This is a genomic window from Paenibacillus sp. J22P59 (genome assembly GCF_059383895.1).
Map to the genome: position 1 here is coordinate 230686 of NZ_JBXENX010000008.1, position 115343 is coordinate 346028.

The following is a 115343-nucleotide window of genomic DNA, read 5'->3' on the forward strand; positions in this document are numbered from 1 at the left end:
GAATGGTGGCAAGGATATCCCAGCATAATCTCTAAGCTGACACAGCTCATGCAGCACATGGTAGGCAAGACGCCCTGCGCCTGCTCCCAGCTCAACAATCCAGATAGGCTCCGAAAGATTGCCCTTCCCTGCCCGATCTTGAAGAAAACCGAATATCATCTCGGCATAAGATGCAGCGATCATCGGATTGCTCGTTATATATAGAGGAACTTGGTCGTTATTCCACGCCTTCATTCCTTCTTCTTCATAGTAAGACCGCTGCAGCTCCCATATAGGGGCCTCGCTAAAACGGTAACACTGTTTATGATCTGTCATTACTTCTTAGCCTGCTTTCTGCTCGTTATTCATCATCTATAAATGAACTACATCTGCTTTACTTCCATAGTAACCTTTTTCTCGTATAATCACTAACATCAGTGCTGACCAAATTTCTAATCACAAATGTTTTATAGCCAGTGTTCTTGTGTTCTACAGGTGAATAAATACCAATAGTCGAATATGAAATAATCCCATTATAAGGAGGTATAACAATAATGATTCGACGAGCAGTTGGAGCAATCATTCAACATAATGAAAAGTTTTTGCTAGTACATAAAGTTAAAGGTGCGCAAGGCGCCATTACTGGGCAATGGGATTTTCCAAAAGGGGGTATTGAAGCCCATGATATCAATATTGAGCAGGCTTTGCTAAGAGAACTAAAAGAAGAAACCGGCTCGAATCTATATGTAATACTACATAAGTATAAGGATACGATTTGCTTTGATTTTGATCAATTGACCAAGGAGAAGCTTGGATTTGAGAGACAAGAAACAACCATGTTCCTTCTGCACTATAGAGGAGATAGGACAGACTTAAAACCCGAGGATGATGAAATTGATGGCGTTCAGTTCTTCATGAAAGACGAAGTTCCGGCACTTTTATTTCCAGAGCCAAGCAAATTCTTTATTAAACATATCGTATCCTCCCCTGAAACCATTCTGGAACGCGATATTAACACCTTCATTTAATGGTAATCATATTCATATCTTCATAATGTATCTGAAGTGGGCTTAGTATCCAAGTGAATTAGGGACTACACGTTGATTGTGGTAACAAAACAAAAAAAGCGTCCGAAAATCCGGACGCTACTCATTTATGACCTGTATCAAAGCTAGGACGAAGCCTGCTTAACGCGCTGTTGTTGCTTATTCAGAACAAGCGTTTCTGCTGTTGATGTGTGAATTTCGCGGATAAGCTCTGGATTCTTCAATAGAGATACGCCGTAAGAAGGAATCATTTCTTTGATCTTCGGCTCCCATGCTTTTATATGCTGCGGGAAGCATTTCTCCATCAACTCAAGCATAACCGATACAGCGGTTGAAGCACCCGGAGAAGCACCGAGCAATGCAGCAATCGAGCCATCCGCAGCGCTAACTACTTCCGTACCAAATTGAAGCGTACCTTTTCCGGCAGCGGTATCCTTAATAACTTGTACACGTTGACCCGCTACTACTAGATCCCAATCCTCGCTCTTAGCGTTCGGAATGAATTCCCGCAGCTCCGCCATGCGCTGTTCCTTGGACAACATAACTTGCTGGATCAGATATTTGGTTAATGAGAGGTTCTTGGCACCAGCCGCCAGCATCGTCACCAGATTATCCGGTTTTACCGAGCCGATCAAATCGAACATAGAGCCGTTTTTTAGGAACTTTGGTGAGAATCCGGCAAATGGCCCGAATAGCAATGCTTTTTTATTGTCGATGAATCTGGTATCCAGATGCGGTACAGACATCGGAGGCGCGCCAACCTTAGCCTTACCATATACTTTGGCATGATGCTGAGCCACTATCTCTGGATTATTGCACACCATAAATAGGCCACTTATCGGGAATCCTCCAATATGCTTTCCTTCAGGAATACCAGATTTCTGAAGTAAAGGAAGACTTCCTCCACCGCCGCCGATAAAGACAAACTTTGCAGTGTGATGTTCAACCTCACCGCTGTCATTGCGTACTTTCAATTCCCATGAGCCATCGCTAGTGCGTTTAATATTATCAACACTATGCTTGTAGTTGATTGTAACCTTCTTTTGCTGTAAGTGCTCGAGCATCATGCGGGTTAAAGCGCCAAAGTTAACGTCCGTACCAGAGTCAATCTTGGTTGCCGCTACTGGCTCCTGTGCCGAACGGTCTTTCATAATAAGAGGAATCCATTCCATCAGTTTTTTCGGGTCATCGGAAAATTCCATCCCTTGAAACAGTGGATTGCTCGTCATCGCTTCAAACCGTTTTTTCAAAAACGAAATGTTGGACTCGCCTTGCACCAAGCTCACATGAGACAACGGCATAATGAAATCCTGCGGATTGCGAATCAGCTTACTCTCTACGAGATAAGACCAGAATTGCATGGACACTTGGAATTGTTCATTCACCTTGATTGCTTTGCTAATATCTACAGAACCATCTGGCTTCTCGTCTGTGTAGTTAAGCTCGCACAGTGCAGCGTGCCCCGTTCCTGCATTATTCCACTCGTTAGAGCTTTCTTCTCCTGCTGTTGCGGACTTTTCGAATACCGTGATTTCCCAGTCGGGTACTAATTCTTTCAGCAGTGACCCCAAAGTCGCACTCATGATTCCGGCACCAATTAAGATAACGTCTGTTTTGGTTTGTCTTTTGCTCATTTCTACCGTCCTTACACGCTAATATTTGCTAATATTTGAAGAAAAAATGTAGGTGCTCCTGCCTGCTTGGGCTCCTATGAGACCTAGTCACACACCTTTTCTGGATCATGATAACCTGTTCAAAGTGTATCACTATTAAGGATAAATTAAGATATTACTATTATATGATAGTTGTATACTATTTAAAAGCTGGTAAATTTCCCTGATGCCATATCATTACAGTAAGTACCATTCACATAACTTTATTCATGCATAAAAACCAAAGCCTTCACCCAGCATACTTGCAAGGGCTGTCGCTTTAGCTGCCGTTCCCAGTGAATAGTGATCCTTCAAGCTTATTAGTTACGCTATACTGGTATATTTTGGACATAAAAAATGCCCTACTTTCCGATAGCAGGCTCATTGACGATATATCCCTGAACAGGGTCCTGCACAATCAAACAGCAATGTTGTATCGCCGGTTTTGGATTATAGATCATCCCCAGTTAGCTTGATAAAAGTGATGGTTTATCCTCAATGTGCCGAAAAAACAGGGATGCAGCCTATCCATGAGGATTAATCCTATCATAACATAAAAATATCCAACCGTTAGTAGTCATTTTTAACAACAAGAGCCTTCGAAACTACTGCTAAAGTAGAAACGAAGGCTCATTCTTCACCCATTGCTAGGAGTGCATGTATTTAATTCAAGTCGTGCTTAGCCTGCCTTAATCGATAATGGTGATATCCTCGTCGATTCTGTACTCCAGAATATCTCCTGGCTGGCATTCCAAAGCCTTGCAAATAGCCTCCAAAGTGGATAATCGAATCGCCTTTGCCTTAGCATTCTTCAATATAGAAAGGTTAGCCATCGTTATACCAACCTTCTCCGAAAGCTCTGTTACGCTCATTTTTCTCTTCGCCAGCATCACATCAATATTTATTATTATCGCCATATTATTCACCTCAGACCGTCAAATCATTTTCAGATTTTATAGCAATTGCCTCTTTCAAGAGGTTCTGAAGAACAGCAGCAAAGACGGCAATCACCATCGAAGCAAATATTAAGACCAACCCGATTACTATGATCCCTGGGGCATCGTCCTTCTCCGCTATGAGATAGAAGAGTGGCAAGCCCACAAAAAACAAGCTGCTGATTGTAATTGCACAGTACTTGATCTTTTTCAACACCTGTACGGATAATTCTGAGAAAGCCTTGTTCTTGTCAATATAGTTCAACAGTTTGAAAGCTTGATACAAAGCAAAGTAAAAAGGAATTGCCGAGCCATAGAAATCAATGAATACAAGATATTTAATAGAAGTAAATTCGGGATACAGCTCCACAGCAAAATTCGCAATCTCCGGCACCAAAAATATGCACAGCGCAAGAACTGGAATTCCAATAAGAATAACAGCTACCTTTAAAAAGAATGTTGATCCTCGTTTCATAAAAAGCCCCTCACTTATCCTTTAATTTAGTTTGACTTTACCACAATATTTATCGTTTTACAATAAAAAAGATCTGTTTTTAGATATATTGTTGTTGTTATATAGATATGCCTTGTTTTTCGGAAAATGAGGGCTGACCTTGAAGCTGCTTGACGGTGGTGAGTACTTTTATTGAATAATAAACGAGGGCATATCTTGGCCTTCTGTAGAGAACGAGGAAAACCCGTAAGATGGAATACGTCTCTCTTACGGGTTACAGACCAATACATAATCTTAAGGCATTTGCTCTTAGCTCGGAACAAAATAAAACAGAGTCACAGCTCCACGATTTTGGTCGCGATATTTTTGCAAAATTCACTATCATGCTCCACGAACAGGATGGTCGGCGAATGCTCCAGCAGCAGCTCTTCGATCTGCATACGGGAAATGACGTCGATAAAATTCAACGGCTCATCCCAAATATGCAAATGTGCCTTCTCGCACAAGCTCTTCGCGATCAGCACCTTCTTCTTCTGTCCTCCACTGAAAGAGGATATATCCTTCTCAAATTGCAGGCGGGAAAAATCCAGCTTTCTTAAAATCGCTTTGAACAAGCTTTCGTCGATCTCATTCTGGCTGGCATAGTCGGACAGACTGCCTTGTAATTGCGAGGTATCCTGCGAGACGTAAGAGATTTGCAGCTGGCTCCCTTTGCGGAACGTGCCCGTATAATCCATCTCCTCACCGCAGATCAGCTTGAGAATGCTTGATTTGCCAGAGCCGTTCGGACCAGCAAGCACGATGCGATCCCCTCGCTGAATAGTAAAGCTTACGTCGCTGCAAACTGTCCGATCACTGTAATGAATCGATACATGCTCAAGCTCAACCATCTCATTCTTATGGTAAGCAAGCTGCGAAATTTTCAAGCTTTCTGAATTCTCGATATTTTGCAGCAGCTGCGATTTCTCCTCGATAGCGGAATGCTGCCTCTGTTCGAGTGATTTGGAACGTTTCATCATTTTGGCTGCCTTGTGGCCGATGTAGCCTTTATCCACCTTGGACCCGGAATTGCGTGTTCCATTTTTAGTTTTCTCCACCTCATGCGACCAGTTGCTCGTTCTCTTGGTGGCATCCGACAACCGCTTAATGTCCTTTCGCAGCTTATCATTCTCGACCAGCTCGAAGTGGTCCTGGCGCTGCTTATTCTCCCACCAATCCGAAAAATCCCCTTTCTGGACTTCGATGTTGGTCTTGTTAATGGAAAGAATATGGTCTACGCAGTTGTCTAGAAACGCACGGTCATGTGATACCAGAATAAATCCGCTCTTCCTGCTCAGATAATCACTAACCAGCTTCCGTGCGTGGATATCCAGATGGTTAGTTGGTTCGTCGATCAGCAAAAAGCTATTTTCCTTCAGAAACAAAGCTGCCAGCATGATCTTCGTCTGCTCGCCGCTGGACAAGGAGTCGAAAGGGCGATACAATACATCCTCGGATACCTTCAGTAACGACAGCTCACGCATGAGCTGCCAATGCTGATAGTCTGGATAGATGTCTTCTACGACATCCAACGTATTATAGTCCTTATTCACAATATGGAACGGAAAATATTCAAAGCTGACACTGGACGAAATGGTGCCGCTGTACTCGTACTTGCCAAGCAGCAGGTTAAGAAGCGTCGTTTTGCCTCGGCCGTTTCTTCCCGTGAAGCCCAGCTTCCAATCCGTATCGAGCTGAAAGCTCACGTTCTCAAAAATATTATCGTAGCTGCCGTCATAGGCAAAAGTCAGGTTGGTCACTTTGAGTAATGACATAATAAAAAACCTCCCTTGCAAAATAAAAAAAGCTACAAGAAAGTTACTTTTCTTGTAGCTCAAATAAATACAATAACAAATCCAACCCTATATGCAGGGGCGGATAAGGTTATATTCGTTGAGTGAAAAGAATAACGTAACTTTCTTGCTTATAAAGAATAGAACAGAATAAAACAAAAGCTGTTTTATCTTGTACACTCTCAGCAAGAAATTTTACATTATTCTCCTCAGCTCCCTGTCGTTAAGTTAAAGATATTTTACCATGCCCACTACTTCATTTCAACCTATACGGCTATCCCGCTAACATCGCCTAATGGCCTTCATCATTTATAGCCATGTCTTCATTCCGAATATTTTTGCGACGGGCGGCGCTCACTCTTGCGGTATTCTTTGGGCGCCATTCCACTCCATTTTTTGAATACCCTATTGAAATAACTATGATCGTTGAAGTTAAGCCATGCTGCGATATCGGAGATTGGATAATCAGTCAGCGTGAGCAGCCTCTTGGCTTCTTCAATCCGTTCACGCTGGACATACTCCGTAATGGTCAGCCCAACCTCCTTTTTGAACAAGCTCGACAAATAGTTTGGACTGAGATTGATGCATTCCGCCAGCCTTTCAAGAGTAATGTCGCTATAGAGATGATTGGCAATCTCATGCAAGCTGTCTTGAATTGCAGGTGAATAGTGGCCGCGGCGAACCTCGGACACTCGATCCACGAAGTCGAACAGCACTTCAGTCATAATAGCGGAGATTGCTTGCAGCGAATCCTTCTCCTCCAGCTTCTGAATGTAGAAGTCACTTAGCGTGAACGCATCCTCCTCGTGCAGACCCCCTTCGATTGCAGCCCGGCAGATCAGAGCGATTCCCGTAATCATCAGGTTCTTCTCACTGCGAAGCCTGCTCCGCTTGGCAAGTACGCCAAACTCCTCCTCAGCAATAATCGATTCCGTAACGAACGTTCTTATCCGTTCCCTCTCTCCATTGCGCACATAATGCAGCATAACGCGCTCATGCGAGAGGTTGGCATGCAGCATGCCGCTGCGGCGTCTCCGCGACAGCTCGGCATCCCGCTCCTTCTTCTCGACAATTGGCTCCGGCATCGTTATATCATCCACCGGAAGACTAGTCGACGAATCAACGAGCTGCTTATGAATCGCATAATAAATCATCTGACTTATCGCGGAGGTGCGTTCCCAGGGGAGGATCGGAATCTCTTCGTACAATTGGAGAAACTGCCTTCGGTTACCCATTGGAAGAGCGCCCATTGTTTCGTTCCATTCCTCCCCTTGCAGCTTTTCATGCAAATACGGGCCTACGACGAGCGTACCTGCAAGCTGGTTGTCATCAAGCGCATTCACAAAAAAATAGTGCAGTCTGGAACGGGAGAAATATACCGGCTGCTCTGAAGCATACAGCGCATAAGAGTAACTCGCTATCTGTTCGCGGATGGAGGCAAAATACGGGTTAGAGCAAAGAGAGAGATCAGCGTATTCTTCTTCAATGGCTCGACCTGGATGGATGATAAATATAGGCAACCCAATAGCATCATAGAGCAGACGGCCAAAAACGACCAATTCGGCGAGCTTATTCATACGTACCTCCATAGCCTAGGATACGAAATATAGCTAAAAATAAAGATGATAAAAAAATACTATAAATCATGGATAAATACAATTTTGAATAATGAAAGCGCATTACAATAGACATGCAGAGTTCCTCTGCTATCCTACTCGCGAAAGGGTTGAACCTATATGTTGGAGAATAAAATAGCTGTCATTACTGGAGCAGCAAGCGGTATCGGCCGTGCTACAAGCTTAAAAATGGCTGGCCATGGCGCAAAGATCGTCGTTGTCGATTTCAATCAGGAATCCGGTCAAGAGACCGTTAATATTATTCAGGAACAAGGCGGCGAAGCGATCTTTGTACAAGCCGATGTGTCAAAAAGCGAGGATGTTCAGCGCTATGTACAAGCAGCCACGGACGCTTACGGACGTATCGATATTTTCTTCAATAATGCCGGTGTTGTACAGAAATTCGCGAAGCTCGCTGATATTGATGAGAATGAGTTCGACCGAATTATGAATGTCAATGTCCGAGGCGTCTTCCTCGGTATGAAATATGTTCTTAAGGTAATGGAGGAGCAAGGAAGCGGAACGATCATTAATACAGCTTCCACGGCAGGGGTAAAAAGCGAGCACAGTGCCTCAGCTTATTCCGCCAGCAAGCATGCGGTTGTCGGCCTAACGAAGGGCGCGGCTATCGAGTATGTGAAAAAAGGCATCCGTATTAACGGGATTTGTCCGGGCGGCGTAGAAACAGCTCTGACGAAGAGCGTAGAACAATCCTTCATGTCGGGGGGATACATGCCAGAGGAAGTCGGCAATATGCGTATGGGCCGCTATGCGAAGCCGGATGAGCTTGCGGAAGTCGTCACCTTCCTCGCTTCTGATCGCTCCAGTTACATGACAGGATCCATCGTACTGGTCGACGGCGGGCTTACGCTCTAAAGATTGGGCAGCAGCTATGAGATGACTTCTGAATTCATCAGAAGTCATCTTTTTAATGTCCACATTAACAGGCTCCATTCCTCACTCACACCTCGATAGGTTGGTTAGGAAGAACACAGAAACCCGTAAGATAATCACTTTTTCTAAAAGTGTCTATCTTACGGGTTACGTTTAGTGTCTGCGTAGCTTTTCAATGACGAAACCACGTTGCCTTACAAGGTTTACTTATCAACCAGACTAACCATGTAAGCAATCTTACGACTAATGCTTCAGCTTATTGACTAATTTGACCGCCATCCACCGTATAGATCGATTGTGACACATATGCAGCATCATCCGATAGCAAGAAAACCGCTACATTGGCTACTTCTTCCGCTTCCCCGTATCTTCCCATAGGCACTGCAGCCCCAAATGCTGTTTTTGCTCCCTCCGCATCGTCAGGAACTGTATTTTTTTCAATTTGGCGCATCATTCGGGTATTGATTACCCCAGGGGCCACGGCGTTTACTCTAACGCCAAACGGGGCCGCTTCTAATGCAACTACTTTAGTCATACCCATTACTGCATGCTTGGAGCTGTTGTATCCAACAAATCCTGGCGAGCCGATTAATCCCGCACCTGAAGATGTATTCACAATACTGCCGTACCCTTGCTGCTTCATCACAGGAACAATGTATTTCAGCCCAAGGAATGCGCCCTTAACGTTAACATTAAAGACTAATTCAAAGACTTCGGTTGGATAATCTTCAACATTTGCAGTAATTCCTTCTACTCCTGCATTGTTAAAGAAACCATCAATTTTGCCGAATTTTTCGAGCGTTGCTTCCACATATGCTTTGACTTCCTCTTCTTTTGCAACATTTGCTTGAAGGGAAATTGCTCTCGATTCATCAAGTCCCAGTTCTGCAATCACTTCTTTAACTGCCTCTAGGTTCAAATCGACTAGAGCAAGGTTTGCTCCCTGCTCTGCCAGCTTTTTAGCAGTCGCTTTCCCGATTCCGCCTGCCGCGCCTGTAATTACGATTACTTTCCCATCAAATTTACTCATATAAACCCCTCCCAGAAAGATAATTATTGAGCTGTATATCCACCATCAACGGTTAAGCTATTCCCAGTCATAAACGAAGAATCGTCACAAGCCATGAAAAGCACGGCATTTGCCATTTCTTCTGCTTTGCCAAGGCGTTTCATCGGAGTAATTGCCGCTAAGGCTTGTTTGCTTTCTTCCGGAATAATTGGTGTATCAATGAAACCTGGGCATAATGAATTAATACGAATATTTTGTTCGGCATATTCAAGCGCCAATGAACGCGTCAGATTAATCACTCCGCCTTTTGCAGCATTATAAGCTGCCGAACCAGGAGAACCAACCCAGCCGTACATAGATGCAGTATTTACAATTGTGCCTCCGCCCGTTTTTAGCATTCCGCGGATCGCTTCACGTGCAACCAAGAAGACGCCATCCAAATCAACATTCACGGTGTTGCGCCACTCGGAGTATTCCAAATCATGCGAAGGATGAACACGTCCGATCCCTGCATTGTTGAATACAACATCCACTTTTCCAAAAGCTTCAACCGCTTTTGCAAAAATATTAGCTACTTCTTCTTCACTAGTAATATTTGCTTTTATAAATAGAGCTTCTGCATTAAGCGCCTTCAGCTCCTGCTCAAATTGCTTTCCTTTTTCTTCATTTAAATCAACAAGAACCACTTTGGCTCCTTCAGAAACGAATAAACGTGCGGTTGCCGCACCGATACCGGATGCTCCACCAGTAATCACAGCTACTTTGTTTTGCAGTTTGCCCATAATGGAATCCCCCAGTACAATATTTTAATAGTACTATTTGCACAGTAACTCATTTTAATGCTTCAAATTGTACTATTTCCTTACAACTTAATTGTACTATTCTGTTCACATTTCACAATCATTAAGGTATGGACAAACGTCTAATTAGTAGACACTTACATCAAAACTGTCTTTTTCCCGGGAGGTCTTTTTTTATGAATGATGAACAAAGCGTGACATCTCAACGACGAAATCGGACAAAAGCACATTTGAAATCAGCCTTCATACAACTAGTCAAGGAGAAGGGCTACCATTCCGTTTCTGTAAAGGACATCGTCGATTGTGCCGCTTATAACCGCAGTACTTTTTACATACATTACCAAGATAAAATTGAATTAGTTGAAGATTTGCTTGCATCTATGTTTCAGGGGCTAGAAGATTCCGTGGGCAAGCCCTATGTTCCGGGACACAAAGTGTACACGGCAAAAATAAATGCTCCGTCCTTCAATATCGTGTCTTATATTTATCAACATCGGGACTTCTTCGAGCTTTTAAAATGCAACGATACTTTACCAGGGCTGTACACAGGCTTTTCTCAAACCATCTTAAAAATCTATAAGGAGCAATTTGTATTCGAAACAATCAATAACATTCCCGTTAACATGGATTACTTCAAACGCTATACAGCCTATGGCTTCTATGGGCTTGTACTGGACTGGATTAAGACTGATTTCCACGAATCCCAAGAGCAATTTATTCAGGAAGTTATTGATTTGACGAGAACGCATATGTATTCCGTTGTTTATGTGGGTAAATAAGTGCTAATTACATATCAATTCGACCAAGGAGCCTATAATTTAGCAGGGGAATCGCTGCGAAAAAAAAGCCAGCGCAATGTATTCCCACGCCAGCTTGTTCTTCTTATATGGTTTATTTGTTGGTTTTCGGAATTATATATAGCGTTCCGTCTTCTTTATATTCAGCATAGGCAATATCCTCAATCCGATAATCCCCCTGCTCCCTTACCAACTCCTGAATCTGCTCCTTGTTCATCGGCCTGCCTCGCATGGACTCTTCCAGCAGCCTGCCCTTATCAATTACTGTAATGGAAAAAGCAGAAGGCTGCCCTGACTGCTCATATTCGGACTTGCGCATGACTGACAGAGAACCGTTCGTCTCCAGAAGAGCATACTGTACCTCGCTGAGAGAGAAAATATTTTGCTGCCGCAGCATGAACAGCAGCTGTGTATATTCAATATCGTATTTTCCCATCAGGCCTTGATTCACCTTGCCTTGGTCTATAAGCAGCACAGTCCGCCCTTCCGCCATACTCCCGAATTTCACAAAGTGGATCGTCGCCTTTTCAAATAGAAAGGACAAAGCAACCCAGATGAATAGGGCAAACAGCAGATGCCAGATCTTTACCTCACTATCGTATATCGTATTGCCGACAATTTCGCTTAATATCAATGAAGTTAGAAAGTCGAGCGGTGTCAATTGGCTAAGCGTCTTCCTGCCTGTAATAAAGGTAATAATCCATAAGCCAAAAAAACTGATAATAAGCTTAGCGCCTATTTCCACAAATATATCCATATTTATACCTCCAGTTGGGAACTGAACGAAATTGGCAGGCTATTCACGAGGGCCTTTTCTTGATTAGTTATTACACGTGCCTGCTTATGTATAAACCTCCTCCCCTACGCACTTCGCTCCCTTATTAAAATATAAGAGGATATCCCTCCGTCATTTTATGACTTTTGGGACACCCTCTGTTCAACTATTCCGTGCCTTATAAACTGGATCAAAGAAGCCTAAAAAAATCGCGTCCTCCAAGGGAGAACGCGATATAAAACAGCTTAACTCCTTATTTCAAGATCGTCATTTAAGCTTTCGGGCGACCACCGCTAACCGGCCGTTTTCGGTTGAGTACTCGCATGTGGACAGTACAATAAGCTTGTCGCCATACTGGGCTGTTACGCCCGTGTCATAAAGAGCGAGTTTTTTGATGTTCTGAACATACGAATCGAACTCGGCGGGCGTATTTACATTCTGAATCTGGTAGTATTTAAAAACGTCATCCGATTTGCGATAAACTTTTGACAGAATAACGGCAACAATCTCATACTCTTCCTTTTCGTAAAGCTTGCTGAACTGAAACATAGCATGCTCTTTATAAAAGCTTTCGTTCTTGTACTTCATTAAATCTTTAAACATCCAGCCGCTTTTCATGTGATGTCCATGAATCAGCAAAATGTCCGAACCGCTGAGCCGGCTATGCTCATCCAAAAAGGGAAGGCCGCCTTTGTTTTCTTTTTTATCGAAATCATGATTGAGATAGTACTCCGCATCCTGTGGATTCTGCATGACCGGGTACTCAATGCGGGTGCCATCAATCTTCAGCCAGCCAACGATGTCCGAGTTCCTCTCGTAAAGCTCTCGAAATTCGGGAAGCATGACCGGTTCATTCGCCTTATTAAACAAAAAGGAGGGGAGTGCATCCCCTCCGTCTTTGTCCAACCCTTCCTCCCACGCTTTTGCCAGTCCTTCAATTTTCTGCTGCTCCGTATAATCCCGCAGGAGAATTCTCGCAAGACTCACGAGTGAAAATACCAACACTAGGAGGGAAACGGCGATAAGAAATTTTTTAGTTTTATTCATTTTCTTACCGCCTTTCCGGTCACTGGATTTGCTTCTTCCTCTTGTTACCGATTAGACAGAACCCGATCGTCATCAAGGACATCAGCGCCAAAGCCATATAGAAGATTGGCGATACGCTGTTGTCTCCGGTTTTCGGAGCATCGTCCAGTTCAGTGTCGACGTTACCAGTTCCGTTGTTTCCGTTATCGGTTCCGCTATTTCCGTTGCCGATTTCGCCGTTACCGTTGCCAGTTCCACCGTTACCGTTGTCGGTTCCACCGTTACCGTTGCCAGTTCCACCGTTACCGTTGCCAGTTCCACCGTTACCGTTGCCGGTTCCGCCGTTACCGTTGCCGGTTCCACCGTTACCGTTGTCGGTTCCACCGTTACCGTTGCCAGTTCCACCGTTACCGTTGCCAGTTCCACCGTTACCGTTGTCGGTTCCACCGTTACCGTTGCCAGTTCCGCCGTTACCGTTGCCGGTTCCACCGTTACCGTTGCCAGTTCCACCGTTTCCGTTGCCGGTTCCACCGTTACCGTTACCGCCGGAGCCGCCACCGGAACTGATCGGTTTCATCGGCACGTCGTATCTCACAATGTCAAAATCGACAGAAATCGTATCACTCCTATGCGTCTCGTACCCGTCCTTCGTTACGATCAGATAGTAATCCGCTTCAGGAAACACCATGTACGCATAGAAGCCGTTTGCGTCGCTATCCTGCTCTGGGCTCTCGTTGTCGTGCGGTGGGAAATTTGGAACGGAAGGAAGCGTTACTTTCGTATCCGGAATGCGGCCGTTATCTCTATTCCGTTGCGTATCCGCATAGTACAGTGTAACTTTGGCTCCTTCAATTTTCTTGCCAGTAACAGCATCTCCTGTCGTTTCATCATAAACCGTACCGTAAGGATCCACCAATTCCTCGGAAATATTCAGCTCTCCGTTAGCTTTCACGTCCAGTTGCGTCACTATAAGGAGCAGTTCCTCGCCAGTCTCAGCTTTATAGCGAACTTCCATTGTGTATTTCTGCTCGCTTAGCCCTTCCACGGAGAAAGTTCCGTTCGAAGCCATCGGAAACGCCTTGGGATGACCATTCTCTTTAATATAATTGCCATCCTTGTCCTTCAAATAGATATGCATCTGGCTGGTGAACGAATCGTTGAATAGCTCTGTTGTTCCATTCAATTGCTTCAACAGAACAATCCCTACCGCCGTAATGTCCGCCGCAACGGTCTCGCCCGTCACGCTGGCGTCCACATTTGCTTTTTGCGTGAACTCGACAGGGACATCCTTCCCGCCTACCTTATACCACTGCGTATATGTGATCGTATAGTCGGTATCCGCTACTGCTGGGACCGCATATTCACCCTTCTCATTCGTCTCAATCTGAAGCTCCTTGCCTGTCTTCAGATCGGTCACCGTGATGGGCGCATTCGGAATGACTTTTCCTGTTTTGTTGTCACGCAGCACGCCTTCCAGATACGGGCGGATATTGACAAAGTGCGCTTCGGCCACTTTTTTCTCCGGAATGGTTCCTGTGCGAACAAGACTTTCGGGATCGGTCACATAACCGTCCTTCGTATAATCATCCTGAGTCACCTTATACTGGAGATACGTCGGAAGCCCTTGCACGACAAGCGTCTGGCCATCTGTAAGCTCGAAGGTATCCCCGCTCTTGATCATGCCCTTGCTGCCATCCGACTTCTCATAAGAGTAGGATTCGTTCTCTCCCTCACCTGTGAAGGTGACCGTGTACTTGAACGGCTTCATTTTATCGTCGTCTTTGCCTTTAACCATATTGCTGACTAACAGGCTACCCTTCAAGACTCGCACGTTCGTGAACGGGGCATCTTCGTCTGCACCCTTCATGACTCCGGTATAATACCCTCCATCAGGAAGGGTCACGTAATCGTCAGCTGTATATTCCTTCTGCTTAACTGTGTACTTCAGACCTTTAGGCAGACCCAAAATATCCAGTGTCTCTACATCCTTGAGCTTGAAGGTATCGCGGGTCTTAATGGTACCTGTGCCGCCGCCCGACTTCAAGTAAGAGTAGCCTTCATCCTTGCCCGCATCCTCAAAGAGAATGCTGTACTCGAACTCCTTCTCCTTGTCGCCTCCGTTGCCCATAACTTTATTGCTGACGGTCAGCTTGTTGACGGTCCGTTCATTGATGAAGTCCGCCTTGTGGTTGCCTTTATTCACAATTGTGCCGGACAGCTCTCTCGTCTCCGGCGTGGTGATATAACCGTCAACGCTCGTATAATCGGCCTCAGTTACGGTATAGACCATATCCGCAGGCAATGCCGGAAGCGTCGCAAATTCCCCATGCTTGAGGATAATCTTGTCACCGCTCTTGATCATGCCAAACGTATTATCCGGCTTCTTATAGGTGTACTCTCCGTCCTTGCCTTCGCCAGTGAAGGTCACGGTGTATTCAAAATCCTTGGAAGAATCGCTGCCGTTTCCTCCCACCGTGTTGCTGATGGTCAGCTTTCCTTGCGCCGGTGTAGGCACGACCAACGGATTATCAGAGGTTACTTTCACGCCGTCTACCCAGATGGGCTTCCCTGGCGTATTCCCTACATACACCTGATAAATTTTTGTAGTCGGCAACCATGTCTTTGTATCAATATAAGTTTCCTTCAGCTCGTAATACCCTGGATCTGGAAATAGCAGATTAAGTTTCCCTCCGCTATCGGTTGTTCCTTTGGCAATTTGAGTTCCGCCGTCTTTCTTATAGAGCGTAAACTCTACGTCTTTTAGCGGATTGTTGTTGGGATCTACCTTTTTCAGGGGCAGCAGGGCATTGGAGCTTGAACTGCCGGCTACGTCTGAATTGTCCAGTGTGCTTTCACTTTTGGCACTGACAGATTTCAGCATATCGTCGCCCATCAGCTTTACCTCGTTGCCCATTTTGTCGCCAGCTTTGGCTTTAGAAGGATCAACCTCTGTCTGGTACACAAACTGGTATAGCTTATTAGGGTCTTTCATTTTAAATAGTAGAACCGTGGTGCCTCCCACGCCTGGTGCAGCTTCTACCTGAACTTCACCATTCGGGTCGCTAAGGTCCAGCGCTGCACCCTCTCTTTCCAGAGCACCGCTGGCAGTAAGTTTAGCAGAATAGACTGCCATACTTGGCGCTGTTAGTACAAGCTTTCCGTTATCTTCATAGCGCAGGTTCATGCCTACGCCCATGGTATCCTGCAAATAAACGCCCTGTTTCATGTTGAACGGAGGCGTATAGTTGACCGTCCATTCCAGCACCCCTGGGACTGGCTTTGTTACCGACTTGCCCAGAGTCTGAATCGGTACAATAACTTTGCGTTGTTCGGTGAGGACCTTCTCCACTCCGCCCCAAGTCATATGTAGGTCGGCTTTGTTATACACCACCTGCTTGTCTGTACCATTGGTTGTGTATTCCTCCAAATATTTCTCCAGAGCCGCATTGGAGGGTCTTGCCTTCACCAGAATGACATAAGGGCTTTCCAGCTTGGAGAAGGTGAAGGTCCCTTCGTTGCCGCTATGAGAGAAGCTCACCACATGAGCAGGGTCGTTCGACTCAATGATTGAAACAGCGTTGTTTCTAACCCCATAGCCGGTGCCGCTGCCATTGTCTGAATAACCTTTCCAAAGCTCAAAATCCTTCTCCTCGGAAAACGGAACGAACTCCCAACCTTCCGGCAAGGTGTCGACCAGCTTCACATCGGTGATAACCCGAGTTCCGCCGTCTTCCGCCATTTTGACCGTGTTGTAGCCCGGCATATTGACGCCTAGGCGGAAGGTGACCGTCTTGGTTGTTCGGTCATAACCAGCCAAGGTGTATTCGTCTCCGCTTGATGAGCTATCATAACCGATATAGCGGTTAGCGTTGTTCGGCGTATACCATGTGTCAGCCGTCCCGTCCTGCTTAACAGGATAGGATGCCGCAAGCATATCCTTATTCAGCATACGCAGGTGTAGATTGGTGTTGTTTTGCGCTTGTTTTACGGTTTCGCCGTCAATGAGCAAAGCCCGATTCCAGATTATTTTCCCTGCGTTAATATCTTGCCTGAAGAGGATGTCCGGGTTGGTCTCAAGTGCACGGAAGCTGAAGGCTGCAGCTTTGTCGGTGTATCCTGTCACCATGATCAAATTCGCTACCACGTTACCGTCCACGGTTAAAGGAATATCCTTTATGGTCAGGCCAGTTGCATTAGTCTTCAGGGTTCCCGCCTGATACTTTTTCCACAGCTGCGCGGAGTTTACATTTGTTTTGATTTTCGCAATCGTTTCTGCGCTAACCTCGCCAGTTTCATCTACAGCGTTGTCCAAGACGTTTAAATCTCCGCCATGCACCAGCACATCGTATACCGCCGCATTTGGCAGGGCATACTGTGGCGCTAAATTAACGGTCCATGTAATGCCGCCCAGGTTATAATCCTCCATTGAAATAGCGGCTGTTTTTGTAAAAGTGTGCGCGCCGATGTTAACAATTGCCTCATCAGTCACTGCGCCAGGCCTTGTACCAGTCGTAACATCGTTGTTCTGTATGCCATTTGGAGTATCCAGATTCCAATTGGCACGAGGGTCTATTCTGAAGCTTGAACCGTTTGCTACCTTGCTCTTAATCACTAATTCGACTTTACCATTAATATCCCCAAATGAATAAATGCCGTTCGAATCTGGTGTAATTTGTGTTTTTTCAGATGCAACGCTATCCACCCATGTCTGCCATTCAGCTGATGCAAAGTCCAGCCCAGCAGGCAATACATTTGTGATAGTAAAGTCCTTTAACCCTTTTTTGTTATATTGGTTAACAGTGACTTTCCATGTAATGGTTTCATTGGGATGGTCATAAGTGCCGGATGCTTGAATCCAGTCAGGTGCAACCCATGTTTCCCGTACTGCAGTGGCTTTTACATCAGCACTCGCACCCCTCAGTTCAACTTTCGGGTCAAAACGCTGTCCGCCGCCACGACCGGGATCCATTGCCACGCCCCGATACTCTTTATAATACATATCCTTATCAAACCATGCTTGATACTCAACCTTTGGGTCGAACCCCGTTCCTGCCGGGAATATGTAGCTCAGACTGCCATCTGCATCAATGGTTGGGTCTACGTTAATGCCGTTTACCTTGAAGGATCCCGGTATATAGACCGTACGATAATCGGAAGGCTTCGTATAGAACGTCTTCCCATCCAGCGGCAGCTTGATTGTTGCATCCAGCACATCAAAAGAAGATGAAGTGGACTGGAAGGTCAAATAACCATCTTGATAGGCAGGCACGGTCACATACCACCAAGTCCAGCTCCCATTCTTCGGCCAGTTGTTTCCTGTCAAGTTGATGCTGTATGCCGGTGTAACATCCGGGTTCTTTAGCTCATAGGCTCCCCCAAAAATCGAGATGAGCTTTGTATCGCCGTATTCCATGCCCGTTACATCCGAATTGGCAGTGGTTTCAAAGCCGAAAATAACCGCTTTTCCAATACCATTGAAAAACCACTCGTCGCCATTAAATACAATCTTGATGCTATCCGGGGTGAAATAGGCCGTTCCTAACTGTTTCACTCCAAAATCAGTTGTTGCCATCAAAGGTTTGGTGGCTGTTGGCAATACTACTTCCTTGAAGTAGGTATCCCTTTTCAACTCGATCGAGTCGCCCTTCTGAATATACTTGGTGGTGTCATTCTCATCGGGCGTATTTGCATAATCACCCTTAACCGGCACCTTAAGGCCCTCTGATTTGAGGGTAAATGCCTGTCTGCCCTGGATCGTACCGCCTGGAGCAATCTCAGTTCCCTGTGTCACCTTCAACGGAAAGGTTGCATTAGCATCCATGAACAACGCCGTTTTGTCCGTCGGGACTGCCGTCATCACCATGAGATCGTTCGGCACATCGTACACCGCCTCAGGCACTGATGGCGAATCGGCTTCGCTAACGGCCGCCGCCCCGGAAACGCTTGGCGCGCTATCCGCATATGCAGGGACAGAGAACGCCACCGTCTGCAGGATAAGCATAATTGCCAGACAGAAAGAAAGTATTGCTTTACCTACGCTGTTTTGTTTCAAGACACATCTCTCCTCCATTCCCGTAATTGTAAAATTTTTAGCTGCATTAAAGTTATTGTCTCGATAAAGCTCAATTGAATAGACCTCTTCTATTTGCTTAATCCCAGCAGCTCTTTACATCATCGAATTCTTGCGGAGTCCCCTCCTTTTCACCTCCTCCATAGATACTGATTGATTTGTTGTACAGACTACTTAGGTTCTGTATTTAATATTAAAAAATGAGAATATTTACCTAATTAGTGTATGTGATAAGACTTTTTTCGACAAGACCCAAAAAAACATTATTCCATAACAAAATGCCGAAAAAAGAATGTCTACACTTCCACCCAAATTTCCACTCCTTCTATTTTAAAAAACTAGTCTCTACAAAACCTCTACAATGTGAACAATAACCTTCTCCTTGCAATTCTCAATAAAACAACTACTGACAAATCTTAAAATGAAAAAAGCACCTCTCTCGAGGTGCAGACAATCAGAATAGCGGAGCAGTCATTGTTCGTTATTTATATTTTTAAAATCGGTATCCAAACTTCGCTTCATTCCACAATATCTCCCGCTCTGCTCACTGTAATTAACCCTTATTTCTGAATTTATGTATAATCCGCTTTGTCTCTCATATGCTCCATGGGGGGGAAAACAATTCAAAGGAGTGAAATAATGAAAAAGAGGCTAGGTTATTCGATTATCCTAATGTTTTCCATCTTAGTAATGGGAATTAGCTTCAGCAGTTCAGCAGCTCCATCTACGTATGTCCACGGTGTTTTTTCGCAAGCACCTCTGCAAGTATTGGATGGAACGACTGGCACTTGGCTGACTGCGACAAGCGGTAATGCAATAGCAAGTTGGACAGAAGTCCCGCTAGCCTCAGGAAATCAAGCATTTTTCAATGCAATCTCATATGTCGGCAATGACCGATATGAATTCCGTCTAATCAGTCTTGGATCGACTACCGCCGATCAGATTAATGGAAAATTTGATATTTACAAAAACTATGTAAAGGTCGCTGCGGCGATTCCCGGAACCGTATACGGTTTAAGCCAGCCGGTCGGCAATATTTATAAATTCTATAACAGCACGAGCACATGGCATGTATCCGGGTATATCACAGACCGACTAGACTACTAATACACATATGAAGAAGTCCCACCCTCCCGGGACTTCTTTTTGCTTATTGGCAGGTTATAATAACCCCTTGAATGAACTAAAGACAATTACAAAAAAGATTGCAGTGAACTTAGGGCCGCTGCAATCTTTTTTACGCTACATCAATCAATTGGCCAAGAGATCCTTATGGATTTTGACGACGATCTTCTTGTTAGTCGTTACTTGACGCACGGAGCAGTTGGGCCGGTGAATATCCGTGGGGAAGCAAACTGCAAACATGCCGGGATTCAAAATAATATCGGTCTCCAGTTGTTCAGGTGATAGCTCATAGAACGCAATGTCGTGGGAATCAAACTTATTATCAATGATTCTGGCATCCGGACGCAGCCTGTAGAAACAGAGTCTTTCTTCACCACTAACCAAGAACTGTATATCGGTGTAGACGGCATGGGATTCAGGCAACTGCTCTTCCTTCGGACAGGTAACAGATTCCTGTACATTCGCATACATGAGTACTCCATTCTCCCCTTCAAGTGGATACCTCCCCAATGGGGCCTCACTCAAATTGTGGGTCATAATGTATTTAATGCCTCTTTTCACAGCTTGCGGCCACAAATGGCTCTCCCGCTCGTAATGCTGAACATCACTAATGATCATCCAAGAATCTCCCTTCCTTTATTACTACTGCTAATATTACCGCAAGGTCTACTATCCGGTCTAACTTCAAATGGATCACTTAAACTCAACATACACAAGAAATGAGTAGCATTTTACGTAGTTCGTCTCTTCTTAAGGTTCCCCGTATTATAACTAAAGGTAAACTAAAAAACACCCTGACGGGTGCCTTTTACTCTGTTTAAAAAAATCTCCTTGCCATCGCATTATTTATTGCAAGGGTCGTTAATTCACGAAGATAATATTTTCTCAATACAACCATCACAAATTTGATATGATTTGGGTTTCTTACCTACTAATTCAACATACCCCTCTTGCACAAGGTATTCCATTGCGTTATTAATCTTGTGTCTAGACTTTTTGGTATACTTCATTAAATCTTGTACAGATAAAATGTTATTCTCAGTTATGAACACATTAATGGTCAGTATAGAAAATAATATCTCTCTTGCATCCCCATAACCATCCCATTTATCTTTTTTCATATATTCTCTGATTCTTTCAAGCTTGATCAGACTAATTTCAAGGTCTTCAATAATGCTTCTTTGCCCAGTAGAAAGCAATTCCAGCATATGAATTAAATAAAAGGTCATTTCCCCATAGTTCAAGGGGAATGCTATGTCCTCTAATGCCCTATAATACTTGGCTTTATCCATATTGATCGCATAGGAAAATGTGATCGCTGAATATTTCTCTAGATAGCGTGACAAATAGCTACCCACAAACAGACGTCCCGTGCGCCCATTACCATCATAAAAGGGATGAATATATTCATAATAATAGTGGGCAACCATGTACCGATATAATGGAGGATGAGATTCGTCTTTCAAATAATTGATAAGCGCTCCTAGCGACGCAATAATGTTTTTTTCAGAACTTACACCAATGTGAGTTGTAACCTGACCATCGTTTACTTCTACATGGCCTTGTCTGAATAACTCACCATCTGGTTTATCATCTAATATAATTTCATCCGCTACTAAATCATCATACAGGCTTCTGAAATCTTGTACCTTCTCAAACGGCTTAATTTGATCCATATAGAGATACGTCTTTATCAGACCTGTAAATCTTTTATTTTTAGATTCCGACTTTCTAACTTCACGGAGCGCTTCCTGCAGTTCCTTCTTCGTACTGCGCACTCCTTCAATTTCATTATTGCTCTGCGCCTCATTAACAATAAGCTTATGGAAATAAGGCTCCACTATAAAATCAGGAAGCTTACTAATGAGTGAAGATATCTCTGAGCTGTTCAATAATACTTCATTGTTTAGAGTCATTAAGTCGTGTGTATTGACATAGAACAGTTCAAAGGATTCTGCTGTATTTTGTCCTTTTCTGAAACCTTTAATAATTAAGGATGTCGGATAGCTGCCATAACTATTTCTTCTTTTATGCAATTCTTCGGCCAATGATTCACGATCCAATTTATAAAAAAGCTTAACTAATCTTTCATATCCCATTAGATTCACTTCCCTATTTTTAAAAACAGGACTCTTTTTTAATTATAGATCTAACATAGCCTCATTTCAAATAAAATATTCACACTTTTTGTAAAATTCGAATTCTTCTAGCACAAAAGATCACATGAACGTCCAATCTAGCAACTCAAAACTGGAGGGATAAACGCCGACGAAGAGAGCTGCTATTTCCCACGCTTTTAATCGAGATGGATAAAATTTTCGACCTATTTATGACCCCGTTCCATTAACGAGGCCAATGGCCAATTATGTTGTATATCTCACACTGCAGCAGGGGTCCTACTGCTAAGTAGAAGCCCGATCTCTTCTGAAGGGGAAGGACGATGAAAATAATATCCTTGCCCGAACTCACAGCCGAATTGCTGGAGTATTGCGAGCTCCTCCTGTTTCTCAATGCCCTCGCAAATGACTTGCAGATTCATGCTGTGGCCGATATCGATGATAAGCTTGACGATCGAAGTGGCAGGGTTGGAGGCTGTCAATTCCTGCGTGAACGATCGGTCGATCTTAAGAAAATCAACAGGCAGGTTCCCCAAGACACTGAGGGAAGAGTACCCCGTCCCGAAATCGTCGATTGAAATCTTTACGCCTTGGCGCCTAAGTTCACCGAGAATCATGATCGATTCGTTCAGGTTCTGCACCATGCTCTCCGTAACTTCCAACTCCAAAAGAGCAGGTTCGAAGTCTGTCTCTTTCAGAATACTTAACACCTTCGTTGCAAATTTGGGCGACCTAAACTGACGGATCGAGATGTTGACTGCTAACGTCAGATCGGGATTACCAGCATGCTGCCAGCTTCGCACCTGTCTGCATGCCTCGTTGAGAACCCACTCACCCAGCTCGACGATGACTCCTGTCTGCTCGGCCAACGGGATGAAGACGGAGGGCGAGATCGGTCCCATCTCTGGATGCGTCCATCGCAGCAGCGCCTCCAGACCCCGAATTCTCCCCGTACTCATCTCCACCAACGGCTGATAGAAGATTACAAACTCCTTCTTACTCACTGCGCTCCGGAGGTCGTTCTCTAGCTTGACATGACGCAGCAACTCCTCGCTCTTGATGTCTGAGAAGAAACGAAATCCATTTTTATCGCCACTCTTGACGCTATACATCGCCTTGTCGGCATACTGGATCAGTGTATCGGCATCTCGCGCATCTTCAGGATACAGACTGATGCCAATGCTAAGCGTCGTATAGATCTGCTTGTTATCAATTTGAAACGGAGCCTGGAATGCATGAATGAGCTTTTCCGCCAGTGCTTCGATCTCCTGCTGCTGCTGCTGGTAGCGCATTAACAACACAAATTCGTCCCCCGCATAGCGGGAGATGAAATGGGAATGACCGACCACTTCGCTTAGAAGACTGGCGACGCCCTGCAACATCTGATCTCCCGCGTTGTGACCCAGCATATCATTAACATTCTTGAAGTGGTCGAGATCGAGGAACAGAACAGCCATCGGCACTTCTTCCGACAACTCTTCGGCCATCCTTCCCCTGAGCAATTCGCGGTTTGGCAATTGGGTAAGCGGATCGTAGTAAGCAATATGCTCCAGCTTATCAAATGCTAAGTGAAGTTTTGTATTTAACTCCACATTGACCCTGTTTTCTTTCTTCAAGTTCCGAAGATAGAAGGCCAGCAGTGAATAGAGGATCGTATTAATACCGACGCCAATCATGATCGTGCTTATCATTTCCATCGGCACTTCAGGGGAATAAGATGGAGTGAAATAGAGGATATATGCCGCCGCCAAGAATATAGGAAGGGGGGACGGCAGCAAGAACGCAAGAAGAAGCAGCGATAAATAGATGACACTGACTAATTTATCAAACGATAGCTCCGGAAATGCATTAAAGAACGCGAAATAAGCAACAGCAGCGAACACATATTTAAGCCAGATCGGTCTGACAAGAATGGAAGCAAAAATAAAACCTGCAAAAGTGAGGGCACAGGCGAGACCTTGCGAACTGCTTACAGAACTAATCATATTCATAGAGAGAGAGATTGCCGATAACACAACAAGTATATTCGGCGTGATATCCATAAGACGCTTCGTCCAAGCCTTAGGTAATTTCATTACTCCACTCCTTTTCGGTTAAAACACCCTTCACTCATACTCTGAAAGTCCTATATTCATAGTACTATGTATGTATAATTTTACATAACCTTAATATGTAATTTCGTTATTCCTATTCCATTCGATTTTTCAGAATAACTCGCCTAACTCAATCATCGTATTAACAGACTCATTAAGCCCCCTCCCAGCAAGATCCCTCAAGCGGGATAACTATCAAATTCCACCATCAACTCATCCAAAAGTCCAGTTATTCTGATGAAGCTAATTTTGAATACTTTAACTTATAAAACGAGGGACTGTGTAAGCCTTGGAAATCATTCAGGCGAAAAAAAAGCGTCAAGAACATTGAATTGTTCTTGACGCTTTTTTTATTGTGCTTATTTATGATTGGCTTCAGCTTAACGGATCTATCGGCGAAAAAGTGTGCAGTGCTTATCCGCCAGCCTTTCAATAAGCGTTCTACATGCTGTAATCAATCTAGTCCAACTGTCTTCATAGGTTTATTCTCAGGCAGCTGTCACGTTCTGCGTGCAAATGTCCGGAACATAAGAAACAAGAAGTAAGGCGCTCCAAGCAGCGTGATCAATATTCCAGACGGGATTTCCATAGGAGCCATAACAGTCCGTCCAACTGTGTCCGCCAGCACGAGGAGCAGCGCCCCCAGCAGGCTGGAAAGCACGATTGAATGCCTCGTGTTATGCCCGATTAAGACACGGACAGCATGTGGCGCCATTAATCCTAGGAAGCCGATCGTACCGACGCATGCGACGGCACCCGCTGCCAGAAGTACGCCAACTGCGAGGGCGGCCAGTCTCGTACGTCGAACCGGTAAGCCAAAGCCGATGGCGCTGTCGTCTCCAAATCCAAGTACGTCGAACCGGCGCCCCAGAATCCAGGCAATCGGCAGCAGCACTATCAAAAATAACGCAATTGTAATCACCTGATCCCAGCTGCGCCCGTAAGTCGTACCGGTCAGCCAGATGAAGCCGGTGCTTCCCCAAAGCGAGCCACGCACGATCAGCACCTGAATGCCCGCAGCACCGATTGCCGATACCGCGATGCCAAGGAGAATCAGAACCGATGGATTAAGCGCCTTGCGCCAAGCGAAGGCGAAGATGATCGCAGCGGATGCCACTGCGCCGATGATTGCAGCGATGGGCAACAAGGAGATCGGAAGCTGCGGCCAGGCGATGAGCACCGCGAGCGCTCCGAAGCCAGCACCCGAAGTAATTCCTATTATCGAGGCGTCGGCGAGTGGATTGCGAGCCGCACTTTGGATGAGCACACCGCTGACCGCCAAGGCAATACCGGCCCCGGCAGATACCAAGGTCCGCGGTATCCGCAGGTTAATAATTACCGAATAGCTGCCAGCGCTGTCAGAGCCGATAAGGCTCGCCCATAGCTGCCTGATTGGCACTTGCGTCGCTCCCATCGTCATACTTACCAATATAAGCGCAATAACGAGTACGAATAAAATGACGACCAGCCGTGTATAACGGATCTTTAGCGGTCGGCCCCCGACGCTCATAGAGACGCTGCCCGCCGAGCCAGACGATATCCCCTTCATTTTCCGCAGCACCAACCAGATTAACCACGGCGCTCCGATGACAGCCATGACCGCTCCAACAGGCAACTCGCCCATTCCGCTCCGCACCATGCGGGCAAGAACATCTGCACCAGTAATGAGGACAGCACCCCATAACGCTGTGGCAGGAATAAGCCAGCGATGCGTGCGCAGCCCGCTTAAGCGGACAAGGTGCGGAGCGACCAGACCCACGAATCCAATCGGACCAGCAACGCTGACGACGACAGCCGCCATAAGCACAGAAAGCGCCAAGCCGAGAAAGCGGGTAAAATCCACCTTCTGCCCAAGCGACCTAGCCGTCGCTTCGTCCAGATCCAGTACGTCAAACTGTTTGCCGAACAAGAAAGCCAGAGCAGCGGCTCCAATAACCAAAGGCCAGGCATACTGCACCCCGCTCCAATCCAGCTGGTTAAGCGAGCCTGCACCCCATAAGAATAGCGATTGAGATTCATACGCGTAAAAAATATGCAGCGCGTTCGTGAAGGAGCCGAGTACGAGCGATACAATCATTCCCGACAGCGCCAGCCGAATAGGACTTGATGCTTTGCCTCCAGCCAGAATATAAGCTGCCATAGCGGCAACCGTTCCACCCAGAACAGCGATGAGAAAAGGTGATTGATGTAGCGTAGCAGGAAAGAAAATCGTCCCCAGCACAACCATGAAATACGCGCCGCCATTAATGCCGAGCGTATCCGTTGCAGCCAGCGGGTTCTTGGTGATCGTCTGGAGCAGAGCTCCGGCAATAGCCAGTCCGGCACCAGTGAGAAGACCCAGAATCATCCGGGGCATCCGGATATCCCATATTAGATTGTGATCCATCAGGTCCTGACGGTTCTGCAGGGAGGCGATGACGGTAGTTACAGAAACCTTGGCCTCCCCGAAGCATAAACTCGCGAACATAAGAATAACAAGGGCGGCAATGCCGCCCCCGAATAACGCAATTATTCTTTTAGTGCTGGTCGTTCTTGAAATTGGCTTATGCGTATTTGTGGCCCTAATCATTTGGTCAAAGCTTCAACGACACGATCCACGAGAACCTTCGAAGAGGTCGGGCCGCCGAACGTCCATGTGCTTCCGTCCAAAGTATAGGTTCGATTTTCTTTGACGAAGTTAAGGCCTTTCCATATCGAATTATCCTTCAGCGCATTAGCAAAGACATCATCTTCCTTTTGCACGATATAGATGAAGTTAGTGTCCGTAACTGCGGGAAGAGCCTCAATGGACGAGTCAGTGTAGCCGTATTTCATGAACTTGTCTGACTTCCATTCATTCACAAGACCGATACGCTCTAGCGTCTGGGAGACAACCGATGAATCCGTGAACAATCTCAATAACGCATTGTTCTGCGAGGTAAATGCTTGGGTTAGGACGTACTTGAAATTTTCTTTGCCTGCTGCAGCCAGCTTAGCCTTGGCATCTGCAAAGTGCTGGTCCAGATCGGCCAAGTATTGGTCAGCTTCGGCTTCCTTACCTACTGCGGTCGCAATCGTCTTAAAGATGTCGATCGTTCTCGTGTATTGATCAATATCTTCCGGATAGGGATCGAATTCGATGGTCGGTGCAATGGCATTCAGTTGGTCATAGATAGCTGCGTTGTTGTCGGTGTTGGAGATGATCAGGTCCGGTTTCAATGAAGCAATCGTCTCCATGCTCGGCTCCCAACGCAATCCAACGTCAGTTACGTCGCTAGCCAGCGGAACTTCGGAAGTCACCCACATAGCAAACTCCTTATTATCTGCATTCCCAATCGGCTGCATGCCCAGAGCGAGCAGATCCTCTGTAAAGATCCATTCGAGCACGACAACGCGCTGAGCCGGCTTGTCTAATTTCGTTTCGCCTTTGGCATGCTTGATGACTATTGGGCTGGAAGCTCCCGGTGACGGCGATTCAGATGATGTTCCCGGGCTATTGGATACTCCCGCTTCATTATTCTTGCTCGCACCGCATCCTGTGGCGATAATGGCCATAACGATAGATAACGCCATAATGCTTAGAAATTTTCTCATGATATGTAGTTGCCTCCAAATAAGTGTTTTTTGGTCTGCGGCAGGGGCTTCAGCCCGAGCATAAACTTAGGTTGAAACTAAGCAATCGGCTACTTGTGTAATCATTCTGAAACTCACAAATTCAACTCCTATACAATTTGCCGGCTGCCATGTACAAAAGATGGCTAATTTGTGCTTAACCAGAATATTGGTATACAATCCCCCCACTGAAAACCCTTCTCATTTAATTTTCATGATAATGATAATTGTTATCAGTTGTGTTGTCAATATAATAAATATACCCATGAAAACAGCAGTTAATTTTTTACACTGTTTATGAAATGATTCACGGCATCATCTACAAAGCAAAATTAAACGGCACCCAAGATGTGTGCCGTTCCTAAGGAGATTGATGTTGAAATAAGTCACGTTCTTAAAATAGTAGCCATGTAACTTCGTATGGTATTATATTCCTGAATATATTCTTTGAACGAAAATATTGTGAGGAGTGAACCTTTTTGCGGATATATAGTATTAAATTACTCACAAAACAATTAGAACAACTAAATAAGTTCTACACTTATGTTCTCGGGCTTCCTTTGGTGGAGAGTTCAAGCGATACGTTTACTGTAAAAGTGGGGCAATCAGACTTAATTTTCGAGCATTCGGATAGTACCAAGGCAGACCCATTTTATCATTTCGCCTTTGACATTCCAGAAAACAAAATGGATGAATCAATAGCGTGGCTAAAATCGGTCGGGGTTACACTAACTTTATTGGCAGACAACTCATATACAACATATTCTCAAAGCTGGGATTCAACATCGATTTATTTTTATGACCCTGCGGGCAATATCATTGAATTTATCGCTAGGCATACTCTTGATAACGCAATATCTACTCCATTTTCAGGTAAAGATCTAATAAATATCAGTGAAATCGGTCTTGTCGTTAATAATGTGAATAGCATGAAAGACTTATTGAGCACAAATCATTCCATCCATGAATATAAGAATAGCAATGAAACATTCGCTGCAGTAGGTGATGCAGATGGATTATTCATTTTGTCTGCATATAAAAGGGTTTGGCTTGGCTCAGATAAAAATGCGGATATTTTTAAAACAGAAATTACTGTTGAAGGATATCATGAAGGAATATTTGCAATTGGGCAATATCCCTATAGTCTTTCAATAGTTAATTCGTCGCTAAACTCCCACGAGAATTAAATAATTGATTCAATTCCCCGCTTCACCAAGGTTCTTCCGAACTGTCTATAACGACCAAATTTAAGAGGCTGGCCCAAAAGTTGTGGGCGAGCGAAAGCCACCTGACCTTAAGACTCACTTTCGCAAGCCTCATTGTATTGTGATCTTCTTTCATTCCCATGAAAGGTCGCTTCAGGATCGGCCTTTCTGTAGCTGTTCTAATCGCCGCCTTTGAAAAAAGAAAGGACTGATCACCAAAAAGCAGGCTCCCAAGTTGGAGAAGGTATGTCATGTACAATTTAATGAATACATATGCTCTAAATCACTGCCCAGACAGAAAAAAAGGAGCATCAGTGAGGCTATGTTCCTTAGTGGAGAAGGTCGGTTTCCGACTACTGAATATAGCTGACGTTATCTCTGATTTTCCGCCAAACTATGCCTATTATTACGAAAAACGCTTCATAAAATAGGGTAAGCTATCCTATGCGCCATCAGTAGTGTAAGAGATAAGGCTTCTAGAGGTTTTGGAGGTTTAAGCCCTTCTACCTTTAAAAATACATAAGAAGGAAAGGGACTGTCCCAAAAATCATCTTCATGACTTTTGGAACAGTCCCTTCAATTTGCCTTCGAACTCCTGTTTAAAACCAACGGCCCGCATTTTAGGGTTATCAACTGCTTACATAACACTGATGGCAAGGCCATCCCCTACAAAACATAACTTTTCCTGATGCATCATACTTCTTTAAGTTGCAAATAATGGTCATAGCGCCAACTAATAAAGCGATTGCAAAGTTAAAAGAATTGGTTATAATACTTGTATACAAGTATACTGGATTGAGAAGGTGAATGTATGACCGAATCACAGGAATCTCTATATCCTCTCAAATGGCTTTCAAAGGCCTCTGCTGGTGATCGTGTAGCGTGCGAGCTTAGAATGCGTATTATTTCTGGCGAGATTGAGAGCGGTACCACATTATCGGAAAACAAATTAGCTGCAGATTTCGCTGTAAGTCGCTCACCTATTCGTGAAGCGTTAAAAATACTGGCATCCGAAAATATCATCCGTCTAGAAAGAATGGGTGCAATTGTTATTGGCTTATCGGAAAAAGAGATCGAAGAAATTTATGATGTCCGCTTACTTATAGAATCATTTGTATTTGAAAGGCTTGTACGCATAGACACGAATGAATTAGTAATGGAGCTTAGTAAAATACTAGAGATGATGAAGATCTCCATTAAATATAAGGATGCCGATGAGTTTTCCTATCAAGATGTTTTGTTCCATGAAACGATTATTCGTTCCGTTAATCATTCCTACATCCTAATGATTTGGAATAATTTAAAACCCGTTATGGAAAGCTTTATTCTATTGTCGATGAGAATGCGCTTAAAAGAAAAGGCTCAAGACTTTGAGCGGATTATAGAAAATCATGAAATCTACATTGAAGCAATTAGAGCAAAAGATAGAGAGCTCATGATTAAATCATTGCATGTTAATTTTGATGATGTTCAGGGCAGCGTTGAAGAGCCATGGACTTCACAACAAATGCTTTCGAAAGGAGTTGTGCAACAAAATGACTAATTTTATGTTAGCAATAGATATAGGCACCACAAGTACGAAAGCCGTATTATTCAGTGAACAAGGCGAAGTCATTCAACAAGAGAATATTGGATACCCGCTCTATACACCGGACATGTCGACAGCTGAACAAGACCCGGAAGAGATTTTCCAAGCCGTACTCCAAGCAATTTCGAATATTATGAAGCATCATTCACAGAAAAAACTGTTGTTTGTTTCATTTAGCAGTGCCATGCATAGCGTCATTGCAATGGATGACGATGATCGGCCGCTAACGCCTTGCATCACTTGGGCAGACAACCGTAGTGAAGCATGGGCACATAAAATAAAAGATGAGCTGAATGGCCATGAAATCTATAAACGTACGGGAACACCGATTCACCCGATGTCCCCATTAAGTAAAATAACTTGGATTGTGAATGACCTGCCTGAAACCGCTATCAAGGTTAAAAAATATATCGGGATTAAAGAATACATTTTCAAAAAAATGTTTGATCAATATGTTATTGATCACTCCCTGGCTTCAGCCACGGGCATGATGAATCTCCAAACCTTGGATTGGGATGCAGAGGCTCTACAAATTGCTGGTATCACACCTGCTCAATTATCTGAGCTTGTACCCACCACCAAGATATTCACCAACCTTGATGCAAAATTGGCCAAACAGATTGGTATCAATCCACAAACACCGTTTGTTATTGGTGCCAGCGATGGCGTGCTGTCTAATCTGGGTGTAAATGCGATCCGTAAAGGAGAAATTGCGGTCACGATTGGGACAAGCGGTGCCATTCGAACCATTATTGACAAGCCCCAAACGGATGAGAAGGGTAGAATATTTTGTTATGCGTTAACAGAGAATCATTGGGTCATTGGCGGTCCCGTGAACAATGGCGGTATGGTTCTGCGGTGGATCCGTGACGAGCTGGCCTCATCAGAAGTAGAAACAGCGAAAAGACTAGGAATTGATCCCTATGATGTATTAACTAAGATTGCTGAACTCGTAAGGCCGGGATCTGATGGATTGATCTTTCATCCATACCTCGCTGGCGAACGTGCGCCGTTATGGAACCCAGACGTACGTGGCTCATTCTTTGGCTTAACGATGTCACATAAGAAAGAACATATGATTCGTGCAGCCCTCGAAGGGGTCATTTACAACTTATACACCGTATTTTTAGCGTTAATCGAATGTATGGACACCCCTGTAACTCGTATTCAAGCTACCGGAGGGTTCGCAAGATCCGATGTTTGGCGGCAAATGATGTCCGATATATTCGAATCGGAAGTAGTCGTTCCCGAAAGCTACGAAAGCTCTTGTCTAGGTGCTTGTATTCTAGGCTTATATGCCACAGGACGAATCCAATCCTTTGACATCGTATCGGAAATGATCGGCACTACGATCAAACACACACCAAATGAAGAAGCGACAATGGAATATCGAGAATTGCTTCCAATCTTCATTAGTCTATCTAGAGCATTAGAAGATGATTATGCGCGGATTGCCAATTATCAAAGAAGCTTAATAAAACACTAATAAGGTACCTAGCAGGAGGAAATCACACCATGCCATTAGTCATCGTAGCAATAGGTATTTTAGCATTATTAGTTTTAATAATGGGGTTCAAATTAAATACCTTTATCTCCTTAATTATTGTATCGTTCGGTGTCGCTTTAGCACTTGGAATGCCATTAGAGGAAATTGTCAAAACGATTGAAGCCGGATTAGGCGGCACACTTGGTCACTTAGCGTTAATCTTTGGTCTTGGAGCGATGTTAGGCAAGCTGATCGCTGACTCTGGCGGCGCGCAAAGAATTGCCATGACCCTCGTTCATAAATTTGGTGAAAAAAATATTCAATGGGCGGTCGTAGCCGCTTCATTCATTATCGGTGTGGCATTATTTTTCGAAGTGGGCTTAGTATTATTGATTCCCATTGTATTCGCCATTTCTAGACAACTAAAGGTGTCTATCTTATATCTCGGTATACCAATGGCTGCAGCTCTATCCGTCACACACGGCTTCTTGCCTCCTCACCCAGGACCTACCGTTATTGCAGGTGAGTATGGCGCGAACATTGGTGAAGTTTTACTGTACGGTTTCATTATTGCGATCCCGACAGTCCTTCTGGCTGGACCGATATTTACGAAGATTGCTAAAAGGCTTGTACCCGCATCCTTTACGAAGACAGGCAATATTGCCTCTCTAGGTGTACAAAAAGAATTTAAATTAGAAGATACACCTGGATTCGGTATCAGTGTATTTACGGCAATGCTTCCTGTTATTCTAATGTCGATTGCCACAATTATTACGTTGCTTCAAAAAACATTGGGCTTCGAAGACAACAGCCTGCTGGCAGCCATCCGTTTTATTGGTGATGCATCAACCTCCATGTTGATCTCCTTACTCGTTGCTGTCTACACCATGGGATTGGCAAGAAAAATTCCAATTAAAACGGTAATGGAATCTTGTACTAATGCGATTACTCATATTGGGATGATGCTCTTAATCATTGGGGGCGGCGGCGCCTTCAAGCAAGTATTGATTAATGGCGGCGTAGGCGACTATGTAGCCGATTTATTCCACGGGACTTCATTATCGCCAATCCTGCTTGCCTGGATTATCGCTGCAATTCTGCGTATCTCCTTAGGCTCTGCTACGGTCGCGGCTTTAACAACGGCAGGTCTAGTTATTCCGCTATTAGGGCAATCTGACGTCAATCTTGCTTTGGTTGTGCTTGCAACGGGAGCAGGAAGCTTGATAGCTTCTCATGTTAACGATGCTGGCTTCTGGATGTTCAAAGAATATTTTGGCCTAAGCATGAAAGAAACATTTGCAACATGGACATTGCTTGAGACCATCGTTTCTGTATCTGGATTAGTGTTCGTTCTGCTACTAAGTTTGGTCGTATAAATCAATATGTCGAAGGCATTGGCCCTCCTTGTAGACTTAGTACCTTCTAAGTATACAAGTGGGGCTTTGCTGTCTAATCATCATAATCAAAGGAGCTGGAATAAATGTTCAATACAATTGGTGTCATTGGGTTAGGGGTAATGGGCAGTAATATCGCTTTAAACATGGCTAGTAAAGGTGAACAAGTGGCTGTCTATAATTATACAAGGGATTTAACCGATAAATTGGTTGATAGAATTGAAGGCCAATCCATCCATCCCTACTACGAAATTGAAGAATTCGTTCGCTCCCTGGAAGTTCCAAGAAAAGTATTCCTTATGGTTACAGCGGGCAAGCCGATCGATTCGGTCATAGATGCATTAGTACCCTTTCTTGAAGCTGGCGATGTCATCATGGACGGTGGGAACTCCCATTACGAAGATACTGAACGCAGATACAATCAGTTGAGCGCGCAAGGAATCGGTTATTTAGGAATCGGTATTTCTGGAGGCGAAGTTGGAGCTCTTGAAGGCCCTTCGATCATGCCCGGCGGGGATAAAGACGTATATGAAAAAGCAGCTCCTATTCTAACAAAAATAGCAGCCCAAGTGGACGATGATCCATGTTGTGTTTATATGGGTCCAAAAGGTTCAGGCCACTTTGTAAAGATGGTCCATAACGGAATTGAATATGCAGATATGCAATTAATCGCAGAAGCTTATACCTTTTTAAGAAAACGGTTGGGCTTGCCTGTTGATGAAATTGCCGATATCTTTGAAACCTGGAATCAGGGTGAACTAAAAAGTTATTTAATCCAGATCACAGCCGAAATTTTACGAAAAAAAGATGAAATAACAGGCTTGCCGCTGATCGATGTCATCCTTGATAAAACAGGGCAGAAAGGCACAGGTAAATGGACGAGCATTCAAGCCATTGATAATGGGATACCATCGTCCATTATTACAGAGTCTTTGTTCGCCCGTTATATCTCCTCTTTAAAAGAGGAACGGCTCTATGCACAAAACATTCTATCTGGCCCAGAGATGGATCAGTTGAATTTGGATAAAGACTTGTGGATTGAGCATAGTAGACAAGCCTTATATATGGGCAAAATTTGTGCCTACGCGCAAGGTTTTACACAATATAAAATGACTTCTGAGCTTTACGGATTGGATTTGCCTTTGAAGGATATTGCCCTTATTTTCCGCGGTGGCTGTATCATTCGCGCAGAGTTCTTAAATGTCATAAGCGAAGCCTATCAATCGCAGCCGAATCTGGCTAATTTACTGCTAGCCCCGTACTTTACTGAGCAGATTAAAAAGTATCAAACAGGATTGCGAAAAATTGTCTGTGAGGGTATTAATAGCGGCATCTCGCTCCCTTGTCTAAGCTCTTCCCTAACTTATTACGATAGTTATCGGACAGGCCTGTCAAATGCTAACCTGTTGCAAGCACAACGAGATTATTTCGGTGCCCATACCTATGAACGAACTGATTTAGCAGGAGCGTTCCACACAAACTGGCAGTGATTGATACTCTATAAACCCTATGCAGTCATTTATACTAAGCTATTATTAAAGTAAAAAAGTTGTCCCAAAAGGGACAACTTTAATTTTATTTATACATCTATACTTTTTCGAAGTCTTAACATCGCAATCGTTGCTTCTGCTCTAGTTGTTTTAGCAAAAGGTGCAAAAGCATGATTTAATCGTCCTGTTAATATCCCTTGCTCAAATGCTATTTGAGCATATCCCTTAGCCCAATGAGGAATAGTTTCTTCATCCGAAAAACCAGATGATTTGTCACTGCTTTCTTGCCATTTCATAAACCTAACGATGATTGCTGCCATTTCTGTTCGATCTATTGGCTCAAGTGGACGTAAAGATCCGTCAGAATATCCTTGTATCATTCCTTTATTTATTGCAGTATATAGGGCTGGGCGAGCCCACTTGGGAATACTATCATGATCAGTGAATACGCTATCCGTTGATTCCTCAAGCTGTTTCATTTGTAACGTACGAAGCAGCATCACGATAAACTCCGCACGTGTGACCGCAATATTTGGTGCAAAATAGTTAGCATTTATTCCTTCTACAATTCCCAAGCTGGCTGCTTCACAAATATCTGCTTTTGCCCAATGGTTTTCAATATCTTTAAAATAGCATGTGTACTCAACATCTGCTTCTTTTTCACGTATGACTGTGAACATATAACGTTTAACCGTACCATTAGGTGCGGTTATACTAATTTCAATTTCATTAGTTCCCACTTTAAGTGGTAAATCCTCACTCTCTCGTCCGCTTGTAACAGCATAGGCAACCCCATTCACTCGTAAATCTATACTTGCATAATTATCCTGTAAAGTTGGAATAACTTTAATAGACTGCGTGCCACTCTCTGTATTTAACCTATAACTGAAAATATTCGGGCTAAATACTGGATCTAGTTGCAGCCCTTCTGAAAAAACGACTTTCTCAAGATTAGCGTTAGAGCCCAGTGAGGAACCCACTGATGAACCCACTGACTGACTGCGTGTAACAATGACTGTGTACGTCTTAGAGATGGCTCCATCTAATGCCGTAACTACCACATTAATCGTATTCGGCCCTACGATTAGATTCAATGGATTGCTTGGTTCACCACTATTTATTGCCTGTGGACTGTTACCATTTATCGAGATGGTTAATTTAGAATTATATGCAGCTGTATTCGATGTCACTTGGATACTACTAACACTATTTGCAACGTTTGCTGTGTAGCTAGTTGTGCATTTGTCAAAAATCGGGCTTAGAGTCACATCCAAAGATAAACTCAATCCACTGAGATCTCCGTATAGTTTAAAGTAAGGATAGCCATTATTTTGTGTATCCAAATTCCATAATGTGTCGAAATCCCAGTCCATATAGGAGTCTATTCTTTTCATATCACTTGAAGGTAACCCTGCTCCCTGATTATCCACCTGTCCTGATGTATCTGTATCATAATAGCTGCTTACAATTGTTCCACCAACATTAGAGCCAACTAAACCACCAAGATCAGTATCTCCCGTTACAAGCCCTATTGAATAGCTATATTCAACTATTCCTTGTAGATTATCCCCTACTAAACCACCTATCATGGTATCTCCAGTTATGTTGCCTTTTGCATAACTATTATTGACAATACCCTTATAATTGTAGCCTACAACTCCACCTACCTCACTATCTCCAGTTACATTTCCTGTAGCAAAGCTATATTGAACTCGCGATTCTGTACTTACAGGAGACTCATTCTCACCCACTAAACCACCAACATATGATTCTGCAACAACATCGCCCGTAGCATAGCTATAAGAGATAGTACCTCCCTCGTTATCGCCTACCAAGCCGCCGACATCATCACCACCTGTTACATGACCGGTAGCATAGGAGTGTTCGATTAATGTCTCTTCACTATATCCAACTAGTCCACCTAAATCATCTTCTCCTGTTACACTGCCAGTAGCATAGGAATGTTCAATATGGGAGTTCATACTGTTTCCAATTAACCCTCCCATATCATCATCGGTGTTCGATACATTGGCATGAGAATAGCTTTTACTGACTGTAGAGCTATCAAGACCACCTACTAGACCGCCTATATATTGATGCCCCGACACATTTCCCTTTGAACCGCTATTGAGAATAGTACCATTATTAAATCTGCCAAATTGACCGCCTATATAATAATGCGTACCTGTTACGGTTCCGTCAAAATAAACGTTATTAACGGAATCCTCACAGCTATATCCACCTATTCCACCAACATCATCAAACCCTGTTACACTCCCTGCAATACGAATATCAGTAAGTTTGGATGTTTCACTATATCCAGTGACTCCTCCTACTTCACTATATCCTTCCACATACCCTTCAGCTTTAATATCATTGAGGATGCTATTAACGCTATTTCCAATGACTCCTCCTATTTTAGAATACTGCCCATAGACCGAGCCTGTGACCGTAATATTCTCAAATAACCCATTACTAACATAACCCGCTAGAGCACCGACTTCATGCTCACCCTCTACATGTGCATCTTTAAGGTTAAGATTTTTTATGATTCCAGAGCTATCCATATGACCGAATAGACCCAACTTAGACGTAGAAAAGTGTGTGTTAACAAACAAATTGGAAATGGTATAATTGTTGCCGTTTAAACTTCCTGTGAATGGATTGGCTTCGGTGCCAATTGGTTCCCATGGATTACTAGCATCATAATTACTCAAATCAATATCATTTATTAATTCAAAATGGCTATCCAGATGGTTCCTCATTTCATATAACTGACCAGCAGTAGAAATGAGATAGGGATTATTGCTTGTTCCCACACCATCATCAAAGGTCCCTGCAGCATGTACATACACTCTCTCTGGATTTATCCAACTTGGAATACTACTAAAAACCATTAATAAAACCAATAAGTATGTAATTACTTGCCTACTCCAATAAAGCAATTTCATTATTATCCTCCTTCGTTAATTAAGAAAATATGTTGCTATGATGATAGCACACAGCAATGAAAGAATAATGAAAGAGCTTCTGTGTGAAATGGGCTTCATTTTAAAACGATTATAAGCATAAAAAAAGACCGACCCGTTAAGTCAATTAAGTATGACTTAACGGGTCGGTCTAGCTCAGATATCTCTAGTTTCGTACTCGTTATTTAACTTTACTATTATGAAGTAAATGCCATAATCGCAAGGATACGACAGCCGCTTCTGCTCTTATCGTAAGGCCGTCAGGTACGAATAAGTTGCCTCCCCGACCTTGTATCAACCCTCGCTCGTTCACTAAGGCTACAGAGGGTAATGCCCAAGCAGGAATACTTGTAAGATCCGCGAAGACTAGCTCGTGTGTGCTGTTGATATCATCTTTCATCGCTTTTGCCAGCATCACAGCCATTTCAGTCCGAGTAATATTCTGCTCAGGACGGAACGTTCCATCTGGGTAACCAGTGACGAAACCTTGTGTTAGCGCCGCTTTAATCATCGGTCTTGCCCATGTCGGAATACTTTCCTGATCATCGAATGAGATCAATTCTTCATCTTCAATGGCAGGTAGCTGTAATACACGCGCCAGCATAATGGCGAATTCTGTCCGGGTTACTTCCAAGCTTGGTGCATATCTAATAACCTCTATACCTTCAACAATCCCCAATCTTGCAGCCTCGCAAATATCCGTTTTGCCCCAATGTTTCTCAAGATCTTTGAAAGTACAAGACGCTTCTTGAGGAATAGGCTCCTGTTCATCTACGGGTGGACTCGTTGGTGTAGTGGGCACAGATGTATTCGGTGAGGCCTGCTTGACAATAAAGCTGGCATGAGCTGCATCAAGAACATTATTTGCTGCATCTCTTACCATATTCCCAGCTACCAATACCTCATATTCCCCATCCTGCAGGGTACCGTTAAAGCTTAAAGTATAGACGTTTGCAAGCTCATCAAAGCTTGCCGTATACGCTGTAAATGGCGCACCATTCATCTCCATGCTGATAAGTGGCAATGCATTATCTTCAACTAACTGGGCTCCTCCAGCAATCCAATAGACCGCTTCGCTAAGAGACACGGTAACCGATGCAGGTTGTACTTTAAATAGCAGGCCATGCGTAAAGTTACCGAAGGTGGCACCCGGCTTGATTATATCAGGCTCAATATTTTTCCAATTTACATATAAAAGGATACTACTGCTTAATGCTAACGTATCACCTGGGTTATACTTCACCCCACTGCCATCCGCTTTTGTATTCCAATTATTAAAGGTGAATCCTGATTTCAACCAATTATGTTGGTTGCCCTGAATTATCACTAATGAGTTTGGAATATAAGATGGACTACTGAATAGCCCGTTTCCACTATCCTCACCATTTCCTACATAAGTGACAAAGGCTTGAATAGCTTTCAAATAAGGATATCCATTATGATGTAGATCAATAGCCCAGTGCGTGTCAAAATCCGCGAATAAATATGAGTTTTTATCTTTCATTTCCTCAGAAGTTAGGCCTTGGCCTTGGTTGTCTGATTGTCCTGAGGTATCCCTATTATAATAACTATTGGTAATGACTCCACTGCCATTAATACCGACTAATCCACCAACGGATAGATCTCCATTCACTGGTCCTAACGAATAACTATCTATAATTTCTCCTGATTTATTATCTCCTACTAGCCCCCCAATTGAGTCACTCCCGTTTACTGCTCCTGCTACAGCTCCGTTCACACTTCCTGTTGCATAGCTATTACAGATAACTCCATCATCATTATCTGCTACTAAACCACCAACATCTTCCCTGCCCGTTACATTGCCAGTTGCATAACTGAGTGTAATCGTTCCGTTATCATTACCGCCGAGCAGTCCACCTACATCCACTAATCCAGTGACATTTCCTGTGGCATAACTGTAAGATATATTGCCATTATTATTACTCCCAAGTAATCCGCCTACATTAGTTTGACCATTTACATTGCCAGTAGCATAACTGAAGGAGATCTCCCCTCCATCATTACGACCGACCAATCCACCTACATCTTCCTCTCCATATACGCTCCCTGTAACACTGACATGATTAATAACCCCTTTATTAAATCCAACCAAGGTGCCTACATATTCGATACCTTTAATTTCAACAGCCTCTAAGATTAGATTATGTATACGGCTTGAAGTTCCAGCATCACCGAATAGTCCTGAAGACTCAACCGAACTATTATTAATAAATAAATCCGTAATCTTATAATCTTGGCCATTCAAGCTTCCTTGGAATGGAAATGCCTGACTGCCTATCGGTACCCATGGATAATTAGAATCGTATGCACTCAGAGCGATATCATTCATTAAAATAAAGTGACTACTTAAATGATTTCTTATTTCATTCAGTTGGTCTGCTGATACAATCTGATACGGGTCACCGCTCGTACCCGATCCTCCTGCAAAGCCCACTGCAGCATGAACAATCCCCTCAGTTGCCCTCCATCCCGGGTAATTCCCAACCACCATCACAAACACAATAAACACCAACACTATTCGTTTTCCCAAGAGTTTCATTTTGTTCCTCCATAGCCTAATTTATGATCCAATGACTCGAATTCACGATGATCATCGTTCATCATAGCATTGGCCTATGAAAGAATTATGAAAGAGAGTAGCCAACTCTTTAAGTAGATTCATTTGTTCTTATAATGGTGAGATCTTAAGTCCTTAGCTTGTTGTAGGCAAAATAAAGCTGATTGAGATATTACCCATCTTTGACTATTGCGATTTTCAAACGCCCGATGTCCATATTGAGGCTTTGAATTCCTTTATTGAAACTTTTTGATAATACAGGAGCATGAAGCCCCTTCATTCTTTCTGCGATATGCCGCAACGTATACGATCCTACATCGCCAAATTTCTCTGCATCCGGAGCTTAACCAATCCCTACAGAATCCATAACGATGGTAAAAATCCGCTTAAACTGGTGTGTGTATGATGTATATACTCCACCTTATAGAAAAAGGAGTTATCCCGCAAACTTCTAAGCGTTAGGGACAACTCCATTTCCAGTTCAAGATATTCTACTAAAATACAGAAAGCAATTCATGAACAACCTGCTCTGAATTGACATCCAGACATACTGTAATATCGTCTCCATCGTTTGCCTTTGTCCGCAAATCAGCGATTACAGCTCCCGCCGTAATCGTACCTTCACATTCAATTTGCACCTTCATTTGCTGTGTCTTTACGATTCCAGGCTTGCGAGCAACAAGAATGGTCAGCGGGTCATGAAGCGGACAAGTATTCATTAAATTAGATTCTAGACGATAGTAGTCAAAATAGCATTGAAGCGCATCCTGCATATATTGTACGATTGCAGAATTTTCCGAACGACACACCTGTGCAAGCTGTTCCAGATGCTCCTTGTTCAGCTTCGCTTTCATCGTTACATCTAGCCCAACAAGTGTCATAGACATACCGGAACGAATAACACGGTCAATCGCTTCTGGATCTCCGCGTAAATTCGCTTCGACGACAGGGGTTACATTGCCTGGAGCAAATACGGTGCCACCCATTGTCACAACACGCTTTAGCTTCCGAGGGAGCTCAGGATCAAGCTCTAACGCTAGTGCTACATTTGTTAAGCGTCCTAGAGTCACCAATGTGATTTCACCTGGCATTTCATTTGCCTTCCGAACGATAAATTGTGCGGCAGATTCTGCAATCGGTTGCTGCCCTGATGGCGGCAACACGACATTACCAATTCCGTTATCACCATGGACATGGACCACAGGCCCCGCCCATTCGCGCACTAATGGTTTCGCAGCGCCTTTAGCTACCGGCACCTCATAGGCTGGCTGGGCGAGTTGAATCAAGCGAAGTGTATTATCTGTAGCCTGATCTACGCTTGAATTACCGAATACCGTCGTAATTCCCTCCAGCCTTACATCCTTAGCCTTCAAAGCATGCAAGATTGCAATGGAGTCGTCGATGCCTGTGTCCGCGTCGATAATCATTTTGTTTACTACGTACATTTGCATAACCTCCAAAGAACTATGATGTTAATGCTGGCTTTCTGTTCTTTCTAATTGCGTAAATAACTAACGCAACGATTGTAACTACATAAGGAACCATTTTAATAAATTGGCTTGGTATAACGTTGCCTGGTGTTGTCTCAATGATCATCGTCAAAGCATTCGCAAGCGCAAATACACTTGAGCCCACCAATATGCCAAACGGATGACGATTACCAAAAATAACAACTGCCAAAGCAAGGAAGCCTGTGCCTGCTGTCATATCTCTCACGAACATGCTTGTCATACCCATGGATAAATATGCGCCAGCAAGACCAGAAAAGAAGCCGCTCCAAATGAGCGCGGAATATTGAATGCGGTCAACATTGATCCCAAGCGAACGTGCTGCGCTTGGCTCTTCGCCTGTTGCTCGCAAATGTGCACCGTAAGGGGTCCGATAAAGCAAAAAGAAACAAAATACAACAGCTAGCAAAGCAATCCACACCATGAGATTATGTCCGCTTAGCAGTTTACCAATGATCGGGATGTTATCCAAAAATGGAATTACAACGTCTGGTATCTTCATTGAAACGGGAGGAACAAAACTGCCATGCGAATGATATAAGATACTCATGAGCACGACGGTGATCCCGGCACCAAAAATGTTGACAACAAATCCGGCAATAATAATGTCTACCTTCATCTTTATCGAGAAAAAGGCCATTCCATAACTGACCAGCATAGATGCTATTGTGCCGCCTGCCACTCCAAGAAACCAATTGCCTGTGGCTGAACCTATTGCAATCGACCCGAATGCCGATACGAGCATTAATCCTTCAATACCGATGTTGATAACGCCTGCCCTGTCTGTCATGAGTCCACCCAAGGCTCCAAGCAAAATTGGCGGCAGTGTACGCAATAGTATAACAATCAGCGTTAAATTTGCTGTCTGCTCCCAAATATTATTTAGCAACTGGAGCACCCCCTTGCGCGGAACGTAGCTTTCTTTGCTTCAAATAAGCAAAGATTGCTTGTGAAGAAATAAATAGAACAAGCAGTGCCTGAATAATGATAGCGATATCGCGCGGAACGTCGCTGTTAGCCTGCATCGCTTGTCCGCCAACCTGTAGATACGCATAGAAGAATGCGGACAACAATACGCCAATCGGATGATTACGTGCAAGTAAACAGACAATAATGCCGTCAAAGCCAAGGCCTACAGAAAAGCCTTCTTTAAGTGTGCCATGCATACCCGTTACTTCAACGGCTCCACCCAAACCAGCAAGCGCACCACTGATCGCAAGACTCAGAATAATAACCCTTTTCGTTGCAATACCACCGTATTCAGCAAATAAAGGGTTTTTCCCAACTGTGCGCAGCTCATATCCCATTCTCGTCTTGTACATTAGCAAATAAACAACAAAGGATGCTACAATTGCAATCAAGAAGCCTGCATGCGTCGGCATGCCCGGAATAATATGACCTAGCTTTGCACTGCTCTCGACATAAGGTAAACGAGCAAACCCCCCGCTGTTAGGATCCTTAAGTACATAGTTCAACAAATAAGAGACGAACAGCACGGCAATAAAGTTAAACATTAGCGTAGATACAATCTCATCCGCTTTAAATACGGCTTTAAGGAAACCTGGAATAAATCCGTATAATCCTCCGCCAACAATTGAAGCGATAATAACTAATGGAATGTGAATCCATGGAGATAGTCCAGGAATATACACCGCTACCAGCGCACCTGTTAGTGCACCCATATACAGCTGGCCTTCGGCCCCCATACTGAATACTCCACTTTGGAATACGACCACAATTGCGAGGCCCGTAAATACAAGTGGTACCATACGATTGAGTACAGAACCAAAGCTGAACAAGCTTGTAAAAGGGTCAATAAACAATGAGCGCAGTGCCACTACTGGCTCGTTGCTAACTGCTAGAATTACTATTATCCCAATAAACAGGGCCGCCACAATAGCCAGCAGTATGCCTAGGAGGTCAAGGTTGATTGCACTTCTCTGTTTCATGTGGCGTTCACCCTCACTTCTTGTTTTTTAACACCTAGCATATAGAATCCAAGCTCTTCTTCTGTCAAATCATCGGAATTTTCCAGAATTACTGCTATTTCTCCATTATAGATAACGCCAATTCGATCGCTAAGACTTATCACTTCAGATAGCTCGGCAGATACGAGTAGCACGGCTGTTCCTTCATCACGTTTCTTAATAATTTCCTTATGAATAAACTCAATGGAGCCAATATCCACACCACGAGTAGGCTGGGCAGCAATAAGCAGTTTCGGATTTTTGGAAATTTCACGGGCAACAACAATCTTCTGAATATTACCACCAGACAAAGAACCTGCTAATGTCTCTTCACTTTGTGTCAAAATGCTAAATTCCTGAATGAGTCGTTGAGCATGGTCGCGAATTTTCTTTTGATCTAGAAACGGCCCTTTACGGAATGCAGGGTCACGATATAAATCAAGAATTAAATTTTCCTTTATAGAGGAAGTTAAGCAAGCGCCGCGTGTTTGGCGGTCTTCTGCAATATGTCCTATACCAAGATTACGAATTTCACGAATCGTATGCTCCGCCAAATTATGATTCAAGTAGGTTATTTTCCCTTTAGAGTTTTTTCTAAAGCCAGTAAGGACTTCAATCAGCTCCGTCTGTCCATTCCCTTCTACACCAGCGATACCAAATATTTCACCCGCTCGAATTTGGAATGATACATCCTTAAGCACCTGGTTCCCTGTATCCGACAAACAGCTTACTTGATCAAAGGACAGAACCGTTTCTTTCGGCTTAGCTGGCTCTTTTTGAACACGCAGAAGAACGTCACGCCCAACCATCAATCTCGAAATCTCTTCCTTATTCGTTTCGGATGTAGTTAGTGTTGTTATGGTTTTTCCTGATTTTAGTACTGTGATTCGATCCGAAATACCCATGACTTCATTAAGCTTGTGTGTAATAAATATAATGGTAAAACCTTCTTGAACAAGTTTCTTAAGTGATTGAAACAATTCATCCGTTTCTTGTGGCGTAAGAACCGCAGTCGGCTCATCAAGAATGATAAGCCGAGCTCCACGATATAATACCTTCAAGATTTCAACACGTTGCTTCAGTCCTACGGAAATGTTTTCTACCTTAGCGATTGGATCTACTTTGAGTCCAAATTGTTGAATGAGTCGCTCTGTTTCAGCTACTGCCTTTCCCCGATCCGACAGCACCCCTTTGCGTGGTTCAATACCAAGCACAATGTTTTCTGCTACCGTGAAGGAAGGTACCAACATAAAATGCTGATGAACCATACCAATTTCATATTTTATTGCATCCTTTGGACTTTTCAGTGTAATCTTCTCGCCTCGATACAGGATGTCTCCTTCTGTAGGCGCTTCCAAACCAAACAAAATTTTCATCAGTGTTGATTTGCCCGCGCCATTCTCGCCAACCAAGGCATGAATTTCGCCTTGGCGGACGGAGAAGGATACACCTTTATTGGCTCTTGTTCCGTTCGGGTATACTTTATGAATATTGCGCATTTCCAGCAGGTCTACCATCGTGAAACCTCCTATTTTACTTTGATTTCACCGCTAACCAGCTTCGCTTGAATTTCCTCTACTTGATCGCGGATCGTTTGTGGTACATGTTGATTGTAAAGATCGTCTTTTGCAAGACCTACTCCATTCTCATTAAAGCCTAGAGATTCATTTGTGCCAAATGGAAGCTTTCCTTGCTGATATAGTTCAATCGCACGGAAGATTGAGCTGTCTACATTTTTAAGCATAGATGTTAGCACGTGGCCTGGTTGTACATTGTTCTGGTTGTTGTTCACGCCGATTGCATATTTATTGACATCTTTAGCAGCTTCCAGTGCACCGATTCCTGACGGGCCTGCAACCGAATACAGAATATCAACCTTTTGAGAATTGTATTGCGCCATACTTAGTTCTTTACCTTTTGGAGCGTTAATAAAGTCACCCACGAACGAAGTAATCACTTTTACTTCTGGATCCACATAAGCGGCACCCTGCTCATAGCCTGATTTGAAATCTTGAATGATTGGAATATCCATACCGCCAAGGAAGCCTACTACCTTTTCCGGGTTTGCATTTTTGAGTTCCTTGCTGTTCGTAACGATAGCTGCGAATGCACCTGCCAAGAAGGAGCCCTCACGTTGGTTGTATTTTACAGAGTAGATATTAGGTACATCTACAATTGTTTCATCGAAATAAATGAACTTTTGCTTTGGATAACGGTTTGCAAGATCAATCGCAATCTCCTTCATTTGGCTTGTACCCACAACAATTAATTCATATTTACCGCTTGCAACCATGGACTCAAAGCCGATTGCCCAGTCAGATTGACTCCCACCACCTTGTACAGCCTTGAATTCAACACCTAGCTCCTTCGTTGCCTTTTCTAAACCCGCGTTAGCGGAATCAAAAAATCCGCTGTCACCCAAGTTACCGTTTACATAATAGCCTACTGAAAGTTTATCCTTATCCGTTGACTCGCCCTTTGAGCCAGCATTGCCTGAGTTAGCTGCGCTGCAGCCTCCCAAAATGATTGCAAAAGCTAACAGTGCTAAGCTAAACTTTCCATACATACCTTTTTTCATTTACATAACCCCCGTCATTTGTTTAAAATTATTTATACATAATCCTCTGATGGGACGAACATTAGCCTACACCGATCATGCGCGGAAATAAACATGATTAGCCATCAATGACTGTGTTCAGTGCAATTTCAACCATTTCATAAAAGGATTGTTCACTTTCTTCATGGGTTAAGTATTCCTGTGTTAATAATTGACTGCCAACAGTTAAAATTGTAAGTGCTTTCACACCATATTTAGCGGCTAACGTATATAAGGCCGTGCTTTCCATTTCTACCCCTAATACACCAAATTCCATAAATTTGTGAAGTCGATCTAAGGTTTCACGATAAAATTCATCCGAATTATAGATGTTACCAACAAAGACAGTTACATCTTTATCTTGTGCCTGATGAAACGCTTTCATCAACATGGAGAAATCTGCCGTAGGGGCATAATTACAGCCATGGAAGATCTTCTCCGTCAAATTACTATCTGAAGACACTGCTTGGGCTAATATAATATCGCGGATATTAATTTCTTCCTGCATTGCGCCACATGTACCGATGCGAACCAATTTCTTAACTTCATAATCGACGATCAATTCCGTTGCATAGATGCTCATCGATGGATTTCCCATCCCTGATCCCTGTACCGACACCGGCACACCCTTGTATAATCCAGTGTAGCCGTACATGCCCCTTACTTCGTTATAACAATAGGATTCATCTAAAAATTGTTCGGCTACAAATTTTGCACGCAAAGGATCCCCAGGAAGTAAAACACGTTCCGCTATTTCTCCCTTTTTTGCGCTTAAATGCCTGCTCATGCCTTTTCCCCCAACCTTTATTGTGTAATAGGCTTGCTGAAACCGCTTCCACTCGCCAACAGAAGGTGTGATTTGAAACTAAACTCAGCATAAGGTTTTACATCCTAATAAACTAGACCAGAATCCTATATAGGGAATGGGAAAAATTTGACCAAATGATAGAATATCTGCAATTAAGGTTATAACTCGAGCAACGCTTTGCGAATACTTTCCAGATCTCTTGGGGATGGGATCGTAGAAATCATCACAACAGGCACCTGCTTTAATGCAACAGGGATGTTGCTAATCACAAGATCAATGTGATGCTCCTGCATAATTTCGTCGGTTAGCCCTTTCATGATGGAAGTATTTATGATTAACTGATCCCCTGTTTCCTTCTTGATCAAATCTGCGATGTAATGACGAATGGAAAACTCCTCCCCGATCACTAAGAAAGCCCTTTTCGTTTTGTAACGTAAACTTGAACGGACAATTAAGGTCAACTTTGTTAAATGGAAGTCATTATACGAAATGGATGGGTAAGATTTATTCCAATTTTGCATGCAGACCTGCAATTCTTGAAACATTTGTTGGCACTCCTTTTGAACATATGCCGTTAAATTGCTTTTGGATATCGTCATCCATGCCGGAATGGCATTATCGATTAATAGCCTGTCGAAGAATCCGTAGATTTCCAGTATAAACCGTTCTTCCATGTCCAATGCGGGATACGCCTTGCTCAATAACGTGAGAAGCAGATTGCCCATTTGATATTCTTCTTTGTCCTCGTGCAGCTTGACTTCCTTCATCGGTGTTATCTCTGATCCTTCATAATAATGATATTGGCTGAGGCTAAACTGTGATTGTATGAAAAATATTTCACTATTGGGAAATTCAATAACGTGCTTTTGTTCAAGTTGCTTTGCTAGGGTTTTCACGGGCAAATAAAATATTCCCTTCTCCCATGGGTAACCATGCTCGTCAATCTTTACACATTTCCCTTTCGCAACTCTTGCGATAACAATCGCTAACAAAAAGGATAATTTCCTTTTGGAATTGATAAAATACACAATATTCTTTTCGTGCTCTATATTCGTAATTAACTGATCGATATCATCAAAAATTACATTTTCAAAAGGCCATCCTGTGAACTCATAGGCATCACAATATAGCTTCCAATAAAAATATCGTATATTCATTTCATTCCCTTTAATCATGGGGGTGGAATACGTAATGCGCAGTTTATACGGCTTAAGATCATGATTATTTAATTGCACAATCAACTTTTTCAAAGAGGAGGCACTCATAAACATCGCCCCGGCAAGCTCCTCCATGGAGAGACGATCCACACTCGTAAACAATACATTCATTAGCCGATAAAAGACCGTTTGTCTGAACATCGTAGAAATCACTTCATGAATCGTCTTACTTCGCTCACGTTGAAGAAATATTCCCTTTCCTCTGGAAACCTCAATGGTAACAGCGGATGATAATTGTAATTGCTGGCTAATTTCCTCAATCATCTTACGCATTGTTTTATAGGAGATACCTAGGCTTTTCTCAACCTCGGCCAAGGTAAACCATCTTTGTTCTGTATCTAGCAATGTTAATAGCTGGCTAGCTAATATAAATTCCTTATCCATTCTCTCTCACCTACTTTCCATATGATGACTGTAGTATACACCCATCCACCCATTTCGACGATCACCCTTTTATATCCAACTGTCGATTGGCGAACCTTATATTCTTTATATACAGTTTTACACAAAAACAGGATACCCTCTCATCTAATATGAGTTAGGCATCCTGTGTCTATTCCAATGAAACTTATTTAAGCCCAAAATAAATCCTACTTCTCCTGCTCCTTTATCACCTGCTCAAACCCCAACAGTATCAGCCTCAATCCGAACTCAAATGCTCTGTAGGTCCCCATCAGCTCGAACAGCCCGTTCGTGAACATCCTCCGGAACAGCCGCACTTCCGTCTCGCTCATGGAATCCAGAAGGCGAATCATCTCCTCACCCGGAGGTGCTCCCCGGTCCTTAAGGATAGCGGAGACATTGCGCTCATGCTGATAATCGTTTATGGGGATCTTCCAAGCAACAGCGCAAGGAACGACTGCGTTTATTATGTCAGTTATTCAAGGACTTTTTCCAAGCAAAAGCCGACTTACCCAGCATGGATTCTGCTCGATTGCCATCAAAAAAACTTGCCGTTACTTGTGGTACGGTTCAGCATATCATCTATAGAGCGAAATGAAGAACACCCGTCGGGGTATCCTTCATAATTAACGTAACAGTAATTCAAAAACGGAACTTCCACTACAATTGCTCGACTAAGCGGGCGGTTTTAGAAGGGGCTTTTCCTTTTCCTGAAAAGCCTCTTCTATACAACATTTTTGCACTATAAACATTACTCTTATTTAAGTTGCCACTGGATTTTGTCCGCATCATAAATGGTTACATCTATAGGTGTCGTTATGTCACGTTCGTCTGTCACGCTTCCATTTGAATTCCAATGAAAATAATAGTTCGCGAAATGACCATTATATGACTTTTCACTTAAATGTTGCTGTATTTCATTGGTATTAAAAATGAGCCCTTTATATGAATCCCCGTTTTCAACCATGTATATATGATAGTCAAATTGAGTAATATGCTGGTCATCTTCCTTATGCCACGAGCAGCATTGTTTATGCGGATTGTAACTTGCATCATGATAGTCTCTAGATAAACCTACCTTTACTTTTACAATTCGTTTATCTACCAGTTCTACTTCCATAGTGCTGTAACGTTTTTTAACAACTCTTGCTCCTTTATTGTTATTTTCAATGTTTTTCATTACGTAATCTACTGCTTTGTTTCTGTTCATACGCTTCTTTGTACCAGAACCATCCACGCTTTTAAACAAAAGCTGATCCTCGTCATTTTTCTGATTAAATTCTCCGCTGTCGTTATCTTCGGTATTGTTCGATAGTCGGAGTTCCTCTAATGTGTTGTAGATACGACTAACATCTTCAAAAGATACCTCTGTGATAAAAAGTGTTGATGATACATCGTCTGTAGCTAAAAGTGTTCGAGCTACTAATTTGTCCATCTGTGAAGCACCATCATTTTTAGCTTTCCAGTCCTTGTATACACTCGCCAACTTCAATATTTGCATTGCCCTATCTCCCTTCAGGTTTATAAGATGGGTTTCTTTTCTTGATATCATCATAAATCACATAAGCTAAATAAACAACACAAGAATACAAATAATATCATAAATCTAATTTAGCTTATTTTTTAATTTCAATTTAACTAACAAAAAAGCGCCCTGTTCACTGATTCTTCAAAATCAGCAAACAAAGGCGCAAGTTTGGATAATCTAAATCTCACTCCATATGTATACAGTTTACAGTATCCACGGACGCTTATTGGGGCCTATCTTTGACTTCCACATACAGAAAAAATATTATCTACTTGCTTTTGCCAATCTATATTCAAGATCCTTTAACGAGAAACCATCTATTATGCTACGTTCAGCAATAAACTGATATAGTTCTTTACATTCTCCTTTTAAGACTTTCTCCAAGTCATATACTCGTTTGCCTAACCAGATAGCTAAATCTACAAGCTGGATACCAATATTATCGGCAGAATTTACAAATTCTATATCTCCAGTAAAATAATCAGCTGTTTGTATTATTGGCTCAGAGTGTAGCTCGGAAGAATCAATAACTTTAGTATTATTATCAAAAGAATTTTTCAATTGCTTGTAAAATTCATTTTGTTCGTCATGAACCAATTTACAAATTTTCAAGTTTTCTCTTCTTAAGTAATGATTCAGCGCCCCAATTGTTATATTAAAGGTAGCTAAATTAGGAGAGAGATATTTCGTATAGTTTTTAAAAACATCATCGGAATCATCTCTTAATCCTTCTCTGCGGATACGTGCTCGTTCTTCTACTATTATATCAAGTTCTAGAACTTGTATTGGATGAGCAATAGCATAATCAAATATTGCACTGAACATTTCAATATCTGGAATATACTTGGGGTTATCTATACAGTGCTGTTTTATTTCCTGCATCAATTCCTGAAATTGCTTCACTCCTTTATCTAGCAGACCTAACACATCCCAAAATTTTTTCCGATGCTCCGTAGTCATTGTTTTTGCCATAGCATAAGTAACTAAAAGCCGATTAAATTTAACATTGTAGAGTTCTCGAGGAGTAGCCTTATTATTAACACTATCAAATATCAAGTCGACAAACATCATCGTTGCAACATGTTCTCTTTCTACTCTTGAAAAAACAAATTTTGCATCTATGTCTTTGTAGATTTTTATTAATCCCCTAGCTATTGAATTAATATTACTAAGTCCTAACTCTCCCGCATGCAGCTCATTGAAATCTACCTTCTTCAATAGTATATTAAGATCATCCTTCACTAATTCAACATCATAGGGAGAAAGCATAACTCCCACCCAATGGAACTTATCTGTTCCACTAAATATCTTAATACCTGAATTTCCTGATTCATCTACAAAGGCTGTTAGTTTACTCAATTAAATTCTCACCATTTCCTCTATTCATATCTCTCTTTTTACCTCTTCTTTTCTAAACTTTACCTATTGAGTAAAAATGCTAAATAAGCTCAATATAATCGGCAATTACATCTAATAGCAAATCAGCCGATTGTGGAGTATAGCCAGGAGACTGACACAATACAATATAATCAAATGACTCTTATGTTGAAAACTCTATGTCTTTAGTTAAACAAAATGGGACTTCTGGCTCAATAGATAGAGTCACAGCTTTTCTAATTCGATCCACATCAATATCTCTTCTATTAAATAGCTTAAGTTGAATGGCACCTGAAGCATCATCAAAGTCTTTAAGCAAGCTGAAAGGCAAATCGTTATCCCATTCTGGATGTAATACAAAATCTAAACGACTTATCCACCTACAAGCTATTGCAAATGCTAAACGACTATAGCGGACTCCTTGCTTCTTGTACAACAAGCATACTTTTTTCAAAAACTTCAAATCACATTTCCTGATAGTAACTTCACATTTAATGCAAAAGAATTCTTCTTAAGTAAATTGAACGATACGTTATGCGCCAGAACCGCTGCTATAACAGTAGATTTTATTTTAGAGGATACTACTGTTGTTGTAATCACACTTAATGCGGAGGTAACTTCCGAGACAATCAATTGAAATTTATCTATAAGCCCAGAGGACAAGGACAAGTTAGATCAATATTGGAATCTAGAGAATCCCACAGAAGTAATTGTCTTTATCGAATCCAATAAGCACTATAATGACACAAATACACCCTTTTCCGAATTACACATTACTATAAGAAATGAACTGGCTCTAAGTAGAGAATCCTGGTTAACACTGAATATGATATTCTCGCCACGTGAGACGTTCCATTTACTTTATAAAAATTTGTTAATGGATTATGCATATGAAAGATTGAAACCAACTAAAGGAAAACAGAATTTATATTTCAAGCTAGCAACATTGCTCTTTAAACAATTTTAGACCTGATGAAATTATTAATTTGGTTACAAATAGAGAAACAGGTGGAAAAAAGTATGATATGAGACACCTTAGTGCTGGAGAGAAGACTGTCTTCTATTTGTTCCTTTATTTAAACTTGGTAGGACGAATAAGTATTTTACTGGTCGATGAACCAGAGAATCATTTACACGAGGATCTAATCTGCAAATTTGCCAAACTACTAAATCAGTTATGTAACAATGAAGAGACCTATATACAAACCATAAAAAAAATGCCGGGATCTGCTTCTCTTGTTTCGAAAGTGAATTCATACCTACCAATTACTTCGTCCAACAAAATTTCACAAACTATCTTTTTTACACACTCAAAAGTGCTAATTATGTCGTTATTTAATATCGGGAGTAATTTTGCCTTAGAAAATACAGGTTTAACCCTGCTACAATATGAGACTTGTGAAAAGAAACTAAGGGAATTAGGAGTTAGTAGCCTATACAGTAAGATTCTCTTTGTTGAGGGGGAACAGGAAATAGAATTATTAACCCCAATGTGTCAACAGCATAATGTTACAATTGAAAAAATCGGGAATTGTGAACGGCTAATTGAAATTTGCACTGGAATTAAAGAGGTTGACCAACATATCCATAATCAACACCCTTTGCTTTTCATGAACTCCAGTTCAACACAACGGTACATAGTTATTAAATCACGGTGCAAGAGCTGGTCCGGACGTTAGAAACGGCACATTTAGGTTGATCTATTTTCTAATAATACGACTGGTCGAGGTAATAACGGTGTCTTCTGCATCAGCATTTGCACCTCATCTGCATTGAGCGACAAATCGTTTACTGCTGGCAGATACATATCAACGTTGCAAAATGTGATGTGTTTCTTTTTGTCACTTCGTATAGTATTAATTGATTCTATATCAAACTCATAATGTTTTAGTGTTAATAACATTAACCAAAATCTCAACACATCATAATCATCCAATGGACGCATTTCTTCAATAGAGAGGGGCATTCTGTTAAAAACATATCCTGTTATTACAGCTGCGGTCATAAAGGCTCTTATGTCTGAAAAATCTCCGCTTTCTATAATTGCAATTGATTGATAGATAGCTTTTACCACTTGCTTGGACATGCGTCCAGAAAAAGAATATCCGATATATGTATCTCTTAAATACCCATTTGTTATATCTTTTACCATTTCAATGTAAGCTTCTGGTGAATTAGCGAGAACCGCAAAGTTATACTTATTTGCAGCACATCGCTTATACCCTCTTCGTTTTACGGTCGTAATTAATGCCAATTCATTTTTGGCGTTAGACACAATGATAGGAGAGTGAAATTTTGAAATCGTTTCAAAATTACTTGAAGTAATACTATGTTGATCAACCGATTTTTCAAGTTTTCCAAATGAATAGGCAGAGTATTGTTTAATCCCAAACCGTTCCTGATCTTCCGTAGCACTATTGTAATAGCCTCGCTGTGATGAAACATTGTTGTATTGTTGCTCACTTCTGTGGGTATGTCCAAATATTCGCCAACTATTGTCACCTTTGAGTACAGTTGTTGAACTCCACCAACAGTCTTTATCCTCTTTCGTAAGATCAAACATAGGAAAATGTGTAATTATCAATACTTTTTCTTCCTTGTTTAATACATCATTAGCAAAACTCACCCACTCATTATGTAAAGCTATAATCTTTTTAGGGCTAAAATCATTTACTTTTTGAGCATCTGGAAGAGCCATAAAATGCTTCAGCGTTACTTGACGCTTTCCGCGACGAAAACTCGTCCAACCTGTATCACCAATAACACAAATATCGTTATAATAATATCTGCGACCAGTAACAAGAAACTTGAAATATTGATTATCTTGCGTTTCTTTAGAAAACAGCTCGATAATATCCAGATGACTCTTTGTACCGTCGTTCCAGTAATCATGATTTCCCAGTACAAAAAAACCTACTACTTGTTTTTGCTCTAGCTCCTTCACAAACAAAAGAGTCTTTTTATAGTTATTGAAAAGATCCCCTGCTAAGCATGATATGCTGTCAGCATAGTGCTCCTTTATAAAGGTAATAAAATCGTCTTTCATTCGCGAAGCTGCTCTTGCCTTGAGTTTTCTTTTGGTATAATCAAAATGCAAATCAGATATGAAGACAATTGGTTTCTCTGATGATTCACTAGCGATGTTACTATTTGAAATTATTAGATCAGCCATTTGAACTATCACCCCTATTAATTTTATGTGGAATGATTCATTGGAAATTCTTTCGTCTGATAAATTAGAGTTAGGGAAGATCAAGCTGACGTTACGCTCTACAAACTAGTGCGTTCTCTGATAACAAAATTTGATCCCCTACAACGTCATTCCCCATTCCAGCAACGCAGACTCGATCAATCAATAACTTCTTTAACACACCTAATAGTGGATCTATTTCAATGCATTAAGGATAACGATATTACTACTCCCACTCATCAAGTAACGAAACTTTCTCCTCTATTTTTTCAGAAATTAATTCATCTAGCTCGTCATCATCATATTCCATTAGACTGATACTTTTCTTTCTCTCTGAAATCCAGTCAAAGTATAATATTTTATTTTTCTCTAATCTTCTAAGCGCTTTTGATACATCTGATTTGGTAAGTCCTAGTTCCTCAGCAGTAATATTTTGGTTTATCAATATTTCATTCATTCCTATCAGATCTGACAATAAGTAAAGTAAGACTTTATAATCCTTAGCTTTTAAATCACAGTGTGCTGCAAATTCTAAATACTTCAACATTGTTACTCTTCTCATTTCATCCTCCGTAATTAGTTATATATATTGAAACTATAATAAAACTGTATTGACACTAAAATAGCACTGTGCTAACTTTAGTATACAATAAGCCACTTTAAATTAAAACAAATCATAAGGAGATGAATTTTTATGTTAAAGCTTGTGCCAAAGAGAATTATTACTGAAGTTGATAGTGTAAAATTGAAACGAAAGGTTGAAAATTCAGAATCAGTTATTTATGCATCCTCAAAAAAAATGAAAAACAATCCCTGCAGAATAGCTTCGGCCAAACTTTCAAATGGAGATGTTGTTGATCTATTAATTATTAACAACTTAAAGGTTGACAATAAGGCTGGACAATACATTGTCAATACTTCTAAAAAACAATTAAGTCAAAACACTCCCCTTAATAAGTTTAAAAAGTACTTAAATTCTCATAATTACAAGGTAATTTCTCAACCCACTATGCTTTTAATAATAAATGAAACTCACATCCTTCAATATTCTTTTTCAGAACTACTCGAAATTCAATACAATAAAAGCGCAATTAAGAAATTTATTAAAAATGAAGTCAGAAAGTTTGCCCATTTGCAAAATTCTGTTGAAGCCAACTAGTCCCCAAACAAGTAATCAACGCTCCAGCATTTTTTCACTGGAGCGTTGATTTAACCAAAAATATAGTATACATTAAAATTTCGCCCTACTTATGATACGGCTCCCCCCGATTTATCTTCACGCCGCGATAAATCTGCTCAATCAGCACCAGCCGCATCAGCTGATGCGGCAAGGTCATGCGCCCGAAGCTCAGCTTCTGCTGGGCGCGAGCAAGAACAGCGGGAGCAAGGCCCGTGCTCCCACCAATAACAAAAGCCACGTGGCTGCGGCCATACGTGGCTAACTTATCGAGCTGGGTCGCGAGATCCTCGCTTGACCACAGCTCCCCATCTAGCGCGAGCGCGACAACATGCGCATCCGGCTTCAGCTGCGCTAGAAGCCGTTCGCCCTCTCGCTCGCGCACTTGCGCTTCCTCCGCCGGACTCATCGTCTCCGGCGCCTTCTCATCGGGCACTTCCGTGAGCGTAAGCTTCACGTAAGGCCCGAGCCGCTTGGCATACTCTGCGATGCCAAGCACAAGATACTTCTCCTTCAGCTTCCCAACAGCAGCAATCTGAATATGCATAGCTGTTATACGAGCAGGAACTCGGCGCCTTCTTCGCACAAGTCACACTTGCGCGGTGGGTCCCAGTCCGCGAACTCCGTTTCTTTCAAATCAACCATATCCGGTGCGTCTTCATATTCATCTACGAATTTATCAATAGCTAATTCAACATGTCCTTTGCATACACAATACATAATGTCTCGATTCCTCTCATGCTGATGATTTAATTAGATTGCCCAGCTGTGGTCTATAACAACACGAACAACCTTACCTCCCTAGCATAGCAGAATTCGACTACATCTGTGAAGGCGCAAACTTACATCTTCTAAGGCCCCTAATGCTTTGCAAAAACATGCTGTTACAATCCCTTCCCACTCCACACAAAAAAAAGCATGCCCGCTTCGCGGACACGCTCCTACAAATGTTTATTCAAGAACTCCAGCGATTGTCGCTTCTGAAAGCCGCTAACATGATGTCCGGTGAACGGATACACCTTCAGAATCTTCTCCGAGCGGATGCGGTTATATGCCGCGAATACAGTCTCAGGCATACATACGATATCCTTCAGACCGACAGATACCATAATCGGAATCGAGATCATCTCTGCCAAGTATACCAAGTCAAAATAACGCAGCGTCTCCATCACGCGATCCAGATGCTCGGGAAAGCGATTTACGAAGTCCGCGACTTCAGATAGTGAGCCTGTAGAGTTCAACACGCCAAAATCCATATGGCACATATTCGGAATATTCGATACAGCGGCAGCAGGCACATTGCTTAATGCCGCAGCAATCATGCTCAGGCCTCCGCCTTGGCTGTCCCCGGTAACCGCAATTCGCGCGGGGTCAATCTCCGCTTGTGCAGCTACCCATTCCAGCGCCTTCAAGGCATCAACGGTAATAGCTTTATAATAACAAGTATCCTTATCCAGAATGCCTTGTGTTACCCAGCCCTTGACCATGCCATATTCATTATCCAATCGGTTCCCTGTCTCTCCTTGGCCGCGAACATCAACTGCGAACACAGCCATGCCCATCAGCAGCCAATCGGAATATTGTTCGGGATAACCTTTACCGCTCGTATAACCATGGAACGACACGACACAGGGGAGCAAGCGGTCCGAAGTGAATTTCGGGACAATATACCAGCCCTTGAGCGGAGTATCGTCATAGCCCTCAAAGGTGACATGATACACATCAACCGCCATTAACGGCGTCTCCGTCAGCTCCCTTACTGCTACAAGCGGACGGCTCCGAGCTTCCTCGAAGGTCTTCTGCCAGAACTGATCCATATCAACTGGAGGCGTCGTATCCGGCATATACCGATAAAGCTCTTCAATTCTTTTCTCAATCGCATTCATGCCGGGTCTCTCCTGCTCTATGTTGAGATTACTGTTCCTCTTCCGTCTTCTCGCCAAGCTTGAACTTCGTCGTCTTCAGCTTGCCATCGCGATAGTAGGTGATTTCAATATCATCGCCTATTTTCTTCTTGCCATACAAATACTTGCGAAGCTCCATCGTACTGCTGATCGCATGGCCATCCAGCTTCACGATCACATCATTGAACAGAAGCCCGCCCTCTTTGCCCGGACCGACAGCTTCCAATACGATCACTCCAGCGAACACTTCGTCAGGCAGCTTAAGCTCTGGAGTCTCAGAATCTTCTCCATTCTTAGTCTCTCCGCTATCCTCCGGCAATCCTTGCTGAGCATAATACTGGTCTAAATCCATGGTGTAGACGCCCATATAAGGACGGGATACATAGCCCTGCTTCATCAAGCTTTCTATAATCGGCATCGCATGATTAATCGGAATTGCGAAGCCCAAGCCTTCTACGCCCACATCCGCAATCTTCATGCTGTTAATGCCTACAACCCGGCCATTCATATCCACTAACGGACCGCCGCTGTTGCCTTGATTAATTGAAGCATTCACCTGGATAACCTCTTGCTCCCAATCATAGACGCCATCTTGATTGAGCGATACCGGTACAATCTGACGGGTCTTGCTAATAATCCCGATTGATAAAGAATCACCTAAGCCAAGCGGATTGCCAATCGCAATTACGAACTCCGCTGGACGAAGCGCAGAAGAATCCCCAATCTCCGCAATCGTATCAATCCCCTTGCTGTCAATCTCAAGCACAGCAAGATCGGTAATTTGATCCTTGCCGACTACCTTCGCTTCCCGTTTCTCTCCATTTATAAGAACAGCCTTCACAGACTGAGCATTAACTACGACATGATAGTTCGTAATAATATAAGCCTTGCCGCCCTCTTTACGAAAAATAACGCCCGAGCCTACTCCAGCTTCCTCCAGGATTCCATCTTGGTCCTGATCAGCAAGATCTTCACTGCTGCCCTGTTGTCCAAGACCATAAGGAAATAGCTGTTCATTGATAATACTGACAACAGCAGGCCTAACCTTAGCTGAAGCCTGTATCGGCCGATGCTCTAGTGAATCGGATACAGCAGTAGGTGTAGCACCTGTTGTCGCTAAGCCATCGCCACCGCCGCCAAAAAAAGCACCGAATAGCAATACAGCCGCAATCGCACTAGTTGAGGAAGATATAAATGCAATACGGACATTCGACCAATTGCGCTTCCCACGTTTATTAGAAAAGTCCATCTCATCCCGTCTTGAGGAACGAGCTCGCCTTGATACTTTCGTCGAATAGAAATCGTCATCGAATAAGCCCATTATGATCGCTCCTCTCGATATCCTCTACGGATATCAAGACTATTTTCGTTTCTAGGAATGTTTTCGGAAGATTTGACTACAATAATAATAGATTCCATAATTTCTTTGCCAGTGTTGTGTCGAGAGCAGCATTGCGTTGTATCAAGAATGGCCAAGTTGTACATAAGAGAGGAGCATCTCTATGAAAACCAAATCATCACCATCTGCTTGGGAACAAGTTCAGGTGGCTGCCAAGCTAGCTGACCTGACAGAGGAGCATTACCGTACCGTGCTTACGATGAGCGCCATACTTGAGCTTCTTGTCGATAAGGGGCTGATTACTCGCGAAGAGCTTCAGGCCAAGACCGAGCTGCTGGATGACCAGCTTGAGTCGCTTATTTCTGCTTCACTTCATCCCATGGCGTAGACTTATCATGATAGGTATGTCGAAGTGGAAATTCCTCTTTTTTATAAAAAATGCCGTTATCCTCTAATATATTATTAACCGTAAGCATCGCTAAGTCCATCAAATTATGATCCAAACTCAAATGAGCCAAATAAACACGCTTAGTACGGTCGGTGATCAGCTCACATAATGCTTCACCGGCCGCGACATTGGATAAATGACCCACGTCGCTAAGAATGCGCCGCTTAATGTTCCACGGATAGCGCCCCATACGAAGCATCTCCGTATCATGATTCGATTCTAGCACCAGAACATCCGAATCAATGATATTTTTTTTGACCTTATCACTCATATACCCTAAATCCGTCGCAAGACTCAGCTTTTCACCACAATCTTCGAATGTATATCCGACAGGCTCAGCAGCATCATGAGAGATCGGATACGATTGCACCTGCATCGACCCGAATCTGAGCGCTTCACCCGTCTGAATAATGACCCGCTTCTCAGCCGCAATTGTCCCAACATGCCGTTCCATCGCGCCCCAAGTTGCCTCGTTCGCATAGATAGGCAAGTCATGCTTACGAGCAAAGGCGCCTAGCCCTTTTATATGATCGGAATGCTCATGCGTAACGAACAGCGCATCAATCTGATTGCCCGCTATACCGCGCTCACGCATCAGCTCATCCATTTTTTTGGCGCTAAGTCCGGCATCCACCAGCACCGTTTTGTCGCCATTATTCACTATCGTGGCATTCCCCGTCGAACCGCTCGCCAATACCGTAAATCGTAATCCCATTTCCCCTCGTCCTGTCCTTTCTCCCGCTACCTAGGTTCCCATCCTACTCTTGTTCCTTTGCTTGGGCAACTTCCCCGCTTATCGCATGAATATAATAAGGGGTTCCATCTTCTAGAAGCACCCGCCAATAAGGGGCAGATACCTGCGTCTCTGTATCGAATGTCTGACCATGGTAGCCTAATTGTATATCTGTAATGACCGCTCCGCTTGGCAAATTCCGTTCAATGAAGGGAGCTACTGCTTTCGATGCTGGAAGCACCGTCTGCTCCTTCGTATCCCCTGGTCCCAGAATGTCTACACGAACCTGCTTGTAGCCTATAATTTGCTGATTGAGCTGATTGTAATAAAGCTCCAGCTTCACTTCGTATAAAGGAAGATTATCCAGAACCCGATATAAAACGAACACACCTTCACGGCTAGTCTTGGGATCGAATACATAATTCTCGAAATCCGGGATCTGGCCATCGAGTGCCTTCTCCAAATTTTTTATAGATATAAAAATCAGTTTGCCATCGACTGGCTTCTCTAGACGAACTTCCTTCTGATCGTCCAGATCGAAGCTGCCATTCTTGAGCATATAAGTCAGATCGCGAAGCTTCGGCGTCTCCAGCGGCAAGGTTGCTGCCATTTGAATTCGCTTCTGCTTCATGACAGTCTCCGTCTCCGGCGGCAGCTCCGCCGTATTCTTGTTCGCATCGAGCCGCTCCGTAATGTCCGACCATACCTGATAGCCGAGCAATACATTAAGCAGCAGAAACGAGATAATGAGCACACTCTTTGCCCTGCCCCAATCCACCGGAACTCACCCCCGCTCCTGCCGCAGCTTCGCAGCATCTTGTTCAATTCCTTTATTCAAGCCTTGTCCCTGATCATTGAACAGCAGAGCTTCGGTCTTCACGCTGATCTTGTCCGCCGAAGCGGATAAGCCAGTCGACACAGCCTGATCTTGATCAGCCTGTCCACCTGCTGCTTCTTTCTTGCCAGTACCATCCGCAGAAGTCTGCGGCGGCTTATATCCTGCCGGGTAAGCCGTACGCAGCAATTCTTGCGTCCCATCCTGCAGCAGCACTGCCCACACAGGCACGAACCTGATCTCGTTTCCTTCAAGCGGATTAGCCTGCATGGCCGGGAATAGCCTCACAATCTCCGAACGCTGCCCGAAATATTGCAAGGCGACCTTCAGATCCTCTCCGCCTGGAAGCCATCGTAATTCTCTGACTTTGGCCTTGTCTTCGAGCTTAATCAAAGAGCGGTTATACTCGGTTACAACGCCTTGCTGCAAAGTAAGCCTCATGCTTCCATACTGGAATCCGATCGTTGGAATAACAGGATAGTGGTTCATATATTGTTGGAACACAACCACTCTTCCTGCTTTCCCATCGCGGTCTTGTCCCTTATTAACGAAACGATGGACACCATCCCAGCCCCCATGCTCATTAATGAACTGCACGGAAGCATACACGTTCTCCCCTAGTAAATTCTCTGCACTTTGAGAAGCCGCCGGATCGGTATAGATCATCCATGAACCATCCTGTTCAATCTGCAGCCCGCGCTTGCCATCGGTATAAATCTGAGAGCCGTTCCGATTCTGCAAAGCCTTCGTTGTACCTGGGTCGAAGAAGAGATTGCGCTGCATCAGATCAGGAGAGTAGATCTCATAGCCATATACCATCTCTACAGACTGGATTGGCTTGCTTGGGATATAGATCCCATCTGAGGTCGCCTCATAATTCGTCTGGAATTCGCCGAAGCCTACATAATCCTGAACATCCCGTATCGTCAGATCCGCTTGCGTCGATTCATAGACTCTCTGTCCATCCATACTGAAGAAGAAGGTACGGACATCTTCCGTATCCTCTGTCTTGAATATCCAGACCCGATTAATCGTTTCCTCCAGAAATTGAACATCGCTCTGTATTCGAAGCAGATTTTTCAACAGCTCCACAGGGATACCATTGCGGAAACGAAGCTCTACGCCGATCTCACTCTTCCGTATTTCCTCCCAATCAAGCACATCAATCTCGCTCTTCTGGAAGCCTTTGAATTCGCGTCCTTGAATCCGATCCTTCAGAATCATGTCATAGAACGTTGTGTCCGGATATAGCACAGTATGCTTATCATCACCGAAGTGAAGAATCAGCTCCTCTGGAAAGATCACACTCTCCACATCGGTCTTTTCGCCAATTGGTTCTGCATTAATATAATCCTGTCCCGTCTTCACGGTAGCTCCAAGACCAGGCATATTGTAAGCCAGAAAATAAGATTGAACTAGACTCAGCGCAACCAATAATACCAGCAGCAGCGTCTTGCCCTTCTCAATCATGCAAGCTCACCTTCCTCTTGCAAGATCGGAAGCATGAACGTCACTGTAGTGCCTTCATTCAACTCTGACATCAAAGCTATCGTTCCTCCATGCGCCTTGACGATTTCCCGGGCAATGGACAGGCCAAGCCCCGTCCCTCCCATATTCCGTGAACGTGCCTTATCCACCCGATAGAAGCGATCAAAGATCCGGGATAAATCTTTCTTGGGAATACCAATTCCGCTATCTTTCACACTTATAGCTATTGTAGCAGGATCAAGCTTCTGAGCGCTTAGCTCGATAGAGCCGCCATCAAGCGTGTACTTAATCGCATTGGATATGAGATTATCCAGCACTTGATCAATCTGATCGCGATCGAGCCATGCAGACTTCAAGCCGCGCTCCACACGAACCGAAGCTCGAATCGTCTTTTGCCGCAATTGGAAAGAGAAGCGATCTGCTACCTCATCCAGCATATCATGTATATTCGTCTGTCTGCGCCGCAGCGGAGCCTGATTAGAATCGAGCCTAGACAGATGAAGCAGGTCTGTAACAAGACGAATCATTCTCTCCGTCTCATTGCGAATAACGCCTACAAAGCGTTCCGACAGCTCTCTCTCATCCAAGGCCCCATCATTCAATGCCTCGGCATAGCTCTTAATGGTCGTCAGAGGAGTACGCAGCTCATGCGATACATTAGCAACGAACTGACGACGGGATTGCTCCAGCTTCTCTTGCTCCGTTACATCCTGCAGTACCGCAATGGTTCCGGTAATTCCTTTATCCCGACGATGAATCGGTGTAAAGGTAACCCGCAGAACGCCTTCTGCTTCCTCTATCTCTTCTTCCATAGGATCACGAGAGATAATAAGCGTCTGCTCTACACCCTGCTTCAGCTCCTGAAGCTTCTGCTCAGGAAGATCAAGCACCTCTGACAAAGAGCTGCCCTCACAGGTCTTGAGCTCAAGCATTTCTAAGGAACGCCGATTCCAGACCATCACCTTGCCATTCTCATCAGCCGCGATGACCCCATCACTCATATTCGATAAAATCGACGCCAGCTTTTCATTCTCTTCCTCATTGACCGATAAGGCATCCTTCAGGCGAAACGTCATATCATTGAAGGCCTGGCTTAGCCTTCCGATCTCATCATCACCGAGCACCGGAACCTGCAGGTCGAACTTGCCTTCGGCTACAGCCGCCGCTTGCCTGGTCAACCCTTGAATAGGACTTGTAATGGTGTGCGCCAGAAGAATGCCCAATACTCCCGTCAACCCTAGGGCAATAAGCGTCCCTGAGAAAAAAATCTGATTGACGCGGTTCACAGTATCATACAAGCTATCCATCGAAGCTACCATATACACCGCTCCGACAACTCTATCATTATCGTTATACGTGACAGGCAGTGCAATAATCTTCTTGCGTACGCCGTTCTCGTCTATAATCTCTTCTTCGTTATCGGTAATGCCGACGAGTGCACGGCTGACCGCAAGCGTAGTATTCTTCTTGCCTACATAAGATTCTGGTACTTGGAGAGAGGTAGCTACCACCCTTCCGTTCCCATCCAGAACTTGTACCTCGGTTCCGCTAATGCTGAATAGATTGCGTACAACCAAGCTCAAATCCTCGGTATTGTCTGGATTAGCTTCGCTGTCACCGCTTGGCTTCAGCGATAAATTGCGGGCAGACAGCTTGGACAAAATATCCGCCTGCTCCTTCAAATTCGTTGTAAAGTTATCTGTTAGCGATGCCTTCACCGTACTAATGAAATAAACGCCGATAAGCTGCATCGCCACGAGAATGAGCAGCAAGTAGATAATGACCAGCTTTACTTGAATAGTGCGAAAGAATCTCCGCCCATTCATGAGTAACCCAGCCCTCCCGACTTCGGATTACGCATCATGTACCCGAGTCCCCGGCGCGTCATAATATATTCTGGACGGCTCGGATCATCCTCGATCTTCTCGCGAAGACGTCTAATAGTAACGTCAACCGTACGTACATCACCGAAATATTCAAAGCCCCATACGGCTTGCAGCAAATGCTCTCGTGTCATTACCTTCCCGCTGTTGCGAGCCATATAATAGACCAGCTCATATTCCCGATGCGTCAGGTCAAGCGGCTCATTATCTTTGTATACGACATACATATCCGTATCAATGAACAAATTGAACAAGCTTAAGCCTTGCTTCTCCTGCTCTGAGGAACTAGAGTCTCCAGCATTGGCCCCATTCGTAGCAGCTGCTTCCGCGGCCTTCTGCTGTCGCCGCAAATGTGCCTTCACTCGCGCCAATAGCTCTCGTGTACTGAACGGCTTCGTTACATAATCATCAGCGCCAAGCTCCAGGCCAAGCACCTTATCAATCTCAGTATCCTTAGCTGTCAGCATAATAATCGGCATTTGCAGCTTTGTCCGTACCTCTCGACATACATCCATGCCATCCTTCACAGGAAGCATAAGATCAAGAAGAATGAGATCAGGCTTCTCCTCGAATGCGAGCCTTACGGCTTCCCCGCCATCGAACGCACAAATAACCTGATGCCCTTCTTTTTCCAAATTGAATTTCAATATATCTGCAATTGGCTGTTCGTCGTCGACCACTAATATTTTCCCGTGCATCGTCCCACCGCCTGTCGATCATCCTATTTATCCTTCTATATTACCATAACGCTGCATCGTCTCCCAATTAAAGTTCCTTCATGCGAAGGTAAATAACAGAAAAAGGATACCGCAATCAGCCAGCGCTGCACGGTATCCTTCTATCTCTAATTTATCATTATGAAATTATAAGTACTTTAATGGATTCTCAACAACGCCGTTCTTATGAATCTCGAAATGAAGATGAACGCCCGTAGACCTTCCTGTGCTGCCCATAATGCCAATCTTGTCACCCTTCTCGACAATCTGGCCTTCCTTGGCAATAAGGGAGCTCATATGACCATAAACGGTTTTATATCCGTTTTTGTGGTTAATAATAATAGTCTTGCCATAGCCATTCTTCGTCCCAACAAATTCTACTACGCCATTATCTGCTGCAAGAATGTTCTTATTGCCTGTCAGGTCGATGCCTTTATGCGATCTTCCCCAACGCTTGCCATACTTGCTGGACAAGCTTGCGCCTGTGACAGGATAAGCGAAGTTTCCTGTGCCTTCGCCAAGAACAACTTTTGTGCCCTTCATAACAATAGAAGCAATCGCTTCTTTAATGATATCGCTGCTTATCAGCTCTTCACTTACTACATACCCATTCTTCTTAATAACTGTATAAGTCAGGCGCTTGGAGCCGCTTTGGCCTTCACTGATTACTTTGGACTCCCCGACGCGCATATTGTCATTCTTCTGAATCTCAACAGGCGGATCGATCGTGATCGTCTCCGTTAACTCTTCTACTGTCTTCACTGTCAGCTCTGGCTTCAGCACGGTCAGGTCAAGTACATCGCCAGCCTTAATCTTATCTTCTTCAATCCAGCGGTTATTCTCATAGATAACCTCTACATCAATATTGAACTTATCAGCAATACAGCCTACGCAATCGCCCTTCTGAACGGTGTATTTCGTCGCTTTTACGCCACCATTAAGAAGCTTGGTGTACAGCTCGTCTGCATCCATAATCTGATCGGGATCTGTATTAACACTGTCTAGCTTCACATCTTCAACAAACGCAACGTCTGTTAGCTGACGTCCATCCTTGGCAGGAGCATCACTTGCTTCGGCCGGTTTGTCATTCGGATTATAGGACAGGGCAGTAACCTCTCTCGTCTGCTTCTTGGAAGCAAGCTGAGGAGCATATTTGCTCTGCACGCGGGCTAGAATCGCATCCGCAGCAGCCTGATCCTTAACAACACCAACCACCTTGCCATCTACACGTACTTCCACGCCAAGCGCATGAGTCTTCAGCATTCCGCCAAGCTTGCTCAATGTCGCTTCCGTTTCTGGAACAGCCTTATAGGCACGATCATTCTCATATGTAATGTCGCCCGTATCGAGCACCATGTTAATATCGGGATTGGCCTGCTGTGCTTTCTCGGATTGAAGCTGTAAGAATTGTTCTACTTCTTGAGGATCGCTGATCGTACCGACAGCTTCCCCATCTTTATATACATTATAGTAATCGACTGTGTTTGCTTTCACATATTGGACTCCGCCAATACTTGCTGTTGCTAGGAGTACCAGCGCTGATGCCGTAAGCATGATTGGTTTCTTGCGCCATAGAGGAGCTTTGCCCTTCATACCTGCGGGTTGTTGCTGTGTCTTGCCATTCGAGTCTTGCGGACGGATAGGCCGAAAGTACTGTACAGTATGGTCCAATGCCTTTCGGATCCGATCCTTTAGCCTGAAAACGGTCATTATCGTCTCCTTTTCGCGGTAAAACTGCTATTAATTCCGACTTTAGACATATAAAAAGGCGAATTGTCCCGTCGGATCACTCGCCTAATACTTTAACATATGCTTAATATGAGGGGCAACCTTTCCCAATAGAACCAATCATTAATATTTCTTCAGAATTCCCAGCATTTGTTCGTACTGTTCCTTATCCAGATGCTGTGCCATGAGCTGTTCCACAAGCGTCAGCTCCTCATCAGTGAGCCCATTCTCCATATAACCAGAGATCGTCTGCCATGCTTCTTGTGGCAGCTTGCCCATCAGCATCCCGAACAATTGCTCCTTATCCGCCTCGCTCATTTGACTCTTCAGCTCAGACAAATCATCCGTCGTGATGGCCGTCTCCGTTCCCTCTATAGCCGGAGCCTCCCCAGTCGCCTCTTCCACTGGCTCCACAGATTCTTCTGGTTCCTCTATCTTTTCTCCATTCGCTTTCGTCCCGCTCCCTATTCCAATATCCGTCAGTGGAGCCTGCGTTTCATCACTGAAGGCGTCGACGGCGACAGGCTCTTCTGTATCCTCTTGAGGTGCGGTACTCGCGGTCGATTGTACAGGATCTGTCCCCCATAGCTTCCCCCACATGCCTGAGAGTGCCATCGGTTGTACCTCCAGCGGCAGATTGTACTGCTTAAGCAGCGTCTGTACGTAGCTGTTCACAATATATCCCGTCGTCCATATGGAGAGAAAGCTTATTATAAGCCCGGCCGCCACCGTTTTCGCCAACCATCCGGTCATTTTCCACATTGCCATCATCCCTTTCACCCTGTTATCTACCATTATGGTCAACAATGAGAGACGGCATTCGCTATAGGATATAGGTTTGGAATTGTTTGTATGTTTTGGATGAATGCTGCGCAATCTATAAGAAAATATTCCGCGGAGGGTTACCATGGCTAACGAGCAATCCACACCACAATCCTCTAAGCAAGAGACTTCACTTGAAGCCATTCTTACGAAGCAGCGCAGCCTGCTCAGCAGCCCTATCACTGGCCACTTAACCCGTGATCTTGCAACGCTGCAAGAGCTATACCAGAATGGCTCAGACCTTATTTTTCACAAATTTACGATTCTCGAAGGTGCCGAAGCAGCCATTCTATATGTGGACGGCCTCTCTGACTTGCAAGAAATAGATAGAAATATTCTAGCTCCCTTGCAGCATATTCCCTCGCCCGCCTCCAGCAGCGGCTGGGATGCCATCTTGCAGCGGGTCTCAATAGCGGGAACCCAATCTGCTGCGAATATTCAACAGGTGGTCGATCAGGTCGGTTCAGGCAATCCCGTTCTTCTAGTGGATGGAGAGACATCGGCAGCCATATTCAACCTGCAGCAATGGACGACGCGGGGCATCGCTGAGCCCGAAGCCGAGACCGTCGTACGCGGTCCACGTGAAGGCTTCGTAGAAACGCTGCGCATCAATACCTCCATGCTGCGCCGCAAACTGCAGACACCCGCCTTCAAGCTGAAGTCCATAACACTGGGCCGCTATACCAAGACAGCTTGTGCGATCGCTTATATTGAAGGCATTACCGACCCGGGTCTAGTGGCAGAGATGGAACAGCGACTCGCTCGCATTGATGCGGATAGCATAATGGACAGTAATTTTATCGAAGAATGGATTGAAGACGATCCTTATTCCCCATTTCCCCAATTGCAGGCAACCGAACGGCCCGACGTTGTCGCAAACAGCCTGCTTGAAGGAAGAATCGCCTTACTCATCAACGGTACACCGATGTCTCTGATCGCCCCTGCAACTCTATTCACTATGATGCAATCGCCAGAGGACTATTATCAACGATCCATTGTATCTACCGGCATTCGTTGGCTGCGATTCATACTTGGTTTCATGGCTGTATTCATGCCGTCGCTCTATGTGGCTGTTCTATCGTTTCATCAAGAAATGATTCCTTCTACACTTCTGCTGACCATATCCAAATCGCGAGAGCAGATCCCGTTTCCCGCCCTTGTCGAAGCACTCTTAATGGAAGTAACCTTTGAAGCGCTGCGAGAGGCTGGAGTAAGGCTGCCCAAGCAGGTTGGCTCTGCCGTCAGCATCGTTGGAGCACTCGTCATTGGCCAAGCAGCTATCTCGGCGGGCATTGTATCCTCACCTATGATTATGGTGGTTGCATTCACAGGCGTAGCCTCTTTTCTAATACCGAATTTCTCGCTGGGGATGACATTGCGGCTCATTCGATTCCCGATTATGATCTGCGCTGGCGTTCTAGGGCTATATGGCATAGTTCTAGCCGCTCTGTACTTCCTTATCCACTTGCTGGCACTGCGCTCCTTCGGCGTACCTTATCTTTCACCGCTGGCGCCGATGCAGACCGGGGAGTTCCAAGATACGCTCGTTAGAGCACCCAGATGGGCCATGAATACAAGACCGCATTGGACCGGGCAGCTATGGAACAGAATCCGTTCCCGTCCTGTCAATTCCAGATTAAAAAAGGATTGATACCCATCAAGCACTCTACTCTCTTACGCTTAACGTCACTTGTCATCGTGTGCACCCTTTGCCTTCCTCTCCTGACAGGATGCTGGGACAGGCTGGAGGTCAATGACCTTGCTATTGTTACAGGGGCAGGGTTTGATCTTGCAGAGGATAACAAGATCAAACTAACCGTGCAGCTGTACGTGCCAGCTAGTTCGTCCGATAGCCCTACAATGGGCGGGGGACCAAGTGGAGGTCCACAACAGTCGCTTGTAGAAAGCGCTGTTGGACAGAATACAGCCGATGCTGCAAGTAAGCTGCAAAGGTTTCTATCCCGGACTTTTTTTTGGGGGCAGGCTGATGTCTTCGTATTCGGGGAAAAGCTGGCTAAGCACAGTATTGAAGATCCGATGGATTTCTTAATGAGACATCCTCACCCTCGGGAAAGCGCCAATATCTATATTAGTAAAGGCACTGCCGACGAAGTATTGAAATGGCAGCCCAATATTGAGCGCAATAGCTCGGAGGTCCTTCGGGAAATGTCTATTATCGAGACAGGGCTCAATATTTCCCTGCTTGATGTCATCGTTCAATTGGCAGACGAGGCTCATACAGCCATTCTTCCTACTATTAAAATGAAGAAGAGCGGGAACAAGAAGAGCCCCTATATCAATGGCTCAGCATCCTTCAAAAACTTGAAGATGAACGGCTTCTATGATGACAAAAAAACACGCGGGCTGTTATGGATTCGGGACGAGATTAAATCGGCTACTCTAAGCCTAACCTCAAAAGATGAAGGAGGCTTGACTTCTCTCACCTTCATCGATAGCCGCTGTAAACTGAAGCCCCTCATTGTCGATGGCAAGTGGATTATCAGAATAGAGATCGAAGCTGCAGGGAACTTAACAGAGAGTACAGCCCCTCTTGATCTGACGAAGCCGCAAACTGTCAAAAAGCTCGGCAAGGAATTTGAGGAGGTTCTAATAACACGGCTCAAAAGCGCGGTAGCAACTGCACAGCAGACCAAGACCGATGTTCTTGGCTTCGCCGATCAATTCCATCGCCATTACCCGAAAGAGTGGAAGCAGCAAAAGGCAAACTGGGATACCCAATTCCCAAAGGTTGAAGTGCAATATGATGTCAAGCTTACCGTCCTGCGCACAGGACTTATTGGAGAAAACACGGTGTTGAAAAAGGCAAAGGAACAATAACAACCATTTCAAGCCTCTACCTTGCATCTAAAGGAGCTGTATAAGACTAATGAATGGCTCATTGTGGTCCTGCATCGGTTTGCTGATCGTAGCGGGCCTTATACTGTTCAAAGATTGGAAGCACCTAACCAACACACGACTCAAGGTCGCCTATAGCTGTCTGTATATTCCCGGAGTATGTCTGTCCCTAATGGTAGTCATTAATCCTGACTTGCCGGGTCCATCTGAGCTGCTCCATTACCTATTCGGCCCGCTAGGCAAAGTCCTGTTTAAAAGCTAAATCCTACTTTATTTCAAGAGAGGTGTCATCCGTATGCTCGAATATGGAAAAATTACATCAGCTCAGCTTGCTTGCTTGATCTATTTGTCTGTATTGGCTACAGGGATGCTCATCGCTCCAAGCCAGTTGCACTTGCTCGCTCGCAGCGACATGTGGCTGACACCGATCTTTGGATCAGTCACTAGCTTTGGAATAATTGCGATGCTGTGCTACCTCCACCGACAATTCCCTGGAAAGTCGCTTATTGAATATAGCGAAGATCTGCTGGGCAAGTTTTTTGGGAAAATGGTCAGTCTGATTTTCCTTCTCACAATCCTATATCAAAGCAGTCAGCAAACGCGGCAATTCGCTGACTTTATGGTATTCCAGTTTTTCAATCAAACTCCATCCATTGTAATGACCGCTTCATTAATTGCTTTAAGCGCTTTTACAATAAAATTCGGCGTTGAGATAATTGGACGATGTGCCCAGCTGCTTACACCGCCTATTATAACGATTACGATCATCCTGACTCTTCCGCTTACTGTTCACATACATCCTGATCGAATACTGCCTTTTCTGGAAGACGGTATTCTGCCTGTTATGAAAGGAGCGGCCTTCCTGCAAATTTGGTTCTCTATGTATGCCTATACCACCTTCTTTCTTCCATACATATCTGATATTAAAAAGGCACAGAAATGGGCCTTCCTATCTGTCTGTTGGACTCTCGTTACCTATACCGGAACCATGCTTATTGTATTGCTCACGCTCGGACAATCCGTCTCCGTATTTAACTTTCCTTTTATGACGCTCACCCGTTATGCAGTATTGTTCAGCTTCTTCTCTCGCTTCGATTCCATCATTATGGTGTTCTGGGTACTCGATGTCTTTGTCCGTTCCATCATGCTATATTACGCTGCTGCTATTGGATTTGCCCAATGGGTAGGCACCTCCAGCTACAAGCCTTTAATATGGCCTATAGGCCTGCTTATTGCCGTATTAGGATACTGGTCAGAGCCTACTATCATTCATTTTTATGCGGGTACCAACGATGCGGTTATCTACTTCTTTCTAAGCTTTACAGTGCCGATTGTAATCTTGTTCTTAGCGATGCTGCTCCGAAAACTCTTTTTCAAACGCTCTCCCATCAAACCTGCCGGTTAATGCCCATATCCGTATTCAGGAGGTTTCTCTCGATGCTTGAACAAGGTAAAATCACATCTGCCCAGTTGGCAACGATGATGTACTTAATGCTGCTGGCAACTGGCGTATTGACATCGGTGACCTATGCTTATTCTCAAGCACATCAAGACGTCTGGCTTTCTCCGATTATAGGCAGCGTCACTGGCTTTGCTGTAATCGGCATGATCATCCGGCTGCATAATATCTACCCTGGACAATCCCTTGTCGAATATAGTGAAGCTATACTTGGGCGTGTATTAGGGAAGGTCATCAGTCTTCTGTTTCTCGTTGTCTCTTTATTAGTCAATGCCTATAATACCCGTCAATTCAGTGAATTGATGACGCTGCGCTTTTATCCGGAGACCCCTCCTGTTGTTCTAGTTATAACATTGCTTGCAATCAGTGCTTTTGCTGTCCGCGGTGGAGTAGAGGTCATCGGAAGAGGCGCTGTTCTGCTCGGCCCCTTTATTGTAGGAATTGTTGTGCTGCTATTCTTCCCTATCATAACTTCCGTTGAAACGGATCGTCTGCTGCCTGTCCTGCATAATGGAATTGTGCCTGTTATTCGCGGCGCGGCCTATATGCAGTTTTGGTTCCCCATGTATGTGTACATGTCTTTTTTTCTACCCTTCGTAAGTGATAGGCACAAGGTTGGCCGGAGCAGCTGCCTGTCGGTATTATTAATTGTCTCAACCTTCACTGGAACCTTCTTGCTTATTATTACCGTACTTGGTCAGGCGACAGAGTTATACGCTTATCCTATATTGACGCTAACGCGGTACATTGTGGTATTCGACTTTTTCGAGCATCTCGATTCCTTAATCATGCTGCTGTGGGTGCTTGACGTATTTATACGTGCCATTGTCACCTACTACATTAGTGTTATCGGATTTGCCCAATGGTTCAAAGTAACGGATTATAGACCGCTAGTGCTGCCCATCGGCATCTTGATCATCGTTTTTTCGTTCTGGTCTTATCCTAATGCCATTCAATTCAGCTATACAACCCGAACCGTACTCGTCTTCCATTACATGATTGGACATTTCCTCGTTCCTCTCCTCTTGTTCCTCGTTGCCTGGCTGAGAGGGCAGAAACCAAAGCAAGTCCATGCAGGCTCTCCGAAAAAAAGCTAAAAGGCTCACGCGGTCCTCGAAGGAACGTAAGCCTTTTAGCTTTTCTATATAAAAAAGCGTTCTTTCCAAAAAGCGTTTAAATAGCCTCAAATTGAAAAGGTCCGGAAGTAAAGCTAGCTACCTGCTCGTTTAGCGTCTAGTGAAGCATTTTCACTATGTAATGAGGTTATTTTCGCTAAAAGGATTACTCAACGAGCTTAATTACGGGTTAGCGTCACTAAGGTCCCTAGTCGAGAAGCTTGGTTTCCGACTAATGAACCCAGCTTCACTGTCTCGTTTTTCTGCCGAAATATAGCGTGTAACAGCGTAATGAGATTCACCAATTAGCGAATCCTGTTCCTTCCTAGAACAAAAATACTCTCCGCTATTTATATGATGTAATCAAATAGCTTAGCGTCTCTATAAGGGGCGAAAAAAGAGGCCGTCCCTTCTGGGACAGCCTCTTTGCTTTCTATTCGTAGATAGAGCGAACTGGGTTCGTCTGCTCACGATTACGGCCTACGGAGAAGATCGCAATCGGAATTCCTGTCAGCTCAGATACACGGTTCAAGTAGTTGCGTGTATTCTCTGGCAGCTCATCAAGCGTCTTCACGCCCGTAATATCCTCGGACCAGCCTGGCAGCTCTTCATATACCGCTTCGCATTCTGCAAGCATCTTCAAGCTAGCTGGGTAGTGCTCGATTACTTCACCGCGATAGTTGTAGCCCGTGCAGATCTTCACTGTCTCAAGACCCGTCATAACATCAAGGGAGTTAAGCGACAAGCCTGTAATGCCGCTAACACGGCGAGCATGGCGAACAACAACGCTATCGAACCAACCGACACGACGCGGACGGCCAGTTACTGTGCCGTATTCATGGCCTTTATCACGGATCATATCGCCGATTTCATTGATTTGCTCCGTTGGGAACGGACCATCGCCTACACGAGTCGTATAAGCTTTGGCTACGCCGATAACTTGCTGAATCTTGGATGGGCCTACACCCGAACCGATACATACGCCACCCGCAGATGGATTGGAAGAAGTAACGAACGGATAAGTACCTTGGTCAATATCAAGCATAACGCCTTGAGCGCCTTCGAACAGTACTTTTTTATTCGCATCAATTGCATCATTCAAGACAACGGATGTATCCGTTACATAAGGGCGAAGCACTTCTGCGAACTCTAAGTATTGCGTGATAATCGAATCAGCATCAAGCGGCTCTCCGCCGTACACCTGCTGAATGACTTGGTTCTTATCCTTCACAAGATTGCGAACCTTGGATTCAAATTCCTCTGCATCCATCAGATCAGCGATACGGATACCATTACGCGCAGCTTTGTCCATATAGCACGGGCCAATCCCTTTGCGAGTCGTACCAATCTTATTGTCACCCTTGCGCTCTTCCTCCAGACCATCCAATACCAAGTGATACGGCATAATAACATGCGCGCGATCGCTGATTTTGAGATTGTCGGAGGAGAAGCCATTCTCATGAATATAGTTAATTTCATCAATTAATGCTTCCGGATTAATAACCATTCCGTTACCAATAACGCAAATTTTATTGTGATTAAAAATTCCCGATGGAATCATCGTTAATTTATACTTTTTATTATCAATGAGAATGGTGTGTCCGGCATTGTTACCACCTTGATAACGGGCAACGACGTCAGCACCATCCGCCAAATAGTCGGTGATTTTGCCTTTCCCTTCGTCTCCCCATTGTGTACCGACAACAACTACCGTAGACATAAACATACCCCCGTCCGGCGTTTAAGTGCGCCGAAATTTACTATCTTTATTCAATACCCGATTCGTTATTCTTCTATACGCAACTCATCGCAATATTAGCAGAAGACAGCAATAATAGTGTAGCAGTCAGGAATAGAGAAGTCAAACAAAAAACGAACAATTGCACAGTCGCCCATGCAATTGTTCGGATATATCCGTATGTTTAGGATGCTTGTGAAGGATCTTCATGGGAACGGTCAAGGCTTACGAATTTATTGAAGTTTTTCAGGAAGACCAATTCCACGGTTCCTACCGGACCATTACGCTGCTTAGCAATAATGATCTCGATAATATTCTTCTTCTCGGATTCTTTATCATAATAATCATCACGGTATAAGAACGATACGATATCAGCATCTTGCTCGATAGATCCCGATTCCCTAAGGTCGGACATCATCGGGCGCTTATCCTGCCGCTGCTCCACTCCCCGGCTTAGCTGCGACAGCGCAATAACTGGCACTTCCAATTCACGGGCAATTTGCTTGAGCGTACGTGAAATTTCGGAGACCTCCTGCTGACGATTCTCTCCCGCTTTGCCGCGGCCTTGAATCAGTTGCAAGTAGTCGATCAGAATCATGCCAAGACCCTTCTCCTTTTTCAAGCGACGGCATTTGGCACGAATGTCTGCAACCGTAATCCCCGGCGTATCGTCAATGAAGATATGGGCCTCAGATAAAGCACCAATTGCCATAGTCAGCTTCTCCCAGTCATCTCCTTCGAGATAGCCGGTCCGCATCCGAGTCGCATCGACATTCGCTTCCGCACAGATCATCCGCTGAACAAGCTGTGCAGCCGACATCTCCAGACTGAATATGGCAACGGTCTCGCGCGCTCTCACACCTACATTTTGCGCAATGTTCAGAGCAAATGCCGTCTTACCTACAGAAGGACGAGCCGCTACAATAATAAGGTCGCTTCGCTGGAAGCCGGCTGTCATCTTATCGAGGTCGGTGAAGCCCGAGGGAATTCCGGTTGTGCCGACCCCTTTATTCATGTACAAGTGCTCGACCTTCTCGAACACTTCCATCAGCACATCACGAATCGAGATAAACCCGCTGCTGGAGCGGCGATTCGATATTTCTAGAATGCGCCGCTCGGCATCGCTAAGCAGTACGCTAACCTCATCCGTATTCGCATAGCCATCCGATACGATATTCGTCGCTGTTCGAATCAAGCGGCGAAGCATCGACTTCTCTTCCACGATTTGCGCGTAATAATCAACGTTCGCAGCAGTGGGCACCGCATTGGCCAGCTTTGCCAAATACGATACGCCGCCGATTTCTTCAAGCAGCTGCTGATCCTGCAATTGAGAGGTCAGCGTGACGAGATCGACTGGCTGGCTGTTCTCAGCCAATTCAACCATTGCTTCATATATACGCTGATGGGGAACGCTGTAGAAGTCTTCGCTGCGTACCCGCTCCATCGCAGTAATGAGGGCTTCGGCTTGCAGCAGAATGGCACCAATAACGGCCTGCTCCGCCTCCATATTTTGCGGCGGAACACGGTCAAACATCAGCTCTGTACTCATGGGCTCCCTCCCAGGGAATGAGTGATCACACACTCTATATTTTAACTATCACACATACGATTAGGTATCCAACAATCATGCACTCTATTAAGAAGAGCAACAACGAACAGTGTATCAGCTTCTTGGCCCAGAAAGCCAATGGTAACTTACGTCACTACTTGCCGGGGCGCCTCTTAACAGAGATTAAGCCTATGTCCACATACAACAATAGCGATGGCTAAGCATCGCTATCGGGACCACACTTATTCTTCTATTCTTCCGCTGTCTGTACATTCAGCTTCGCTTTCACTGCCGGATGCAGCTTCACCGGTACCTGCGTAACGCCCAGTGCGCGAATTGGCTCTTCCAGCTCAATTTTGCGCTTATCAATCTTGATACCCTGCGCAGCAAGTGCCTCTGCGATCTGCTTAGTTGTAACTGCACCGAACAGGCGGCCGCCTTCTCCTGCTTTCGTCTTCACGACGATCGTCATTTCTTCCAGTCGCTTGCCCAGCGCCTGAGCATCAGCCTTCTCTTGCTCCTTGCGTTTGAGCTCAGAAGCATTCTGAACTTCCAGCGTCTTCAGATTACCATCAGAAGCCAGCTTCGCAAGTCCTTGCGGAAGCAGAAAATTACGTACATATCCTTCGGAAAGGTCCTTTACATCGCCTTTCTTGCCTTGTCCTTTAACATCCTTCAAGAAGATCACTTTCATTCAAATAACCCCTCTTCCAATTCGATTTCTTTTAATACTTTTTTGAGCTTAGCAGCAACTTCCAAAACCGTTCCTTCGAGCTGGGCTGCCGCATTGGTCAAATGGCCTCCGCCGCCCATTCTTTCCATAACTACCTGCACGTTCATATCCCCTAATGAACGGGCGCTTATGCCGATCAAGCCATCCTGCCTCTCGCCAATGACGAATGAGGCTAGAATATCCGTCATATTGAGCAGGGTATCTGCCGATTGAGCAATGAGCAGCTGAGCTACTTTGCGGCCAGGCTCCGTTACAGCAATCGCGATATGCTCGTGATGAACCTCAGCATGCTTAATGATTTCGGCCTTCCTTACATACTCCGCAAGGTCCTCCTTCAGCATTCGCTGAATCATCATCGAGTCCGCCCCATTGCGTCGCAGGAAGGAAGCAGCCTCAAAGGTCCGTGCTCCCGTCCGTAAGGAGAAGCTCTTCGTATCCACCGTAATTCCCGCTAATAACGCGGTTGCCTCACGTACATCCAACACCACGCGATCATGAATGTATTGCAGCAGCTCGGTAACCAGCTCACAGGTCGATGAAGCATATGGCTCCATATAGACCAGAATAGCGTTGGAAATGAACTCTTCGCCTCGGCGATGGTGATCAATAACGACAATTCTATTCGTCTGGTTGAGCAGACGAGGCTCCTTCACCATCGAAGCCTTATGCGTATCGACAACAACAGTGAGCGTATGGCTATCCATTAATCCGCTTGCCTGCTCGGGTGTAATGAACCTTTTGGTGAAGCGCTCATCCTCTTTCAGCAGCTCCATCATCTTCTCAATCGCCGGATTAACGCCTTCAATCGCAATGTAGGCTTCTTTGCCGAATAGCTGAGCTGCCTTCCACACCCCGATGGCCGCTCCGACAGCATCCATATCGGGCATCTTATGCCCCATTATAATCACATTGCTGCTCTCACGTATTAAATCTCTAAGCGCATGAGCTACGACACGTGCTCTTACGCGTGTACGCTTCTCCACCGCATTGGACTTGCCTCCATAGAAAGACTGCCGGGAGCCCACCTTAACAGCCGCCTGATCTCCCCCGCGTCCAAGGGCAATATCCAGACTCGATTGAGCCCATTGCCCCAGCTCTACGATGCTCTCGGCCCCTGCTGCAAAACCTAAACTCAGCGTTATCGGAATTTTCAAATCCGCCGTCATCTCGCGAACCTCATCCAGCACGACGAATCGGGATTGCTCCAGTTGGCGAAGTGTCTTCTGGTCGGTAATAAGCAGGAAGCGATCCGAGGTCAGGCGCTTCAGATAAAGTTGATAGCGCTGTGCCCATTCCGTAATTTCGGAGGTAACCTTGGATTGCAGGGAGCTTCGCTGATGGTCGTCCATCCCCTGCGTCACTTCCTCCAGGCTATCAATCATCACAACGCCTAGAGCAAGCTTCTCTTCATCGTATCGTTTGCCCAATGTCCAGAGCTCTGTAATATTCTTCACATAGAGAATCCGATCCTTCTGCTTGAATATAAGCTGATACACTTGGTTGCCTAATGTCGCCTCGACCGTACCCTCGCGATCCTTCACTTGCTGCAGCGTAGGGAAAATCTCGATCAACGGCAGGCCTACAACGGATTCCTTATCCGTAATTTGCGAGATAAAGGGATTATGCCACTCTACCGACTTGTCTTCATTATAAAGGATGATTCCGAATGGAAGCTCGCTGATAACGTCGTTGCCTGCTTTTTTAACCCGGTAAGACAATGTCCCTAGATAGTTCTTCAAATCTTTACGGAATGCCCGCTCAGCAAGCACAGTATATACGGCTAGCCCAATGGTGAACAGCAGTGCAATAAGGCCCAGAATCCACTGATACCAAGCTAGCGCTACTGACATAAAGACCATTAATGCAAACGCCCATACCTGATGCATTCCGTGCCATCGCGTGACAAGAAACTTCGGCATTTACTATCGCTCCTGCTCTTATGACTTCTTAAATGACTTGCGAATTGGAAAAGCAGCATCGAGTACACCGATCAAGCTTAACGGTGGGAATAATAATACCGGAATCGCAATAATAACCGGAACGGCTTTATTCCATCCACGCTCATGCGCAATAAAGAAGAAGAATCCGATAGCCTGTACCGCAAAAGCGAAGCGCAGCAGCGGCAGCAAATTAATAATGGCAACGGAGAAGAACGAAGTGCTGTCTGCCTTGATGAACATTCCGAATATGTAGACGATCAAATAATAGATGACCATCACACGCGGAAGCATCCATTCTCTCGCCAAGGGCATGCCTGGCAGATCAATTCCGTCCTTTTTCAATATCTTCCTGCTCAAATACTGTGTAACTACTGTATACAAAAAAGCGAAAATAATAACAGCAACTGGAATCGAATTAATCATCGACTTAATCCAGAATTCTGTATTGTTATCATTCCATTCCGGAAGTAGCAGTCCCTGCTTCTCGAAGTTAGCGAACATTGTACGAACCGTCTCGCTCATTTGATCTGTGAGGGAAAGATCCAATACCATTTCGAATATTAACATCTCCAACAAGACCAGCGCGAGTAAGGCCAGCATGGTTCGAGTAAGTACTTTGGAGGCTGGAACCCGCTTTCGATATAATTGCCCCATTACAACAGCCGGAACAAGGAAAAATAATCCGATAATAAGTACAGCTGGACCATTTACAATGGCAGCAATAATCCATACAGGGATCAAATGCACCAGGAAAGACCTTGCTGATAACGTTGTGTACAGTACAACATAAGGAACCATCAACAGCAGCATGGCCGCTACATTGAGGAATGGCACTGCTATACACAACATAAGGAGCAATACTGCCCCGCTCCATAGAACCGACTTCACACCAGGCTTCAAACCATTCACCTCTTGCCTAAATAATCGTTAACCAATACAATCACAAACCATTATAGCACAAATGCAGCCCATAGCATTCATATTCGCATACATCGTATAAGCAAGAGGCAGCGTCTGAAAATCCAACAAATTCCAAACCGCTGCCTCTTCTCCTTACTAGCTTACTGTCCACACATCCCCATCATTCTCCAGAGCAAGGCCGAGCTGCTTGAGCAATGATAATGGCAAATAGGACTGTTTGCCGATAGACAATAAAGAAGTCGAGGTCTGATCTACCTCTAACCGATATCCACGTTCCAGCATTAGCTCTCCTTGCAGAGGGAGCGCGGCTACCGCGGACACGGGTAATTCCTTATTCTTAACATTCCCCTTATTCGCCGTATACACGCGATGAATCGCATCCCAGCTTAATTGATAGCCATGCTGCTCCAACGAATGTACGTCTATGTAATGAGCATTCTCATAAGCTACGACTGGATGCTTCTGTCCATTCCATAGCAGTTGGCCTGGCTTCTCTGTAACGCGAACGAATCTGCTGCGAATGGGCTCGCCTACACGCACTTGCTTGTTAAGCTTCCCATTATCAAGCACCGCTTGCCCACCAATAAATACATGCCTGATTCCCATAGATAATTGATCAGGCTTCTCTACGGTAGAACGATCCACGATTTTATTGTAGTCAAAAACGACGATGTCGGCGTCCATCCCCTTCGACAGCCTGCCTTTCTTCCGCAGCAGTGGAGCCTGCTTCTCCAGCCTTTGAGCAGGCATTAGGCTCATCTTAGCTATCGCATCCATTAACGACATAGCCTTCTTCTCACGTACATACAACCCAACTGTCCGTGAGAAGGTGCCTGATGCACGAGGATGATTATTAAGGCCCGGCTCCAGAATGGCATCACTGCCAATCATAACATACGGTGCTTTCAACGCTTCTACAACATCCTGCTCAGGAATTGCGTAAGCAACTGCAAGCTTGCCCTCTGACCGATAGCGCCCGAAGGTCTCCTTTGTTAGCCGCTCCATTGTACCGGCAATTTGAAGGTCATCGAAGGAAATCCGGAATCTGGATTGCCAGCCCTCATCGAATCTTGCTGAGTTCAAATAAGTACCCCAATAATCATAGGGATACACACATGCGGTCAGATCTAGCCCTTTTTCCCGTGCTGCATGAATTAAGCCTAGCGATTCCTTCATCGAAAAGGTTCCACCGGTACTATTAATGTGATCAATATGTACGGCTGCCCCTGTTTTTTGAGCATAGCCAATTAATTCATTCACCGCATCAATATTCGTTCCCGGCGGCTCCATATCTGAGTACCGGGCATGGAAGTAGACCGGTACATTATACGTATTCGCGAGTTCCATTAGAGGAATGATCTCGTCGGAAGTAATGCCGGGCACATATTCCAGGCTGAAGGATATACCAAGCGCTCCGTCATTCAAAGCTTGTTCGGCTTGCTGGACAAGCATAGCAATTTGATCGGGCTGTGCACCGTCATAACGACCAAGCCGGAATTGATTGCGGGCCTGCGTATAAAAGAAAGAAGCGCCGAAGTGAAGCGGTGTCTCATTCCTTTCATAATAGCTATACCACTTGGCAGGAGTTGATGTCCCTCCGTGCATGGCGATATTCGAGGTTACACCGTCTGCGATCTTTTGCCATACGCCCAGTGGATTAGGATCATAAGACAGGTTATCTATGAATCCGGGGGCAACAACCATCCCCTTCGCATCCACAACGTGCTTGCCTTTCAGCGGCTTGTTCGTCACAATAGCAATTTCCCCGCCCTTAATGCCCACATTCCAGCCTTCTCCGTCCAGCCTTGTCGCAGGATCCATAACCCTTCCTCCTGCAATAACTGTATCGTAGACATTCGTCAGCTCGGCTTCCGTCCACTGCATAACTGCATTCGCTTCCACAGCAGCTGATTTATCGCTGCCCTGTCTGTACCAGCCTGGGTAAGCAACGATGACAATGATCGCTAATAAACCAAAAAGACGGACCAATTTGCGGTTTCCGTCTTTTTGTCGTTTGTTATTTTCCATAGAATAAGCCCTCCTGAAGTTCGACTGTATGGCTATATTTTCCCCATCTATATTGGAAAATATAGCCTCTTGGTCTTACATCAGGAGAACTTTTTATACAGTCTCTACAGTAGCAGCGCCCTGCATAATCGTCTGGCAATAATCAATGATCTCACTTCTGCGCACAATTCCAATGAACCTTCCCATATCATCTACGACAGGAACAAAGTTCTGCACCTTAGCCAGCGAGATCAAATCCGTCATATTGGCATCAATCTGTACCGACCGATGATTAAGGCGACGGGGAACCTCAGAGAGCTTCACCCTGTTAGACATCTCGAACGTCAGGTCCGGCCTGTTCTTCATGAACCATAACAAATCGCCTTCCGTTACTGTACCGGCATAGCCGCCTTCTGCATCAATAATAGGAACGGCTGTATAGCGGTGATGCTCCATTCTCTCAATCGTTTGCCTAAGAGTCGCATCTTGCGTCACCGTGACAACTTCCTGCTTGGGCAGCAGGAAAAAAGCAATATTCATGCTATTCCCTCTTCTCTATCATTTCTCTTCCTTACTCTACTGAAGACAGTGACTGAACTGACTTCTCCGTCTTGGATGCATATTCTTCCGGAAGAATGAGCGATTGTGTTGAAACATCTGGGTTCAGCCAGCTTTTAATCATCGTTTGTACCTCGGACAAATCCTCTTCGTCTGCAAAATAGTACCATGGTCCGCCCTTTTTCAGTCGATGCCCGTCTCCCTTGAGGGTGTGGCTATACACCATACGGTTATCAGACTTCAGCATCGTCTGCGCGAGATTGATGATCAGCTCAGGCTGCATATCTGTACTGAAATTGTCGCCCATTATATCAATAAGATTCGGAATTTTGGCCCATTGATTGATACCTGATGCCTTGTCCAGCATCGCATTGACGAACGACTGATGTCTTTGCGTCCGACTCATGTCGCCGCCGGCATCTTCCCGGAACCGCACATAGTTGAGAGCATCCGTGCCGTTATATAAATCTTGACCAGCCTTCACCACAAAATGCTCATGATCAGGATCGTCATTCACTAAGTCTTCTTCAATGGGAAGCGAAATCCCTCCCATTTCGTCAATTACTTTTCGGAATCCCTGAAAATTAATCGCTGCATAGTTCCTAATTGGGGCATCGAATAGCTTCTCAACGGTCTCAATCGCCATCTTCGCACCGCCAAAGGCATAAGCATGCGTAATTTTGTCCTCTTTCCCTTTACCCACGATCTCTACATGCGTATCACGGGGAATGGATACCATTAGAATGGCGCCATCCTTAGGCCGGACCACCGTATAAATCATCGTATCGGAACGGCCTTGCTCGGCATCACGTTGATCTACGCCTAGCAGCAGCATCGAGAACGGCTTCTTCTCCTCATCCTTCAGAGTAGAGACAGGTACTGGCTCTCGCCCTTCGATAGGCTTATAGGTCTGTCCAAGCTTATCTTCTACTGTGTTCGAGAGGAACCAATCGAATCCGAGCATAGCGAGTGCCCCACGGTTAAAAAAAGCGGCTGTGCCTAACACAACAATAAGAGCGGCTATCGTATACATCCATTTCCTTTTATTCATTTTCATGATTATGCAATTCTCCTAACTTAATCATCTGGCGCACGAAGCGCACTTCTCTATTTTAGACGTCATTATTCGCCATGTGGTTACAAACCTTTTACAATTATTGTTTCCATTTGTGGAAAATCAGTGCTTTATAGCAGGAATATTACCCATCTATTACGAATACAATCAGTGCAGGAATACTATTTTAGAGAGGATGACCCCTTACTTATGAACGCACCAGATCAATCTTCGACTGGCCTTGATTCCAAGGTAGCTGGTTTACTCTGTTACTTGGGTGTATTTGTTACAGGCATTATTTTTCTTGTTCTTGAGAAGAAGAGCAGCTTTGTTCGGTTCCACGCGATGCAGTCCATTATTACATTTGGAGCGCTGTTCGTCATTAATTTCATATTAGGGATGATCCCGATTATTGGGTGGCTGGCTAGCATCATTCTCACACCGCTTAGCTTCATTCTATGGATCGCAATGATGGTGCTTGCACTGCAAGGCAAGTACATAAAACTGCCGGTTGTTGGTGACTTTGCTGAGCAGCAAGCAAGAAAATTCTAATCATAAAAAGAGGCAGTGCCGCTTATGCCATGGCAACTGCCTCTTTTTATTCTCCCAAGCTCTGCCTGACAGACTTGGTTAGACTAGCTACAACGAGCTCATACGAATGATCGATCATGCTCTCCAGATCTTCATCCGGAACCGATCCATCGAGATGAACGGTATTCCAATGCTTTTTATTCATATGATAGCCTGGCTTTACTGCAGAATGCTGTTCCCGTAAATTCTCAGCAATAATCGGATTGCATTTCAATGAAATATCGCCATCCGACAGCAGTGCGAACATTTTGCCCGCTACTTTCATCACTAAAGGCTTAGGCCCGAATGGATAGTCCTTAAAGGCGCCTTTTTTACTTAAGCAATACTCAACCCACTGATCCATCTGCTGCCCTCTCCCATCCTTACTCTTGATTCAAAAATAGCGTAGCATGGCAATACCGTCTAGCTAGTGAATGAAAATAGGAGGTCTGCACGGAGATAGCGGCAATAAACAAAATGTTGCGTATCGCCTCTGTCTGCTCAATTGTTAAATGAGGCAGCAGCTTAGCAAACCGGTCCGCTGAGGAACGGATGGCATTCTCCGTCAAATTCTCTTGATTGCGTGCTCCCTTCACATGGCCGACAATATCGAGCACCTGATCATTATTGGCATCTAGCTCCTCAAACATAGCAGAATAAGAAGCATAGAGCTCCAGCGGCCCGATCAGGTCGTCGCTTTCCTCCTCAGGCTTATTGAAGAGAATCTCGAATAGCTTGCGTATGGATTCGAAGTCTAGATTAGATTTCAAATCATCTATAATAAATAGTAAGGCTGCTTGATTGAGTGAATACTTCTTTCCTATTTTCGGACAATCGAAATAAGCCTTGAAGTCTCGTTTCACCCAATTCTGCATAGAAGTAATCGACATATTCGAATATTCAACGAGCTGACCGAGTGCGGAGATCTCCTGTAGGGAGAAGCCTCTTACCTCATTGCCCTTAATCATCTTAATTAGTACTGGCGGCAGCGCAGTCGACAAAAAAGCAGGCAATGTTGCGCCTGATTCATAAGCATCCCGATGTGTTTTTTTCCAAGCCTGTTGCAGCACATATAATGGTTTGTCCTGATAATTGCCATGCAAGGCAAGCAGCAGATTAGCCATTTCTTTGCGAGTAAGCGTGAAAGACTCCATTTCGCTTTCCTCCTTAATTCTATTTCAGGTTCAATTGAACTCATCATACGCCTAAGCGATATGCTTGTAAAGTGGAGATATTGGCTAATAACAATCCCTTTAACCTGTTTTTCCAGCCGTTTTCGAGGGTACAAGACTTGTATAGTTAAATTACGGGTTTGCAAGAGATAGGAAACGTTCGATATATTAGTTCATAAGAACTTAAAACTAAAAAAAGAAGGATTGTGAACAACAACAATGGGTAGTATAGGGTTTAATTTATTTATGATTGCTTTGTTAATTGTATTGACCGCTTTTTTCGTCGCAACGGAATTTGCGATTATCCGGCTTCGTTCCAGCCGAGTCGATCAATTAGTGCTTGAAGGCAAGAAGAATGCACTTGCCGTTCAACGGGTAACGAGTAATCTGGATGCTTATCTGTCAGCGTGTCAGCTCGGTATTACAATCACGGCTCTAGGCCTTGGTTGGTTGGGCGAACCGACCGTTGAGAAAATCCTTCTTCCCTTATTTTCTGATGTAGGCATTAGCAGCGAAATCAGCCATGTTCTTTCCTTTCTAATTGCATTTGTAACGGTAACCTTTCTTCACGTCGTTATCGGTGAGCTTGCACCTAAGACTTGGGCTATTCAAAAAGCCGAATTCATTAGCTTCGCCGTTGCCAAACCGATTATTTTGTTCCACAAAATTTTGTATCCGTTCATCTGGTTATTGAATGGCTCTGCCAATACATTGGTACGCCTGTTCGGACTGAAGCCAGCCAAAGAGCATGAAGAGGCCCATTCCGAGGAAGAAATTCAGATTATTCTGAATGACAGCTTCCAAAGCGGCAAAATTAACAATACAGAATACGGCTATGTTAGCCGCATATTCGCTTTCGATGAAATGTTAGCCAAAGAGATCATGGTTCCACGAACCGATATGATTTGCCTATATACAAATAACTCCTTAATAGAAAATATGGAGATCATCCGCAGGGAGCAATACACGCGTTTCCCTGTTGCAACCGGCAGCAAAGATAACATCGTCGGAATGATCAATACGAAGCAGCTGTTCTTGGAATTCCAAGAAAACAAAGAATTTGATTTCAAGAAGCTCGTTCATCCTGTCCTTACGGTGTCCGAGGTTCTGCCCGTCAAAAACTTGCTCAAGCGCATGCAGCAAGAACGCGTTCATATCGCGATTCTTATGGACGAATATGGCGGTACCTCAGGCTTGATTACAATTGAAGACATTCTTGAAGAGATTGTTGGCGAGATTCGCGATGAATTCGATGGTGATGAGCGCAAAGAAATCGAGAAGCTTGCTGACAACTGCTATCTACTGGACGGCAAAGTCTCCCTCGATGAGCTAAGCACCCTGATTGGCGTCGATCTGGAGCATGAAGAAGTCGATACTGTCGGCGGATGGCTGTATAGTGAAATCCAGGACCCTAAGACTGGAAAAGAGCTGCAGCATGATAATATGAGGTTCATTATTCGTGAGGTTGGCAAGCATCGGATCAAGAAAGTCGAATTAATTATCGAAGATGAATCTCATTCCACTGAAGCCAAGACTGAAACGGCATAATACCTACGGAAGCACCCTGATTACGATCAGGGTGTTTTATTTTTTCTAGTACGGTTTACATATATAGGGCAACCTTATAATACGGTATGATGAGATTAATAATAAAGCAGAGGAGCAATCTTGTGAGCAATTTTTGGAGCTTAATCAAAAAAGGCAATACCTCTTCAGCTATCGCGGCGTTAGGCAACACCGGATTAGCGATCATCAAGGCCGTCGCAGCATCATTCAGCGGCAGCGGTACAATGTTCGCATCAGCTATGCATTCCATTGCTGATGCGGTCAATCAAGGCTTTGTATTCGCGGGAAGCGTATTAGCAGAGCGCAAGCCGACGAAACGGTTCCCAACCGGGTTCGGCAGGGTCACCAATCTATTCTGTATGGTTGCCGTCATTGTCGTCACTATTATGGCATACGAGACGCTGCATAAAGGCTATGAGCTTCTGAAGCATCCCGAGGCTTCAACGAATTTTTGGCTCAACTGCATCGTTCTCATTATTGCAATTGCAATTGATGGTTCTATTTTGTTCAAAGCTATGCACGAGATCATTAAGGAAACGCGCAGCAATGCCAAGGGCTTGGCAGTCATCCCAGCAGCATTCCGCAACGCCGGACGTGCGGCACCTCCAACACGGCTCGTATTCTATGAAGATATCGTCGCTACACTAGGAGCAGTTCTTGCCCTAATTGCCATCATCGTATCCCAGCTATTTGGCCTTGCCATATTCGATGGAATTGCTACCCTTCTAATTGGCTGTCTAATGATTGGCGTAGCGTTCAAGGTAGGGTATGACAACATGGTTGGCTTGATCGGTGTAGCTGCTCCCAAAGATATTGAGGACCGTGTAGCTGCCGCTCTGACTTCCGATCCTGATGTCACTGATATTGCTCAGCTCCGTATTCTGCAGGAAGGGCGCTATTATCACGTAGAAGCCTATGTAGAGCTCCGCTCGGGTCTCTCGCTGGCTGAGGCAAGCGAAATCAAGCTCCGAGTGAAGGATATTCTGCGTCGGGATACGGATATCGCTGACGTTACTCTCGGCATTATTGAGGACAATGGCATACGGACCTGGAACCCTCAAGCATAAGCTTTTATAATAAGGAGTCTGCACGCATAGAAAAGGGATGGAGCCAAAATATTTCTGCTCCATCCCTTTTTATTTAGATCATGAGCATCCATCGGATAACCTTTTATCCAAAGGTTCTACTGCTCGCAATGAATTGTAATCGGCAACGTTATACGAATCTCCTCAATTACAAGTAATTACTCAACTAATCCGCCCTCAGCTACTAGATCACCAGTACCTTCACTCTTTTATGAGGCTACTCTCACCCATTCAACCTGCTTGCCCTATACGATAAGCATTGTATATTTACTCTAACAACTACCTACAGATCACCCTTATCTTCCTTGTACAAGTTGGAGCGAGAAGTAATGTAATCGAACAGGTTAAGCGCCATTACCTTGATTACAGCATAACCAGGTACGGCAAGAATCACGCCTAGCACTCCGAATAAATTACCTGCTGTCAGAATTACAAAGATAATCGTAATGGGATGAATCTGCAGCGATTTGCCCATAATTTGAGGAGAAATGAATTTGCCTTCAATTAATTGAACAATGGTCCAGATGATCACCATCTTAAGCAGCATCATTGGCGACGTCACCGCAGCTACAATGAGTGCTGGCGTAATAGCTATTGCTGGTCCCAAATAAGGAATAATGGCCGTACATGCCGCGATGAGAGCTAGTACGAGCGAATATTTGAGACCAATAATAAGATAACCGATATAGAGCAAAGCACCAATACAGAAACTAACGATAATCTGCCCTCTAATATAGCTGCTTATCTGATGGTTAATTTCTCCCATTACCCGCTTCGAGGGTGTACGCATCTTGGTGGGCAGGAAGCTGGCGATCTTCCCTGACAGCTTGCTCCCGTCCTTTAACAAATAGAACAAAATGAATGGGAGCGTTATGATAGCAAGAACAACCTCTTTCAGTGTGCCAAAGAATGCCCCCACGCTTGTCATTATTCCGTTCAGTACTGACGTAACACGCTCACTGATCTGAAGGGTCAGATCCTCCGGATTAATATTCAACCAGCTTTGAATTTCACTCGGCATGCCACTCGCCATAAAGATATTGAATTCATCCCTCATTTGATTGGTATATTTGGGGAGGCTTTCGAATAGATCCGTGACCTGTGCTGAGATAAGTGGAATAACCACTACTAGCAGGATGGTGATTAATCCAGCAATAATCACATACAGCATTAAGATCGAATAGATTCTGCCTACTCTCCTGCTCTCCATCCAATTGACGATGGGATTCAATAAGTAATAGACTACCCCGGCCAATATGACGGGCAATATAATCGTCTTAACCAGTACCGTTAGTGGCGTGAAAATATAAGAGATCTTGGTAAACACGAGAACGGTTAGTCCGAATAACAGCAATACTAGTAGGAATAGCACAAACTTATTATTGATAAACAGCTTTTTGAAGCGTTCCGTATTCGTTCGCAATGGCTCCACAGACTTCCCACCTACTCTATAAAAAATCAATTCATTATTGGAAATATTATATCATTATCAATCCATTAACGAAAAGAGACCCCAATCACGAGGATCGGGGTCTCTACAGGTAAAGCTAAACTATTCGACGATGGAGAAAAGACCGTGAACATGCGACAAGTAACGCACGTTGCTGGCTTCTTTCATCAAAGTAGCTGCTGTTCCTCTTAAGCGAAGCTGGCTCGCACCGATAGTACCGATTGCGTCTTTTCTGCCAAGGCTCGCCAATACGCCGGAATTCACGAATTGGAAAGTTTTCATTGGCAGGCCTTTGTAATTAGCATACAGGTTGTAGCCAATTGCTTCGCCCATTTGCCAAGCGATTTGTGCGCTTGGAGGATATGGACGGCCTTCTGCGCCGAAGACAACCGCGTTGTCACCAGCAAGGAATACATCTGGGTGAGATGTAGATTGCAAGAATTCATTAACCGTTGCACGGCCGCGGTTAACTTCAATACCACAGTTAGCTACCACAGGGTTGCCTGTAACGCCGCCTGTCCATACGAACGTATTCGTCTCGATGGAGTTGCCGTCTTTGAGCATAACCGTGTTGCCTTTAACTTCCGTTACCGCAACGCCCATGATCAGGGTTACGCCACGTTTTTCAAGGCTTGCTTTTGCACGGTCAACCAGTTCAGTAGGGAAGCCTGCCAGAATGGAAGGACCTGCTTCAATGTTGTACAGCTTGATGTCATTCACGTTCACGCCGATCGCTTCACACCATTTTGGAAGCATATCAGCAAGCTCGCCGATCAATTCGATACCAGTCAAGCCGCCGCCGCCAACAACGATTGTAGCGTCTGCTTTATTGCCGGATTTGCTATAAGCTGCAAGACGGTCTTTCACATGCGCTTCTACGCGTTGTGCTTCTTCAACCGATTTGAGCGTCAAGCTGTTCTCTTCCAAGCCTGGGATTCCAAAGAATGCTGTCTCTCCACCCAATGCGATGACGATTGTGTCATACTTGAATGTTCCTTGAGCAGCCAGCTTCACATGCTTTTTCTCAGGGTCGATAGCTTCAACGGAATCAATAACCAGCTTGATCGATTTTCCTTTCAGAAGCTTGTTAAGCGGTAGAGCTACATTATTCTTGTGCACGCCTCCAACAGCAAGACGGTGCAATTCAGTTACGATCTGATGATAAGGAACACGGTTAACAACCGTAATCTCTGCTTCCTCGGGCGAGAAATGCTCGCGTGCTGACAATGCACTCAGCAAACCGCCGTAGCCGCCACCCAAGATCAAAATTTGTTTAGACATACATATCCTCCATTCTTTAATTATCTATTTAGCGCCGTTTTTACGTTCCGCCAATACATCCAAGAAAGCTTGCGCATAACGCAATGTGGCTTGTACTTGTGGATCTTTCATCATTTTCAACATACCAAAAAGGCCGATTGTGGACGTTTCCGCTTGTGCACGGTCATTCGCTTCAATAGCAGCAGATGCAATGCCTTTTGCTTTTTCTTGGATCGGCTTAACGAACTCAGTAATTCCGTTCTTCATATCCCCAACCAATACTTTGTCAGTGGCTACGGTTTGAGCAACATCATAAGCTTTCGTCATCAGTGTGACCATTTCTGCCAGCTTCGGCAGGTTCTCGATCAACTCATTAAGCGACTTCTGAACCTCTGGCTTCAACAATTGCTCCAGCACGTCAGTTTGTACAGCTGCAGTTCCTACTGCACCATTTTCGGGTTGTTGCGTTACTGTCTCGGACATACGATAATAGCCTCCCTTTCCCTCGCTTTAATCAACTACGTTATTCCCAGCATTCATCCATGCTTGTTGTGTAATCGCGAACTATAGTGAAAAAATTCACAATGCACATAAACAAAAACGATCTTGCCCTTATAATAAACATAGACCACAATCGATTTGCCGATCAGCTTGAAGGAATGCTTCTATAATTCCATTGTAGACCTCTTGCACCAAATGTTCAATTCTAAATTTATGCAATTATAAAAAACTTGTCGAAAATATTGTTTCCTAACCCTTAATCGATCATGCAAACCGACAATTAGGGTGAAAAAACAACAAAAAAGCCGATTAAGATTGCTCTTAGCCGGCTTTTGTTGAGCAGAAAATACTACTCAGTAGTGTAAGGAAGCAATGCTACTGTACGCGAACGTTTGATCGCTACAGTCAGCAAGCGTTGGTATTTTGCGCTCGTTCCAGTTACACGACGTGGCAAGATTTTGCCGCGCTCGCTGATAAACTTTTTGAGCATATCTGTATCTTTATAATCAATGTGTTTGATTTTGTTTACAGTGAAGAAACATACTTTACGACGCTTGTTGCGGCCGCCTTTACGGTTGCCGAATTTGCGTTCTGGACGTTCTCCATCTCCACCATCTCTTGGCTTAAAGCTCATTCGAATCCATCCTTTCAATTAAAATGGCAAATCATCTTCTGATATATCGATCGGTCGACCATCATCCGAGAACGGATCACGGTTGTCGTTGCGTGAATTATTACCGGACCGGCTTCCGCTGCTGCTTCCTCCAGAGGAGTTGCCACCGCCGAAAGATCCGCCACCATTACTGCTGCTTGATCCGCCGCCGCCAGAATTGCCGCCATTATCTTCACGCGATGATCCGCCTTCACGATTGGATTCCAAGAAGCGTACGTTATCAGCAATAACTTCCGTCACATAGACGCGCTTGCCTTCGTTGTTCTCGTAGTTACGCACCTGAATGCGTCCCTCAACCGCCGTTAGGCGTCCTTTGCGCAAGTAGTTGGCACAAGTCTCAGCCAGCTGCCGCCAAGTTACGACCGGAATGAAATCCGCTTCCCGTTCGCCCTGTCCGCTCGTAAACGGACGGTCAACCGCAATCGTAAATTGCGTAACTGCTACGCCAGCAGGCGTATAACGCAATTCGGGGTCTCTCGTTAATCTGCCAATCAGTATTACACGGTTCAACATCGTTACTGACCTCCCAATCGAACAATCGAACGTGGATTAAGCGACGTCTCTGACGATCAATGTACGGATAACTTCATCCGTAATCTTCATGATGCGGTCGAGTTCGTTCACAACTTCAGTCGTTGCGTTGAAATGAACCAGAACGTAGTAACCATCACGAATCTTATTGATCTCATACGCAAGACGACGTTTACCGATCACATCAGTCTTAGTGACTTCTCCGCCGTTGTTGATGATGCCATTGAATTTGTCAACGATAGCTTGAACGTTCTCTTGCTCAACGTCTGGACGAATGATGTACATCACTTCATATTTGCGCATATTGTTTCACCTCCTCTTGGACTAACGGCCCCATAAATGGAGCAAGGAGCGAGATTATTGCATGCTCGCATCTATACACTATACCAAATTGCCTATCTCCTGACAAGTCATACTTCATTCCCGTTTTCTGGGGTTCATGCTCTCCCTCCCCTTGGACAATAATAAAGGTCAGGCTTTATTGAGCCCTTTATCAGAATAATTAGGCCAAAGGAGTGAGCAGCTTGGGTGAGTGGACACTATTTAATGCTGGAGATAAAGCTCCCAATGATGGTACCTATATCGAGGATGGGGTTAATTCCTTTCATATGGGTATCAATAATCCGAAGAAGGTTCATCTCAAGAAGGGAGATCGTTTCCCGGCTAATACGAACCATGAACGTAAGTGGAAACGAATGGGCCATTAATTTTTTGTAAATGTGATGTATACACCATTGGATTCTCGGACATGATAGTATGGACGGCGTAAAGAGAGGTGTGGTTCCGTTGGACCAATTGGTGCAAGGGCTGCAAGAGGAATTGATCCACTCAATATAGAAGCGGAGGGTTGTGCCAAAGACACGTTCCGTAACACACGCGCATTCGAGCACATTCATGCGTACTTCTACTAACGTAGGTTTACGTATGCTGAGCCAATCGGTTTTAACGATGAAGCATTAGTGGATTTGTGTACCGATTGACGAATGATGCTCCAAGGTTTCTGATTGTTGCAGTGCGAATTCTTTAACTCAACCAAAACAAACGCCGTCGAAAAAGGAGCTCGCAAGAGCTCCTTTTTTTATTGCGCTAATCACTAATCAGCTATATATAGCCTATCCCCTATTTTCACTTCCCCTGGTTGCTTAACCGATGCATAAATGCCGAATCGCAGATTCATTTCTTCATTTACCTTCTTAAGCAGGGAAGAATCACGTTCAAGTGTATCTGGATCTATTGTAATCATAGAGCATCGCTCACAATATTCATCAACCTGCAGCTCTGTATTCCCCATGATCAATCGTTTACCAATCCAACTGCCTTCATCCTGCGAATCATCATCTAAAGTCACAACTACATTAGCTCTGAAACGCCGATGATCGAGCTTCTTTCCCCATATCTCCTCAAGTCTGCGCAATGTCGTATCTGTAATAATCAAGATGCTTGCTGCATCGACCCCCATTAGCTCCGAGCTCTGCGGATCGTAGCTAATCATGGACAGCTTTTGTTTGGCATAGGGCTGAATCTCCTCTAACAATGCTTCATTCCAATGGAGGATCCGTCCGTCCGGTGCTTCTATACTTATTTCAGGAGAATGGACCCCAGCGTACGCTCCAACAAGCTTCGCCTTGTAGCCAAGCATCCTAGGCAGCTTCCTTGCCGTGTAAAAGCTATCCCAGCCCTCTTTCGTCTCATCCACAAAAGCATGGCTGCGATCACCATACAGCCCATAGCGTTCAATCACGCTAGCCTGTACACTCTCTCCGGCGAATGACTTGACGGGATATCTATATAGAGCACCAATGGTACCAATAGCACTTAAAGTCAAGGAAACTCCCTCTCTTCGTCTCATGTTATTCAGTCATCTAATGCATCTATTATAATCCTTAATAAATCCCCTGTACATTGATGCTATCCTTCTCTTACAACAAAAAAAACCTCCTACATCATCCTGTAGAAGGTTGGTTAATTTCATATATGGCGGAGAAGGTGGGATTCGAACCCACGCACGCTTTGACACGCCTAGCTGATTTCGAGTCAGCCCCCTTGGGCCTCTTGGGTACCTCTCCGCATTGATAATACAAAAGGTATTATATCACAGCCTGTACATGCAATGCAATATCCCGTTTTGGAGTTTTTTAACTATCATACGTGCAGGAATCGTACACACCTTTTGGTACCTTCTTCTTGCTCTTTAAATAAAAGATTAGAACCGGGATAAACCTTAATAATCCCCGATTCTAATACAAATTCTTTTAAACGGAAGAAATCATGATTATAACAAAAGTAAGCAGAAAAACGATAAACCCCAAACCTAAGCCGATCGCCGTCATAAGCAAATAGGCCTTAGAAAAATTCCGCTTATTCTGATTCTCATCAGGTGAAAAAGCCCATACAAACATCAGCACGATACCAACAATCGGTATACTGGTGAGTAAGAGCATAATCACCCACTCTTTTGTACTAACAACCTTTGTATCCGCTTGAGGACTAAATCCACCTGTGGGCAATACTTTTTCTTCTATTATCAACACTTCCACCCCCTGCTGTTCCTAATCTTATTTTGTATAATATTACCTTGATAACCATTATGGTTCAACTCTTAAATATAAAATTCAATAAAAAAATCTCCTACTTTGTTGTAGAAGATCAAATTATTATTCATAGTTATCTTTATAAACATGAAAATTATCATTATTACTATTTATTTTCTTCTGGTGGAAGGGAACGCAGCACTTTTTTCATATTTTTCTCAAATTTAGCCCTTGGGATCAATACACTGTGCTTGCAGCCTACACATTTGATCCGAATGTCCATCCCCATCCTGATCACTTCCATTTCATTCGATCCGCAGGGATGCTGCTTCTTCATCTGCACGACATCGCCCAGCTCAAATTGTTTACGCTCCATCTTGGCCATTGCCCCTTTCATTGCGATGATAAGTGACCATCCTCGGGTATGGACTGTCTATCCCGTTCTCATCCAATGCTTTTTTAATCATTAGATTCATTTTTCTAGCGACTGGAACCTGTGTATTCGGAAGACATTCCGCAACCACCCTTATCACCACTTCCGATGTGCCGATCGACTGAATACCAAGCACATCCGGAGATTTAGCAAGATTCTCATCTGCGAACTTATCCATTGTAGTCTTAATAACGTCGGTAGCATGATCAACATTTTCCTCATAGCTGATTGCAACATCAACGATAGCAAGAGAATTGCGCAATGAGAAGTTAGTAATTTCATTGATCATTCCGTTCGGTACGATATTGACCTCTCCTGTCCAGCTCACAATACGGGTTGTTCTTAATCCGATCATCTCGACCGTTCCTCTGAACTGTCCTGTCTGAATCACATCGCCAACAGCGAATTGATCCTCTAGAATGATAAAAAATCCTGTAATAACATCCTTAACCAAGCTTTGAGCACCAAACCCTATGGCTAACCCTATAACACCTGCACCTGCCAACAGCGGGGCAAGCTGAATGCCGAACTCCGATAGAAGAAGCATCGTTATAATGAAATTACCTACGTAGAAAACCACGTTTTTAATGAGCTTTCCTACTGTATTCATCCTTCTGACTTGTAGGTTTAATCTCTTGGACTCCCTATTCATCAGAACTCGGTCAATCGTTTTATTGGCAAGCCATATCATGAATTGTCCAATTACGACGATAAGAACAATACGTATAATCGAATCGCCAAGCTGCTCCCACGTAACCTTACTCGTTATCCAGTCCTGAAATTGCTTCATGACTTGCATATTTAGCAAATACATAGCTTTACACCTTCCTTACCGTGCAACTTCTTCATATCCACCTTCGATAGGTTGGAATATTCCTCTTATCTCTACATTCTCCGAATCAACAACATGTATGACTTCAATTAACGCATTTTCGGGAAAATGAATCGACAATGCACAGCCTGCCGTTATTTCTTTAGGTGTTGGACAGATATCAATATCTATTTCTGCATATTCCAGCAGCATCTCCGCCCGAAGGGCTTGTTGCGTAGAATCGAATGCGATCAGCATTATTTTCCCCTCTCCCTCAGTCCGATAAACATAAACTCTCGCTTCCCAGCGTATAAAATGCCTGTTCTATCCATATACTAGTATCATATTGGCATTTACGGGGGGGATTCTATGAAGCTATCATTTATGAAGGATATACCGCTAAAGGTTTCCTACACAGAATCAGATGCAGTCGGCATGATCGTACAACGATTATCCTTAATGCTTAACGAAATGTCTATTGGCCGTCCTATCGTCATTGTATGTGTAGGTACAGATCGCTCGACCGGTGATTCTCTTGGACCTCTTATCGGCACTTCACTCTCCAAGTACAATAGCCCTTACTTTTCTCTCTATGGAACACTTGAGGATCCTGTACATGCAATGAATCTGGAGGACACCCTTCTCGACATCAATCGTTCCTATCACAAGCCATTTGTTATTGGCATTGATGCCTGTCTTGGACAAGTCTCCAGTATCGGCTCTATTCAAGTAGGTACAGGCCCTGTACGCCCTGGGGCAGGTGTTAATAAAGAGCTTCCCCCTGTTGGCGACATCCATATTACAGGCATTGTGAACGTCGGCGGCTTCATGGAGTATTTCGTTCTTCAGAATACTCGGCTTCATCTCGTGATGAGAATGGCTGATGTTATTGCAAGCAGCCTATTCTCTGCTGTTATGAACAGCAGCCATGCTCTCACCCAATCTAGAGAACAAGCTGCTGCGATAGAATTAACCTTTGACCACTAAAAACCTTAGATTATTTCGCTTCAGCTATCGCTTTGCGTTCTTCAGGCGTTAATGGATAAGTAGACTCGCCTTTTTCTAGAGGCTTAGCATAGACATACGTATTATCCCGACTATGTATGCCAGATAATACAACCCCATCTTCTGTCGTATTTATAATGGCAAGGGAAAAGCTCAGATCACTGCCTTGGTCTGCAAAAGCATTATAGCGTAAAAAGCCAACACGTCCCTTTTCCTGCTTCTGAAGCTGCTGCACGTCATCTAATTGGGCTTGCAGCCGCTCCGTTTTGGCAACCTGCCCAGCAAGGGAAACCTTCAGCTCTACGAGCACCTCTTCAATATTGGTTATTCCTGTGTTCCCCATAACCTCTACATATTGCTTTCTAAGCTTCTTCAAGCGGCTGCCTACTGCAATCACTCGTATCATTAATAAGATGACTATCAAAGTTAATACGACTGTTACCACATTCATCGGGTTATTCGTCCACTCATCCATCGTTGTCTTCCGCCCCCACCAAATAATCTTACAACGTATAATGCTTCCTAATCTCTCTCACAGCAGACACGAAGGAATCTGCCTCATCCTCTGTCGTAAAACATCCTACACTAGCTCTTACAGCTCCTGTAGTTATCGTCCCTGCTGCTCCATGTGCCAAAGGTGTACAATGAAAACCCGCTCTTACTGCAATATTATAATGCTGGTCCAAAATAAACGACATCTCCGAAGGGTCTATTCCTTCGGCTACGATAGATACAATCCCCGTCCGTGCCTCACCTAATTTAGGACCGAGAACCCTCACTCCATCAATAGCTAACAAACCTTCCATCATCCGCTGCGTTAGTATCCATTCCTTAGTATGGATCTTCTGTACAGTCTCATTCAATACAAATTCAACACCTGCTTTAAGTCCGGCGAGCCCTGGTGTATTCTGTGTTCCAGCCTCATACTTATCAGGCCTTATATTAGGCTGCTCAGGGGCCTCAGATTGGCTTCCAGTTCCTCCATGCAATAACGGCAGCAGATCAACATCAGGGGCAATGTACAGCCCTCCTGTGCCCTGTGGACCGAGCAGACCCTTATGCCCTGGGAAGGCTAACATATCAATCCCCATTAACTCTACATCTATATCTAATATCCCCGCACTTTGTGCTGCATCGACAAGGAGCTTCACACCTCTATCTCTAGCTAATTGACCAATTTCCGCTAGCGGCATAATAGTCCCCAGCAGATTCGAACTATGATTAACAATAATTAAAGAGGTTCGATCATTAATTTCCGCTGCAATACGATCTATTTGTACATTGCCCTCATCATCCGCCTCGATATAACTCACATGAATGCCTTCAGCTTGTTTTAAATATTCCAAGGGGCGCCTGACAGAATTATGTTCAATTGAGGTTGCAATAACATGATCGCCCTGCTTCACAAATCCTTTTATCGCAAGATTTAATGCAGCTGTTGTATTAGCCATAAACGCTATATCATTCGGATTTTTTATCCGAAATAACTTACTCAATTGTTTGCGAGCGTCGAATAGAATCCGACTAGACTTAACCGCCATACGATGGCTGCCTCTACCAGGATTCGCGGCATCATGGAGCATCGTATATTGTACAGCTTCTATAACTGCATTAGGCTTGGGCCAAGATGTGGCAGCATGATCCAAATAAATGATTGATTGTGTCATTAGATCTATTCTCACCTCTCTCTTCATAACCAGATCATTCGCTTATATAAAAAGAATAGCATACCTTAGTTTAATCTTTCGACTCAAAGATTACAACTTTAGGTATGCTATCTATGTTACCACTTACGCCATATATTGAAGCAGTTCAAGCAGACGTTCCAAGTCTTGTTTGCTATAGTACTGCAACTCAATTTTACCTTTGTCTTTCTGTTGCTTAATCTTCACTGTCGTCTTGAAACGATCTCTTAAAGACTCTTCCAAGTTCTCAATGTAAGGATCTCTTTTCTTCACTTTAACTTTCGCCTTACCATCTTCACCGTTATCCTTCACTTCGAGCCTTTGAATAGCCTCTTCCAGTGAGCGTACACTCCAGTCATTAGCTACAACCAAACTAGCCAATTCCTTCTGCACAGAAACATCTTTAATACCTGCCAGTGCTCTTGCATGCCCCATTGATATTGTTCCACGTGAAACATCATCCTTTATCTCTGTCGGCAAAGCAAGCAGTCTAACAAAGTTAGCAATATGTGATCGCGATTTCCCTACCTTCATGGATAGCTCTTCTTGCGTCAACTTGAACTTGTCCATTAACCCCTGATAAGCAATCGCCGTCTCAATAGCATTAAGATCTTCACGCTGTAGATTTTCTATTAAAGCAATCTCCATGACCTGCTGATCAGAGAAAGATCGAACAACTGCTGGGACAGTCGTATTGCCACAAAGCTGCGAAGCACGAAAACGGCGTTCACCCGCTATGATCTCATAGCCCTTCAACACTGTCCTTACAATAATTGGCTGAATTACGCCGTGTTGCTTAATTGATTCAGCCAGTTCGCGAATTGAATTATCATCAAATGTTTTACGTGGCTGATAAGGATTCGGACGTAATTGCGATAATGTGATTTCAATTACTTTATCATCTTCGCTAACTGAAAGCGATGGAATAAGCGCATCAAGCCCTCTACCTAGCCGCTTGCTCATACATAATCACTTCCTTCGCGAGTTCAAGATAGACTTCTGCACCTTTCGATCTTGGATCATAAGTAATAATCGCCTGACCATGTGAAGGTGCTTCACTTAACCGTACATTACGGGGAATGATGGTTTGATATACTTTTTGCTGGAAATATTTCTTAACCTCTTCAATGACTTGAATTCCAAGATTCGTTCTTGCATCCAGCATCGTAAGAAGCACTCCTTCTATTTGCAGAGAAGTATTCAGATGCTTTTGGACCAAGCGAACCGTGTTAAGCAATTGACTAAGCCCTTCAAGAGCGTAATATTCACATTGAATTGGGATAATAACGGAATCTGCTGCTGTTAACGAATTAATGGTAAGCAGCCCTAACGATGGCGGACAATCAATTAATATATAATCGAATTGATCTTTAACCATATGGAGAGACTTTTTAAGCCTAAGCTCACGCGAGATCGTTGGCACCATCTCAATCTCTGCACCAGCAAGCTGGATCGTAGCAGGCAGGATAGACAAACCAGGCACTTTCGTTTCTAAAATTGCATCCTTAGGATGGACTTCATTAATAAGCACATCGTAAATACAATTCTCAACGTCCGCTTTATTAACCCCTACCCCACTTGTCGTATTCCCTTGTGGATCTATATCTACTAGCAGCACTCGTTTCCCCAGCGTCGCCATACACGCGCCAAGATTAACGGACGTTGTCGTCTTGCCGACACCGCCCTTCTGATTGGCTATTGCTATAATTTTGGACAAACTAATTCACCTCTATGTGTCAAAACTTTTTTCGTAAGATGCTTGTCTCACAAGCCTATAACAATAGCTTCAGCAAAAAATGGTTTCGCCGCCCTCTACAGAGGACGGCATACATCAGACACTATGTGCATATCTAATAGGCTAGCCCACAACTATCTTTTCGGAATATGGATAACAATTTCATAATGATCTTCATGATCTTTCTCATTTGTCTTAATTTGCAGTCCAGATCCTGAGACCATTTCTATGGATTGACGAATTGTATTCAGCGCTAGACGAACATCCTTCGTAAAAGACATCCTTTTAGCTTTTTTCAGCTTTGATGTTTCCTTCAAGAAAGCGATCCGAATTTCGGTTTGCTTGACATTAAGGTCTTTTGCAACAATCTCTTCAAGCACTTGATGCTGTAATTCTTCGCTATCAAGAGATAATAACGCGCGCGCATGACGCTCCGTTATTTTACGTTCGATTAAAGCACCTTTAATCGTGTCGCTCAATCCTAATAAACGAAGCTTGTTCGCTATCGTTGATTGGCTTTTGCCGAGCCTTTGCGCCAAGCTTTCTTGTGTCAGCTGATGCAGTTCAATAAGCTTCTGATAAGCAACTGCTTCTTCAATAGCCGTTAAGTTCTCGCGTTGAAGATTCTCAATCAAAGCGATTGAAGCTGTCTGTGAATCATTAAACTCACGAACAATAGCTGGAATTGTTTCTAATCCGAGTTTCGTAACCGCTCTCCAACGGCGTTCGCCTGCAATGATCTCATACCTACCATTACGGACACGAACAACGATTGGTTGAATTACACCATGAGTCTTGATCGTTTGACATAGCTCTTCAATACGATCATCATCAAATATCGTTCTCGGTTGATAAGGGCTCGTATCAATTTCTTGAATGGGTATTTGCCGAACCTCTTCTTGACTACTACCGCGTTGTTCATTTAATCCGAACAAACGAGAAAGTTGTTCCTTCATATTATCTACTACCACCCGACCAAGAAACCACTCTTATGGTTTCCAAGATGTGCTGCTGCATAAAAACTATACCTACTCTTATTTTAGCTTTACTAGAGCCAATAAAACAACTGTATGTCATTAAAATACTAGAATAATACCATTATTCTGAATCGCATTCTAAATAGGCAAACCGAGTTGTCTTGTTAATAGGAAGAATTCGACTTTCATTACTCGTATTCCTGCTTGACTGTTGCTAATTAAAAAGAAAACGTTAGTGTTTCACGTGAAACACTAACGTTTTCTTTTTCTACTATTATATAATCGGTTGTTTGAGCGGTGTTCCTGCTTTTCGAGGATATTTACGCGGTGTGCTATCTAGCTTATTAATTAATACAATATGCCGCTCGGACTGCTCGACTGGCAGCTTGAAGGCATGCTGTGAGCGAACCTTTGCTTTTAATTCGCGTAAGCTGAGTGCCGCTTCTCTAACCTCTTCATCACTTTGCGAGCCTTTCATTGCAGCGAATACTCCCTGCTTCCGTACAAAAGGAAGGCAAAATTCATTAAGAACATTCAATCGTGCTACTGCTCTAGCCGTAACTAGATCATACTGGTCACGATGTTCCGGCAGCCTAGCAATATCCTCTGCTCTTCCATGTACACAAGTGACATCTTCAAGACCTAATTGCTCAACTAAATGATTAAGGAATTGAATTCGTTTGTTAAGCGAGTCCACAATAATGACCTTCAAATGAGGGAAGCATATTTTCAATGGAATGCTTGGAAATCCCGCTCCTGAACCAATATCGGCTAACTTTCTTACCGACGGAATATCTACAAAGAAAGAAAGCGACACGGAATCGTAAAAATGCTTTTCATATACAGCATCTCTTTCTGTTATTCCAGTTAAGTTCATTTTTTCATTCCATTCAACCAATAGACGATAATAACTATCAAATTGATCAAGCTGATTATCATCTAGTTGTATACCCTGTTCATTCATTAACTTCTGGAACCAAATTGTTGTCTCTTCCATTCTCTATCCTCTCGCTGCTTGCACTCGATTATAATGCTCCAAGTAAACAAGCAATATGGATATATCAGCTGGTGTAACACCAGCAATACGCGATGCTTGACCAATAGACAATGGTCTAATCGACGATAATTTCTGCTTTGCTTCAGATGCTAAGCCATGAACATCAGCATATTCAATGTCATCCGGTATTTTCTTCTTCTCCATCTTATTCAGTCGTTCTACTTGAATAAGCTGTTTCTCAATATAACCTGCGTACTTGATCTGAATCTCCACTTGTTCCTTCATTTCATCGGTTAGAGGTAGATCAGATGCAGTCATTTGCTCGATCATGCTGTATGTGAGCTCCGGACGACGAAGCAGCGCTAATCCATCCGTACTAAATACGATCTGTGTGGAATTAGCCGCTTCAAGCACTGGCTGCGCCACTTCTGGACGAATCTTAACCGTGCGTAAACGTTCGATCTCCTGAGCAACCAATTCCTTCTTTTCTAAGAAGGCTTTGTAGCGCTCTTCGGAAATTAGTCCGATCTCATAGCCTATTGGCGTCATACGCAGATCAGCATTGTCATGACGAAGGAGCAGGCGATATTCGGCCCGCGACGTCAATAGACGGTATGGATCGCTAGTTCCTTTGGTCACCAGGTCATCAATCATGACACCGATATAGCCTTGTGCGCGACCAATAATAACCGGCTCTTTCCCTTGCACTTTGCGTCCAGCATTAATTCCAGCGATAACCCCTTGCCCTGCAGCCTCTTCATAACCAGACGTTCCGTTGATTTGTCCAGCTGTGAATAACCCATCAACGACCTTTGTCTCCAAGGATGGCCATAATTGCGTCGGAACGACGGCATCATATTCTATAGCGTAACCATTACGCATAATTTCAGCTTTTTCCAGACCTGGAATAGAACGTAAAATTCCTAGCTGTACATCCTCAGGCATGCTTGTCGATAAGCCCTGTACGTAATATTCAGAGGTATTCTTGCCTTCCGGCTCTAAGAAAATTTGATGCTTTGGCTTATCTGCAAAACGAACGATTTTATCTTCAATGGAAGGGCAATAACGCGGCCCTGTACCTTCTATAGCACCCGAGAACATAGGAGCACGATGAAGGTTATCATTAATGATTTTATGCGTTTGGTCTGAGGTGTACGTCAGCCAGCAAGGAAGCTGCTCATTATCCGATGATTGAGTCTCATAAGAAAAGAACTTCGGATTATCATCACCTGGTTGAATCTCAGTCTTAGAGAAATCAATGGTGTCTTTATGCACGCGCGGGGGCGTACCGGTCTTGAAGCGCACCAATCTGAAGCCATGCTCCTTCAGGCTCGCCGACAGTTTAATAGAAGGCTGCTGATTATTCGGGCCGCTCTCATACATCAGCTCGCCCATAATAATTTTGCCCCGCAAATAAGTTCCTGTTGTAATAACGACTGCCTTCGCACGATAAATTGCACCCGTACTCGTTACCAGACCTTGAATCTTGCCGTCCTCGACAATGAGCTCCTCCGCCATTCCTTGACGCAGCGTAAGATGCTCAGTCTCTTCAATCGTTTTCTTCATCATATGTTGATAAGCAAATTTGTCGGCTTGCGCACGGAGTGCATGTACCGCTGGCCCTTTGCCTGTGTTTAACATTCTCATTTGTATAAATGTCCGGTCAATGTTGCGTCCCATCTCACCACCGAGCGCATCAACCTCACGTACAACATGCCCTTTTGCCGGACCACCAATTGATGGGTTGCAAGGCATAAAGGCTACCATATCCAAGTTAATCGTTAATAGCAGCGTCTCACAGCCCATCCGTGCAGCAGCAAGTGCCGACTCACAGCCTGCATGGCCGGCTCCTACGACGATGACATCATACTGTCCTGCTTCATAGGTCACTTAATATCCCTCCAGTAATCTAGGGCAGGAGACGATCCTCAGCCATATTGCTGATGCTGAAGCCCCTTCTCCTACTTGCCCAAACAGAATTGCGAAAAAATTTGATCTATTAATGAATCGCCAACTTCATCACCAATGATTTCACCTAACGATTCCCACGCCGAGCGTACATCAATTTGAATCAAATCAATTGGAATGCCTGCGTCCGAAGCTTCAATGCCATCCAAAAGTGAACGCTCCGCACTCTTAAGCAAAGAAATATGCCGAACATTGCTGACATAGGTTAGATCGCCAGAATCCAATTGGCCTTCAAAGAACATTTTGCTAATTGCCTTCTCTAGCCGGTCCAGTCCCTCTTCTTCCAGTACAGACATCTTAACAATAGCATCAGCTGCGAATTTCTGCTCGATTTCGTCCATATCAAGCTTTTGAGGTAAATCTGTTTTATTGATAATCACAATAATTTGCCGATCAGCTATTTTTTCGAGCAATGCACGATCATCTTCATGCAGCGGCTCGTTATAGTTCAGAACGAACAGGATCAAATCTGCTTCTTCCAACGCAGTATGGGATCGTTCTACCCCAAGCTTCTCCACGATGTCATTCGTTTCACGAATGCCTGCCGTATCCAGCAATCTTAGTGGAATGTTGTTCAAGGTTACATATTCTTCGATAATATCCCTCGTCGTACCCGGAATATCTGTTACGATCGCCTTATTCTCTTGCGCTAATACATTAAGCAGCGATGATTTGCCAACATTGGGCCGGCCAACGATCGCCGTCATAATACCTTCTCTTAATATTTTACCTTCATTCGCTGTTTTTAGCAGCCTTCCTATTTCTTCAAGCGCCTTGCCGCTTTGCTCACGAATATAAGCGCTTGTCATCTCTTCTACGTCATGCTCCGGATAATCAATGTTCACTTCAATATGCGCCAATAATTCAATAACGGTCTGACGCAATGCCTTGATCCGCTTCGATAATGTACCTTCTGCTTGCTTGCGCGCAATCGAGAAGGCACGATCTGATTTGGAGCGAATAAGATCAATAACGGCCTCAGCCTGCATCAAGTCAATTCGACCATTCAAAAAAGCCCGCTTGGTGAATTCGCCAGGCTCAGCAATCCGCATACCCTCCTGCATCAGAACAACATCAAGTACCTTCTTAACGGCCACTACTCCGCCATGGGCATTGATCTCGACTACATCCTCAGCTGTGAAGGAACGAGGCCCTCTCATCAGAGTCACAATGACCTCTTCAACCTGTTCTCCTGTATCAGGAGCTACAATATGACCATAATGCACCGTATGTGTTGCTGCATCCAGAAGACTTGTGCGCGATTGGAATATTCTCGCTGTTCCCTCGATTGCATTCGGCCCGCTTATGCGTATGATGGCAATGCCGCCTTCGCCGATTGCCGTCGAAATAGCTGCTATCGTATCTTGTACCACCGTTGTCAGCACCTCTCAAATGGAAAAACAGCAATGACTTTGGGAGCCATTGCTGCGAATCAGAGTCTTATCTTGTAGCAAGCCTTACACCTGCTTCTCTCTCATAGTGATGACCACACGACGGTTCGGCTCATCACCTTTGCTATATGTTTTTACTCTAGGGTGGTTTTGCAATTGGGAGTGAATGACTTTACGCTCATGGGGAGTCATAGGCTCTAGTACGACTTCTTTCCTCGTACGAATCACTCTTCCCGCTAAGCGTTCTGATAATTCCTCCAGCGTTTTGCGACGCCTCTCGCGAAAATCCTCTGCATCAAGCACGATACGCAGATGACTATCGGAATAACGATTTGCAACAATGTTAACCAAGTACTGCAACGCATCGAGCGTTTGCCCGCGGCGTCCGATCAGCATGCCGAGATCCCCTCCACCCGATAAGGATAGATGAGTACCTTCTCTCGTTTGTTTCCGTTCGACAGTAACTTGAAGTCCCATCGTACTTGCCACTTCACGAAGAAATTGCTCTGCTTCTCCAGTTGGATCAGGAATTAGCTCCAGTTCTACTTTCGCTGCTTTAACACCGATCAATCCGAACAGTCCTTTAGAAGGCTGCTCCAATACCGACACCTTAACGCGATCCTTGGTTACATTCCATTGTGACAAACCATTTCCTACAGCCTCTTCTATCGTTTTCCCTGATGCAACGAGTTTTTTCATTTTGCGAGGGCCCCCTTACCCTTGTCAGATGAACGCACGTACAGGAAGTAGTTTTGAACGATTGTGTAGATATTACTAAAGATCCAGTACAACGGAAGTGCCGCTGGGAAGTTGATTGCCATTACGAAAATCAACACTGGGAAGATGGCCAGCATCATACCCATACCTGGCATTACTTGCGTTTGCTGCTTTTGCATCATTTTGGACTGGATGTAAGTTGTTGCAGCTGCGATGATCGGCAGTATATAATACGGATCCTTCGAGCCAAGCTCCAGCCACAAGAACGTGTGGGTGCGAACCTCTGGATTCATATAAATCGCATTATACAGCGCGATAAAGACCGGCATCTGTACGAGTAACGGCAAGCAACCCGCCATTGGATTAACCTGATGCTGTTGAAACAGCTTCATTGTCTCTTCTTGCTGCTTCTGCGGATTATCTTTATGTTTTTTCTTGATCTCAGCCATTTGCGGCTGAATAGCTTGCATCGCCTTGGAGCTTCGATACTGCTTAAGTGTCAATGGCAAAATAGCTGTCCTAACGATTATCGTAATCAATAGAATGGCTAGACCATATGAGCCGCCGAACCAATCGGCGAACGTATCAAGCGTAATCGCGAAGTAATAGACGACGTTCTTTTGCCAAAAGTTACCCTCTTTTAATTGCTCGGTGCTAGTTGTCTGATCCATGGGTGTGCCACAAGCAGTGAGCATCACCATCATTGCCACCAATCCTAGTACGAGCAGCCATTTGCGGTTAATCCGAAACAACGTGTAATCTCCTCTCTACGAACCATTCAAACGCTACAGTTTCGTTTCAACTATACCATAATTTATAGGACAAAGAAACAACAGTCAATCTCTTACCTGCAATCAATGGAAACGCTCTTCTTTTTTCAATAAACCAGCCTTTCGGAGCACATGAAAAATGCTCTTTTCCAACTGTTTGGTCTCCATAGCTACTGCAGGTTTCCTTACTATTAGAATAAAGTCGATGTGAGGTGTAATTTTTGCGCCATTTAATCGGACTATTTCCTTAATAACGCGCCTCATTCGATTACGGACGACTGCATTGCCAATCTTCTTGCTCGCCGATACTCCAAGACGGAATGGTTCCGCCACTGGCTGCCTCGACCAATAGACGACAAACTGACCATTTGCGAATGATTTGCCCGCCCGATAGATCCGGTTGAAATCCGCACGGTTTCGAAGACGCAATTTTCTTTGCACGACTAAGGCTCACCGTTCTTTCTTAGAAAATAGATGAAGGAGCTAACCCTCAGTATCGCCATTAAGGCAAAAAAAAAGACCACCCGACGTGGTCTTCTGCTTATGCGCTAAGAACTTTTCTTCCTCTTTGACGACGCGCTGCCAAAACTTTACGTCCGTTTTTCGAGCTCATCCGTTTGCGGAAGCCATGCACTTTCGCACGTTTGCTTACATTCGGTTTAAATGTAGGTCTCATTGATCTGCACCTCCAGTACCTCGAGCATGAACGACAATAATATCGCCCTTTTGATTTTAAAATACGCTTTTTCAATTAAACCATGTTGACCTCCAAAAGTCAATAAAACAGACATCCACCAAATAATGTGGATAAATGACTCTAATCGAGTGATCCACAAACAATTAATAACATGTGTATAAAATTTGAGGGACGAGCACGAACTTTGTCGAACTGGTAACAAGATATAAACAATATGTAGTGGTGTAGATAACTTTTATGCACAAGCAGTTGAATATGTGGATAAAATCTCACAATTCGTTGAAATAGAAGGGATCTTTTGCTATGATTATTATGTTTTCTGTGTGTATAGCTCTAATCAACCCACAATGTTATTAACAGGCTGTGGATAACATTGTGAACAAACTAATCCCCTATTTATAACTCATACTCTTGATATTCTGCATATTGTGGATGTATTTCGTTATAAATTCCATTAATTCGACAAGACTGGCTTAATTGCGCCGATTCGGCGATTTTGATAAGGAGTGACGTCTGTGGACAGCCATACCTATGATTTATGGCAGCAAGTGTTGTCAATCATCCAGACGAAGCTAAGCAAGCCGAGTTTTGATACTTGGTTCAAAGCGACAAAAGCTTCTTTTGTGGATGACACACTGCTTGAAGTTACGGCACCGACAACATTTGCCGCTGAATGGCTGGAAGGCCGTTATACAAAGCTAATCCGAACTACCTTGTTTGAGTATTTGGGCAGACAGGTCGACGTCCGTTTTTCGATTGAAGAGGCTAAAGCTGCTGAGCCAGTAGCGACTATCCCACCTAGAGTGATGGAAGCTCCCGTCGTTCAGGAAGAAACGCATTCCCATATGCTGAATCCGAAATATACGTTCGACACCTTTGTAATCGGGGCTAATAACCGATTCGCCCATGCGGCTTCACTTGCTGTAGCCGAAGCACCCGCTAAAGCTTATAATCCCCTTTTTCTATATGGAGGCGTAGGTCTTGGCAAAACACACTTGATGCACGCGATTGGCCATTACATCATGGACCATAATCCGAGCACCAAGATCATGTACATTTCTTCCGAGAAATTTACGAATGAATTCATCAATGCCATTCGCGACAACCGAGGCGAGAGCTTCCGCAACAAATATCGCAATATTGACGTGCTGCTCATTGATGATATTCAGTTTCTGGCCGGCAAAGACGGTACGCAGGAGGAATTCTTCCATACCTTCAATGCCCTGCATGAAGAACGGAAGCAAATCGTCATTTCCAGTGACCGCACGCCAAAAGAAATCCCGACGCTGGAAGAACGGCTTCGTTCCCGCTTCGAATGGGGTCTGATTACCGATATTCAAGCACCTGATCTAGAGACCAGGATCGCGATTCTTCGCAAGAAAGCCAAAGCCGAGAACCTTGACATCCCCAATGAAGCTATGGTGTACATTGCTAATCAGATCGACACGAATATTCGCGAGCTAGAAGGGGCTTTAATACGCGTTGTAGCCTATTCTTCCTTAATCAATCAGGATATTTCGACCCATCTGGCAGCTGAGGCGCTCAAGGATATCATTCCATCCAGCCGCCCTAAGATGATTACAATGAACGATATTCAGATGAAGGTTGGCGAGTTCTACGGCCTGCGGCTCGAGGAATTCAAAGCTCGCAAGCGTACGAAGGCGGTAGCCTATCCGAGACAGATCGCTATGTATCTCTCGCGGGAGCTGACGGATTATTCTTTGCCTAAGATTGGCGAAGCTTTCGGGGGACGTGACCATACGACCGTTATTCATGCTCATGAGAAAATTTCCAAGCAGCTGAAAGTGGACCAAGACTTATACAAAATCTTGCAAAACTTGACCGATAAAATTAAAAATCACACTTAAGCGCAAGCTATGTAAGAATAGGCATCCAAATGGGGCCAAAAGTTATCAACTTCTATAGGAACAACTAAGCAAGCCTATGCACAAGCTATACACATGTGGATAGGCTTGCTTTATCCGTGTTAAACCGACTTATCCACATATTCAGGGCGCCTACTACTACGACTACTAATATTTTTAAATAATTCATCATCCAAATCAGGCTCAAAACGAGATCCCGGCTACGCCGAAATTCAAACCATCCATCCCTTAGGAATTTAGGAGTGACACAATGAAATTAACCATTTCCAAAAATGAATTAAACGATGCGATACAACAAGTTGCAAAAGCTACCTCTGCTCGTCCGACAATTCCTATATTAGGCGGCATCAAAATCGAAGTGACACATCAAGGAGTCACTCTAACTGCAAGTGATACTGATATATCTATTCAGAGCTTCATCCCGGTAGAACGTGATAATTTATTTATTGCACATGTGGATAAACCGGGAAGCGTCGTTCTTCCTGCGAAATTTTTTGTGGAAATCGTCAAAAAGCTTCCTTCCGACAATGTGGAGATCGAAGTGAGCAATCAATTCCAAACCTCGATACGTTCTGGATCATCAGATATCCAAATGGTTGGACTTGATCCTGAGGAATTCCCAGTGTTGCCTTCCATTGACCAGAATGAAATGTTCCAAATGCCTGGCGATCTTCTAAAAGCAATGATTCGTCAGACTGTTCTTGCTGCATCAACGAATGAGCAGACCAATGTACTTACTGGCGTATTGTGGAGCCTTCAAGATAAACAATTGAAATTCATTGCAACAGACCGCCATCGGTTGGCAAGCCGTATCGCTCATGCTGAGACAGATGCCGATTATGGATTCAGCAATGTGATCATTGCCGCCAAAACATTAGGCGAGCTGTCTAAGCTTGTGCCTGAACAAAATGGCTTGGTTGATATCGTCGTTGCTGATAATCAAGTGCTCTTTAAAATCGGCAATGTATTGTTCTACACAAGAATGCTTGATGGAACTTACCCGGATACTTCCAAAATTATTCCGCAGGTATACAAGACAGAGCTCGTACTGGATACTAAAAAGCTGACAGATGCTATTGATCGGGCTTATCTGATGTCCAGAGAAGAAAAAACGAACATCGTCCGTCTTACAACGATGGATGACGGCACAATCGAAATTTCCTCCAGCTCCACAGAGCTTGGACGGGTAACCGAGCAGCTTGAGCCCAAAGAATTCAATGGCGATCCCTTGCGTATCGCCTTCAACTCCAAATATATGCTTGATGTATTAAAAGTTATTGATAGCGAGCACATCTTCATTGGCTTCACAGGAGCGATGAGTCCAATTGTTATTCGTCCTACTGACCATGCTTACAACATGTATGTGATTCTGCCTTATCGGACAACAGCCTAAGAGAGCACTAACCTTATTGATCAGGAAAGGCAGGTGACGAAGAATGAAAGAAGTGGCTATTCGAACGGAGTATATTGCACTAGGACAGTTTCTGAAGCTATCAGACTGTATATCCACAGGTGGACACGCCAAATTTTTTCTGCAAGAGAATGAAGTCAAGATTAACGGGGAAGCGGATAACCGGCGCGGCAGGAAGCTGTATGTCGGAGATCGCGTTGAAGTAGAGGGCTGCGGCGTCTTTACGGTAACCGGTTCTTAAGGCCATAGCAGACCGGGAGGACGAGCGAACGTGTTTTTGAACAGCATCCATTTGAACAATTATCGCAACTACGGACAGCTTGAGCTCAAGACAGACAATCAAGTGAATCTATTCGTTGGTCCGAACGCCCAGGGAAAAACTAATTTGCTGGAAGCTATATTTGCTCTTGCTTTGACCAAATCGCATCGTACCTCCAAGGATAAGGAGCTGATCGGCTGGGAGGCCGATTCAGCCCACATTCAAGGGGAAGTCGAGAAGCGCTACGGAAAGGTTAAGCTTGACCTTCTGTTCTCCTCGCAGGGCAAGAAAGCGAAGATCAATGGATTAGAGCAGCGGAAGCTAAGCAACTTCATCGGATCGCTCAATGTTGTTATGTTTGCTCCAGAGGATCTGGAGATTGTAAAAGGAACGCCGGGGGTGCGGAGACGGTTTCTTGATATGGAAATCGGTCAAGTACAACCCGGCTATTTGCATACCCTTCAGCAGTTCGGAAAAGTCCTGGTGCAGCGCAACAATTACTTGAAGACGGCTACCCCAGGACCCATGCAGCAGACGATGCTGGAGGTATGGAACGCACAGCTGGCAGAGCATAGTGTTAAAATTATAAAAAAAAGGAAACACTTTATACATAAATTACAACGATGGGCTGAACAGATTCATTCTGGTATAACAGCAGGCGGGGAACAGCTCACTATTGAGTACCGTCCTTCCTTTGACGGAGGGGACTCCGAAGATGAAACTGTTTTATTTGAGCAATTTATGATAAAGTTATCACAAGTGAAAGATCAGGAGATTCGGAGAGGGATGTCGCTTGTCGGACCGCATCGCGACGACCTGGCTTTCTTTATTAACGGCAAAGAAGCGTCCATATACGGTTCCCAAGGTCAGCAGCGCACGACCGCCTTGTCACTCAAGCTAGCTGAGATTGAGCTGATACGCGAAGAAATCGGGGAATATCCCTTGCTGCTTCTTGACGATGTCTTATCGGAGCTTGACCAGCATCGTCAGACGCAGCTAATCGAGACGTTTCAGAGCAAAGTACAGACCTTTATTACGACAACCGGTCTTGAGAGCGTCAATATTAGCAAGCTGCAAGACGCTGGTATATACCACGTGCAGGAGGGCCGAGTGACGCGCTGATCGGCTCATTTTAGGGGAGGCGGGGAGACATGTATATTCATTTGGGCGGCGAGAAAATTATCCGGGCGGCCGAATTGGTCGCTATTTTCGATATATCCATAGAGCAATCCTCCAAGCTATCCAAGCAATTCGTAGCTGGAGCCCAGAAACGTAAGGACGTAGAGACAATAGGCGAGGAAGAGCCCAAGTCGATCGTCGTAACCAAGCAGAAAATCTATTATTCTCCGATTTCATCCTCCACATTGAAAAAAAGAGCCCATCATTTTGTGGCGATTGGCTGACGAAGCAGTCAAACCGAACAGGAAGAGCAGTTGAGAGGAGCAGTGAGCAGTTTGAATCAGCAGAATACCTACGACGAGAGTCAGATACAGGTCTTGGAAGGTTTGGAGGCAGTACGCAAACGTCCCGGTATGTATATTGGCTCCACAAGCAGCAAAGGTCTTCACCATCTGGTCTGGGAAGTTGTCGATAATAGTATTGACGAAGCACTTGGCGGCTATTGCACCAAAATTGTAGTTATCGTTCATGAAGATAACAGTGTTACTGTAATCGATAATGGCCGCGGCATTCCGGTAGGGGAAAACGCTAAGCTGAAGAAGTCGACTTTGGAAGTCGTTATGACTGTCTTGCATGCAGGCGGTAAGTTCGGCGGCGAGGGCTATAAAGTATCAGGCGGCTTGCACGGTGTTGGTGTATCCGTGGTTAATGCTCTTTCTGAGCAGGTTGTCGTAACGGTTAAGCGCGAAGGAAATGTCTACCAACAAGAATATCGCCGCGGCGCACCGCAGTATGATATCAAGATTGTCGGCGAGACGACTGAGACGGGCACGATCGTTCACTTTAAGCCGGATACAGAGATATTCACAGAGACGATTGTCTACGAATACGAGACGCTTCAATCGCGTATCCGTGAGCTGGCGTTTTTGAATAAAGGTCTTGAAATTGAATTAACGGATGAGCGTACAGGAACTTCAAATACTTACAAATACGATGGCGGTATTATCGAATTCGTTAAGCATTTGAATCGCAATAAAGAAGCGCTGCACGAAATGCCAATCTATGTAGAGGGTTCCAAAGACCATATACAGGTTGAAGTGGCTCTACAGTACAATGACGGCTACAGCGAGAACATCCATTCCTTTGCGAATAATATTAATACACATGAGGGCGGTACGCATGAATCCGGCTTCAAGAGTGCGTTGACGCGGATTATCAATGATTATGCCCGTAAATCGAATATGATTAAGGATAACGATTCGAATTTCTCCGGTGACGATGTTCGTGAAGGTCTAACGGCGATTATTTCGGTTAAAATCCCAGAGCCCCAATTCGAAGGCCAAACGAAGACGAAGCTTGGCAATAGTGAAGTGCGGGGAATCGTGGAATCGTTCTTTGCCGAGAAGCTTCAAGAGTTTCTGGATGAGAACCCTTCCGTATCGAGGAAGATCATTGAGAAAGGCCTTCAAGCTGCAAGAGCGAGAGAGGCTGCCCGCAAAGCACGCGAGCTGACTCGCCGCAAGAGCGCACTTGAAGTAAGTTCCCTTCCTGGTAAGCTGGCTGACTGTTCCTCCAAGGATGCCGCAATCAGCGAACTGTATATCGTCGAAGGTGACTCGGCAGGCGGATCGGCTAAGCAAGGGCGGGATCGTCATTTCCAAGCCATATTGCCGCTTCGCGGTAAAATATTGAACGTGGAAAGAGCTAGACTGGACCGTATTCTAGGCAACGCTGAAATTCGTGCGATTATTACGGCGCTTGGCACTGGCATAAGCGATGACTTCGATTTGTCCAAGGCACGTTATCATAAGGTTATTATCATGACCGATGCTGACGTCGATGGAGCACATATTCGTACGCTGCTGCTAACGTTCTTCTTCCGCTACATGCGCAAAATCATTGAAGCTGGCTATATCTATATTGCACAGCCGCCGCTCTTCAAGGTCGAGCGCAACAAAGTGATTCGGTATGCACAGTCGGAGAAGGAACGCGATGCTATCATTGCAGAATTCGGAGAAGGCGTGAA

General features: G+C 44.3%; 101 protein-coding genes, 1 tRNA gene and 3 pseudogenes (2 of these 105 only partly in view). 28 read left to right on the plus strand and 77 right to left on the minus strand.

Annotation, left to right across the window (positions count from 1 at the left end; translation table 11 throughout):
- Positions 1–315, minus strand: partial view of a tetratricopeptide repeat protein gene (locus tag AC50YO_RS15900; protein ID WP_494848496.1) — the beginning only. It extends 1233 nt beyond the left edge of the window; the window shows 315 of its 1548 coding nt (coding positions 1–315); it begins with the start codon at positions 313–315; the stop codon falls past the left edge of the window.
- Positions 316–533: 218 nt separating this feature from the next.
- Here AC50YO_RS15900 and AC50YO_RS15905 point away from each other — a divergent pair, with 218 nt between their 5' ends.
- Positions 534–1007 (plus strand): NUDIX hydrolase, encoded by a 474-nt coding sequence (locus AC50YO_RS15905; RefSeq protein ID WP_494848498.1) that lies wholly within the window; start codon positions 534–536, stop codon positions 1005–1007.
- A 143-nt stretch (positions 1008–1150) separates the two neighbouring features.
- Here AC50YO_RS15905 and AC50YO_RS15910 read toward each other — a convergent pair whose 3' ends face one another.
- From AC50YO_RS15910 to AC50YO_RS15930, 5 genes are all read right to left on the minus strand, one after another.
- Positions 1151–2659, minus strand: coding sequence for a malate:quinone oxidoreductase (locus tag AC50YO_RS15910; protein WP_494848499.1), 1509 nt, complete (start codon positions 2657–2659; stop codon positions 1151–1153).
- Between the two features lie 707 nt (positions 2660–3366).
- The gene (locus tag AC50YO_RS15915) at positions 3367–3594 is read right to left on the minus strand and encodes a helix-turn-helix domain-containing protein (protein WP_494848501.1); all 228 of its coding nucleotides are present in this window, start codon (positions 3592–3594) and stop codon (positions 3367–3369) included.
- Between the two features lie 10 nt (positions 3595–3604).
- Positions 3605–4087: a DUF2975 domain-containing protein gene (locus AC50YO_RS15920; protein WP_494848503.1), complete on the minus strand. Its 483-nt coding sequence runs from the start codon at positions 4085–4087 to the stop codon at positions 3605–3607.
- A 314-nt stretch (positions 4088–4401) separates the two neighbouring features.
- Complete coding sequence (locus AC50YO_RS15925; protein WP_494848505.1) at positions 4402–5880, minus strand: Lsa family ABC-F type ribosomal protection protein; 1479 nt, start codon at positions 5878–5880, stop codon at positions 4402–4404.
- 341 nt (positions 5881–6221) lie between these two features.
- Entirely contained in the window at positions 6222–7475 is a 1254-nt protein-coding gene (locus AC50YO_RS15930; protein ID WP_494848506.1) for a helix-turn-helix domain-containing protein, read from the minus strand.
- A gap of 159 nt (positions 7476–7634) precedes the next feature.
- Here AC50YO_RS15930 and AC50YO_RS15935 point away from each other — a divergent pair, with 159 nt between their 5' ends.
- Positions 7635–8390 (plus strand): SDR family NAD(P)-dependent oxidoreductase, encoded by a 756-nt coding sequence (locus AC50YO_RS15935; protein ID WP_494848508.1) that lies wholly within the window; start codon positions 7635–7637, stop codon positions 8388–8390.
- A gap of 274 nt (positions 8391–8664) precedes the next feature.
- Here AC50YO_RS15935 and AC50YO_RS15940 read toward each other — a convergent pair whose 3' ends face one another.
- Together AC50YO_RS15940 and AC50YO_RS15945 are read right to left on the minus strand one after the other, a co-directional pair.
- Positions 8665–9438 carry an SDR family NAD(P)-dependent oxidoreductase gene (locus tag AC50YO_RS15940; protein ID WP_494848509.1) on the minus strand — a complete coding sequence of 258 codons (774 nt, stop codon included), beginning with the start codon at positions 9436–9438 and terminating at the stop codon, positions 8665–8667.
- Positions 9439–9461: 23 nt separating this feature from the next.
- Entirely contained in the window at positions 9462–10199 is a 738-nt protein-coding gene (locus tag AC50YO_RS15945) for an SDR family NAD(P)-dependent oxidoreductase (protein ID WP_494848511.1), read from the minus strand.
- Between the two features lie 194 nt (positions 10200–10393).
- Between AC50YO_RS15945 and AC50YO_RS15950 the strand changes: the two genes are divergently transcribed.
- A complete protein-coding gene (locus tag AC50YO_RS15950; protein WP_494848513.1) occupies positions 10394–10996 on the plus strand; it encodes a TetR/AcrR family transcriptional regulator in 603 nt (200 codons plus the stop codon).
- A gap of 112 nt (positions 10997–11108) precedes the next feature.
- Here the strand turns inward: AC50YO_RS15950 and AC50YO_RS15955 are convergent, their stop codons facing one another.
- The 3 genes from AC50YO_RS15955 to AC50YO_RS15965 all read right to left on the minus strand — a co-directional run bounded on the left by AC50YO_RS15955 (position 11109) and on the right by AC50YO_RS15965 (position 18885).
- A complete protein-coding gene (locus AC50YO_RS15955; RefSeq protein ID WP_494848515.1) occupies positions 11109–11771 on the minus strand; it encodes a DUF421 domain-containing protein in 663 nt (220 codons plus the stop codon).
- A gap of 285 nt (positions 11772–12056) precedes the next feature.
- Positions 12057–12836, minus strand: coding sequence for a class B sortase (locus tag AC50YO_RS15960; protein ID WP_494848517.1), 780 nt, complete (start codon positions 12834–12836; stop codon positions 12057–12059).
- 19 nt (positions 12837–12855) lie between these two features.
- Positions 12856–18885 carry a DUF7601 domain-containing protein gene (locus AC50YO_RS15965; protein ID WP_494848519.1) on the minus strand — a complete coding sequence of 2010 codons (6030 nt, stop codon included), beginning with the start codon at positions 18883–18885 and terminating at the stop codon, positions 12856–12858.
- Positions 18886–19524: 639 nt separating this feature from the next.
- Here AC50YO_RS15965 and AC50YO_RS15970 point away from each other — a divergent pair.
- Entirely contained in the window at positions 19525–19992 is a 468-nt protein-coding gene (locus tag AC50YO_RS15970; RefSeq protein WP_494848520.1) for a hypothetical protein, read from the plus strand.
- 144 nt (positions 19993–20136) lie between these two features.
- Here the strand turns inward: AC50YO_RS15970 and AC50YO_RS15975 are convergent, their stop codons facing one another.
- The 5 genes from AC50YO_RS15975 to AC50YO_RS15995 form a co-directional block, all read right to left on the minus strand.
- A complete protein-coding gene (locus AC50YO_RS15975; protein WP_494848525.1) occupies positions 20137–20628 on the minus strand; it encodes a NanQ anomerase/TabA/YiaL family protein in 492 nt (163 codons plus the stop codon).
- A gap of 248 nt (positions 20629–20876) precedes the next feature.
- The gene (locus AC50YO_RS15980; RefSeq protein WP_494848527.1) at positions 20877–22109 is read right to left on the minus strand and encodes a Fic family protein; all 1233 of its coding nucleotides are present in this window, start codon (positions 22107–22109) and stop codon (positions 20877–20879) included.
- Between the two features lie 278 nt (positions 22110–22387).
- On the minus strand, positions 22388–24202 hold the full coding sequence (locus AC50YO_RS15985) for a putative bifunctional diguanylate cyclase/phosphodiesterase (protein WP_494848531.1): 1815 nt from the start codon (positions 24200–24202) through the stop codon (positions 22388–22390).
- Between the two features lie 517 nt (positions 24203–24719).
- Positions 24720–26789: an iron ABC transporter permease gene (locus AC50YO_RS15990; protein ID WP_494848533.1), complete on the minus strand. Its 2070-nt coding sequence runs from the start codon at positions 26787–26789 to the stop codon at positions 24720–24722.
- A complete protein-coding gene (locus AC50YO_RS15995) occupies positions 26786–27793 on the minus strand; it encodes an ABC transporter substrate-binding protein (protein WP_494848536.1) in 1008 nt (335 codons plus the stop codon). Before AC50YO_RS15995 ends, AC50YO_RS15990 begins: the two co-directional genes overlap by 4 nt.
- A gap of 497 nt (positions 27794–28290) precedes the next feature.
- On the opposite strand from AC50YO_RS15995, the gene AC50YO_RS16000 reads away from it, so the two are divergent.
- From AC50YO_RS16000 to gnd, 5 genes are all read left to right on the plus strand, one after another.
- Entirely contained in the window at positions 28291–28998 is a 708-nt protein-coding gene (locus AC50YO_RS16000) for a VOC family protein (protein ID WP_494848540.1), read from the plus strand.
- Positions 28999–29827: 829 nt separating this feature from the next.
- Positions 29828–30559, plus strand: a complete 732-nt coding sequence (locus AC50YO_RS16005; protein WP_494848545.1) for a GntR family transcriptional regulator — start codon at positions 29828–29830, stop codon at positions 30557–30559.
- A complete protein-coding gene (gntK, locus tag AC50YO_RS16010) occupies positions 30552–32090 on the plus strand; it encodes a gluconokinase (RefSeq protein ID WP_494848547.1) in 1539 nt (512 codons plus the stop codon). Before AC50YO_RS16005 ends, gntK begins: the two co-directional genes overlap by 8 nt.
- Before the next feature lie 29 nt (positions 32091–32119).
- Positions 32120–33466 (plus strand): GntP family permease, encoded by a 1347-nt coding sequence (locus tag AC50YO_RS16015; protein WP_494848551.1) that lies wholly within the window; start codon positions 32120–32122, stop codon positions 33464–33466.
- Between the two features lie 104 nt (positions 33467–33570).
- Positions 33571–34974 carry a decarboxylating NADP(+)-dependent phosphogluconate dehydrogenase gene (gene gnd, locus AC50YO_RS16020; protein ID WP_494848554.1) on the plus strand — a complete coding sequence of 468 codons (1404 nt, stop codon included), beginning with the start codon at positions 33571–33573 and terminating at the stop codon, positions 34972–34974.
- Positions 34975–35063: 89 nt separating this feature from the next.
- Here the strand turns inward: gnd and AC50YO_RS16025 are convergent, their stop codons facing one another.
- The 14 genes and pseudogenes from AC50YO_RS16025 to AC50YO_RS16090 all read right to left on the minus strand — a co-directional run bounded on the left by AC50YO_RS16025 (position 35064) and on the right by AC50YO_RS16090 (position 52387).
- Positions 35064–37925 (minus strand): GLUG motif-containing protein, encoded by a 2862-nt coding sequence (locus tag AC50YO_RS16025; RefSeq protein ID WP_494848555.1) that lies wholly within the window; start codon positions 37923–37925, stop codon positions 35064–35066.
- Positions 37926–38124: 199 nt separating this feature from the next.
- A complete protein-coding gene (locus AC50YO_RS16030; protein ID WP_494848557.1) occupies positions 38125–40503 on the minus strand; it encodes an S-layer homology domain-containing protein in 2379 nt (792 codons plus the stop codon).
- Positions 40504–40768: 265 nt separating this feature from the next.
- Positions 40769–40888: pseudogene (locus tag AC50YO_RS16035) on the minus strand (phosphopentomutase); the annotation flags it as partial.
- Positions 40889–41015: 127 nt separating this feature from the next.
- Positions 41016–41966 carry a nucleoside hydrolase gene (locus AC50YO_RS16040; protein ID WP_494848559.1) on the minus strand — a complete coding sequence of 317 codons (951 nt, stop codon included), beginning with the start codon at positions 41964–41966 and terminating at the stop codon, positions 41016–41018.
- Between the two features lie 19 nt (positions 41967–41985).
- A complete protein-coding gene (locus AC50YO_RS16045; RefSeq protein ID WP_494848561.1) occupies positions 41986–42918 on the minus strand; it encodes an ABC transporter permease in 933 nt (310 codons plus the stop codon).
- Positions 42908–43978, minus strand: a complete 1071-nt coding sequence (locus AC50YO_RS16050; RefSeq protein ID WP_494848562.1) for an ABC transporter permease — start codon at positions 43976–43978, stop codon at positions 42908–42910. Before AC50YO_RS16050 ends, AC50YO_RS16045 begins: the two co-directional genes overlap by 11 nt.
- Positions 43975–45513: an ABC transporter ATP-binding protein gene (locus AC50YO_RS16055; RefSeq protein WP_494848564.1), complete on the minus strand. Its 1539-nt coding sequence runs from the start codon at positions 45511–45513 to the stop codon at positions 43975–43977. Before AC50YO_RS16055 ends, AC50YO_RS16050 begins: the two co-directional genes overlap by 4 nt.
- 11 nt (positions 45514–45524) lie before the next feature.
- Positions 45525–46574, minus strand: coding sequence for a BMP family lipoprotein (locus AC50YO_RS16060; protein WP_494848565.1), 1050 nt, complete (start codon positions 46572–46574; stop codon positions 45525–45527).
- Between the two features lie 97 nt (positions 46575–46671).
- The gene (gene deoD, locus AC50YO_RS16065; RefSeq protein ID WP_494848567.1) at positions 46672–47379 is read right to left on the minus strand and encodes a purine-nucleoside phosphorylase; all 708 of its coding nucleotides are present in this window, start codon (positions 47377–47379) and stop codon (positions 46672–46674) included.
- A gap of 179 nt (positions 47380–47558) precedes the next feature.
- Positions 47559–49001, minus strand: a complete 1443-nt coding sequence (locus tag AC50YO_RS16070) for an AcpB/EbpR/MafR family transcriptional regulator (protein ID WP_494848568.1) — start codon at positions 48999–49001, stop codon at positions 47559–47561.
- 206 nt (positions 49002–49207) lie between these two features.
- Positions 49208–49444: pseudogene (locus AC50YO_RS16075) on the minus strand (TetR/AcrR family transcriptional regulator); the annotation flags it as partial.
- Between the two features lie 332 nt (positions 49445–49776).
- On the minus strand, positions 49777–50520 hold the full coding sequence (locus AC50YO_RS16080) for a hypothetical protein (RefSeq protein WP_494848571.1): 744 nt from the start codon (positions 50518–50520) through the stop codon (positions 49777–49779).
- A 291-nt stretch (positions 50521–50811) separates the two neighbouring features.
- Complete coding sequence (locus tag AC50YO_RS16085) at positions 50812–51906, minus strand: DUF3800 domain-containing protein (protein WP_494848573.1); 1095 nt, start codon at positions 51904–51906, stop codon at positions 50812–50814.
- A 181-nt stretch (positions 51907–52087) separates the two neighbouring features.
- Entirely contained in the window at positions 52088–52387 is a 300-nt protein-coding gene (locus tag AC50YO_RS16090) for a hypothetical protein (protein WP_494848575.1), read from the minus strand.
- A gap of 511 nt (positions 52388–52898) precedes the next feature.
- On the opposite strand from AC50YO_RS16090, the pseudogene AC50YO_RS16095 reads away from it, so the two are divergent.
- Positions 52899–53603: pseudogene (locus tag AC50YO_RS16095) on the plus strand (AAA family ATPase); the annotation flags it as partial.
- Between the two features lie 11 nt (positions 53604–53614).
- Here the strand turns inward: AC50YO_RS16095 and AC50YO_RS16100 are convergent.
- Positions 53615–55096, minus strand: a complete 1482-nt coding sequence (locus AC50YO_RS16100) for a metallophosphoesterase (protein ID WP_494848577.1) — start codon at positions 55094–55096, stop codon at positions 53615–53617.
- Positions 55097–55340: 244 nt separating this feature from the next.
- Positions 55341–55676, minus strand: coding sequence for a helix-turn-helix domain-containing protein (locus AC50YO_RS16105; protein WP_494848578.1), 336 nt, complete (start codon positions 55674–55676; stop codon positions 55341–55343).
- Between the two features lie 132 nt (positions 55677–55808).
- On the opposite strand from AC50YO_RS16105, the gene AC50YO_RS16110 reads away from it, so the two are divergent.
- The gene (locus AC50YO_RS16110) at positions 55809–56273 is read left to right on the plus strand and encodes a hypothetical protein (RefSeq protein ID WP_494848580.1); all 465 of its coding nucleotides are present in this window, start codon (positions 55809–55811) and stop codon (positions 56271–56273) included.
- Between the two features lie 85 nt (positions 56274–56358).
- Here AC50YO_RS16110 and rlmH read toward each other — a convergent pair whose 3' ends face one another.
- The 4 genes from rlmH to AC50YO_RS16130 all read right to left on the minus strand — a co-directional run bounded on the left by rlmH (position 56359) and on the right by AC50YO_RS16130 (position 59516).
- Positions 56359–56838, minus strand: a complete 480-nt coding sequence (rlmH, locus tag AC50YO_RS16115; protein WP_494848717.1) for a 23S rRNA (pseudouridine(1915)-N(3))-methyltransferase RlmH — start codon at positions 56836–56838, stop codon at positions 56359–56361.
- Positions 56839–56843: 5 nt separating this feature from the next.
- Entirely contained in the window at positions 56844–57011 is a 168-nt protein-coding gene (locus AC50YO_RS16120; RefSeq protein ID WP_494848581.1) for a CxxH/CxxC protein, read from the minus strand.
- A gap of 221 nt (positions 57012–57232) precedes the next feature.
- Positions 57233–58177: an acetylxylan esterase gene (locus AC50YO_RS16125; RefSeq protein WP_494848583.1), complete on the minus strand. Its 945-nt coding sequence runs from the start codon at positions 58175–58177 to the stop codon at positions 57233–57235.
- A 28-nt stretch (positions 58178–58205) separates the two neighbouring features.
- Positions 58206–59516 carry a S1C family serine protease gene (locus tag AC50YO_RS16130; protein WP_494848585.1) on the minus strand — a complete coding sequence of 437 codons (1311 nt, stop codon included), beginning with the start codon at positions 59514–59516 and terminating at the stop codon, positions 58206–58208.
- Positions 59517–59697: 181 nt separating this feature from the next.
- On the opposite strand from AC50YO_RS16130, the gene AC50YO_RS16135 reads away from it, so the two are divergent.
- Complete coding sequence (locus tag AC50YO_RS16135) at positions 59698–59922, plus strand: hypothetical protein (protein WP_494848587.1); 225 nt, start codon at positions 59698–59700, stop codon at positions 59920–59922.
- Here the strand turns inward: AC50YO_RS16135 and AC50YO_RS16140 are convergent.
- The 7 genes from AC50YO_RS16140 to AC50YO_RS16170 form a co-directional block, all read right to left on the minus strand.
- Positions 59891–60697: an MBL fold metallo-hydrolase gene (locus tag AC50YO_RS16140; protein ID WP_494848589.1), complete on the minus strand. Its 807-nt coding sequence runs from the start codon at positions 60695–60697 to the stop codon at positions 59891–59893. The genes AC50YO_RS16135 and AC50YO_RS16140 overlap by 32 nt on opposite strands.
- 43 nt (positions 60698–60740) lie before the next feature.
- Positions 60741–61493, minus strand: a complete 753-nt coding sequence (gene yycI, locus AC50YO_RS16145; protein ID WP_494848591.1) for a two-component system regulatory protein YycI — start codon at positions 61491–61493, stop codon at positions 60741–60743.
- 6 nt (positions 61494–61499) lie between these two features.
- Entirely contained in the window at positions 61500–63020 is a 1521-nt protein-coding gene (locus tag AC50YO_RS16150; RefSeq protein WP_494848593.1) for a YycH family regulatory protein, read from the minus strand.
- Complete coding sequence (gene walK / locus AC50YO_RS16155; RefSeq protein ID WP_494848594.1) at positions 63017–64864, minus strand: cell wall metabolism sensor histidine kinase WalK; 1848 nt, start codon at positions 64862–64864, stop codon at positions 63017–63019. Before walK ends, AC50YO_RS16150 begins: the two co-directional genes overlap by 4 nt.
- Positions 64861–65619 (minus strand): response regulator YycF, encoded by a 759-nt coding sequence (yycF, locus tag AC50YO_RS16160; protein ID WP_494848596.1) that lies wholly within the window; start codon positions 65617–65619, stop codon positions 64861–64863. Before yycF ends, walK begins: the two co-directional genes overlap by 4 nt.
- Before the next feature lie 165 nt (positions 65620–65784).
- Entirely contained in the window at positions 65785–67347 is a 1563-nt protein-coding gene (locus tag AC50YO_RS16165; RefSeq protein WP_494848598.1) for a LysM peptidoglycan-binding domain-containing M23 family metallopeptidase, read from the minus strand.
- Positions 67348–67488: 141 nt separating this feature from the next.
- Positions 67489–68133 carry a hypothetical protein gene (locus AC50YO_RS16170; RefSeq protein ID WP_494848599.1) on the minus strand — a complete coding sequence of 215 codons (645 nt, stop codon included), beginning with the start codon at positions 68131–68133 and terminating at the stop codon, positions 67489–67491.
- Between the two features lie 139 nt (positions 68134–68272).
- On the opposite strand from AC50YO_RS16170, the gene AC50YO_RS16175 reads away from it, so the two are divergent.
- Genes AC50YO_RS16175 through AC50YO_RS16195 form a run of 5 tightly spaced genes read left to right on the plus strand, consistent with a single transcriptional unit; the run spans position 68273 to position 73599 of the window.
- Positions 68273–69838 carry a spore germination protein gene (locus AC50YO_RS16175; RefSeq protein ID WP_494848601.1) on the plus strand — a complete coding sequence of 522 codons (1566 nt, stop codon included), beginning with the start codon at positions 68273–68275 and terminating at the stop codon, positions 69836–69838.
- Positions 69787–71025, plus strand: a complete 1239-nt coding sequence (locus AC50YO_RS16180; protein WP_494848603.1) for a Ger(x)C family spore germination protein — start codon at positions 69787–69789, stop codon at positions 71023–71025. The genes AC50YO_RS16175 and AC50YO_RS16180 overlap by 52 nt, the downstream gene beginning before the upstream one ends.
- A 49-nt stretch (positions 71026–71074) precedes the next feature.
- On the plus strand, positions 71075–71305 hold the full coding sequence (locus AC50YO_RS16185) for a hypothetical protein (protein WP_494848605.1): 231 nt from the start codon (positions 71075–71077) through the stop codon (positions 71303–71305).
- Between the two features lie 33 nt (positions 71306–71338).
- Positions 71339–72448, plus strand: a complete 1110-nt coding sequence (locus tag AC50YO_RS16190; protein WP_494848607.1) for a GerAB/ArcD/ProY family transporter — start codon at positions 71339–71341, stop codon at positions 72446–72448.
- 32 nt (positions 72449–72480) lie between these two features.
- Positions 72481–73599 carry a GerAB/ArcD/ProY family transporter gene (locus AC50YO_RS16195; protein ID WP_494848609.1) on the plus strand — a complete coding sequence of 373 codons (1119 nt, stop codon included), beginning with the start codon at positions 72481–72483 and terminating at the stop codon, positions 73597–73599.
- Positions 73600–74050: 451 nt separating this feature from the next.
- On the opposite strand, the gene AC50YO_RS16200 is transcribed toward AC50YO_RS16195, so the two are convergent.
- From AC50YO_RS16200 to AC50YO_RS16235, 8 genes are all read right to left on the minus strand, one after another.
- Entirely contained in the window at positions 74051–75337 is a 1287-nt protein-coding gene (locus AC50YO_RS16200; protein WP_494848611.1) for an adenylosuccinate synthase, read from the minus strand.
- Between the two features lie 202 nt (positions 75338–75539).
- Complete coding sequence (gene dnaB / locus AC50YO_RS16205; protein WP_494848613.1) at positions 75540–76904, minus strand: replicative DNA helicase; 1365 nt, start codon at positions 76902–76904, stop codon at positions 75540–75542.
- 250 nt (positions 76905–77154) lie between these two features.
- On the minus strand, positions 77155–77598 hold the full coding sequence (rplI, locus tag AC50YO_RS16210; RefSeq protein WP_494848615.1) for a 50S ribosomal protein L9: 444 nt from the start codon (positions 77596–77598) through the stop codon (positions 77155–77157).
- Positions 77595–79556: a DHH family phosphoesterase gene (locus AC50YO_RS16215; RefSeq protein ID WP_494848617.1), complete on the minus strand. Its 1962-nt coding sequence runs from the start codon at positions 79554–79556 to the stop codon at positions 77595–77597. Before AC50YO_RS16215 ends, rplI begins: the two co-directional genes overlap by 4 nt.
- An 18-nt stretch (positions 79557–79574) precedes the next feature.
- Positions 79575–80477, minus strand: coding sequence for a DUF2232 domain-containing protein (locus AC50YO_RS16220; protein WP_494848619.1), 903 nt, complete (start codon positions 80475–80477; stop codon positions 79575–79577).
- 156 nt (positions 80478–80633) lie between these two features.
- Positions 80634–82526 carry an amidohydrolase family protein gene (locus AC50YO_RS16225; RefSeq protein ID WP_494848621.1) on the minus strand — a complete coding sequence of 631 codons (1893 nt, stop codon included), beginning with the start codon at positions 82524–82526 and terminating at the stop codon, positions 80634–80636.
- A gap of 93 nt (positions 82527–82619) precedes the next feature.
- Complete coding sequence (locus AC50YO_RS16230) at positions 82620–83045, minus strand: CBS domain-containing protein (protein ID WP_494848623.1); 426 nt, start codon at positions 83043–83045, stop codon at positions 82620–82622.
- A 31-nt stretch (positions 83046–83076) separates the two neighbouring features.
- On the minus strand, positions 83077–84120 hold the full coding sequence (locus tag AC50YO_RS16235) for an LCP family protein (RefSeq protein WP_494848625.1): 1044 nt from the start codon (positions 84118–84120) through the stop codon (positions 83077–83079).
- A gap of 207 nt (positions 84121–84327) precedes the next feature.
- Between AC50YO_RS16235 and AC50YO_RS16240 the strand changes: the two genes are divergently transcribed.
- Positions 84328–84669: a DUF4870 domain-containing protein gene (locus AC50YO_RS16240; RefSeq protein ID WP_494848627.1), complete on the plus strand. Its 342-nt coding sequence runs from the start codon at positions 84328–84330 to the stop codon at positions 84667–84669.
- Between the two features lie 46 nt (positions 84670–84715).
- On the opposite strand, the gene AC50YO_RS16245 is transcribed toward AC50YO_RS16240, so the two are convergent.
- Together AC50YO_RS16245 and AC50YO_RS16250 are read right to left on the minus strand one after the other, a co-directional pair.
- Positions 84716–85051, minus strand: a complete 336-nt coding sequence (locus tag AC50YO_RS16245; RefSeq protein ID WP_494848629.1) for an MmcQ/YjbR family DNA-binding protein — start codon at positions 85049–85051, stop codon at positions 84716–84718.
- A 19-nt stretch (positions 85052–85070) separates the two neighbouring features.
- Positions 85071–85841, minus strand: coding sequence for a DUF1836 domain-containing protein (locus AC50YO_RS16250; RefSeq protein ID WP_494848630.1), 771 nt, complete (start codon positions 85839–85841; stop codon positions 85071–85073).
- 264 nt (positions 85842–86105) lie between these two features.
- On the opposite strand from AC50YO_RS16250, the gene AC50YO_RS16255 reads away from it, so the two are divergent.
- The gene (locus AC50YO_RS16255) at positions 86106–87407 is read left to right on the plus strand and encodes a hemolysin family protein (RefSeq protein ID WP_494848632.1); all 1302 of its coding nucleotides are present in this window, start codon (positions 86106–86108) and stop codon (positions 87405–87407) included.
- A gap of 122 nt (positions 87408–87529) precedes the next feature.
- Positions 87530–88492, plus strand: coding sequence for a cation diffusion facilitator family transporter (locus tag AC50YO_RS16260; protein ID WP_494848634.1), 963 nt, complete (start codon positions 87530–87532; stop codon positions 88490–88492).
- A gap of 301 nt (positions 88493–88793) precedes the next feature.
- Here the strand turns inward: AC50YO_RS16260 and AC50YO_RS16265 are convergent, their stop codons facing one another.
- The 6 genes from AC50YO_RS16265 to rpsF form a co-directional block, all read right to left on the minus strand.
- Positions 88794–89942, minus strand: coding sequence for an AI-2E family transporter (locus AC50YO_RS16265; protein WP_494848636.1), 1149 nt, complete (start codon positions 89940–89942; stop codon positions 88794–88796).
- A gap of 120 nt (positions 89943–90062) precedes the next feature.
- Complete coding sequence (locus AC50YO_RS16270) at positions 90063–91241, minus strand: NAD(P)/FAD-dependent oxidoreductase (RefSeq protein ID WP_494848638.1); 1179 nt, start codon at positions 91239–91241, stop codon at positions 90063–90065.
- A 24-nt stretch (positions 91242–91265) separates the two neighbouring features.
- Positions 91266–91703: a DUF1641 domain-containing protein gene (locus AC50YO_RS16275; RefSeq protein WP_494848640.1), complete on the minus strand. Its 438-nt coding sequence runs from the start codon at positions 91701–91703 to the stop codon at positions 91266–91268.
- 367 nt (positions 91704–92070) lie between these two features.
- Entirely contained in the window at positions 92071–92355 is a 285-nt protein-coding gene (gene rpsR, locus AC50YO_RS16280; RefSeq protein ID WP_494848642.1) for a 30S ribosomal protein S18, read from the minus strand.
- Between the two features lie 18 nt (positions 92356–92373).
- The gene (gene ssb / locus AC50YO_RS16285; RefSeq protein ID WP_494848643.1) at positions 92374–92907 is read right to left on the minus strand and encodes a single-stranded DNA-binding protein; all 534 of its coding nucleotides are present in this window, start codon (positions 92905–92907) and stop codon (positions 92374–92376) included.
- Between the two features lie 36 nt (positions 92908–92943).
- Complete coding sequence (gene rpsF / locus AC50YO_RS16290) at positions 92944–93228, minus strand: 30S ribosomal protein S6 (protein ID WP_494848645.1); 285 nt, start codon at positions 93226–93228, stop codon at positions 92944–92946.
- Between the two features lie 221 nt (positions 93229–93449).
- On the opposite strand from rpsF, the gene AC50YO_RS16295 reads away from it, so the two are divergent.
- Entirely contained in the window at positions 93450–93632 is a 183-nt protein-coding gene (locus tag AC50YO_RS16295) for a YjzC family protein (RefSeq protein WP_494848647.1), read from the plus strand.
- 386 nt (positions 93633–94018) lie between these two features.
- Here AC50YO_RS16295 and AC50YO_RS16300 read toward each other — a convergent pair whose 3' ends face one another.
- From AC50YO_RS16300 to AC50YO_RS16325, 6 genes are all read right to left on the minus strand, one after another.
- Complete coding sequence (locus AC50YO_RS16300) at positions 94019–94774, minus strand: MOSC domain-containing protein (protein ID WP_494848649.1); 756 nt, start codon at positions 94772–94774, stop codon at positions 94019–94021.
- A gap of 126 nt (positions 94775–94900) precedes the next feature.
- Positions 94901–94991, minus strand: a tRNA-Ser gene (locus AC50YO_RS16305).
- Positions 94992–95177: 186 nt separating this feature from the next.
- Entirely contained in the window at positions 95178–95453 is a 276-nt protein-coding gene (locus AC50YO_RS16310) for a hypothetical protein (protein ID WP_494848651.1), read from the minus strand.
- Positions 95454–95622: 169 nt separating this feature from the next.
- Positions 95623–95832, minus strand: coding sequence for a DUF951 domain-containing protein (locus AC50YO_RS16315; protein WP_494848653.1), 210 nt, complete (start codon positions 95830–95832; stop codon positions 95623–95625).
- A complete protein-coding gene (locus tag AC50YO_RS16320) occupies positions 95822–96679 on the minus strand; it encodes a mechanosensitive ion channel family protein (protein WP_494848655.1) in 858 nt (285 codons plus the stop codon). The genes AC50YO_RS16315 and AC50YO_RS16320 overlap by 11 nt, the downstream gene beginning before the upstream one ends.
- 39 nt (positions 96680–96718) lie before the next feature.
- On the minus strand, positions 96719–96958 hold the full coding sequence (locus AC50YO_RS16325; RefSeq protein WP_494848657.1) for a putative Se/S carrier protein: 240 nt from the start codon (positions 96956–96958) through the stop codon (positions 96719–96721).
- A gap of 111 nt (positions 96959–97069) precedes the next feature.
- Between AC50YO_RS16325 and yyaC the strand changes: the two genes are divergently transcribed.
- Positions 97070–97687, plus strand: a complete 618-nt coding sequence (yyaC, locus tag AC50YO_RS16330; RefSeq protein ID WP_494848659.1) for a spore protease YyaC — start codon at positions 97070–97072, stop codon at positions 97685–97687.
- Positions 97688–97697: 10 nt separating this feature from the next.
- On the opposite strand, the gene AC50YO_RS16335 is transcribed toward yyaC, so the two are convergent.
- The 12 genes from AC50YO_RS16335 to rpmH form a co-directional block, all read right to left on the minus strand.
- Positions 97698–98180 (minus strand): DUF4446 family protein, encoded by a 483-nt coding sequence (locus AC50YO_RS16335; protein WP_494848661.1) that lies wholly within the window; start codon positions 98178–98180, stop codon positions 97698–97700.
- A 28-nt stretch (positions 98181–98208) separates the two neighbouring features.
- A complete protein-coding gene (locus AC50YO_RS16340; RefSeq protein WP_494848662.1) occupies positions 98209–99372 on the minus strand; it encodes an aminotransferase class V-fold PLP-dependent enzyme in 1164 nt (387 codons plus the stop codon).
- A gap of 123 nt (positions 99373–99495) precedes the next feature.
- Positions 99496–100353, minus strand: a complete 858-nt coding sequence (locus AC50YO_RS16345) for a ParB/RepB/Spo0J family partition protein (protein WP_494848664.1) — start codon at positions 100351–100353, stop codon at positions 99496–99498.
- Positions 100334–101107 carry a ParA family protein gene (locus AC50YO_RS16350; RefSeq protein ID WP_494848665.1) on the minus strand — a complete coding sequence of 258 codons (774 nt, stop codon included), beginning with the start codon at positions 101105–101107 and terminating at the stop codon, positions 100334–100336. Before AC50YO_RS16350 ends, AC50YO_RS16345 begins: the two co-directional genes overlap by 20 nt.
- 152 nt (positions 101108–101259) lie before the next feature.
- Positions 101260–102081 carry a nucleoid occlusion protein gene (gene noc / locus AC50YO_RS16355; RefSeq protein ID WP_494848667.1) on the minus strand — a complete coding sequence of 274 codons (822 nt, stop codon included), beginning with the start codon at positions 102079–102081 and terminating at the stop codon, positions 101260–101262.
- A 295-nt stretch (positions 102082–102376) separates the two neighbouring features.
- Positions 102377–103099 carry a 16S rRNA (guanine(527)-N(7))-methyltransferase RsmG gene (gene rsmG, locus AC50YO_RS16360; protein ID WP_494848669.1) on the minus strand — a complete coding sequence of 241 codons (723 nt, stop codon included), beginning with the start codon at positions 103097–103099 and terminating at the stop codon, positions 102377–102379.
- 3 nt (positions 103100–103102) lie between these two features.
- On the minus strand, positions 103103–104989 hold the full coding sequence (gene mnmG, locus AC50YO_RS16365; RefSeq protein WP_494848671.1) for a tRNA uridine-5-carboxymethylaminomethyl(34) synthesis enzyme MnmG: 1887 nt from the start codon (positions 104987–104989) through the stop codon (positions 103103–103105).
- Between the two features lie 71 nt (positions 104990–105060).
- Positions 105061–106440 carry a tRNA uridine-5-carboxymethylaminomethyl(34) synthesis GTPase MnmE gene (gene mnmE / locus AC50YO_RS16370; RefSeq protein WP_494848673.1) on the minus strand — a complete coding sequence of 460 codons (1380 nt, stop codon included), beginning with the start codon at positions 106438–106440 and terminating at the stop codon, positions 105061–105063.
- An 84-nt stretch (positions 106441–106524) separates the two neighbouring features.
- On the minus strand, positions 106525–107157 hold the full coding sequence (gene jag / locus AC50YO_RS16375) for an RNA-binding cell elongation regulator Jag/EloR (RefSeq protein ID WP_494848674.1): 633 nt from the start codon (positions 107155–107157) through the stop codon (positions 106525–106527).
- Positions 107154–107879 carry a YidC/Oxa1 family membrane protein insertase gene (locus AC50YO_RS16380; RefSeq protein WP_494848722.1) on the minus strand — a complete coding sequence of 242 codons (726 nt, stop codon included), beginning with the start codon at positions 107877–107879 and terminating at the stop codon, positions 107154–107156. The genes jag and AC50YO_RS16380 overlap by 4 nt, the downstream gene beginning before the upstream one ends.
- 150 nt (positions 107880–108029) lie before the next feature.
- Positions 108030–108386 (minus strand): ribonuclease P protein component, encoded by a 357-nt coding sequence (rnpA, locus tag AC50YO_RS16385; protein WP_494848676.1) that lies wholly within the window; start codon positions 108384–108386, stop codon positions 108030–108032.
- Positions 108387–108486: 100 nt separating this feature from the next.
- Positions 108487–108621, minus strand: a complete 135-nt coding sequence (gene rpmH, locus AC50YO_RS16390) for a 50S ribosomal protein L34 (protein ID WP_387753828.1) — start codon at positions 108619–108621, stop codon at positions 108487–108489.
- A gap of 536 nt (positions 108622–109157) precedes the next feature.
- On the opposite strand from rpmH, the gene dnaA reads away from it, so the two are divergent.
- From dnaA to gyrB, 6 genes are all read left to right on the plus strand, one after another.
- Entirely contained in the window at positions 109158–110510 is a 1353-nt protein-coding gene (dnaA, locus tag AC50YO_RS16395) for a chromosomal replication initiator protein DnaA (protein ID WP_494848678.1), read from the plus strand.
- Between the two features lie 268 nt (positions 110511–110778).
- Complete coding sequence (gene dnaN / locus AC50YO_RS16400) at positions 110779–111921, plus strand: DNA polymerase III subunit beta (RefSeq protein WP_494848680.1); 1143 nt, start codon at positions 110779–110781, stop codon at positions 111919–111921.
- 43 nt (positions 111922–111964) lie between these two features.
- Positions 111965–112180: a S4 domain-containing protein YaaA gene (gene yaaA, locus AC50YO_RS16405; RefSeq protein WP_494848682.1), complete on the plus strand. Its 216-nt coding sequence runs from the start codon at positions 111965–111967 to the stop codon at positions 112178–112180.
- Positions 112181–112210: 30 nt separating this feature from the next.
- Entirely contained in the window at positions 112211–113320 is a 1110-nt protein-coding gene (recF, locus tag AC50YO_RS16410) for a DNA replication/repair protein RecF (RefSeq protein WP_494848684.1), read from the plus strand.
- A 29-nt stretch (positions 113321–113349) separates the two neighbouring features.
- Positions 113350–113601, plus strand: coding sequence for an extracellular matrix regulator RemB (gene remB / locus AC50YO_RS16415; protein ID WP_494848686.1), 252 nt, complete (start codon positions 113350–113352; stop codon positions 113599–113601).
- Between the two features lie 51 nt (positions 113602–113652).
- On the plus strand, positions 113653–115343 hold the 5' portion of the coding sequence (gyrB, locus tag AC50YO_RS16420) for a DNA topoisomerase (ATP-hydrolyzing) subunit B (protein ID WP_494848688.1). 217 nt of this gene lie beyond the right edge of the window; only the first 1691 of its 1908 coding nucleotides appear in the window; its start codon is at positions 113653–113655; its stop codon lies beyond the right edge, outside the window.

Bases quoted from the DNA above. Each gene is read 5' to 3' on its own strand.
- AC50YO_RS15925 (WP_494848505.1), bottom strand. From the start codon at position 5,880: ATGTCATTACTCAAAGTGACCAACCTGACTTTTGCCTATGACGGCAGC.
- AC50YO_RS16195 (WP_494848609.1), top strand. From the start codon at position 72,481: ATGCTTGAACAAGGTAAAATCACATCTGCCCAGTTGGCAACGATGATG.
- AC50YO_RS16110 (WP_494848580.1), top strand. From the start codon at position 55,809: ATGTTAAAGCTTGTGCCAAAGAGAATTATTACTGAAGTTGATAGTGTA.
- AC50YO_RS16315 (WP_494848653.1), bottom strand. From the start codon at position 95,832: ATGGAGCGTAAACAATTTGAGCTGGGCGATGTCGTGCAGATGAAGAAG.
- AC50YO_RS15975 (WP_494848525.1), bottom strand. From the start codon at position 20,628: ATGATCATTAGTGATGTTCAGCATTACGAGCGGGAGAGCCATTTGTGG.
- AC50YO_RS16275 (WP_494848640.1), bottom strand. From the start codon at position 91,703: ATGTCCGAGACAGTAACGCAACAACCCGAAAATGGTGCAGTAGGAACT.
- AC50YO_RS16335 (WP_494848661.1), bottom strand. From the start codon at position 98,180: ATGGATGAGTGGACGAATAACCCGATGAATGTGGTAACAGTCGTATTA.
- rsmG (WP_494848669.1), bottom strand. From the start codon at position 103,099: ATGGAAGAGACAACAATTTGGTTCCAGAAGTTAATGAATGAACAGGGT.
- dnaB (WP_494848613.1), bottom strand. From the start codon at position 76,904: ATGAGTACAGAGCTGATGTTTGACCGTGTTCCGCCGCAAAATATGGAG.
- AC50YO_RS16340 (WP_494848662.1), bottom strand. From the start codon at position 99,372: ATGACACAATCAATCATTTATTTGGATCATGCTGCCACATCTTGGCCC.
- AC50YO_RS15905 (WP_494848498.1), top strand. From the start codon at position 534: ATGATTCGACGAGCAGTTGGAGCAATCATTCAACATAATGAAAAGTTT.
- AC50YO_RS16245 (WP_494848629.1), bottom strand. From the start codon at position 85,051: ATGGATCAGTGGGTTGAGTATTGCTTAAGTAAAAAAGGCGCCTTTAAG.
- AC50YO_RS15965 (WP_494848519.1), bottom strand. From the start codon at position 18,885: ATGGAGGAGAGATGTGTCTTGAAACAAAACAGCGTAGGTAAAGCAATA.
- AC50YO_RS16025 (WP_494848555.1), bottom strand. From the start codon at position 37,925: ATGAAATTGCTTTATTGGAGTAGGCAAGTAATTACATACTTATTGGTT.
- AC50YO_RS15935 (WP_494848508.1), top strand. From the start codon at position 7,635: ATGTTGGAGAATAAAATAGCTGTCATTACTGGAGCAGCAAGCGGTATC.
- AC50YO_RS16325 (WP_494848657.1), bottom strand. From the start codon at position 96,958: ATGCTGATCGCATTCGATTCTACGCAACAAGCCCTTCGGGCGGAGATG.
- deoD (WP_494848567.1), bottom strand. From the start codon at position 47,379: ATGAGCAGGCATTTAAGCGCAAAAAAGGGAGAAATAGCGGAACGTGTT.
- AC50YO_RS16270 (WP_494848638.1), bottom strand. From the start codon at position 91,241: ATGTCTAAACAAATTTTGATCTTGGGTGGCGGCTACGGCGGTTTGCTG.
- AC50YO_RS15960 (WP_494848517.1), bottom strand. From the start codon at position 12,836: ATGAATAAAACTAAAAAATTTCTTATCGCCGTTTCCCTCCTAGTGTTG.
- jag (WP_494848674.1), bottom strand. From the start codon at position 107,157: ATGAAAAAACTCGTTGCATCAGGGAAAACGATAGAAGAGGCTGTAGGA.
- gnd (WP_494848554.1), top strand. From the start codon at position 33,571: ATGTTCAATACAATTGGTGTCATTGGGTTAGGGGTAATGGGCAGTAAT.
- rpsR (WP_494848642.1), bottom strand. From the start codon at position 92,355: ATGAGCTTTAAGCCAAGAGATGGTGGAGATGGAGAACGTCCAGAACGC.
- remB (WP_494848686.1), top strand. From the start codon at position 113,350: ATGTATATTCATTTGGGCGGCGAGAAAATTATCCGGGCGGCCGAATTG.
- AC50YO_RS15930 (WP_494848506.1), bottom strand. From the start codon at position 7,475: ATGAATAAGCTCGCCGAATTGGTCGTTTTTGGCCGTCTGCTCTATGAT.
- AC50YO_RS16190 (WP_494848607.1), top strand. From the start codon at position 71,339: ATGCTCGAATATGGAAAAATTACATCAGCTCAGCTTGCTTGCTTGATC.
- yycF (WP_494848596.1), bottom strand. From the start codon at position 65,619: ATGCACGGGAAAATATTAGTGGTCGACGACGAACAGCCAATTGCAGAT.
- AC50YO_RS16255 (WP_494848632.1), top strand. From the start codon at position 86,106: ATGATTGCTTTGTTAATTGTATTGACCGCTTTTTTCGTCGCAACGGAA.
- AC50YO_RS16040 (WP_494848559.1), bottom strand. From the start codon at position 41,966: ATGTACGTAGTAAACAAAATGATTATCGACGCGGACACAGGCATCGAC.
- AC50YO_RS15995 (WP_494848536.1), bottom strand. From the start codon at position 27,793: ATGAGAAAATTTCTAAGCATTATGGCGTTATCTATCGTTATGGCCATT.
- rlmH (WP_494848717.1), bottom strand. From the start codon at position 56,838: ATGCATATTCAGATTGCTGCTGTTGGGAAGCTGAAGGAGAAGTATCTT.
- AC50YO_RS15970 (WP_494848520.1), top strand. From the start codon at position 19,525: ATGAAAAAGAGGCTAGGTTATTCGATTATCCTAATGTTTTCCATCTTA.
- AC50YO_RS16185 (WP_494848605.1), top strand. From the start codon at position 71,075: ATGAATGGCTCATTGTGGTCCTGCATCGGTTTGCTGATCGTAGCGGGC.
- AC50YO_RS16250 (WP_494848630.1), bottom strand. From the start codon at position 85,841: ATGGAGTCTTTCACGCTTACTCGCAAAGAAATGGCTAATCTGCTGCTT.
- AC50YO_RS15940 (WP_494848509.1), bottom strand. From the start codon at position 9,438: ATGAGTAAATTTGATGGGAAAGTAATCGTAATTACAGGCGCGGCAGGC.
- AC50YO_RS16165 (WP_494848598.1), bottom strand. From the start codon at position 67,347: ATGACCGTTTTCAGGCTAAAGGATCGGATCCGAAAGGCATTGGACCAT.
- dnaN (WP_494848680.1), top strand. From the start codon at position 110,779: ATGAAATTAACCATTTCCAAAAATGAATTAAACGATGCGATACAACAA.
- AC50YO_RS16125 (WP_494848583.1), bottom strand. From the start codon at position 58,177: ATGAATGCGATTGAGAAAAGAATTGAAGAGCTTTATCGGTATATGCCG.
- AC50YO_RS15955 (WP_494848515.1), bottom strand. From the start codon at position 11,771: ATGGATATATTTGTGGAAATAGGCGCTAAGCTTATTATCAGTTTTTTT.
- AC50YO_RS15980 (WP_494848527.1), bottom strand. From the start codon at position 22,109: ATGGGATATGAAAGATTAGTTAAGCTTTTTTATAAATTGGATCGTGAA.
- AC50YO_RS15985 (WP_494848531.1), bottom strand. From the start codon at position 24,202: ATGAAATTACCTAAGGCTTGGACGAAGCGTCTTATGGATATCACGCCG.
- AC50YO_RS16055 (WP_494848564.1), bottom strand. From the start codon at position 45,513: ATGGTAGACCTGCTGGAAATGCGCAATATTCATAAAGTATACCCGAAC.
- AC50YO_RS16175 (WP_494848601.1), top strand. From the start codon at position 68,273: ATGGCTAACGAGCAATCCACACCACAATCCTCTAAGCAAGAGACTTCA.
- AC50YO_RS16135 (WP_494848587.1), top strand. From the start codon at position 59,698: ATGAAAACCAAATCATCACCATCTGCTTGGGAACAAGTTCAGGTGGCT.
- rpsF (WP_494848645.1), bottom strand. From the start codon at position 93,228: ATGCGCAAATATGAAGTGATGTACATCATTCGTCCAGACGTTGAGCAA.
- AC50YO_RS16130 (WP_494848585.1), bottom strand. From the start codon at position 59,516: ATGGGCTTATTCGATGACGATTTCTATTCGACGAAAGTATCAAGGCGA.
- AC50YO_RS15950 (WP_494848513.1), top strand. From the start codon at position 10,394: ATGAATGATGAACAAAGCGTGACATCTCAACGACGAAATCGGACAAAA.
- noc (WP_494848667.1), bottom strand. From the start codon at position 102,081: ATGAAGGAACAACTTTCTCGTTTGTTCGGATTAAATGAACAACGCGGT.
- ssb (WP_494848643.1), bottom strand. From the start codon at position 92,907: ATGTTGAACCGTGTAATACTGATTGGCAGATTAACGAGAGACCCCGAA.
- AC50YO_RS16320 (WP_494848655.1), bottom strand. From the start codon at position 96,679: ATGAAGCAATTTCAGGACTGGATAACGAGTAAGGTTACGTGGGAGCAG.
- AC50YO_RS16240 (WP_494848627.1), top strand. From the start codon at position 84,328: ATGAACGCACCAGATCAATCTTCGACTGGCCTTGATTCCAAGGTAGCT.
- AC50YO_RS16050 (WP_494848562.1), bottom strand. From the start codon at position 43,978: ATGAAACAGAGAAGTGCAATCAACCTTGACCTCCTAGGCATACTGCTG.
- AC50YO_RS16230 (WP_494848623.1), bottom strand. From the start codon at position 83,045: ATGAATATTGCTTTTTTCCTGCTGCCCAAGCAGGAAGTTGTCACGGTG.
- AC50YO_RS16015 (WP_494848551.1), top strand. From the start codon at position 32,120: ATGCCATTAGTCATCGTAGCAATAGGTATTTTAGCATTATTAGTTTTA.
- AC50YO_RS16105 (WP_494848578.1), bottom strand. From the start codon at position 55,676: ATGAGAAGAGTAACAATGTTGAAGTATTTAGAATTTGCAGCACACTGT.
- AC50YO_RS16070 (WP_494848568.1), bottom strand. From the start codon at position 49,001: ATGGATAAGGAATTTATATTAGCTAGCCAGCTATTAACATTGCTAGAT.
- AC50YO_RS16380 (WP_494848722.1), bottom strand. From the start codon at position 107,879: ATGATGGTGATGCTCACTGCTTGTGGCACACCCATGGATCAGACAACT.
- AC50YO_RS15915 (WP_494848501.1), bottom strand. From the start codon at position 3,594: ATGGCGATAATAATAAATATTGATGTGATGCTGGCGAAGAGAAAAATG.
- AC50YO_RS16120 (WP_494848581.1), bottom strand. From the start codon at position 57,011: ATGTATTGTGTATGCAAAGGACATGTTGAATTAGCTATTGATAAATTC.
- AC50YO_RS16215 (WP_494848617.1), bottom strand. From the start codon at position 79,556: ATGCCGAAGTTTCTTGTCACGCGATGGCACGGAATGCATCAGGTATGG.
- AC50YO_RS16080 (WP_494848571.1), bottom strand. From the start codon at position 50,520: ATGCAAATATTGAAGTTGGCGAGTGTATACAAGGACTGGAAAGCTAAA.
- AC50YO_RS16005 (WP_494848545.1), top strand. From the start codon at position 29,828: ATGACCGAATCACAGGAATCTCTATATCCTCTCAAATGGCTTTCAAAG.
- AC50YO_RS16150 (WP_494848593.1), bottom strand. From the start codon at position 63,020: ATGATTGAGAAGGGCAAGACGCTGCTGCTGGTATTATTGGTTGCGCTG.
- AC50YO_RS15945 (WP_494848511.1), bottom strand. From the start codon at position 10,199: ATGGGCAAACTGCAAAACAAAGTAGCTGTGATTACTGGTGGAGCATCC.
- AC50YO_RS16180 (WP_494848603.1), top strand. From the start codon at position 69,787: ATGGAACAGAATCCGTTCCCGTCCTGTCAATTCCAGATTAAAAAAGGA.
- AC50YO_RS16345 (WP_494848664.1), bottom strand. From the start codon at position 100,353: ATGAGCAAGCGGCTAGGTAGAGGGCTTGATGCGCTTATTCCATCGCTT.
- yyaC (WP_494848659.1), top strand. From the start codon at position 97,070: ATGAAGCTATCATTTATGAAGGATATACCGCTAAAGGTTTCCTACACA.
- AC50YO_RS16300 (WP_494848649.1), bottom strand. From the start codon at position 94,774: ATGAGACGAAGAGAGGGAGTTTCCTTGACTTTAAGTGCTATTGGTACC.
- walK (WP_494848594.1), bottom strand. From the start codon at position 64,864: ATGAATGGGCGGAGATTCTTTCGCACTATTCAAGTAAAGCTGGTCATT.
- AC50YO_RS15990 (WP_494848533.1), bottom strand. From the start codon at position 26,789: ATGATTAGGGCCACAAATACGCATAAGCCAATTTCAAGAACGACCAGC.
- yaaA (WP_494848682.1), top strand. From the start codon at position 111,965: ATGAAAGAAGTGGCTATTCGAACGGAGTATATTGCACTAGGACAGTTT.
- AC50YO_RS16200 (WP_494848611.1), bottom strand. From the start codon at position 75,337: ATGTCTACGGTAGTTGTTGTCGGTACACAATGGGGAGACGAAGGGAAA.
- rpmH (WP_387753828.1), bottom strand. From the start codon at position 108,621: ATGAGACCTACATTTAAACCGAATGTAAGCAAACGTGCGAAAGTGCAT.
- AC50YO_RS16235 (WP_494848625.1), bottom strand. From the start codon at position 84,120: ATGAAAATGAATAAAAGGAAATGGATGTATACGATAGCCGCTCTTATT.
- AC50YO_RS16225 (WP_494848621.1), bottom strand. From the start codon at position 82,526: ATGGAAAATAACAAACGACAAAAAGACGGAAACCGCAAATTGGTCCGT.
- AC50YO_RS15910 (WP_494848499.1), bottom strand. From the start codon at position 2,659: ATGAGCAAAAGACAAACCAAAACAGACGTTATCTTAATTGGTGCCGGA.
- AC50YO_RS16140 (WP_494848589.1), bottom strand. From the start codon at position 60,697: ATGGGATTACGATTTACGGTATTGGCGAGCGGTTCGACGGGGAATGCC.
- rplI (WP_494848615.1), bottom strand. From the start codon at position 77,598: ATGAAAGTGATCTTCTTGAAGGATGTTAAAGGACAAGGCAAGAAAGGC.
- AC50YO_RS16030 (WP_494848557.1), bottom strand. From the start codon at position 40,503: ATGAAACTCTTGGGAAAACGAATAGTGTTGGTGTTTATTGTGTTTGTG.
- gntK (WP_494848547.1), top strand. From the start codon at position 30,552: ATGACTAATTTTATGTTAGCAATAGATATAGGCACCACAAGTACGAAA.
- AC50YO_RS16170 (WP_494848599.1), bottom strand. From the start codon at position 68,133: ATGGCAATGTGGAAAATGACCGGATGGTTGGCGAAAACGGTGGCGGCC.
- AC50YO_RS16100 (WP_494848577.1), bottom strand. From the start codon at position 55,096: ATGGCTGATCTAATAATTTCAAATAGTAACATCGCTAGTGAATCATCA.
- AC50YO_RS16060 (WP_494848565.1), bottom strand. From the start codon at position 46,574: ATGAAAAAAGGTATGTATGGAAAGTTTAGCTTAGCACTGTTAGCTTTT.
- AC50YO_RS15920 (WP_494848503.1), bottom strand. From the start codon at position 4,087: ATGAAACGAGGATCAACATTCTTTTTAAAGGTAGCTGTTATTCTTATT.